Below are 95632 nucleotides of genomic sequence, written 5' to 3'. Positions count from 1 at the left end.
AGGAGCGGCGTAAGCCGCGACCACGAAACCCGGCCTGCGGCGCGATCTGGACGCCCTGCGGTCGCGGCTTGCGCCGCTCCTATAAGGGCTTACACGAGGCCCCGGCGTCAGCGATGCTGCGACTCGGGATGGCGGACCTGCCCTGCCCCGCGCACGACGAAGCGTTCGATGGTCAGCGATTCGACGCCCATCGGGCCGTAGGCATGCAAGCGCGTGGTCGAAATGCCGATCTCGGCGCCGAGGCCGAGTTGGCCGCCGTCGTTGAAGCGCGAGGAGGCGTTGACCATCACCGCCGAGCTGCGGGTGCGGCGGACGAAGGCCTCGGCGGCGGCCGGGTCGGCGGTGGCGATCACTTCGGTGTGGTCGGAGCCGTACTGCGCGATATGCACCAGGGCCTGATCGAGATCGTCGACCACGCGCGCGGCGATGATCAGGTCGAGGTACTCGGCGGCGTAGTCGGCGTCGTCCGCGACGGCCAGGTCCGGCGCATAGGCGCGCACGCGCTCGCAGCCGCGCACTTCCACGCCGCGCGCGGCCAGGGCGGCCAGCGCTTGCGGCAGGAAGGCGTCGGCGATGTCGCGATGCACCAGCAGGGTTTCCAGCGCATTGCACACGCCCGGGCGCGAGGCCTTGCCGTCGACCAGCAGGTCCAGCGCCAGCGCGGGATCGGCGGCGCGGTCCACGTAAAGGTGGCAGACGCCTTTGTAGTGCTTGACGACCGGCACGCGCGCATGTTCGGCGACGAAGCGGATCAGGCTTTCGCCGCCGCGCGGGATCGCCAGATCGATCAGATCCGACAGCTGCAGCAGCTCCAGCACGTGCTCGCGCGCGGTGTCGTCGATCAACGACACCGCCGCTTCCGGCAAGCCGCGTTCGCGCAGCGCCGCGTGCAGGGCGGCGGCAATCGCGGCGTTGCTGGCGCGCGCTTCCGAGCCGCCGCGCAGCAGCACGGCGTTGCCGGCTTTCAGGCATAGCGCGGCGGCGTCGGCGGTCACGTTGGGCCGCGATTCGTAGATCATCGCGATCAGGCCCAGCGGCACCCGCTTGCGTTCGATCACCAATCCGTTCGGGCGGGTTTCGCTGCGGGTGACGCCGTCGAGCGGGTCGGCTTGCGCGGCCACTTCGCGCAGCGCGTCGGCGATGGCCGTCAGGCGCTGCGGGTCCAGGCGCAGGCGGTCGAGCATGGCCGCGCCGAGGCCGGCGGCTTCGCCGCGGCTCACGTCTTCGGCGTTGGCGGCCAGGATGCTCGCGCTTCGTGCGTCCAGCTGCCCCGCCATCGCCGCGATCAGGGCGGCGCGCTCGGCACCGTCGAGTGCGGCCAGAATCAGCGATGCCGCACGGGCGCGCTCGGCCAAGGTGCGTACGTAACCGCTCATGCCCTGTTCCTCTCGTTGGCGGCGACCGCACCGGTGGGGTCGGCCGCGATCGCGCCGACCTCCGCCGGCGTGCGCCCGCCCAGCATCACCAGATCGTCGCGGTGCACCACCGACTCGCCGTAGCGGAAGCCGAGCACCGCCTCGATGTCGCGGCTGTGGCGGCCCTTGATCCGCCCCAGCTCGACCGAGTTGTACTGCACCAACCCGCGCCCGATCGCCTCACCGTCCGCCGCCACGCGCAGCTCGACCACGTCGCCGCGGCGGAACTCGCCCTCGACCGCGACCACCCCGCCCGGCAGCAACGAGGCGCCGCGCACGCGCAGCGCGTTGGCCGCGCCGGCGTCGATGTGCAGGCTGCCGCTGGCGGGCGCGTGGCGCAGCCATTGCTTGCGAGCGCGCAGACGGTCGCTGTGCGCAGCGACCAGGGTGCCGTGCAGGCGGTCCTGGGCCAATGCCGCGACCACCTCGGCGTCGCGGCCGCAGAACAGCGCAGTGGCGATACCGGCGGTGGCGGCCTTGGCCGCCGCTTCGAGCTTGGTGCGCATGCCGCCGGTGCCGAGCGCGCCGGCGCCGCCGCTGGCGGCGACCAGCAGTTCCGGCGTCACCGTCGCCACGTGGCCGATCGGCCGCGCGGTCGGATCGCGCTGCGGGTGACCGCTGTACAAACCGCCGATGTCGGTGGCGATCAGCAGCAGGTCGGCGTCGACCAGCGACGCCACCGCCGCAGCCAGGTTGTCGTTGTCGCCGAGCTTGAGTTCGTCGACCGCGACGGTGTCGTTCTCGTTGACGACCGGCAACGCGCCCAGGCGCAGCAATTCGCGCAGCGAAGCGCGCGCATTGAGGTAGCGGCGACGGTTGCGCAGGTCGTCGTGGGTCAGCAGCACCTGCGCCACCGGCACGCTGGACAGCTGCTGCCAGAACGCGATCAGCGAGGCTTGGCCCAGCGAGGCCAGCGCCTGGCGCAGCACCAGGCCGTCGCCGCCGGTGTGGATGCGGCTGCGCCCGGCCGCGACCGCGCCGGAGGACACCAGCACCACTTCGCGCTGCTGTTCGCGCGCGCTTTCGATGAAACGCGCCAGGCCGGCGGCGTAGCGCGGGTCGAGCCCGCCGCCCTCGAAGCCGGCCAGCAGGCTGCTGCCGACCTTGAGCACGGCGCGGCGCCAGGGCGGCAAAGGCTGCGCGGCGAAATCCTTTGCCGCGGCGCTCATGTCAGTTCCTTCAGGCGCGCGCGCAGGGCATCCAGGCGCAGATCGCCCGCCGCGCCCGGCGATACCCGCGCGCGCAGGCTGGCCTCCGGATCGCCCTCGGCCCAGCGCGCCGGGTCGGCGGCCTGCTTGTAGGCGTCGCGGAACGGCAGGCCCTGGCGGGCCAGATCGACGGCGAGGTCGGTGGCGTACATCGACGGCTCCAGCGCCGCGCGCAGGCGTTCGGCCTTCCATTCCAGGTTGCGCAGCAGGTCGGGCAGCAGCTCCAGCGCGCCGAGGCCGCGGCCGAAGGCGTGAAAGATGGCGCCCTTGGAGAACTGCAGGTCGCGGTGGTAGCCCGAAGGCAGCGACAGCAGATGTTCGATCTCGGTGCGCGCGGCGGCGACGGCGGCGTAGCTGGCGCGCATCAGCTCGATCACGTCGGGGTTGCGCTTGTTGGGCATGATCGAACTGCCGGTGGTGTATTCGGCCGGCAAGGCGACGAAGCCGAATTCGGCGCTGGTGAACAGGCTCAGGTCCCAGGCCAGGCGGCGCAAGTCGAGCAACGCGGTCGACAGCGCATCGATCGCGCCGAGTTCGAACTTGCCGCGCGAAAGCTGGGCGTAGGTGGCGATCAGCTGCAGTCGGCCGAAGCCCAGCGTCTGGGTGGTGTGTTCGCGCGCCAGCGGCAGGTTGATGCCGTAGCCCGCGGCACTGCCGAGCGGATTGGCGTCGACCCAGTCCAGGGTCTGGCGCGCCCGCACGGCGTTGTCGATGAAGCCCTCGGCCCAGGCGCCCCACCACATGCCGGCGCTGGAGACCATCGCGCGTTGCAGATGGGTGTAGCCCGGCAGCGGCAAGCCGGCCTCGGCCTCGGCGCGCGCCAGGGCGACTTCGGCCGTCTCCCGACACAGCGCGTAGACGCGGCTCAGCCGGTCCTTCAGCCACAACCGGGTGGCGACCAGGATCTGGTCGTTGCGACTGCGGCCGGTGTGGATCTTGCGGCCGGCATCGCCGAGCCGTTCGATCAACCGGCCTTCGATCGCCGAATGGCCGTCCTCGTAGCGCTCGTCGAGCACGAAGCGGCCGGCGCGGAAATCTTCGGCCAGCACGTCCAGCTCGCGCGACAACCCCTCGAGCTCGTCTGCGTTGAGGATGCCGATCTGCTGCAGGCCCTGCGCATGGGCGCGGCTGGCCTGGATATCGAACAGGAAGAACTCGCGGTCGAGAATCACGTCCTCGCCGGCGAGGAAGTTCTGGATCCGCGCGTCGACCTTGACGCCGGGTTTTTGCCAAAGCAGATCGGACATGGGGGACGGCTCGCTGGAATCGGGAAAGAGAATCGGGAAAACGGGGAAACAGAGGCGAAAGAGAATTCGGCAACAGAAGGCGGCGGCGACCGCCGATCGTTCCGCCTCACTCGTTCCTGCGCATGGACAAACGGGCCAGAGCGTCCTCCTGCGTCAGCTCCGTCCGCTCGCCGGTCGCGCGACGCTTGAGTTCGACGACGCCGCGCTCCAGTCCGCGCCGGCCGACCACAATCTGCCAGGGCGGACCGAGCAGGTCCATGTGTGCGAATTTGACCCCGGCGCGCTCGCCGGTGTCGTCGAGCAGCACGTCCACGCCGCGCGCCTGGAGTTGCGCGTACAGGTGTTCGCAAGCCGCAGAGACCGTCGCATCGGCCGGATCGAGATCGATCAGGCCGACCCGGAACGGCGCCACCGGCTCGGGCCAGACGATGCCGGCTTCGTCGCAACCGGCCTCGACGATGGCGCCGACCAGGCGCGACACGCCGATGCCGTAGGAGCCGCCGTGGATGGCGCGCTCGACGCCGTCGGCGCCGGTCACCGCGGCCTTCATCGGCTGCGAGTATTTGGTGCCGAAATAGAACACCTGGCCGACTTCGATCCCGCGCGCCTGCACCCGCCGTTCGGCCGGTACCTCGCGCTCGAAGCGCTCGATGTCGTGCACGTCTTCGGTCGCGGCGTAGAGCGAGCTCCACTGGCGCACGATCGGCTCCAGGTCGCCGTCGTAATCGATGTCGTCGCCTGGGATCGGCAATTCGAGCATGCCGCGGTCGCAATACACCGCCGACTCGCCCGACGGCGCCAGGACCAGGAACTCGTGCGACAGGTCGCCGCCGATCGGCCCGGTCTCGGCGCGCATCGGGATCGCGCGGATGCCGAGCCGGGCGAAGATGCGCAGGTAGGCGACGAACATGCGCCGGTAACTGCGACGCGCCCCGGCCTCGTCGAGATCGAACGAGTACGCATCCTTCATCAGAAACTCGCGCCCGCGCAACACGCCGAAACGCGGGCGCTGCTCGTCGCGGAACTTCCACTGCAACTGGTACAGGTTCATCGGCAACGCGCGGTAGGACTTCACATGCGCGCGGAAGATCGCGGTGATCATGTCCTCGTTGGTCGGCCCGTACAGCAGTTCGCGCTCGTGGCGGTCGCGGATGCGCAGCATTTCCGGCCCGTAGGCTTCGTAGCGGCCGCTTTCGCGCCACAGGTCGGCCAACTGCAAGGTCGGCATCAGCAATTCCAGCGCGCCGGCGCGGTCCAGCTCGTCGCGGACGACGGCCTCGATCTTGCGCAGCACGCGCAGGCCGGCAGGCAGCCAGGTGTAGATGCCGGCGGTTTCCTGCCGGATCAGTCCGGCGCGCAGCATCAGCCGGTGCGAGGCGATCTGCGCCTCGGCGGGGTTTTCCTTCAACGCGGGCAAGAAATAACGCGACAGACGCATGGCGGCTTCACTCCGAACGCTGCAACCCATCCAACCGACGAATCCCTCCTACCGGACGCCCCCTTTTGGAAAGGGAGGTCAAGGGGGACTTGCCTTGGCCATTGTTTCCGCTTTTGCCCTGCGTTCAGAGCAACAGCGACAGCAAATCCCCTGCCCCCTTTTCTCGAGGGGGAAACAACGGAAGCGTCACGGTCGCGGGTGCGCGTCGATGCCGGTCAGTTCGTCCAGGCCGAAGGCTAGGTTGAGGTTCTGCAGCGCCTGCGTCGCCGCGCCCTTGAGCAGGTTGTCCAGGGTCGACACCACCACCACCCGGCGACCGTCTTCGGATACCGAGAAGCCGCCGATTTCCACATGGTGCCGGCCGGCGATGCGGCTGACCCAGGGCGCCTCGTCCAGCACCCGCACCATCGGCTCGCCGTCGTAATGGCGGTGATAGTGCTCGACCAGCTCTTCGCGCTCGAACCGGCGCGACAGGTGCAGGTTCGAGGTTACGGTGAGACCGCGGAAATGCGGCGCCACGTGCGGCATGAATTCGACCGGATGGCCGAGGTGGCGAGTGACCTCGCGCTCGTGCAGATGCCCGGTCAGCGCGTACGGCATCAGGTTGTCGCGCAGCTTGTCGGGGTCGTTCTTGTCCGAGGACGTGGTGCCGGCGCCGGAGTATCCGGACACGCCGAAGCACTGCACCGCGCCTTCCAGCACGTTCAGCAGCGGCGCGATCGCCAGCTGCATCGCGCTGGCGTAGCAGCCCGGGTTGCTGATCCGGCGCTGGCCGTGATAATCGCCGCGGGTCAGCTCGGGCAGGCCGTAGTACCAGTGATCGTCGAAGCGATAGTCCGCCGACAGGTCGACGATCACCGGTTCGGCGCCGACGGCGTCGAACGCGGCCACGCAGGCGGCGGCCTTGCCGTTGGGCAGGGCCAGCACCACCGCGTCGGCGCCCAGCGCCGGCAACTGTTCGTGCGCCGGCGAGCTGTAGCGCAGATCCGGGTTCTTGGCCGCGTATTCGGGGATGTGGTCGGCCAGGCGCTGGCCGTCGAGTTCGCGCGAGGACACGAAGGCCAACTCAAACTCGGGATGGCCGGCGATCAGCCGGATCAGGTCGGCGCCGACGTGGCCGCGCGCGCCGACGATGCCTAAGGTCTTAGCCATGGGTTGCGGCTCCGCTTGCGTGTCGGTCCAGCTTGTAATGCAGATTGCGCTTCACCGCCGGCCACTCCGTATCGATGATCGAGAATGCGACCGTGTCGCGGGGACTGCCGTCGGCGTGCCGGCGGTGATTGCGCAGCACGCCGTCCTGCTTGGCGCCCAGGCGCGCGATCGCGGCGCGCGAAGCCTGATTGAACCAGCTCGTCTCGAAGCCTACCGCGATACAGCCCAGGGTTTCGAAGGCGTGGCCGAGCAACAGCAGCTTGGCCTGGGTGTTCAGGCCGGTGCGCTGCACCCGCGGCGCATAGAAGGTATAGCCGATCTGGACCCGCGGCACCGCCGCGTCCATGTCGTAATAGCGGGTGCTGCCGACTACTTCGCCGCGCGCATCGAGCACGGCGAACGGCCAGGCGACGCCGCGGTCGCGCATCGCCAGGGCGGCGTCGATGTAACCGTCCACGCCCTCCGGCGCCGGCACGTTGGTGTACCAGGCCTGGGCCAGTTCGCCGCCGGCCAGGGCCGCGCGCAGACCGTCGCCGTGCGCGCGGCGCAGCGGTTCCAGGACGACGTGCTCCCCGCTCAGCCGCGGTTGCTGGGTCCACGCACTGCCTTGCGCGTCCATCAGTCCTCCAGGGTCGGCGTGCGCCGCCCGGCGTACTCGACGCAGGCGGCGATTTCGTCGAAGCCGTGCATGCCGTACCAGAACACCTTCCACTTCTCCTGCTTTAGGCAACCGTCGGATTCGGAGTAATAGAACGGGTTGACCGGATTGCCGTGGCGCGAGCGCCAGAACACGCTCGGATTCTGCTCGCGCATGACCTGCCATACCGCCCGCCCCAGGCCTTCGCCCTGGGCGTCGTCGAGCACCGCGAACTTGTCCAGGTAGGTGCGGCCGTCGGCCTCGATCAGCACGATCGCGGCGCGATAGTTCTCGCTGACGTAGGCCTGCTTGAGCCGGGTGTTTTCGAAATAACCTGCGACCAGCTTGCGCCCGAAGGCCGAATCGATCAGGCCGCGCAGGCGTTCCAGGTCGAGCTCGTCCCAGCGCGCGGCCTGCAGCACGCGTTCGCCGCGCCGGACCAGCGTGCCCGAGCCCTTGTGAGTGAACAGTTCCTTGGCCAGTTCGGCCGGCTTGGTGATCGACACCGACGAGGTCAGCGGCAGCTTGTCCAGCAAGTCCTTGATCTGCTCGATCTTGACCTTCATGCCGCCGTTGATCCACGGCTGCTCGATCAGGTGCTCGTACTCGGTCGACAGATTGATCGAGTCGATCACCTTGCCGTTGTCGTCGAGCAGGCCGCCGGTGCCGGTCAGGAACACGATCTTGTACGGTTGCAACACCTGCACCAGCTCGTTGGCGGCGAAGTCGGCGTTGACGTTGAGGATCTGCCCGCCGGCGGTTTCGCCGAGGCTGGCGATGACCGGAATCGAGCCGGCCTGCAGGCTGGCCTCGATCGGCGCCAGGTTGACCTTCTTGACCTCGCCGACCAGGCCGTAGGTATCGCGGTCCAGGTATTCGGCCTCGAACACGCCGGAGATGATCGAGGTCGCGCGGCCGTCGCCGGCCTGCAGCGCTTCGACCAGCTTGAGGTTCTGCGCCTGGAACACGCGGCGCACGATCGCCAGCGCCTCCGGCGAGGTCACGCGCAGACCGTTGACGGTCTGCTTGACGATGCCGGCCGCGGACAGTTCTTCGTCGAGCTGCGGGCCGGCGCCGTGGATCACGATCGGGGTCAGGCCGACGTCCTGCAGGAAGGCCAGCGACGAGGTCAGTGCGGCCAGGTCGTCGCGCAGCACCGCGCCGCCGACCTTGACCACCGCGAAGCGCTTGGAATCGAGCTGGGAAAAACGCTTGAGGTACTGCGAGATCTCCTTGGCGCTGGCCATGCTCGACAGCAGCCGCACGATGGTCTGGCGGGTCTGCAGGTGGTTGTCCATGGAAACGCTCATTACGCCTTGCTCCCGATGATGCGCGCCACGCTCTGCGCGTAGCCTTGCAGTTGTTCCAGCGCGACCCATTCGTCGGCGGTATGGGCCTGGGCGATATGGCCCGGGCCGTAGACGATCGCGGTCAGGCCGGCGGCCGAGAACAGCGAGGCTTCGGTCCAGAAATCGACCGCGTTGCCGATCGGCAGATCGAGCGCGTCGGCCAGGTCGCGCGCTTCCAGCCGGCGATGTTCGGCATCGGCGACGCCGCCGGCCGGCAACGGCGGACCGCGGAAGGTTTCCTCGTAGCGCTCGATCGCGCCGGCGTCGACCAGGGTGCCGAAGGTTTCGTGCAGGTCGTCGATCGGCTGCGAGGGCAGCGGACGAAAGCCGAAACGCAGTTCCGCGCTGGGCGCGATCATGTTGGCCTTGATCCCGCCTTCGACCCGGCCGATGTTGAAGCGCAGCCCGGTCAGGCCGCCGAAGCGCTGGTGCGCCTGCGCCTCGACGTAGTCCAGGGCCTTGCCGCCCCAGCGGATCGCCTGATGCAACGCGCTGGCCTGCATCGCGTTGGCGCCGGAGGCATGCCCGGCGACGCCGCGGAACTTCAGCAGCACCGAGCTGATGCCGCGATGCGCCAGCACCGCCTCGTTCATGGTCGGCTCGGCCACCAGCACGTCCGAGAAACCGTGCGCAGTGCCGAGGAAGCCGGCGATGCAACGCGCGTCGTTGGCCTCCTCGTCGGTCGAGAACAGGAACGCGGCGTCGCCGTCGGCAACGGCCGCGGCGGCCAGCAATCCGGCCGCCGCGCCCTTGATGTCGCAGGCGCCCAGGCCGATCGCGCGGTCTTCGGTCACCCGCAACACGTGCGGATCCGCGCTCCAGGCTTCCGACGACGGCACCGTGTCGAGATGGACGTTGAACAGCCGGCGCGGGTTGCCGCGCACGGCCAACATCGACACCGCGCCGGCGCCGTGATCGGTCACTTCGATGCGGAATCCCGGCAGTTGGCTGCGCAGATAATCGAAGATGCCGTCGGTACCGATGTCCCGCGGCGGATTGCGGGTGTCGTAGGAGACCAGGGCCTGCAGATGGGTTAGGACTTCGGGGAGCATGGTCGGCGGGTCGTTGGGGAGTCGGTGGGGTGCGTCGCCGCAATATCGTCGCTGCAGTCCCCTCTCCCGCCTGCGGGAGAGGGGCTGTTGAGCGTCAGCTCTTGCGGTTGATCTCCGCCCACAGCGTGCTGCTCATGCCGAACAGCTTGATGAAGCCTTCGGCCTCGGCCACGCCCCAGTCGGCGGCCTGGGCGTACGTCGCGCCCTTGGCGTTGAGGATGTGCCTGGATTCGATCGCCACCGCGTTGACGGTGCCGCCGTTGCTCTCCAGGGTCACCTCGCCGTTGACGGTCGATTGCGAGCTGGCCAGGAAGGCTTCCAGGTCGGCCTTGAGCGGGTCGTGGAAGAAGCCTTCGTAGACCAGCTCCACCCACTTGCGCGCCACGTCCGGCTTGAAGCGGTTCTGCTGCTTGCTGAGCACCGCTTCTTCCAGCGCGCGGTGCGCGGTCAGCAGCGCGATCAGGCCCGGCGCTTCGAAGATGATCCGGCCCTTGAGGCCGATGGTGGTGTCGCCGGTGTACAGGCCGCGGCCAACGCCGTACTGCGCGAACAGGCCGTTGAGCTTGGCCAACAGCTTATGGCCTTCGATCTTCTCGCCGTTCAGCGCCACCGCCTCGCCGTTCTCGAAGCTCAGCTTCACCGACAGGGGCTCGCTCGGCCACTGCGCGCGCGGCTTGCACCAGCCCACTGCGCCCTCGCCCGGCGCCTGCCAGCGGTCGATCTCGCCGCCGGACATGGTCAGGCCGAGCAGGTTCTCGTTGATGGTGTAGGCCTTCTGCTTGGCGCGCACGCCGAAGCCGCGCTGTTCCAGGTACTGCTGCTCGTAGGCGCGGACCTCGGTGTGCTCCTTCTGGATTTCGCGGATCGGCGCGACGATCTCGTAATCGCCCAGCGCCTTGACGGCCAGGTCGAAACGCACCTGGTCGTTGCCCATGCCGGTGCAGCCGTGGGCGATCGCCTTGGTGCCGAGTTCGGCGGCGCGCTTGAGCGCGGCTTCGACGATCAGGTAGCGGTCCGACACCAGCAGCGGATACTGGCCCTGGTAGCCCTCGCCGGCCCACACGAACGGCTTGACGAAGCCCGACCAGATCGCCGGACCGCCGTCGACGGTGACGTGGCTGGCCACGCCGAGCTCGGCGGCGCGCTGCTCGATGAAGGCGCGCTCCTCGTCGTCGACGCCGCCGGTATCGGCGAACACGGTATGCACGGCCCAGCCGCGCTCCTGCAGGTAGGGCACGCAGAAACTGGTGTCGAGGCCGCCGGAGAAGGCGAGGACGATGTCTTTGGCGCCGGAATCCGGGATTTGGGATTCGGGATGGGTGGAAGCGGTCTGCTGCGACATGGGGAGGCGTCTCTAATGATGATGTCTTGTTGATGATCCAGCGCTGGGGATGCGCTTTCGCTCATCCCCCATCCCGAATCCCTAGTTCCGGCCGCCCGCCAGGGCGGCCATGATCGCCTTCTGCACGTGCAGGCGGTTCTCGGCCTCCTCGATCGCGATGCAGTTCGGCGAATCCATCACCGCGTCGGTGGCCTTGACGTTGCGGCGCAGCGGCAGGCAGTGGCTGAACACGCCGTTGTTGGTCAGCGCCATCTTCGCCTCGTCGACGATGAAGTGCTTGTACTGGTCGCGGATGGGCTTTTCCGGACCCCAGTTGCCGAAGTACGGCAGCGCGCCCCAGCTCTTGGCGTAGACCACGTCGGCGCCGGCGTAGGCGCTTTCGATGTCGTGGCTGACGGTCAGCGAGCCGCCGCTCTCGGCGACGTTCTGCTCGGCCCAGCCCATGTAGCGCTGGTCGAGCACGTACTCCGGGGTCGGGCACAGCAGGGTCACGTCCATCCCCAAGCGGGTGGCGATGGTCAGGGCCGAGTTGGCGACCGCGGTGTTGAGCGGCTTGGGGTGGTAGGTCCAGGTCAGCACGTACTTCTTGCCGCGCAGGTCGGTGGTGCCGAAGCGCTCCTGCAGCGCCAGCGCGTGCGCCAGCTCCTGGCAGGGATGGGTGATGGTCTCCATGTTGATGACCGGCACCGGCGAATACTTGGCGAAGGACTTGAGCACGATGTCTTCGCGGTCGTAGGCCCAATCGACGAACTTCGGGAACGCACGCACGCCGATCAGGTCGACGTAGCGGCCCAGCACCCGCGCCACTTCGGCGATGTGCTCCTCGGTATCGCCGTCCATGACCGTGCCCAGGTCGAACTCGATCGGCCATGCGTCCTTGCCCGGCTGCAACACCACGGCATGGCCGCCGAGCTGGAACGCGCCCAGCTCGAAGCTGGTGCGGGTACGCATGGACGGATTGAAGAACACCAGCGCGATCGACTTGCCGCGCAACTGGTCGCCGAGCTTGCTGCGCTTGAACGCCGCGGCCTGGGCCAGCAGCGCGTCGAGGTCGGTGCGCGACCAGTCCTGGGTGTTGAGGAAGTGTCTGGACATGTCTGGGATTCGAGATTGTGGATTGGGGATTCGCAAAGCGTGGAACGCGGTGGTGGGAGGCGCGAAAGGCGATCGGGGGTGGCGGCAGCCGCTGTAACCCATCCCGAATTCCGAATCCCGATCCCGAAAAGCAAAAAAGCCCAGCGCTAGGCTGGGCTTTTCGTGTGTGGTGCTTGTTACACGAACGACGGCGAGCGCCGTCACCCAGCGGATTGGCAGGGCAACGGTCGACGCGCGCGCGAGGTCATGCCCGCCGCCATGTAGGCGGAGGTCAAAACGTCGGCGTCGGCGTAGTTCGGGTTCATGAGGTCGCGAATGCTCGCATGGGCGGGACGCGGGCGCAAGCCGTACGGCCGCGTCCGGGCGGCGCCGGGGCTAGCGGGAGGTGCTGATCGGGGTGATGACCGGGGTCACCGCGACCCGGATCCGCAGCTTGTTGCCCGGGTCCTCGGGCAGGCGCGAGCGGAATCGGGCGCCCTTGTAGACGTAGTCCACGTCGTAGGCGATCGGCCGGCGGAACTCGCGGTCGACCGGCACCGGGCGGCAGTTCTCGCCGGTGCTGGGCTTGGGATTGCGCTCGCGCCCCAGCGCCTCGCGCACCGCCCCGACCACCCGCGACAGGCGCGAGTTCTCGCTCGCAGCGGGCTCGGGGTCGCATTGCTGCTCGACCGTGGTCGCGCGCAGGGTCTGGTAGACCGGGGTCACCCGCAGCACCTGGGCGTAGTCGAAACGCACGTTTTCGGCCTGGATCACGGTGTGCTGGGCCGCGGCCGGCAGCGACGACGCCGCGGCCAGGGCGCTGGCCAGCACCAGGATCGAAGCCTGCAAGGCGGTTCGGTTCATCGGGCTCGCGGAGACGGATTCGTGAATAAATTGTAAGAGCAGTGTGCCGCCATGGCCTGAATCCCACCTTTAGGCCCGACCCGGCGCAGCCCGCGAACCGGGCCGGAGGCACGTCCGCGGCGTCGTGCCGGAGGCCATCGCGCCGCCCGGCCACCGGCGCGGAGCGACCGGCGACGTCGGCGCCCCGCCGGTCGGTCGCGCGGCGGCACCGCTTCGCCGCGCGCCCCGGCCGCCGCAGCGCCATCGCGTCCGGGCGCAGCGAGCGTGCCTTCGTTAGAATGAACCGACTCCCATTCGTGCCGCCATGAGCCTGCATCTCTACAACAGCCTGTCGCGACAGGTCGAAGCCTTCGTTCCGCTGGATCCGGCCCGCCCGACCATGTATCTGTGCGGCCCCACGGTCTACAACTACGCCCACATCGGCAACGCCCGCGGCCCGGTGGTGTTCGGCGTGCTGGCCGAGGCGCTGCGCCGGCGCTACGGCGCGCTGGCCTTCGCCCGCAACATCACCGACGTCGACGACAAGATCAACGCGGCCGCGGCCGAGCAAGGGGTGCCGATCTCGGTCATCACCGAGCACTACGCCGCGATCTACCGCCAGGACATGGGCGCGCTCGGCGTGCGCCTGCCGGACCTGGAGCCGGCCGCGACCGCGCACATCGGCCAGATCGTGAGCATGATCGAGCGCCTGATCGCCACCGGTCACGCCTATGAGGCCGAAGGCCACGTGCTGTTCGCGATCCAGAGCTTCCCCGAGTACGGCAAGCTTTCGCGCCGCGACATCGACGACATGCGCGCCGGCGCACGGATCGAAGTCGCGCCGTACAAGCGCGATCCGGGCGATTTCGTGTTGTGGAAGCCCTCCGGCGCCGACCTGCCCGGCTGGGACTCGCCCTGGGGCCGCGGCCGTCCGGGCTGGCACATCGAATGCTCGGCGATGGCCGCCGCCCATTTGGGCGAGACCATCGACATCCATGCCGGCGGCAACGATCTGATGTTCCCGCACCACGAGAACGAGATCGCGCAGAGCGAATGCGCGCACGGCGGCAAGGTGTTCGCGCGGTTCTGGCTGCACAACGGGATGCTGAACTTCGACGGCGAGAAGATGGCCAAGTCGCGCGGCAACATCGAGACCGTGCACGAACTGCTGGAAAAGCACCCGGCCGAAGCGCTGCGCTACGCGCTGCTGACCGCCCACTACCGCCAGCCGCTGGATTGGTCGAACAAGCTGATCGAGCAGTGCGCGCGTACCCTCGACCGGCTGTACGGCACTCTGCGCGATCTGGCCGGCGTCGAAGCCGAGCCGGTACGCATCCCGGCCGAGATCGAGCGCATCCTCGACGACGACCTGGGCACGCCGCAGGCGCTGGCCGAGATCGCGCGCATCGCCGCCGAGGCGCGCAAGGCCACCGATCCGGCCGAGCAGGCGCGGCTCAAGCGCGACCTGCTCGGCGCCGGCCTGGCCCTGGGCCTGCTGCAGCAGGACCCGGCGGCCTGGTTCGCCGGCGCCGACGGCGACCAGGACGACGAGCGCATCCAGGCCCTGGTCGAGGAGCGCAGCGCGGCCAAGAAGGCGCGCGATTTCGCCCGCGCCGACGCGATCCGCCAGCAATTGGCCGACGAGAACATCCTGCTGGAAGACACGCCGCAGGGCGTGCGCTGGGTGCGCAAGCGCCCGGAACTCAACACCGAGGAAACCGGGTCCTGACGCGCGCAGGCCCCCAGATTCGATGAACGCTGCCGCCCTCCCCGCTTCCCCGTTTCCGCTCGAACCCAGCGCCGCTCAGGCCCAGGCCGCGATCCGCGACGAATTCGCCTTCTTCGGCGACTGGTCCGAACGCTACCAGTACCTGATCGACCTCGGCCGCAAGTTGCCGGACCTGCCGCAGGCCTACAAGACCGAAGAGCACCGCCTGCTCGGCTGCCAGTCGATGGTCTGGATCGCGGTCGAGGGCGACGCGCAACGCCTGGATTTCCATGCAATCAGCGATTCGGCGATCGTCTCCGGCCTGATCTACCTGGCCCTGCGGGTCTATTCCGGGCGCAGCGCGAACGAGATCGTCGCCACGTCGGCCGATTACATCGCCGACATCGGCCTGGCCAAGCACCTGTCGCCGACCCGTAGCAACGGCCTGGCCGCGCTGCTGGCCTTCATCCGCGAGCAGGCGCAACGGCGCCTGTGAGCGCCGGACCGTCCGGCACGAGCGCCGACACCGCCGACGCACCGCCGCCGGCACCGACCGGAGTCGGCCCGCTGCTGCGCAACCCCGGTTTCGCCGGCCTGCTGGTGTACCGGCTGCTGGGCATGCTGTCGTACCAGATCGTCGCGGTCACGGTCGGCTGGCACGTCTACGAACTGACCCGCGATCCCTTCGCCCTGGGCCTGATCGGCCTGGCCGAAGTCGTGCCCTATTTCTGCTTCGCCCTGTTCGCCGGCTACGCGGTCGATCATCTGCCGCGGCGCAAGCTCGGCCTGTTCGCCTGCCTCGGCCTGGTCGCGACCACCGCGTTGCTGGCCGGGGTCGCCTCCGGCGCGCTGCCGGCCGGCGGATTCGGCTTCGCCACCGCGACCATCTACGCGGCGATCGCGCTCAACGGCGTGGTCCGCGCCTTCCTGGGGCCGGTGTACACGTCGCTGTTCGCGCGCGTGCTCCCGCGCGAGCATTACGCGCGCGGCGCGGGAGTCAGCAGCGTGGTCATGCAGACCGGACTGGTGCTGGGCCCGGCGCTGGGCGGCGCGCTGGTGGCCTGGGGCGGCAAGACCTCGGCCTACCTGGTCGCGGCCGGCTTCGCCGTCGCCGCGGCGATCGCGATCATCACCCTGCGCGTGACCGAACCGCCGGCGCCGAGCGAACGCGCGCCGGTGTTCAAGAGCATCGGCGAGGGCCTGCGTTTCGTGTTCAATCACCAAGTCGTGCTCGGCGCGCAGGCGCTGGACATGTTCTCGGTGCTGTTCGGCGGCGCGGTCGCGCTGTTGCCGGCCTTCATCCACGATGTGCTGCACTATGGTCCCGAAGCGCTGGGCGTGCTGCGCGCGGCGCCGGCCGCCGGCGCGGTGCTGGTCGGTCTGTGGCTGGCCCGGCATCCGCCGCAGAAGCACGCCGGGCGCCTGCTGCTGTACGCGGTGGCCGGCTTCGGCCTGTGCATCATCGGCTTCGCCCTGTCGCGCCAGTTCTGGCTGTCGGCGCTGATGCTGATGCTCTCGGGCATGTGCGACGGCGTGTCGGTGGTGCTGCGCTCGACCATCCTGCAGTTGTCGACGCCGGACGAGATGCGCGGCCGGGTGTCGTCGATCAACGGCATCTTCATCGGCTCATCGAACGAGCTCGGCGCGTTCGAGTCCGGCGTCGCCGCCCGCCTGCTGGGCCTGGTGCCGTCGGTGATCTTCGGCGGCTGCATGACCCTGGCGGTGGTCGCCGCGACCGCGAAGCTGGCGCCCAAGCTGCGCCGGCTCGACTTGCGCGACCTGCAATAGACGCTCAGCCGCGCTGCTGCGCCCATTCCCGGTACAGCCCCTCCTCGCCCGGCGGGCGCAACGGCCGCACCGGCAAGGACTGCTGCGCGGGCGGCAGCGCCATCTGCGCATAGACCGCGGCGGTGGACAGGCCGAACGCCGCCGCGTCGTCGTTGGAATAGGCGAAATGCACCGCGGCCACGCCGCACAGATGCATCGCCGCCAGGCACATTGGACAGGGCTGGCCGCTGGCGTAGACCGTGCAGCCGTCCAGGCGCGGCACGCCCAGGGCTTGCGCGGCGGCGCGGATCGCCAGCAGTTCGGCATGTGCGGTGGGGTCGCCGCTGGCGTGGATGGCGTTGGCGGCGCGCGCCAGCACCGCGCCGTCGCGCACCACCAGCGCCCCGAACGGGCGCCCGCCGGCCGCGATGTTGGCGCGGGCCAAGGCCACGGCCTCGCGGAGGAAGTCCAGGTCGGCGGCATCGGTGGACATGGCGGCGCTCGTCGGGGGATTGGCCCCAGCTTGCCGCAGGCCGGCGCCGAGCGGGTGGACCGGTTCTGTCGGTTGAAGGGTGGCGGTGAGCGCTGGAGCCCGTGCGCGGGCAGGCCGCTTCGGCCCGCACCGGCGTAACGGCTGTTCGCCCGCGCCCGGCCGAAACGCGAAAGCCCGGCCGAAGCCGGGCTTTTCCTTGGACCGCACCGCTCGGCCGTCGGGCCGGTCAGTCGCCCATCTGCTTCTGCAGATGCTCCCAACGCTCCTGGGCGTCGATGGTGCGCTCGGCGGTCAGGCGCGCTTCCAGGCGCTCCAGGCCGATTTCTTCGCCGGTATCGACGCAGAAGCCGTAGTCGCCGGAATCGACCCGCTTGAGCGTGCTGTCGATCTTGCTGATCAACTTGCGATAGCGGTCGCGGGTACGCAGCTCGAGCGAGTTCTCGGTCTCGCGGGTGGCGCGCTCGGCCTCGTCGCCGACGTCGCGCACTTCATCCTTGAGGTTCTCGATGGTCTGCTTGGACTCCTCGACCAGATCGGCGCGCCACTGCAGCAGACGCTGGCGGAAATACTCCAGCTGCAGCGGACTCATGTACTCCTCGTCGGAGGTCGGCTTGTAGCCGTCCGGAACGATCGGCCGGCCGGTCGCCGGGTCGTTCTTGTACGCCACGACCTTGACCTTGGTCTTCGGCGCCGGCGCCGCCTGCTTGGCGGTCACGGCGACGGCGACCTTGCCGGCCGGGCGCGGCGCCGAGGCGGCCGTACTCGCGGGCTTGCTCGCGGATGTTTTGCTGGATGCTGTCTGGGTCACTGTGTTCTTGCTTCGGTCGGAGGTGCTGTCGACCTGCGCTGCAGGGGGAGCCTTGGCGGCGGCCTGCGGCGCGGGCGGTGGGGCAGCCGGCTTGGCTGCGGGCTTCACAGCTTCGGGCTTTTTCGCTTCAACTTTTTTAAGCTCGGGCTTGTTCGTTCCGCCGGCCTTGCCGGGTGCGGGTTTTTTTGCCGCCGCGGACGGCGCTTTCTTCGCGGCGGGCGCCGGCTTGGGGGCCGGTTTCTTCGCCGCGGGCGCCTTGGCGGGCGCCGCCTTCTTCGCGACTGCGGCCTTCTTGGCCGCCGGTTTGCTCGCCGTGGATTTCGCTACGGCCTTCTTGACCGTCGCCTTCTTCGCTGCCGGTTTGGCAGCCTTGCTCGCCGCCTTTTTGGGCGCAGGCTTGGCCGCCTTCTTCGCAGCCGGCTTGACGGTCTTCTTGGCGGCCTGGGCGGCCTTCTTCGCAGGTTTTTTCACTGCCACGAGCGGCTTGTCCTTCTATTCCCTGAGGGCGCCCCCGGACGCCGTCCGAAGGGCTTCGCGGGCCAAGCATGACCCACCCGGTCATCAAATGCACATGCGTTCGCTGACCGCAAGTGAAATCCGGCGTTCGGCCGGTTTTCGCCCGGCCCGGGCAGACACGGTAGCATCGCTTCCGCGCCGCGGCGGACCTTCGTCTCGCACTTGCCTTGTTTGGGGAAAGCGCGCTGTTATACCCTGCTGCGGCACCTGCGGCAACCGCGCCAAATCACCGGCCAGACGCAGTACCCGAGGGCATTCGCGGCGCGCGTTTCCTGCGTCAGTCCCTACCGTTGCCGGCATTAAGAAAACGTGATCGACCGCCTTCTCATCGCCCTGCTTCGCGGCTACAAGCGTTGGATCAGTCCGATGCTGGGCCAGCGTTGCCGTTTCTACCCCAGTTGCTCGGCCTATTCGATGGAGGCGATCGACCGCTTCGGCGCGTTCAGGGGCAGCTGGCTGACGCTGCGACGCCTGGCGCGCTGCCATCCCCTGCACCCCGGCGGCCACGATCCCGTGCCGCCCTTGGACTCCGGAAAACACACATGTCATCGACACTGATCGTCAACGCCCGGCTGGTCAACGAAGGCCGCGAATACGACGGCGACCTGCGCATCGAGAACGGCCGCATCGCCCAGATCGGCGCCGGCCTGGATGCGCGCGGCAACGAAACCGTGGTCGACGCGGCCGGCCGCCGCCTGCTGCCGGGCATGATCGACGACCAGGTCCATTTCCGCGAACCCGGCCTGGAATACAAGGCCGACATGGCCACCGAGTCGGCCGCGGCCGTGGCCGGCGGGCTGACCACGTTCATGGACATGCCGAACACCCAGCCGCCAACCCTGGACTCGGCGGCGCTGGAGGACAAGTACCGCCGCGCCGCCGGGCGCGCCTGGGGCAATTACGGCTTCTATCTCGGCGCCAGCAACGACAACCTGGCCGCGATCCAGTCGCTGGATCCGCGCACCGCGCCGGGCGTGAAAGTGTTCATGGGCGCTTCGACCGGCAACATGCTGGTCGACGATCCGGTCACCCTCGACGCGATCTTCCGCGACGTGCCGACGCCGATCATCACCCATTGCGAAGACACGCCGATGATCGATGCCGAGCTGGCGCGCTACAAGGCGCAGTACGGCGACGACATCCCGGCGCGCTTCCATCCCGACATCCGCTCGCGCGAAGCCTGCAAGAAATCGACCGAGCTGGCGATTTCGCTGGCGCGCAAGCACGGCACCCGCCTGCACGTGCTGCACATCAGCACCGCCGACGAACTGGCCCTGTTCCAGGCCGGCCCGATCGAGGGCAAGCGCATCACCGCCGAGACCTGCATCCACTTCCTGCGCTTCGACCGCGACGACTACGAGAAGCTCGGCCACCTGATCAAGTGCAATCCGGCGATCAAGGACCCGGCCGACCGCGAGGCGCTGATCCGCGCCGTGGCCGAGGACGTGATCGACGTGCTCGCCACCGATCATGCGCCGCATACGCTGGAAGAGAAGGCGCGACCCTACACCGGCGCGCCCAGCGGCCTGCCGCTGGTCCAGTTCGCGCTCAACGCCGCGCTGGAACTGGTTCACGAAGGCCGCCTGAGCACCGCCCAGGTGGTCGACAAGTTCGCCCACGCTCCGGCCAAGCTGTTCGATGTCGAACACCGCGGCTTCCTGCGCGAAGGCTACTTCGCCGACCTGGTGCTGATCGACGACGCGCCGTACACGGTGCGGCGCGAGGACGTGCTGTCCAAGTGCGGCTGGTCGCCGTTCGAAGGCCGCACCTTCCACAGCCGCATCGCCTCGACCTGGGTCAACGGCGCGCTGGCCTGGGACGGCAAGGCCCTGGTCGGCGCACCGAACGGGCAACGTCTGGCGTTCGCCCGATGAGCCGCGGCCCCGCCGCCGTCCTGGCGGCGTGCCTGGCGGCGGCCGCTCCGAGCGCCGCCGCCCCGGCGCCGGCCCAGGACACCGCACCGGCGCCGACGCGCGCCGATACGCGCATCGTGTTCCCCGAGGCCGTGCAGCAGGGCGCGATGGTGATCGGCAAGGTGCCGCCCGGCAGCACGGTGCGCTACGCCGGGCGCAGCCTGCGCAGCACCGGCTACGGCTCGGTGGTGTTCGGCGTCGGCCGCGACGCGGCCGGCCCGCTCGAGGTCCAGGTCGAAACCGCGCCCGGCCGGGTCGAGACCGTGCGCATCGCGGTGACGCCGCGCGACTTCCCGACCGAGTACATCCAGGGCGTGCCGCCGAAAACGGTCAACCCGCCGCCCGAGATCGCCGCGCGGATCCAGCGCGAACAGGCCGAAGTGGTGGCCGCGCGGGTACGCGACGACGACCGCGCCGACTTCGCCCAGGCCTTCGCCTGGCCGGTGCGCGGTCGGATCAGCGGCCGTTTCGGCAATCAGCGCGTCTACAACGGCCAGAAAGGCTCCGGCCATTCCGGTATGGACATCGCCGCGCCGAACGGCACCCCGATCCTGGCCCCGGCCGCGGGCGTGATCAGCTTCGCCAAGCCCGGCCTGTACCTGACCGGCGGTACCGTGGTGCTCGACCACGGCCACGGCATCAGCTCGAACTTCCTGCATCTGTCGCGCATCGACGTCAACATCGGCGATCGCATCGCCCAGGGCCAGACCATCGGCGCGGTCGGTGCGACCGGTCGTGCGACCGGGCCGCACCTGCACTGGGGCATGAATTGGTTCGACGTGCGCATCGATCCGCAGTTGGTGCTCGAACGCGGCGACGCGGTGCGCGCGACGAAGGCGCCGGCGGCGCCCTGAGCGGCCGTCGTGGGCTGAGCGGCGCGAGCGCTCAGCCCGCCAGCAACGCGCCCAGTGCCGGCAACGAGGGCGACAGCTCCAGTTCGCGCAGACGCAGCCATTTCGGATTGGCGACCCGCGGTCCGGCCGCCAGCAAGCCGGCCCCGGTCGCGATCAGGCCCAGGCGGGCGCGGGCCTGGGCCAGCGCCACTGCGAACGCGGCCTCGCCCATGTCCGCCTCCGCCTTGGCCTCGGCCCAGCCGCGGCGGCGCGCCGCCGACAGCCAGGGTTCGATCCGGGCCCACAGCGCCGCCTCGTCCAGGTCCGGGCAGGGGCGCATCCGCGACGGCACCGGCGGCAATCGCCATACCGAACGGTCGCGTGCATGGACCGGATTCTCGGCCAGGCAGCGATAGACGAATTCGCTCGCCGTCATCGCTTCCGCGCCGGTCTCGGCGACCCGGCGCAAGGCTTCGTACAGCACCCGACGCAGGCCCGGCTGCGCCGGCCAGTCGCGCTCGCGCAGCGCGGCCAGCACGCCGAGCGCGCGCAACGGGTCGCCGGCATGCGCCGGCTTGCGCAGCGACAGCGCATGCGCGAGCACCGCGATGCGGTCGGTATCCTGCGCCGCTTCGCCGCCGGCCTGTTGCGGCCGCCGCGCTTCGGCAGCGCTCAGGTCCGGATCGGCCAGGCGCTCGGCCAGTGCCGGCTCGACCACGCCGTCGGCGCACAGTTCGATCAGGCAGCCGGCGCGGCCGACCAGTACCGCGTGGTCGTAGTCGCTGTCGCCGAGCCAGGCGTACAACCGCGCCAGTTCGTTGCGATGGCGCAGCAACAATACGTCGCCGGTGCGCAACTGCGCCGGCGCGCACGAGGCCGGCCGGCGGCGCTCCGGGTTCACGACACCGCCTCGGTCTCGACCGGCTCGGTGGCATGCCCGGTGACCCGGTCGCGCCCGGCCGACTTGCTGGCGTACAGCGCGGCGTCCGCGCGCTCGAGCAACTGCTCCGGCGTCTCGCCGGGCAACAGCTCGGCCACGCCCAGGCTCAGGCTGACCGGCAACAGGCGGCCGTCGATCGACAGCGGGCTGCCGCTGACCGACTCGCGCAGATGCTCGGCGACCCGCACCGCATCGCGCAGTTGCGTGTCGGCCAGCACAACCAACACCTCGTCGCCGCCGTAGCGGCCGAACAGGTCGTAGGCGCGCAGGCGGTTGCGGGTACGCAGCGAGACGATGCGCAGGGTTTCGTCGCCGACCCGGTGGCCGTGCTCGTCGTTGATCCGCTTGAAGTGGTCGATGTCGAAGAACACCACCGACAGCGGCCGGTGCGAGCGATGCGCACTGTCGACCGCGCCGCGCAGGCTTTGCGAGATCGCCGCACGGGTCATGGCCCCGGTCAGGCTGTCGTAGGTGGCGAGCCGGTTGGCGGTGTCGCGGTCGCGGCGCAACTGCTGCAGTTTCGAGGTCAGGCCCAGCAGCAGGCCGAGCCCGCCCAGGGCCAGGCCGACCGGGAAGGCGTACTCGAGCCAGGCGTATTCCGGCCACCACTGGTGATTGGCGCCGACCAGCACCACCAGCAGCGCCATCAGCGGGGTCCAGGCCAGCAACAGGAAATAGGCCTCGCGTTGCCGGCGCCAGGTCGCGACCGCGGTGCAGTACAGCACCAGCGCGATCACCACCAACAAGTTGAGATTGCCGTACAGCGCACTGTGCTTCCAGGTGCGGAACACCGACACCACCAGCAGCGCGCCCAGGGAAATACTGCAGTAGTCGAGGATGCGCGCGACCCGCGGCTGGGTGGTGCGCAGGCCGAGGAAGAAGATCAGGAAACGGATGCTGGCCAGCACCGCGGCGGTGTTGAGCACGACGTTGGTGCGCCCGTCCGGAGCGATCTCGCTCAACCACGGCACCGCGCGCATCTCGCCGCCGTCGGCGGTCAGGGTCAGGATCTGCAGCACCAGGGTCAGGCCGAGGTAGGCGTAGCCGCGCTCGCGCAGGCCGGCCCAGAACCCGAACGCCAGCACCGCAGCCACGCCCATCGCGGTCAGCACCACGCTGCGCAGACCGACGTGCAGCATGTCCTCGCGATGGACCTCGGCCAGCGGCTGGATCGTCACCTTGGACGGCAGCACGTCGACTGTCATCAGACGCAGGTACAGCACATCGCCCTGGCGCAGTCCCTGCGGCAGCGGAAACACCACGAAGCGGGTGGAATGATCGAAGTCGGTGTCGGGCCCGTAGATCGAGCGGCGCAGCGGCACGGCGTCGCCCGGGCGCCACAGCTCGACCTCGCGCCGGTACGGCCGGCTGACCACCAGTTGCGGCGCGGCATCGGCGCTCAATTCGCCGAGCACCCTGATCCGCCACCAGATCGGCTGTCGCCGCGGCGCGGCGATCTCGCTGCCGGACACGGCCTCGAAGGCGCCGTCGAATTCGCCGGCTAGCACGCGCGCCGGCACGGGGTCCTGGGCCAGCCGGGCGAGGCTGAACGCAGGCGCACGGAAGGCCGGACGGTCGGACGAGGACAGCCCCGGGGATTGCGCCGACGCGATCGCCGCCACCCACATCGCCAGCAGAGCCCACAGGGTCTGCCAGCCCCGACGCCAGGGTTTCCCCATGCCCCATCCGGTCACTGATCCAATGACCCGAGCATAGCCGATGCGGCGCGCGCGCCGGGGGTGGGTAGCGTCACGATTTGGCCTGTCAATCTGTGCGCTGTAACACGCCTCGGCACATTGGCATGCGAGGAAGCGCGGTACGCGCCTCAAATATGCAGTTCGTTACCGCCGACGGATGCCGGCGCGAATCAGGCGCGCGTTCAGTCGCGCGCGCCCTGCCCTGTCACCCGCGCCACCGCATCGTGCGCGTGCAGGCTTTCGAAATGCGCCACTTCGGCGTCGAAGCGTTCGATGCGCGCATCGCGCGACAGCGCCGCGGCGACCCGGCGCGCGGCGTCTTCGCAGAACATCAGGTTTTCGGCGTTGAGCTTGGCGAAGGCTTGTTCGTCTTCGCGCTTGACCGCGGTCTGCACCGGCGTGCCGAGCGCCTGCTCGATCGCGTCGATCAACGCCACCAGCGGCAGTTCGTCGAATGCCGGACGCAACTCGACCCGGATGTCGGCGCGGCTGCGCTGCGCGTGCGGCGTCGCGGCCAGACCGCGTTCGGAGGCCAGCCAGTCGCTCACCACCGCGGTCGACAAGGGATGCGCGGCAGCGAAATCGGCGGCGAAACGCGCTGCATTGAGCTGGCGCGACAACGCCGCCGAAGCCGGACACGTGCTGGAGTACTCGACCGCGAAACGCAGTCCCAGGTGCAGGTGACCGTCGATCAGACGCGCGTCGATCTCGACCGGATAGCGCTTCCAGCCGGCGTTCTGGCTGGCCAGCGCCGGACGCAGCAGCAGTTGTTCGTAACGCAGGCTCAGGCGCGCGGCGCCGGACAGCCCGCCCTGGCCGTCGATCAGGCTTTGCAGGGCGCGGCGCAGGCCGGCCGGGGTCACCGTCTCGCTGGCGAAGGCGTGCTGCAGATGCAGGTACATGCGCGACATGTGGATGCCGCGCGCGTCGGGATCGCGCAGATCGACCGAGACGTCGACCGAGGCCGGCACCTGGATGACGCTGCCGTCGCCGGCGGCGATCCGCAGCGGCAAGGCGATATTGGACATGCCCACCCAGTCGAGCGGCCGCGCCGCGGCGGCGGCGTCGAAGGCGACATCGGGCAAAACGGGCTTGAGCGCAGGAGCGTTGGGAGGGTTCACGACGGCTGAAATGGGGGCGCGTGGGGGGAACGCAACGCCGCCATTCTAGCGGCTGGGGACGGCCGGCCCGGCCCCGGCCCTGCAACGCTCAGTTGCGGGCCCCGCGCCAGGCCGCCAGCAACGCCGTCCACGGCGACAGCGGGCGGGCCGCATCGCCGCGCTGCAGGCGGGTCCGGGCCAGGGCCGTCCACAGCCGTCGCGGCACCGTGGCGCCGCCGCCGTGGGGCCATTGCGCCAGCAGTTCCCGGCCCCATTCCGCCGCGGCGCCCTCGCCCGGGCGCGCCAGGGCCCGCGCGACCACGCTCAGCGGCACGGCGGCGTCGCCCTGCAGCAGCAGGCGCGCCTCCAGCAGGGCGGCCTGGATCGCCGGTACCGCGGCGACCGGCAACTGGCCGGGCACCGGCTCGAACAGGACCGCATCGATCGCGGCCGCGGCCTCGGCCAGCGGGCGCAAGGCGTCGTAGGCCTCGCCGCGGTCGCCGGGCCGCTCGCGACTGTCGCGCAGGCCCGGCAGGGCCGCCGCCAGCGCCGCCCACGGCGCCGGGCGCCTTTGCAGGGCCAGGCCCAGCGGATGGCGTCGCCGCCCCTGGGTCCAGCCCTGCAGTTCTTCCATCCACCAGCCGAGCTTGGCCTCGCCCGGCGCGGCGTCGCTGCCGCCCCAGGCGGCATCGGTCAGCTCTTGCTGCAGCGCGGCCCAGGCCAGCGCGGTGGCACGCTCGGCGCGCGGCACGAACACCTCGGCCACCGACCACTCCGGCCAGCGCGCGCGCCATTTGCCGGCGAATTCGTGCAGGGCCTGCTCGTCGGCCTCGCCGGCGGCGCTCATCGCGTCGCCGGCCATGCGTCGGCGGCGAGCAATTGCGCCGGCGCCTCGATCATCGCGTCGGCCTGCCAGGACAGCGGGTCGTCGTGGTCAAGCCGGTAGCCCCACAGCGCGGCCACCGAGGGCATGCCGGCGGCGCGAGCGGCGAGGATGTCGCGTTCGTCGTCGCCGACGTAGACGCAATCCGCCGCGGTCATGCCGATGCGTTCGGCCGCCACGGTCAGCGGCAGCGGATCGGGCTTGCGCGCGGCCAGGGTGTCGCCGCCGATCAGCACCGCGCAGCGGGTTTCCCAGCCCAGCAGGGGCATCAGCTTGCGCGCCAGGTACTCGGGCTTGTTGGTGACGATGCCCCATACGCAGCCGGCCGCCTCGAGCTGGCCGAGCATCGCCTCGACGCCGGCGAACGGCGCGCCGTGCAGGCCGAGCTCGACTTCGTACAGGTCGAGGAACTCGCGCACCCGCGCGTCGCGCCCCTCGGCGTCCAGTTCCGGAAACGCCGCGCCGAGCATGGCGCGCGCGCCCTTGGACACGTGCGGACGCAGCGCATCGAGCGGCATCGGGCCGACGCCGCGCGCGGCGCGCATGCGGTTGGCCACCGCGAGCATGTCCGGCGCGCTGTCGAGCAAGGTGCCGTCGAGATCGAACAAGGCCGCCTTCGGAAACGCTGCGACGGCCGCCGCGGCCGCACTCATGCCGCGTCCTCGGGCTTGCGCGCGCAGGCCAGGTAGTTGATGTCGGTGCGCGAGATCACCCGCGCCGCGTTGCGCCAGGGTTCGTACATCAGGCCGCTGACGTCTTCCAGCTGCAGGTCGGCCTCGCGCAGCCAACCCGCCAGCTCGGAGGGCTTGATGAAATCGCGGTACTGATGAGTGCCCTTGGGCAGCACCCGGGCCACGTATTCGGCGCCGACGATGGCCAGCGCGAACGCCGCCGGGGTGCGGTTGAGAGTGGACAGGAACAGGCGCCCGCCGGGCTTGAGCAGCTTGGCGCAGGCGCGAACGATCGCCGCCGGATCGGGCACGTGCTCGAGCATTTCCATGCAGGTGACCGCGTCGAACTGTGCCGGCATTTGCTCGGCCAGGGTTTCCACCGACTGCAGCCGGTAGTCGACCGCAACGCCGGTTTCCAGCCGGTGCAGCTTGGCGACCTTGATCAGCTCCGGCGCCAGGTCGATCGCGATCACCTGCGCGCCGGACGCGGCCAGGGCCTCGCTGAGCAGGCCGCCGCCGCAACCGACGTCGAGCACCTGCGCCTCGCGCAATTCCACGCGCTGGGCGACATAGCCCAGCCGCGCCGGGTTCATCGCGTGCAGCGGCTTCTGCGGTCCCTGCGGGTCCCACCAACGATTGGCAAGGGCGCCGAACTTGTCCAACTCGGCCTGGCTGAAGTTTTCGCCGCCTGCGGAGGCCGTGTCGCCGGTGTCGCCGGATTGGGGGGCGGTGCTGTGAGCGCTCATGGTGTCTACCGTTCGGACCGTCGCCGGTCGGTGGCGGCGCGGGCGCGGTTCGCGTCCTCGCCGGTCGGGCGGCGCCGAAGCGGCGCCGCCGTCGCTTAGTGTGGCCAAGCGCCCGCGCCGCGGTGTTAACGCCGCGCGAGCGCCGCAGGTTCAAATCGCGGCGATGCGTTCGCGCCACTGGCGCGCGTTGGCGAGCAGGCCGGCGACGTCGATGTCGACCAGCACGCGCTCGCGCAGCTTGGCGCGGCCTGCGATCCAGACGTCGCTGACCTGATGCCGCCCGGTCGCGTAGATCAGCTGCGAGACCACATGGTGCAGCGGCTGGGTCTCCAGCTGCGACAGATCGACGCAGACCAGGTCGGCCTGCTTGCCCGCTTCGATGGTGCCGATCCGGCTCTCGTAGCCGAGCGCGCGCGCGCCGCCGAGGGTCGCCGCGCGCAGGGCGCGGAACGCGTCCAGCGCCTTGGCGTCGTCGGCCACGGCCTTGGCCAGCAGCGCCGCGGTGCGGGTCTCGCCGAACATGTCCAGGTCGTTGTTGCTGGCGCAGCCGTCGGTGCCGATCGCCAGGTTGACCCCGGCGCGCTCGAGCTTGCACGCCGGGCAGAAGCCCGAAGCCAGCTTGAGGTTGGATTCCGGGCAATGCACCACGCTGACTCCGCGCTGCGCGCACAGCTCGATCTCGGCGTCGGTGAGCTGGGTCATGTGCACCGCGATCAGGCGGTCGCTGATCAGGCCGAGGCGGTCCAGGCGCGCGATCGGGCGCTGGCCGTGCAGCTTGATCGAGTCGACGACTTCCTGCGCCGTCTCGTGGGTGTGCAGGTGGATCGGCAGGTCGAGCTGGTCGGCGAGCATGCGGATGCGCTCGAAGTTCGCATCGCTGACCGTGTACGGCGCATGCGGCGCAAACGCGGTCGCGACCAGCGGATCGTCGCGCCACAGATCGTGCACTTCGCCGGCGCGGTCGAAATATTCGTCCGAACTCTTGGCCCAGGCGGTCGGGAAATCGATCACCGGCAGGCCGACCCGGGCGCGGAAGCCGTGGCGCTTGTACACCGCGGCTTGCACGTCGGGGAAGAAGTAGTTCTCGTTGGCGCAGGTGGTGCCGCCGCGCAGCATCTCGGCGATCGCCAGGGCGATGCCGTCCTCGACGAACTGCGGCCCGATCACCGCCGCCTCGACCGGCCAGATATGGCCCTGCAGCCACTCCATCAGCGGCATATCGTCGGCGATGCCGCGCAGCAGGGTCATCGGGTTGTGGGTGTGGGCGTTGACCAGCCCCGGGATCAGCGCCGCGTCGGGCCGCGAAACGGTTTCCGCCGGTGCGTAGCGCGCCCGCGCTTCGGCGACCGGCAGGACCTCGAGAATCCGGCTGCCGCGCACCGCGACGGCGTGGGCTTCCAGCACCACCGCATGCGGCTCGACCGGCACCACCCAGCCCGCTTCGATCAACAGGTCGCAGGGAATGGCTTGGGCTTCGGTCGTCATCTGCGCTCGCTCGGAGGGTCGGACCGCCCGGGGCCGGGTCGGCCGGGTATTGCGAAAACGCGGCCGGGGTCGCCGTCCGCGTACGGGTCGTGGCGTCGGGCACGCTGCGCATCGCAGCGCCGCGGCGTCGCCGCAAGGCATTGTGCGCCGCCCTCGCCCGCGCCGCGCAGGCGGCGGCGAAAGCGGCAATGCCGGCAAACCGCGCCGCAGGCGCGGCCGGCGGCGGGACTTGCGCGGCCGCCCGCGACCGCCGGCGGCGGCCGCGGAACGGACCGGCTTACTTCACTCGGCTGACGTACTCGCCCGAGCGGGTGTCGACCTTGATCACTTCTTCCTGGCCGACGAACAGCGGCACGCGCACCACCGCACCGGTTTCCAGGGTCGCCGGCTTGCCGCCGCCGCCCGAGGTATCGCCACGCACGCCCGGATCGGTCTCGGTGATCTTCAGCTCGACGAAGTTCGGCGGCTGGACCGCGATCGGCACGCCGTTCCACAGCGTCACCACGCATTCTTCCTCGCCCTTGAGCCACTTCTCCGCGCCGCCCATGCCGGCCTTGTCGGCCTGGACCTGCTCGAACGACTCCTGGTTCATGAAGTGCCAGTACTCGCCGTCCGAATACAGGTACTGCATGTCGGTGTCGACCACGTCGGCCTGTTCGACGCTGTCGGTGGCCTTCATGGTCATTTCGACCACGCGGCCCGACTTGATGCTGCGGTACTTGACGCGGGTGAAGGCCTGGCCCTTGCCCGGCTTGACGTATTCGGTCTCGGTGATGATGCACGGGTCGTTGTTGACCAGGATCTTCTGTCCGGTCTTGACGTCGTTCATGCCTAAGCTGGCCATGCTGAAGCTCCTGCGAATTTGGAAAGTAATGAGGCGGCGCCCCGCGCTGCGGCAGGCCGGCGCTCGGCCACGCCGCCACGGTGCGCCGCTCGGGAACGCGATCGGGCGGGTAAGGCTAGAATGTCGGGCTGCGCGCCCGCCCCGGCCTACGGCCCGGGCCGGCGCCGGCAGATCCGGCCACCCGAACCAGCCCGACATGATAACCGCAGCCCCGGCCCCGATGCAGCCGCCCGCCCCCGACCGCCCCGGCGCCCGCTGGCAGGCGGCCTGGCGCGAGGCCCTGCGCGATCCGCGCGAGCTGTTGTCCCTGCTCGGCCTGGACGAGGCGGCGCTGGGCCTGTCGGACGAGGCGGCGGCGCAGTTTCCGCTGCGGGTCCCGCGCGGCTTCGTCGCCCGCATGCGCCACGGCGACCCGGCCGACCCGCTGCTGCGCCAAGTGCTGCCGCTGGACGAGGAAATGCGGCCCATGCCCGGCTTCAGCCTGGACGCGGTCGGCGACGGCGCGGCCAAGGCCGGCCACGGCGTGATCCGCAAGTACCGCGGCCGCGCCCTGCTGATCGCCACCGGCAGTTGCGCGATCCACTGCCGCTACTGCTTCCGCCGCCACTTCCCTTATGCCGAGGAAACCGCGGCCGCGGCCGGCTGGCGCGAGGCGGTGGCGGCGATCGCCGCCGACGCCGGCATCGACGAGGTGATCCTGTCCGGCGGCGACCCCTGGTCGCTGGCCACCCCCAAGCTGGCCGAGCTGACCCAGGCCCTGGCCGCGATTCCGCACCTCCGCCGCCTGCGCGTGCACACCCGCCTGCCGATGGTCCTGCCCGAGCGCGTCGACGCCGAGCTGGTCGCCTGGCTGCGCGGACTGCCCTGGCCGGTCGCGGTGGTGCTGCACGCCAACCACGCCGCCGAATTCGACGCCTCGGTCGACGCCGCCATGGGCCGGCTGCGCGCCGCCGGCGCCACCTTGCTCAATCAGGCGGTATTGCTGCGCGGCGTCAACGACGACGTCGACGCCCTGGCCGCGCTCAGCGAACGCAGCTATGCCGCCGGCGTGCTGCCCTATTACCTGCACCAGCTCGACCGGGTCCAGGGCTCGGCCCATTTCGAGGTCGCCGACGAACGCGCCCTGGCCCTGCACCGCGCCCTGGCCGCGCGCATCTCCGGCTACCTGGTGCCCAAGCTGGTGCGAGAAGTGGCAGGCGATCCCGGCAAGCGACCGTTGTAAGGTTGTAATCTGGTCGGGGTTTGATCGGGGAACGACGCGAAACCGCAGACCGGCGCCGCCATGCGCCGGCCCTGTCAGGTCGCGGCGGATCGAACCCAACAACAGGTCACAGATTTTCGACCTTGCATGGACGAGGCCGGTCCTTCATGTCATAAACCCGGCCCACGGAGGTGGTCAATGCAATTCGGCAAAGACATGGTATTGCGCCTGCTGATCGTCGACGACAGCGTCGAGGCGGCCGAGGCCATCGTCAGCGGCCTGCGCAACAGCGGCATCGCAGTACGGCCGACGCGGCCGGAAAACGAACAGGAAGTCGCGGCCCTGATCCTGCAGCATCCGCCGGACCTGGTCCTGGCTTCGCGCGATTCGCGCAACGTCGCCCTGTCCAAGCTGATGCAGAGCGTCGACGCCAGCGGCAAGGACCTGCCGGTGCTGGTGCTGACCGACACCGTCGACGACGCCATCCTGCTCGGCGCGCTGGAAATCGGCGCGCGCGGCGTGGTGCTGCGCTCCAATCTGGCGCATCTGCAGAACGCGGTGCGCGCCGAATGGGCCGACCTGGAAGCGCGCCGCTCGCTGCGCCGGCTCGAAGCCCAGGTGCGCGAGACCGAGCGCCGCTGCGACGCGCTGATCGATTCCTCGCGCGACCCGATCGCCTACATCCACGAAGGCATGCACATCCGCGCCAATACGGCGTACCTGGAGATGTTCGGCTTCGAGTCCTTCGAAGAGATCGAAGGCATGTCGCTGCTGGATCTGGTCGCGCCCGGCCAGGTCGACGGCTTCAAGCAATTGCTCAAGCAGCTCAGCAAGGGCGAACCGCCGCCGCCGAGCTACGAGACCCAGGCCCGCACCCTGGACGGCAACGCCTTCCCGGCGGTGATGGAGTTCACCCCCGCCACCTACGAGGGCGAGCACTGCCTGCAAGTGGTGCTGCGCCGGCAGGAAGTCGACCCGGAACTGGCGCGCGAAGTCGAAGCGCTGCGCCAGCGCGACCAGGTCACCGGCCTGCTCAACCGCGCCACTTTCCTGCGCGCGCTGGAAGACGCGGTGTCCGATGCGGCGCAGAACTCGGCCCACCACGGCCTGCTGCTGATCGAGCCCGACCACTACAACCAGTTGCTGCAGGAAATCGGCCTGGACCAGGCCGACCAGCTCATCGCCGCCTGCGGCGAACGCCTGCGCACCGCGATCGGCGCCGAGGACGTGGTCGCGCGCTTCGCCGAGCACCAGTTCGCGGTGCTGACCCGGCACAGCGACCACAGCCACACCGCGGCGCTGGCCGAGCGCATCCGCGCCGCGTTCGCCGACCAGGTGCTGGAGGCCGGCCCGCTGGCGTTGAGCGCCACCGCCAGCCTCGGCGGCGTGCAGATCGGCGAGAAGATCGCCAGCATCACCGCCGTGCTCGGCAAGGCCAGCCAATGCCTGCAGTCGGCCAGCGACGTCGGCGGCAACCGCAGCGAGCTGTTCGACCCCGGCGCGGTCGACCGCGCCGAGGAAGAGCGCATCGCCGCCTGGGTCGCGCGCATCCGCGACGCGCTCGACGCCGATCGCTTCGTCATGAACTACCAGCCGCTGATCAATCTGCACGGCGAGCCGATCGAGATGTACGAGGCCTATCTGCGCATGCAGAGCGCGGCCCCGGGCGAAGCCGGCGGCGAGCTGGTGCAGCCGCTGTCGTTCCTGCAGATCGCCGAGGAACACGGCCTGCTGTGGGAGATCGACCGCTGGGTGGTCGGCAAGGCGATCCAGATCATCGGCGAGCGCATGCGCCAGGGCCGCCGCACCACCTTGCTGGTCAAGATCACCCAGGCCTCGCTGCAGGACGAAAGCCTGCAGCAGCACATCGTCGAACAGTTGGCCAAGTACGGCGCCGACGGCAAGCTGCTGGTGCTGCAGCTGCCCGAGTCCAAGGTGTTCACCAACCTGCGCGCGGCGCAGGAACTGCAGGCGCGCATCGCCCCTTACGGCGTGCGCATCGGCCTGGAGCAGTTCGGCGCCGGCCTCAACTCGTTCCAGCTGCTCAACCACTTCGACGCCGCGTTCCTCAAGATCGACCGCGGCTACATCGAAGACCTGACCGGCAACCCCGACCACCAGCAGCGCGTCCGCGACATCGCCGACAAGGCGCGCGAGCTGGGCAAGCAGACCATCGCCGAGTTCGTCCAGGACGCGGCCAGCATGAGCCTGCTGTTCGGCGCCGGCATCGACTACGCCCAGGGGCACTTCCTGGCCGCGGCGGGGCCGGAGATGGATTACGACTTCCAGTGAGGCTGGGATTCGGGATTCGGGAAGGGCTAAGAAAGCCGGGGCCTGCGAGCAACAAAAAACCCGCCGTCTGGCGGGTTTTTTGTTGTTTCATCGTAGTCGGGCGGCGGCGGCCGATGGCTCTAGAAACCCGGCCGTTGGCGGAGCCGCCTTCGCTGCCCCAGCGTTGCAAAGGGGCCAGCGGGATGTGCTCTTGCCTTTCCCCGCCCTTCGCTCAACGCACCACGGTCCGACCGCTCGACCGCTCCTGCGGCGCGTCGATCAGCGCCTGGATGCGCTCCTCCAGCGGCGGGTGGCTGCGCAGCAGCTTGGACAGGCCGTGGCCGACCGCGCCGCTGATGCCGAAGGCCTGGACCTGGTTCGGCAGGGTGCTCTCGCCGTAGGTCAGCGACAGGCGCTTGAGCGCGGCGATCATCTTCTCGCGTCCGGCCAGGCGGGCACCGCCGGCGTCGGCGCGGAATTCGCGGTAACGCGAGAACGCCATGGCGATCATGCTGGCCAGGATGCCGAACACCACGTCCAGCACCATCACCACGACGAAATAGAACACGCCCGGCCCGCGCGATTCGCGGCCGCCGTTGAGCATGGCGTCGATCCAGCCGCCGACGATGCGCGCGGCGAACAGCACGAAGGTGTTGAGCACGCCCTGGATCAGGGCCATGGTCACCATGTCGCCGTTGGCGACGTGGCTGACCTCGTGGGCGAGCACCGCCTCGGCCTCGTCCTTGGTCATCGCGCCCAGCAACCCGGTCGACACCGCGACCAGCGCGTCGTTGCGGTTGGCGCCGGTGGCGAAGGCATTGATTTCCGGCGCTTGGTAGATCGCCACCTCAGGCATGCCGATGCCGGCCGCCTCGGCCTGGCGGCGCACGGTCTCGACCAGCCAGCGCTCCTCGGCGTTGCGCGGCTGCTCGATCACGTAGGCGCCGGTGGTCCGCTTGGCGATCCACTTCGACATCAGCAGCGAAATCAGCGAGCCGCCGAAACCGAACACCGCGGCCATCACCAGGATCGCGCCGTTGTTGCCCAGGCGGATGCCGAATACGTTCTGCAGCACCGACATGACGACGCCGAGCAGGATCAGCACGGCCAGGTTGGTGGCGAGGAACAGCGCTATGCGTTTGAACATGGTCGTACTTTGCTTTGGTTGCCGCGCACCATGCGCGGCTTCGGGCGACCTCCCTGTCGGTGCGGCGTCGCCGCCGCTCGTCCTCAAATGTGGCGAACCCGCCGTTAATTCAACGAGAATCCGTATCGTCCCCGCCGTCGCCCGAGCGCTCGTTCATTGTCCGGACATCCTTCGTTCCCACCCGAGCATGCCGGGGGCCCGGCCAGCCCCGGCGCGGCCGCGCCCGCGCCTTACCGCGGCCGCTTCGCGCCCTCGCCCACCGGCGACCTGCATCCGGGTTCGCTGCTGGCGGCGTTCGGCAGCTGGCTGCTCGCGCGCCACCACCGCGGCGCCTGGCTGGTGCGTATCGAAGACCTCGATCCGCCGCGCGAAGTTCCCGGCGCCGCCGAACGCCAGCTGCGCGCCTTGGCCGCGTTCGGCCTGGAGAGCGACGAGCCGGTGCGGCGCCAGAGCGAGCGCGGCGAGCTCTACCGCGCCGCCCTGGACCAGTTGCTCGCACGCGGGCTGGCCTTCGCATGCCGCTGCAGCCGCAGCGACCTGGCCGCCGCCGGCGGCATCCACCGCCGCTGCCTCGCCGCCGCGCGCGAACCCGGGCGCGCCGCGCCGCAAGCGGCGGTGCGACTGCGCGTGGCCGACGGCGCCACGGTGGGCTTCGACGACGCCGTGCTCGGCCCGCAGCGCCAGGACGTAGCCGCCGAGGTCGGCGATTTCGTCCTGCGCCGCGCCGACGGCTACTGGGCCTACCAGCTCGCGGTGGTGGTGGACGACGCCGACCAGGGCATCACCGACGTGGTCCGCGGCGCCGACCTGCTCGACTCGACCGCGCGCCAGATCCTGCTGCAGCGCGCCCTGCGCCTGCCGACGCCGCGCTACGCCCACCTGCCGCTGCTGCTCGACGCGCAGGGACGCAAGCTGTCCAAGTCCGACGCTGCGCAGCCGCTGGACCCGTCCGACCCGCTGCCCGCATTGCGTGCCGCCTGGCACGCGCTCGGCCAGGACCCCGAGCCCCTGGCCGCGGTAGCGACTGTCACGCAATTGCTCGACCAGGCCAGGGTTTCGTTCAGTCCGGCACAGATTCCAAAATGTGCTGAGACCCTCGCTGCTGTGCACAACACGCCGGCCCCGAATGCTGTCTAGAATCGGGCCGATACCGCGCTGCGCGGTCATGGAGAGCACAGCATGCAGTCACGCGTTGCACTGGTCACCGGCGGCACCGGTGGCATCGGCACCTCGATCGTCCAACGCCTCGCCAAGATGGGGCACAAGGTCGCGACCAACTATCGAGACGAAGCCAAGGGCCGCGCCTGGCAGGCGCAGTTGAAGGAACAGGGCTTCGACGTGGCCATCGCCCAGGGCGACGTGTCCTCGCCGGAGCAGGCCGAAGCGCTGGTGCGCGAGGTCGAGCGCCAACTCGGCCCGATCGACATCCTGGTCAACAACGCCGGCATCACCCGCGACGCCACCTTCCACCGCATGACGGCGCAGCAGTGGACCGACGTGATCGGCACCAACCTCAATTCCTGCTTCAACGTCACCCGCCCGGTGATCGAGGGCATGCGCGATCGCAAGTGGGGCCGGATCGTGCAGATCAGCTCGATCAACGGCCAGAAGGGCCAGTACGGCCAGGCCAACTACGCCGCGGCCAAGGCCGGCATGCACGGCTTCACCATCTCGCTGGCGCAGGAAAACGCCAAGTTCGGGATCACCGTCAACACCGTGTCGCCGGGCTACATCGGCACCGACATGGTCATGGCCGTGCCCGAGGACGTGCGCAACAAGATCATCGCCCAGATCCCGACCGGGCGCCTGGGCACGCCGGAAGAGATCGCCTACGCGGTCGGTTTCTTCATTCCCGACGAAGCCGGCTGGATCACCGGCGCCAACCTGTCCGCCAACGGCGGTCAGTACATGGGCTGGTAAACCGGTTCGCCGCCGGAGACCTGTTCAGGTCTCCGGTGCGCAGGCCGGACGGCGCCGCGTCCGGCGGCGGTTCCGACCGCCCGTCGCGCTCATTGTGCCGACCCTGTTGCAAGCCCTCGCGGCCTGAGCCATGCTGCAAGGCACCACGTTTTAGAGCCAAAGCTCCATGGCCTCGACCCGCGTCATCAAGAAGTACCCCAACCGTCGTCTCTACGACACCGAGATCTCCAGCTACATCACCATCGAAGACGTGCGCCAGCTCATCGTCGACGGCGAGGAGTTCGAAGTGCGCGATGCGCGCTCGGGCGAAGACCTGACCCGCCAGGTGCTGCTGCAGATCATCGCCGAGCACGAGCAGGACGGCGAACCGGTGCTGTCGACCCAGTTGCTCAGCCAGATCATCCGCTTCTACGGCGACTCGCTGCAGGGCTTCATGGGCAACTACCTGGAACGCTCGATGCAGTTGTTCCTGGACCAGCAGCAGCAGTTCCGCAACCAGATGGGCGGCATGCTCGGCCAGACCCCGTGGGCGATGATGAATCAGCTCACCGAGCGCAACCTCAGCCTGTGGAAAGAGTTCCAGCAGAACCTGTCCGGCAGCGTAGGCCAACCGACCACGCCACGGAACAAGACCGACAAGCGCGAGCGTTGAGCCGCGCTTTTTTCTTGCGCGCCGCCGGCGCGCCCAGCACGATCGCGACCGCCCGCGGGCGGTTCGCGGGCGCGTGACCCCGCCGCGCCCGGCATCCCGTTCCGGAGTTCCCATGCACAAGCGCATCGCCGTCGTCAGCGGCGGTATCGGCGGTCTCGGCAGCGAGATCTGCAAGTCCCTCGCCCGCGCCGGCCGGCGCGTGATCGCCCTCGACCTGGGCTCGCGCAAAGAGCGCATCGCCGAGTTCGGCCGCCTGACCGAAGGCCTGGACGTGGGCTTCGAAGCCGCCAACGTCGCCGATTACGACGACTGCGGCGCGGCGATCGGCCGCATCCTCGAACGCGAAGGCTCGGTCGACATCCTGGTCAACGCCGCCGGCATCACCCGCGACGGCAGCCTGCGCAAGATGGACAAGCGCGCGTGGGACGAGGTCATGGACGTCAATCTCGACGGCGTGTTCAACCTGTGCCGGCACGCGGTCGACGGCATGGCCGAGCGCGGCTTCGGCCGCATCGTCAACATCAGCTCGGTCAACGGCCAGACCGGCCAGTTCGGCCAGACCAACTACTCCGCGGCCAAGGCCGGCATGCACGGCTTCACCATGGCCTTGGCGCGCGAAGTGGCGCGCAAGGGCGTCACGGTCAACTCGGTCTCGCCCGGCTACTGCGAAACCGCGATGGTGATGGCGGTGCCCGAGGACATCCGCAGCCGCATCATCGACGCCGTCCCGGTCGGCCGCCTCGGCAAGCCCAGCGAAATCGCCCGCACCGTCGAATTCCTGACCGCCGACGACGCCGGTTTCATCACCGGCGCCAATATTCCGGTCAACGGCGGCTTGTTCATGAGTTTCTGAACGCGGGGATTAGGGATGGGGGACGGGGGATTGGTGAAGGCCGAAGCCGGGGCCGTTCGATGCCGACCTCCTTCCAACGCACGACGAGGCCGCACGCGCAACGAAAAAGCCCGCCGACCGGCGGGCTTTTTCGTTCTGTGGTTAGCCTTCGCTGTTCTTCCCCTTCGAAAAAGGGGGGGGCAGGAAGGAGTTGCTGTCGCCGTCGCTGCTACCTCAGCCTCACCGCAACGGCCGGTTCGCGCAGTTCGCCTGGTAGAACTGCAGCGCGCGCGGCATCAGCGCTTGCAGGCTCTGGATGCGGTTGGCCGGGTCCGGGTGGGTCGAGGCGAACTCCGGCGGGCGTTGGCCGCCGCCGAGCTGGGACATGCGCTCCCACAGCGGTACCGCCTGGCGCGGGTCGTAGCAAGCCGCCGCCGCCAGCATCAGTCCGACCTGGTCGGCCTGGGTCTCGTGGTTGCGCCCGTAGGGCAGGATCAGCCCGTACTGGGCACCGGCGCCGAGCGCGCCCATGATCATCTGCTGCTGTTGCGGGTCCATGCCGCCCACCGCCATGCCGGTGGCGATCTGGCCCATCTGCACCAGCTTCTGCTGGGCCATGCGCTGCGAGCCGTGGCGCAGCAGGGCGTGGGCGATCTCGTGCCCCATCACCACCGCCAACGCGTCGGCGTTCTGGGTCACCGGCAGCAGGCCGGTGTAGACCGCCATCTTGCCGCCGGGCAGACAGAAGGCGTTGGCTTCCTGCGAATCGATCACCGCCACGTCCCACTGGAAGCTGCGGTAATCGGTCGGCGCGGTCTGCTGGTTGGCCGCCGCCAGCGATTCGGCGACCTGCGGCACCTTGCCGATCAGGCGCTGGGCGATCTCGCGCACCGCCTGGCTTTCCGGCGCGTTCGCCGGCAACAGCGCACGCTGGGCATTGGCGTCGCCCAGCACCTGCTGGAAGGCCTGCGCGCCGAGCTGCACTTCCTCGTCGGCGGTGGTGCCGTAGTGCGCCTTCTCGCCGGTGTAGGGATCGGTCTTGGCGCTGCCGAACCACTGCCATGCCGCATAGACCGCGAACAGGGCCAGGATCCACCAGCGGAACCCGCCGAACCCGCGCCGCTGCCCGCGGCTCGCGCCGCCCATAGGATCGATCCGCATCTGCCTACTCCCGAAACTGCCTGCGGGCCCGCGCCCGCTTCGTTGCTGACCGGCCGTGCGGCGCTCGCGCGCCGCCCGCCCCCATCGCCGACGACGATCGCGCCATCATGCCGCGCGACCGGCGCCGGTCAAATCTCCCGCACCACCCGGAACCCGAGGCGGCCGTTGGTGGTGTCGGCGCTGGTGCCCTGGCGCCAGGCCGCGCGCGACTGCGCCGGCGAACTCGACCACGACGGCCCGCGGAACACCCGCGTGCGGCAGCCCGGATTGAACCAGGCCGCGCCGTCGCGGGGCGCGCGCCGGTAGTTGTCGTGCCAGCAATCGGCCACCCACTCGCTGACATTGCCGGCCATGTCGTGAAGACCGAATGCATTCGGCGCGTAGCGGCCGACCGGAGCCGGCCCCCAGGCGCCGTCGCCGTAGCGGTCGAAGGCGTTGCGCCACTGCCGGCCGCTGGGCGAGGCGTCGAGGCTGCCGGTCAGGTTGCCGGCCCGCGCCGGCGGCGGCCCGTCCCCCCAGGGGAAACGGCCCTGGGTGCCGGCGCGCAAGGCGTACTCGAACTCGGCCTCGCTCGGCAGCCGGTAACGCTGGCCGGTGATCGCCGACAACCACTCGGTATAGGCCACCGCATCCTTGGCGCTGACGTGCACCACCGGCATGTTGTCGGCCGCGGGCCGGCCGGCATAGTCGGAGCGCCAGTCGACCCCGCCGCGCCGGACCAGGTTGCCGCTGCGTTCGTCGTAGGCGATGGAATACCCGCGCCGGTTGGCGCGCGGGCGGTGCTTGCTGGCGTTCATGAAGCGGCGGAACTCGCCGACGGTGATCTCGTAGCGCGACACCGCCAGGCCGCGGTCGAAACGGATCGTGCGCAGCGGCCGCTCGGCATCGCTCGAACCGGATTCGACCGCGTCGGCGCCCATCCGGAACGCGCCATGCGGGATCACCACCATCGCCGGGCCGCGCCCGCCCAGATTCATCGCATCGGTGAACACTTGGCCGGGGCGGAACAAACCGTAGTGGGTCGCCAATTCGATCCGCTCGCGCAACTCGATCGCCGCCGGATCGCCGGCCGGAGCGATGCGCAGCAAGGTCGCCAGATTGCCGCGGGCCTCGTCGATGCCGCCGAGCTTGGGCAGGGCGGCGATGCCGGCGTCGCGCAGATGGCCGATGCGGGCGCGGCGCTGCGCCGCGATCCGGCCCTGGGCGTCGGCGGCGGTGTCCAGCTTCGGCCGCACCTGCGCCGCGGCGGCCAGCCAACGCTCGGCGCCGGCGTAATCGTCGCGGTCGGCCGCTACCTCGGCGCGCCGGATCAGCGCGCTTTCGGCCGCGGCGATGCCCTGCGCCGCGCGCACGTCGCCGGGCCGCAGCTCCAAGGCCTCGCGGAACCGCGCCAGCGCGCCGCCCTGCCCGCTTTCGCCGATGCGCCCGGCATTGAGCTCGACCTCGCCGAGCCGATTGGCCTCCTGCGCTTCGTCGGCGCGATCCAGCCGCTCCAGATAGGCCTCGACCTTGCGATGCTCCGGCGCGACCGCGCGCGCCACCGCCGCGGCCTGGTGCGCCTCGCGCAAGGCCAGCGGCTCATCGTCGATGCGCTTGAGCGCGGCCTCGCCTTCCATCAGCAACAGCGCCACCGCCCGGTCCAGGCCGACCGCGACCGGGCGGTCGGTCGGCGCGAACTCGCGCAGGGCCAGATAGATCGGGATCGCCGAGTCGGCGCTGGCGTACAAATCCCCCTCGCTCAGGGCGGCGGCGGCGCGCTTGCGCAGCGCCGCGGCATTGCCAGCGTCGACCGCGACCGCCGGCGCGCGCCAGGCCGGCACCGGCGACACGGCCTGATCGGCGCTGACGGTAATGATCGGTGCGCGCGTCGCGGCCGGCGGCGCGGACGTCTTGCCGTCCCGGTCGGAGCACCCGACCAGCAGCGCCAACACCGCGATGCCCGAACCCACCAATGCGCGCAAACCCACGACCTCGCCGACCAGGACCGCCCCAGCATAGCGCTTCGACCCCGCCACGCAGCCCGCGTTCCCGCCGCCGCGGCGCCCGTGCCAGCCCCGCCGAGCGTGCCGGCGGTCGCGCTTCGCGCCCCGGCGCGGAAAGTAGGCTATTGTCGCCCGCCCCGGCACCGCACCGGCCGCCGCGCCCCGAACGACGACTCATGCCCCACTGGATCACCACGCCCGCCGCGCTGCTCGCGCACTTCGACCCCAAGCCCGCTCGGATCGGGCTGGACACCGAATTCATCCGCGAACGCACGTATTGGCCGCAGCTGGCCCTGGTGCAGATCGCGATCGAGCGCGAAGCCGAGGCCGAGCCGGTCATCCTGTTGATCGACCCGCTGCGCCCGGGCATCGCCGAGGCGCTGGCGCCGATCCTGGCCGACACCGCCATCCTCAAGATCGCCCACAGCCCCAGCGAAGACCTGGTCGCGTTCAAGCGCGCTTGCGGCGTGGTGCCCAAGCCGCTGTTCGACACCCAGCAAGCCGCGGCCCTGGCCGGCATCGGCGGCGGCCTGGGCTACCAGAAACTGGTCGAACAACTCACCGGCGTGACCCTGGCCAAGGGCGAGACCCGCTCCGACTGGCTGCGTCGCCCGCTCTCGCCTTCGCAGTTGGAGTACGCCGCCGACGACGTGCGCCATCTGTTCGCCATGCACGACGCCCTCGACGGCCTGCTCGGCCAACTCGGCCGCCGCGACTGGCTGGCCGAGGACGCCGCCCGCACCGTTGCCAACGCCGAGAACGAAGCGCCCGAGCGCTGGCCGCACCTGTCGATGCGCAGCGCCCAGTTCCTCGACGCCGCCGCGCAGCGCCGCCTGCTGCGCCTGCTGCGCTGGCGCGACGGCTACGCGCGCGACAGCGACAAGCCGCGCAGTTGGATCCTCGACAACGAACTCGCCGCGACCCTGGCCAAGCAGGCCCCGAGCGACCGCGACGCCCTGCAGCGCCTGCTCGACGCGCACCCCAAGGCCCCGCGCAAGCTCGCCGACGCGATCTGGACCGCACTGTCGACGCCGCTGGCCGACGAAGACCAGGCCCCCGACGCCGCCGTCGCCGAGACCCGCGACAAGCAGCGCCTGCGCCAATTGCAGGACGCCGTCGCCCAACGCAGCGCCGCGCTCGGCCTGCCCGACGGCGTGCTCGCCTCGCGCCGTTGGCTGGAAGCCCTGCTCGACCACGGCATCTGGCCGGAGGCCTTGTCCGGCTGGCGCCGCAGCGCCCTGGAACCGGCCCTGGCGCCCCTGCTCGCGAACAGGGACTAGCGCGACGCGTCCGTCCCCGTTAGACTTCCCATCCTGACTTGGGGCGGTAGCTCAGCTGGGAGAGCGTCGCGTTCGCAATGCGAAGGTCGGGAGTTCGATCCTCCTCCGCTCCACCAAGTCCTAAAAAACCGACGATGCTTCGTCGGTTTTTTTTCGCCTGGACGATTCAGGCCGTTGCGCCGGATCCGGGTTTTCGCGAGCTGCGGCCGCATGCCTGCGAGGCCGCGCCGAAGATCGTCCGGCGGCATCGCGGTCGCAGCCTTCCGGGACGTGCCGCCCGATCGCCCGCCCTGATCCATGCAGTAGGCTGGCGACGACGCCTTCCGATATCGGACCGATCCTGCCCATGCCGTACGCGCTGACCGCCTTGTTGGCCGCCATGGCGGCGACGCTCTGGTTCCTGGCGGCTACCCGCGCGAGCCTGACGGCGAAAGCCTTCGTGTCCGGCGTTTGCGCCGTCTCGATCGCGGTCGGATTCGTCTGGCCGCGCTGGTGGCTGGTGGGCTTGCTCATGCAAGCGTTTATCGTCATCGGCCTAAGCCTGTATGCGACGGCCACCAGGACCAGACGTCGCGACGAGACGCGCTAGTTCAGAGCCTCCAACGCATGCACCGCCGCAGCGCTGGGCGGCATGGTTCGAATCAACTTCAGATCGCTCATGAAACGCCTCTTCTATCCCGAAACCGACACAGAAATACGCATCGGCGACCTGGTTCGCTGGTCCGGCGACGAGGAGCTGTCGACGGTCGTCTTCATCATCAGCACCGATCAGTTTCCCGAACACGAGGCGGGCAGTGCGGACTGGTTCAAGTCCGAGTTCGGCGAGGGCATCATGCTCGACACCCCGAGCGCTGGATGGGTGCTGGTGAGCGAGGACTGCGAGGACATGGCCTGGGTTCGCTCCGCCAACCAACTCGGCTGAGCCCTCGGACGAGCGACTCCTCGCCCAACCGCAACGCCCCCTGGAGCCAGCAGCATGGGAATCAGCAAAGTCGTCGGCTATCTGGGTTCGTCGCTAGGAGCCGGCATCTTGGTCTTCGCATTGCTGGCGATGGCCGACCCTGGCGGCGCTCAGCTCGCCGACGACCACGATCCGTTCGGGCCGCCTCCCTCAATCGGTGAGTTGCCGTGTCAGGTGGCCATCGGCGCGGGTCTGTTGGCATCCGGCATCTGGCTGGCCGCCCGCTGCCCAGGGCTTAGTCTAGGACTCGCCCGCAGGCCGGCCCGTCCCCTCATCGTCGGGCGGATTCGGTTCGGCTAACGGGACTCCAGGAACAGACATGAAATCCGCTGTCGACAACGCCCTCATCGAGCGTTTTCTTAACGACATTTGCAAGGCCTTCCCAGAAATCCAGCCTCGCATGGAACGCCACGACAGCATCATGCTCACCGATCGGATGGAGCAGTTCGCCATCGCCACCACCGAGGCCTTCGCCCAAAACGATATCGCTACCGGCACCGCCTACCTGTCCTTCATGTCCAAGCGTCTGCTGGACTGCTCCCCGATCGAGCACGAGTACATCGACGTCTACTACGTCGAGAACCTTTTCTGGCCCCATGGAACCGACGCGGCACGGACAGGCTGGCCGCACGTGCCGGCCAATCTCAAAACGCTGTTTGTCGGGTTCCATGGCCGAACCCCGCTTTGAACGACGACGCAAGTCGAGCTCCGGAAGCCACCCCATGTCCCGTACATTACTGCTCACGGCATTGATCGCGATCTGCGGCTGCTCCTCCGAGCAATCCGCACCCGTGCCCGAACGTCCGCATCGGGTCGTGGTCGCGGACCACACGCTCGAGGCGTTCGGCGGCCGCCTCTCGGGAACCGATGCCGGGGAATGGATCGGCAAGCTCGTATTTCAGGACGCCGACGGCGACCTGGAGACGGTGCTGAACGAGAACGTCCATGGAATCGTCGAAAACCCGGAAGGCGTCTTCGTCTTTACCGGACTGGCCCACCTTTCGGCCAATGAGGGCTACGTCTATCGCCTTGCCCGTACCGACGACGGCCCGGTTGCGGCAATACGCCTGGGCCGGCTGCCCGGCGCCCCCAGCCGGGTCCGCCAGGCTCAGCGAGGCGGCGCCATATCCTTCCTGGTGTATTCCGGCTACCGCAATGATCGCCAGCTGTTCGAGTGCTATCAGCTGGCGGGCAGTATCGTCAGCCGCGGTCACGACTGTTTGCCGCCCAAGCGGCCGGCGCCCGACAATTCGTTCCAGTAAAGCCGCCTTGACACGATAGAACGCCATGAGACGAATATCGGCCCGCAAAAGGATCCATCAGCGCCCACTGACGGCAGCGTCGATACATGCCGTCCTATCCAAGATATTCCCGCGGCGGAACGATTACGGAAATGCGCCGTACGATGAGTTGGTGACGGAGCTTTCCGCTGTCGGCATAGGCAATGTCGGCGATTTCCGCCGTCTGATGCTCAAGCACAGGATCGCGCTGCTCCGTGCAGATCGGGACAGGCTGGCCCCATGGGAGCAACGTCATTACTGCGAGATGTTCGGCGAAGATTTCGTCAAGGACGCGGTGAGGCGACAGTACTGGTTCGCTTTTCCGGCCTTGGTACGGATCGCCATGGAGATGGAATTCGGGGTGGAGGCGGAAGAGGTCGAGCCGACCGCGCCGTGATGCGCCGTGATGACCGTGCCAGCCGGAGCCGTGCAGCGACGTGCCCGTTCGAGGAACTAAGGAGCGCCGCGTGACCATTTGGAAAAAGACCCTGCTCGTGGCGACGGTTTGCCTGCTCGTCCTCGGCGCCGGCTATCTCACGGCGTGGCAAAGCCTGGACGCCTGCGCCGACGACACGTTTCAGGACCTGCAACGCAAAGGCATCCGCGGAAGGGGCATGAGAGGCGCCCCCGTCGCGATGACGCGCGACATGGTGTCCGCAACAGTCGCAGGGCCGTTCCTGGTGGAGACTGACTACATGGTACCGCTCGACCTGCACGGGTCTTGGCATATAAAGCGCTATCTGGTCCTGCCCTGGGGACGGTACGAACGCTCGTCGGACGTCGTTCATCTGGTCTGCGCGCCGGATCGGCCCGGGGGCTCGAAAGAGAAACACCCCGCCCCGCCGATGCCGCTTCTCGGGTCGGCTTGATCCAGACATTCGGCCGCATGCCCAGACTCCTGCCGATACTGCTTCTTACCGCCCTGGCGGCGGCCTGCGCTCCGCCGCGCTGGGCCGAACCCAGCTGCTACGGACTGACCAACACCTGGGACCTGGACGAACAGGAGCTGGCCACCCGGTTGGGCGAACTGGACGATGAGGAACTGCTGGATCTGGTGGCCTGCAATATGGGCACTTCGCATCCGCCCAACATCGGATTTCCGCAACGCTACGTGACCGAGCGAACTCCCGCGATGGCGGCCCGCTTGCTCACGCGCATCGAGACCCGAGACGAAGGAATGCTGTCGATGGGCTACATCGGCCTTCTGGGCGTCATGGCCGAAAGGGATCCCGCCGTCCTGGCCGCCGCGCAACGCGAATCGGCCCTGGACAAATGCTTGGCGATGCATCCGCCCTACACCGACAGACGCGGCGATGTACGCCATTACTGCACGATGTTCGACGGGCTCCGGCAAGCGCCTGCGCCTACGCCAACCGGCACGCCCCCCCAAGGATGAATGCCGTCGGTAATCCTGAAGCCCGGCTTGCTCCGGCTGTTGGTGGCAATGAGCGGGGACGCGCACGCGAACTAGACGAAGCCACGCCCCGCCATCCCGATGGCGGACACGCCGGACGGGGCCCCTCAGCTCAACTGCGGTCGACGATGCGGGCGATGCGGCCGTCGGCGAAGCCGAACTCGCTGGTGCCCTGCAGTTCCAGCACCGTGCCGGCCGGCGGGCCGCCGGGCAGGTCCAGCGCCAGCCGGCCGCGATAGCCGATGTCGGCTTCGGCTCGGGCGCTGTCCAGGCGCAGGTCGAGCACGCGCTGCTCGCGCTGCGCGAACAACTGGGCGCCCTGTTCGGCCAACACACGAAACGCTTCGATGCCGTCGGCCTCGGCGGTCAGCTGGCCGCCGCTCCAGTTCTCGAACCGCAGCTGCGGCGCCAGGGTCGCGAGCATCCCGTCGATGTCGAAGGCGTTGTAGGCGGCGATATAGCGTTCGATCAGGGCGCGGGCCTGGGCGGCGTCCATGGGATTGCATCCGGGAGGGAAACGAATGCCGTCGCAAGCAGCGAGCGCGGTCGCGATGCGGTCACGCTCCGATCTTGCAACGCGCCTGCGCCACCGGCAAGCGGCTCAGTCGCGGATCTTGAAGCCCGGGTTCTCGTTGAGGCTGCCGTCGGGCTCGAGCACGGCATAGCGCTTGCCGTCGCGGTTGAACACCACCGGAATCGGGTCCTGAAACAGCGGCCGGCGCACGAAGCGCAGTTCCCAGCGAAAGAACTCCAATGTCGTCAGAGCGTCCAGTTGCGCCGGCGTCAATCCGGCGCGCAGCTCGGCGGCGTTGAGTTTCTTGTCGCTGTTGCGACGTTCGCGATCGACCATGACGCCCTCGGTATTCGCCCGCCTTCGCCTACGCGGGCGAAAATCCGGACCTGCATTGGCATCCATCCTACCTGCGGGTGCCGCGGGGTCCAAACGGCCGCGTCCAGTACCCCGCACAAATCACATTGCCGGCGCCGTGGCGGCGGGTCGTCGCTTCGTACCGATTCAAGGCAGATTGAGTTGCCAGGACACGCCGAAACAGTCGGCGACCCAAGCGAAGCGACGGCTGAAACCGTAGTCGTCCAGCGGCATCAACACCGAGCCGCCCTCGCTCAGTCGGGCGGCCAGGGCGTCGACTTCCTCCTCGCTGCGGCAATCCACGAACAGCGACATCGACGGCGTGAAGCCGAAAGCATGCTGCACGTAACTGTCACTGCACATGACTTCGAGACCGGCGATACGGAAGCGCGCGACCATCACCGAGCCTTCGGGCCCAGGGCCCTCGGCGCCGTAGCGGTTCACTTCGAGCACGCGGCCATCGGCGAACAGCGAGACATAGCGGGTCATCGCCTCCTCGGCCCGGCCGGTGAACATCAGGAAGGGGCGCGCTTGGGTGGGCATGGATCGTCTCCTCGCGGCGGCAACGCGGCGGAGCATCGCCGCTTCCCGGATCGGCCGGACTTTAACGGATACCGCCGGCAGGCCGCGTGACGGCCCCGGGCGACGAAGCGCCCGAAGGCATTTGCGCGGCACTTGGACGAGAAAACCCGGGCCACGGCCGCAAGCGCCCGCGATGGCCGGGAGCGCGACACGGATTCCCTCGCCGCGGCGACTGCTGCATGCTCGGTCCTTCCCCTGCGCCGTCGCGGTTTGCGCTCATGGACATACGCATCGACGATCTCACCGGCTCGCAAATCCACGCCTTGCTGCAAGAGCACCTGCGCGACATGGCCGAGCTTTCGCCGCCGGAAAGCATTCACGCCCTCGATCTGGACGGTCTGCGCCGGCCGGACATCCGCTTCTGGACGGTCTGGGAGAAAGACCAGCTGCTCGGCTGCGGCGCCCTGCGCGAACTCGATTCGACCCACGGCGAGATCAAATCGATGCGCACCGCCGACGCGCATCGGCGCAAGGGCGTGGCCGCGCGCATGCTGGGCCATATCCTCGACGAAGCCAGCCGCCGCGGTTATCGCCGGCTGAGCCTGGAAACCGGTTCGATGGCCGGCTTCGCGCCGGCGCGGACCCTGTATGCGCAGTTCGGTTTCGTCGAGTGCGCACCGTTCGGCGATTACGTCGAGGACCCCAACAGCGTGTTCATGACGAGGTCGTTATGAACCGCGCGGCCGCCGCCACGCACGCGGCCGATCCGCCACGCCCCCGCGCCACGCTTGGCCCGTCCCGCAAGGGGCTAACGCGAGGCCACGCCCTCGCTCGCCGCCTCGCGCCAGCGCTCCAATTCCTCCGGCCCGCCGCGATCGAGGATGTAGCGCAGCCAGCCGCTGAAGTCTTGCGGCCGCTCGCGCAACGCCGCATCCAGGTCGGCCGCGCTGCGCCAGGCCCAGTCGCGCACCTCCAGCGGATTCGGCCGCGGCCGACCGTCGTAGCGGCCGACGAAAATATGGTCGTACTCGTGTTCGATCAGCCCCTGCGAGACTTCGATCCGATAGACGATGCGGGCGACGCTGCGCAACCGGCAGTCGAAGCCCATTTCCTCGCCCAGACGCCGATGCGCGGCGGCATCGGTGGCCTCGCCTTCGCGCGGATGGCCGCAACAGGTGTTGCTCCACAGTCCGCCGGAGTGGTATTTGCCGGATGCGCGCTGCTGCAGCATCAGGCGTCCGGTTTCGTCGAACACGAAAATCGAGAACGCACGGTGCAGCGCCCCCTCGCGGTGCACGCGCATTTTCTCCCCGACGCCGATGGCTCGGTCATCGCCATCGACCAGGATCAGTCGCTCTTCCATCGGCGGCCCCTCTTTCCCCGGACAGGACTATGCCAGCGCTGCCGCGCGCATCCGTGCGAGGCGTCACGGCCGCGCAAGCCGGCGCCGGCGCGATGCCCGCGGCGCGGCGCGCGTCTCGGCGCGGGTGCGGTGCTCGTCTCGTCCGATAAGTTATGCCGGGGTTATGCCGACGGCGTCGCCGGCCTCCGTCCCGCGACCGTCGCGATCGCCACGTCCGTGCGCACGGATGCAGAAACGGCGACGGCCCCGATCGCTCGGGGCCGTCGCAAAGCGCAAACGAAGCGGCTTCGATCAGGGATCGACGCGGGCCGGATCGCGCTGCTCGCTGACATACGCGTTCGGATCGAAGCCGGTGCTGCGGCTGTACTCGTCGGCGCGGGCCTTGATGTCGTTGAAGTTCTGGCCGCTGGCGTTGGCCTTCTTCTCGATCTGCGAGAAGTTCATCTGCTTCTCGTAGGCGTCGGCATACGAGGAGTTCTGCTTACTGTAAGCGTCGGCCTTGTCCTTGATGTCGTCGTAGTTGCCGGTGGTCGCCGCCTGGCCGACCGCCGCGGCGCCTAGGGCGGCGTCGCCGCCGGCCGGCATGCCGTTCGGGAAGGCCTGCTTGCACACGCGCGAGAACAGCTTGGCCGACCATGGCTTGAAGCACTTGCGGCTGAGCACGCGGTACTCGCCGGTGGCGATGTTCTTCGGCACCCAGCAGTCCTGCGGCACGCCGACCTTGCAGAACACGAACGGGTTGTTGCCGTAGTAGGGAATGAATTCATTCGCCGCGGCGGACGTCGTCGCGAGCATCAGCGCGACCGCCAGACCCAACTTCTTCATGAGACCTCTCCTTAGTGAACTGAGTATTCCTAACGTGGCCCGACAGACGCGACGGTTACGCGCCAGGGGCCACCGCACAACCGTCCCGCCGGAAACCCGAGATGCGCTCTCGCCTTCCCCTCGGCGGCGGCCTGGGCAGCCGGTGCCGCACGGCAAAGCCTAGCCCATGGCCTATGACCAGGCAATTTCCTGAATCAGCATGTGACCGGAGTCAAGTTTATGAATCCATCCCTGGAGTATTCGCTCCACCCGCGGGCCGAGGGGCCCGATCCCGCCCCGGCGAATCGGAACCGAGCTCCTGAGCGCCGCCCGGCGGGCCGGACGGCGCCGCAGACATGAAAAAAGAAACGTGCCGCCCAGCCGGGCACGGCCAAGGAGCGACGGTCCGGCGGGCGCGCATGCGCCCGCAGCGCGGCCCGGCGCCGATCAGCGAGAGGGGCCGGGACTGCGCGGACGGCATGCCGGAAACGAATCGGAAAAGAAAAAGGCGAGCCGATGGCTCGCCTTGTCTTCAACGCCGAAGGTTTGGAACCGCTTCGTCGTCGTATATCGTTGGTGCCCAGGAGAGGACTCGAACCTCCACGGTTTTACCCGCTAGTACCTGAAACTAGTGCGTCTACCAATTCCGCCACCTGGGCCTTTCGCGTCGCCGTTCAGCGTTGCGAGGCGCGTATGTTGCTTTGCAGCGGACCGGCTGTCAACGACTTTGTCATAAATTTTTTCACCGGCCGGTTGTCGCCCGATCCGGCACAGGCCCGGCGCGCTGCGCGGCATCGCCCGTCCGTGCCGGCTTGAAGCGCCTCCGGCCGCGGGCTAAGGTCGCCGGACATCCCTGAACCGCGGGCGGCGCACGCAGTGCGTCGCCCGTTATCGCTTATGGAGTCCGCAATGAACGATCAGCAACTGCCCCACCCCTCCGGCCTGCCGCCGCCGCTGCTCCTGTCGCGGCTGGACTGCGACCGCCTGGAGGCCCTGCTCGACCAGGCCCCGCCCGGCCTGGACACCGGCGGCCTGCGCCGCGAGCTCGACCGCGCCGAGGTGGTCGAACCGGCCCAGGTGCCGGCCGACGTCATCACCATGAATTCCGTGATCCGCTTCGTCGACGAAGCCAGCGGCGAGGAACGCGAGGCCGCCCTGGTCTATCCGCGCGACGCCGACGGGCGCAGCGACCGTATCTCGATCCTGGCCCCGGTCGGCAGCGCCCTGCTCGGCCTGCGGGTCGGCGCGCGCATCGCCTGGCCCCTGCCGGGCGGACGCAGCGCGCAACTGCGCGTACTCGGCCTGCGCTACCAGCCCGAAGCAGCGGGCGACCTGCACCGCTGAGCGGCGCTTGCCGCCGCGCCCGCCTCAGGCGCGCAGCGCGGCCGGCTCGGCCAGGCTGAAGCCGACCGTGGTGACGCCATCGCCGCTGTCGGCGAACACCGCCCCGCCGTGCAGCACGGCGATCGCCTTGACGATCGACAGGCCGAGCCCGTGGTGGCGCTCGCCGCGGTGCTCGCGCGCCGCGTCGGCGCGGTAGAAGCGGTCGAACATCCGTCCCAGATGCTCCGCGGCCACGGTCTGGCCGCGGTTGCGCACGGCCACCCGGGCCTCGCCCGGGCTCCGGCCCGTCGCCAGCTCGACCACGATCTCGGAGCCCGGCGTACCGTGCTGGACCGCGTTGTGCAGCAGGTTGGTCATGGCCCGGCGGAACAGCGCCGAGTCGATCCAGGCATCGGCCGCGCCGTCGATGCGCAGGCGCATGCCGGCTTCCTCCAACAGGTACTCGAGGAACTCGCCGGTCTTGGCCACCTCCGCGGCCAAGGGCACGCAGGCACGGTCCAGGGCGATATCGCCCTGGTCGGCGCGCGACAGGAACAGCATGTCGTTGACGATGCCGCGCATGCGTTCGAGCTCTTCCAGGTTCGACTGCAGCACCTCTTCCAACTGCGCCGCCTCGCGCGGCCGCGACAGCGCCACCTGGGTCTGGCCCATCAGATTGGCCAGCGGCGTGCGCAGTTCGTGGGCGACGTCGGCATTGAAAGCATCCAGCCGGGTATAGGCCGCCTCCAGGCGGTCCAGCGCGCCGTTGAAGGCGCCGCTGAGATGGCCGAGTTCCGGCGGCAATTGCTCGGTGCGCAGACGCTGCGACAGGTTGCTCGGGCTCAACGTGCGCGCCTGGCTCGACAGCCGCTGCAGCGGGCGCAGGCCGACCCGCGCGATCCAGTGCCCAAGCAGCGCCACCAATGCGGTGCCGACCAGGGCGAGCGCGACGAAGGCCAGCGCGAACGTGCGCAACGCGGCCACGTAGGGCTGCGAATCGATGCCGATCCACAACCGCACCGGCGGCCGCTGGCCGTGGGCCGGCACGATCTGCTCCAGGGTCCGGTAAGGCGAGGTCATGCCGGGCCGATCGAGCGTGCCCATGCCGTAGTCGCGGGCGTTGCCGGTGCGCACCGGCAACGCGCGGTCGGCGCCGATGCGGAAGTCCGCGCTTTCGCTCCAGGCCCAGAAACGCGTATTGCGCTCGCTGGTGGTCAGGTTCTCGATCTTGTCCTGGACCTTGCGCCAGCGTTCCGGCGAATCGCACATCGCCACGCTGTGCGCGACCGAGCGCAGCTTGGTGCTGAGTTCGGCGTGCTGGTAGCGCACGATCTGGTCGCGCAGCACCTGGTGCAGCACCACTCCGACCAGGGCGAACACCAGCAGCGCGGCCAGGGCGAACATCGCCGCCAAGCGCTGGGCGATCGACAGCCACGTCATGCCGGCGACCGCCCGGATGCCGAACCTTCGCGCTCGTCCTCGCGCACCTCCAGCACATAGCCCATGCCGCGCACGGTATGCAGCAGCTTGCTGCGGAACGGGCCGTCGATCTTGGTCCGCAGGCGCTTGATCGCGACTTCGACCACGTTGGTGTTGCTGTCGAAGTTGATGTCCCAGACCTGCGCGGCGATCACCGTCTTGGACAGGATCTGGCTGCGGCGCTGGGCGAGCAAAGCCAGCAGGGCGAATTCTTTGCCGGTCAGGTCCAGCCGCACGCCGTCGCGGAAGGCGCGGCGCGCGATCAGGTTGATCTGCAGGTCGCCGACGGCCAGTTCGGTCGGCTCCTGCTGGCGGCCGCGCCGCACCAGCGCCTGCAGGCGCGCCAGCAGTTCGATGAAGGAAAAGGGCTTGACCAGATAGTCGTCGGCGCCGGCGCCCAGGCCGTGCACGCGGTCGTCGATGCGATCGCGCGCGGTCAGCATGATCACCGGGGTCTGCTTGCGCGTGCGCAGTTCGCGCAGCACGGCGAAACCGTCCATGCCCGGCAGCATCACGTCGAGCACGATCACGTCGTAATCCAGCTCGCGCGCCAGGTGCAGGCCGGACACGCCGTCGCGGGCGACGTCGACGGCCCAGCCCTGCTCGGCCAGGCCGTCGCGCAGGTAGTCGGCGGTCTTGACCTCGTCTTCGACGATCAGCAGCTTCATCGCGGCAGGCGCTTCATCGCAAGGAGTTCCGGGGCCTCATCCTACCCTTCCGCTGCGGCCGCCGCCGCGGTGGCCGTCGGCCTCTGCGCCGCGGCGGCGCGGCGGCGCTGCAGGAACCAGCGGTCCAGGGCCAGATAGATCACCGGCGTGGTGTACAGGGTCAACAACTGGCTGACCAACAGGCCGCCGACCACCGCCACGCCGAGCGGCTGGCGCAGCTCCGAACCGGTGCCCAGGCCGAGCATCAGCGGCACCGCGCCGAGCAGCGCCGCCAAGGTGGTCATCATGATCGGCCGGAACCGGGTCAGGCAGGCCTCGTGGATCGCCGCGCGCGGCGACAGGCCGCGCTGACGCTGCGCGTCGAGGGCGAAGTCCACCAGTAGGATGCCGTTCTTCTTGACGATGCCGATCAGCAGCACGATGCCGATCAGGGCCATGATCGAGAAATCCAGCTTCCACACCCACAGCATCAGCACCGCGCCGACCCCGGCCGACGGCAGGGTCGAAAGAATCGTCAACGGATGGACGAAGCTTTCGTACAGCACGCCGAGAATGATGTAGACCGCCAGCAGGGCGGCCAGGATCAACAGCGGCTGGGTCGCCAGCGAATCGCGGAAGGCCTGGGCGCTGCCCTGGAAATTGCCGGAGATCGACGCCGGCAGGCCGATCTCGCGCGCGGCGTCCTCGACCCGCGCCACCGCGTCGCCCAGGGCCACGCCGGGGGCGAGATTGAACGAGAGATTGACCGCCGGCAGCATGCCGTTGTGGCTGATCGAAACCGGGCCGTTCTCGGCCGGCTCGACCTTGGCCACCGCCGACAGCGGCACCATCTGTCCGCCGACCGGCGAGCGCAGGTGGAAGTACGCCAGGCTGTCGACTCGGCCGCGCAAGCGCGGATCGATCTCCAGGATCACCTTGTACTGGTTGGTTTCGGTCTGGAACTCGTTGATCTGGCGCTGGCCGAAGGCGTCGTACAGCGCCTGGTCGATATCGGCCGCAGTGAGGCCAAAACGCGCGGCGGCGGTGCGGTCGATGGTCAGGCGGGTCACCGCGGCGCCGATCTGTTGGTCGTTGGACACGTCGCGCAATTCCGGCAGCGTGCGCAGGCGCTCGGTCAGGCGGTCGGCCCAGACCGACAACTCGCGGCTGTCCTGGCCGCGCAACGCGTACTGGTACTGGGTCCGCGCCGGGCCGGTGCCGAGATTGATGTCCTGCGCCGAGCGCATGTAGATGGCGATGCCCGGCACCGCGGCGAACTTGGCCCTCATGCGGTCGATGAACTCGTCGGCGGAGACGTCGCGGTCGCCGCGGTCCTTGAGGATGAACCAGAACCGGCCGTTGGACAGGCTCTGGCTGCCGGCGGTGGCGCCGACCGAATGCATATAGGTCTGGATCGCCGGGTCGCTCTCGGCGATCTTGGCCAGTTGCAGGTGCTTGGCGCGCATCTGCTCGAAGGAGATGTCCTGCGCGGCCTCGGTGGTGGCGAACACGAAGGCGGTGTCCTGCAACGGGAAGAAGCCCTTGGGAATCAGGCTGTAGGCCAGCACCGCGACCGCCAGGGTCGCGGCGAACGCGGCGAGCACGGCGCGCTGGCGGTCCAGCGCCCAGCGCAGGCTGCGGTCGTAGCCGGCGAGCAGGCGCTGCGACCATCCGGCGCGCGCGGCGTCGTGGTGCGGCGGGGCGCGCATGTAGCGCGCCGCCAGCATCGGCGCCAGGGTCAGCGAGGCGACGATCGAGATCAGGATCGCCACGGTAACCGTCATCGCGAACTCGGCGAACAAGCGCCCGACCACGCCGCCCATGAACAGCAGCGGGATGAAGGCGGCGATCAGCGACAGGCTGATCGAGACCACGGTGAAGCCGATCTCGCCGGCGCCCTTCAGCGCCGCCTCCAACGCGCCCAGCCCGGCCTCGCGATGGCGGTGGATGTTCTCGATCACCACGATGGCGTCGTCGACCACGAAGCCGACCGCGATCACCAGTGCGACCAAGGTCAGGTTGTTGAGGCTGTAGCCCAGGGCGTACATCGCCGCGAACGTCGCCACCAGCGCGACCAGCAGCACCGCGCCGACGATCATGGTCGCCGACAGTTGGCGCAGGAACAGGCCCATCACCAGCACCACCAACAACACGGTCACGCCCAGGGTCAGTTCGACCTCGTGCAGGGACGCGCGGATGGTGCGGGTGCGGTCGTTGAGCACCGCCACCTCGACGCTAGCCGGCAGGCCGGCCTGCAACCGCGGCAGCGCGGCCAGCACCGCGTCGGTGGTGGCGATGATATTGGCGTCGGGCTGACGATTGACCACCAGGGCCAGGCCGGGCTGGCCGTTGGGCCAGGCGTATACGTAATCGTTCTCGGCGCCGAAGCCGATCTTGGCCACGTCGCCCAGCCGCACCGGCGCGCCGTCGAGGTAGCTCACCACGAGCTTCTGGTAGTCCTCGGCGCGGAACAGCTGATCGTTCGCGGCCAAGGTCGACATGCGCCGCTCGCCGACCAGCGCGCCCTTGGCCTGGTTGACGCTGGCGCTGCGCGCGACCTCGCGCAGGTCGGCCAGAGTCAGCCCCATCGCCGCCAGCCGCTCGGGCGAGGCCTGGATGCGGATCGCCGGCCGCTGCTGGCCGGCGATGAAGACCTCCGACACGCCGTCGATCTGGGTCAGGTTGCGCGCCAGACGCGTTTCGACCAGGTCGCTGAGCTCGGTCAGCGACATCTGCGGCGCGACCACGCTGAGCACCAGGATCGGGCTGTCGGCCGGATTGACCTTGCGCCAGGTCGGCAGCGACGGCATGTCCGCGGGCAGGCGCCCGGCCGCGGCGTTGATCGCCGCCTGCACTTCCTGCGCGGCCGTGTCGATGCTCTTGTCGAGCGCGAACTGCAGCGTGATCGAAGTCGTGCCCAGCGCGCTGCTGGAGGTCATCTCGGTGATGCCGGGCACCGCGGTCAGCTCGGTCTCCAGCGGCGTGGCCACCGCCGAGGCCATGGTCTCCGGGCTGGCCCCGGGCAGACTGGCGCCGATGCGGATGGTCGGGAACTCGGCTTGCGGCAGCGGCGCCACCGGCAAACGCGGCTGGGCGAACACGCCCAGCAGCACCACCGCCGCGGTCAACAGCGTGGTCGCGACCGGATGGCGCACGAACCAGTCCGAAACCGAGGCACGCCGCACCAGCTGTTGGGTGGTGGAAGCGGCGTTGCCGTCGCCGGCCGGCGCGCTCATCGCAGCACCGGCGAGGAAGGCTTGGCCGCGACCACCGCGGTCCCGGGCTTGAGCCGCGACTGACCGTCGCGGACCACGGTATCGCCGGGACGCAGACCGCGCACCACCGCCAAGGCATCGTCCTGGTAGCCGATCTGCACCGGCACCGCCGCGACCTTGCCGTCGCTGCCCAGACGGTAGACGAAACTGCCTTCGACGCCGCGCTGCAGCGCTTCGGCGGCGACCACGGTCGCGCCGCGCTCTTCGCCGGTGCGCACCCGCACGCTGACCAGTTGCCCCGGCCACAGGCGATCGCCGGGATTGTCGAACACCGCGCGCAGGCGCACCGTCCCGGTGGCCTCGTCGACCCGATTGTCGATCACCCGCAGCTCGCCCTCGCCGAGCACCCGGCCGGCGTCGCGGTCCAGCGCCTGCACTGCGACCGTCCCGGCGGCCTGCGCCGCACGCAACGCCGGCAGTTGGTCCTGGGTCAGGGAGAACACCACCGAGATCGGATCGACCTGCTGCACGGTGACCAGGCCTTGCGCATCGCCGGTGCGCACGACATTGCCCGGATCGACCCGGCGCAGCCCGACCCGGCCGTCGATCGGGGACACGATGCGGGTGTAGGACAACTGCACCTGGGCCGCATCGACGGCCGCCTGATTGCCTTGCGCGGTGGCCTGCAACTGCTGCACCGAGGCCGATTGTTGATCGAGCATCTGCTTGGCGATCAGTTGCGCGCCGGACAACTGGCGGAACCGGCTCAGGTCGGACTTAGCCGCGCGCAGCAACGCCGCGTCGCGCTCGCGCTGGGCCTGCGCGCCGTCGAGGCCGGCGCGGATCGCGCGGTCGTCGATGCGCGCCAGCAACTGCCCGCGTTTGACCGTCTGGCCTTCGTGGAACAGCACCTGGGTCAACACGCCGTCGACCTGCGGCCGCAACACCGCGCTTTGCAGCGAGGTCACGGTGCCGATGGTTTCCTGCCAATGCGGCACGTCGCGGCGTTCGACGCTGGCGAAGGTCACTGGCACCGGCGAGGGCGGCTTGGGCTTCGGCGCGCCGCGGCTGCCGAAGCCGCCCCAGGCCAGCCCCGCCGCCAGCGCGGCGGCCAGGACGGAGACGGCGTAGGCGCGTTTGCGGGCGCGGGGCGACAGTGAACGATCGGCGGCAGGCGGCATGGGCGGCGTCCTTGGCAACGGGGAGGACGCGACGCCGCAAACCGCGACGCCGCGCAGGACCGCGGTGGGAGGCACGCGGAACCTGCGCCGACTCTAGGCCGCGGCCGCGGACGGCAGGCTGTCGCGCCGCTGACAAATCCGTCAGCTGCGCGGCGCTCGGCTCAATGCGGCTTGCGACGATGCAGGGCGACGACGCGGCCGATGCCGCGCCGCGGGTTCAGCGCTTGCCGCCGGCGGGCGGCACCGGCTTGATCTCGAACAGGTCCGGCCACCATTTGCCGGTCACGAACAAGCGGTCGCGCGCGGCGTCGTAGGCGATGCCGTTGAGCACGTCGGCGCCGCGGCCGCCGCTGCCGCCGCTGCCGTGGCGCGACAACAGGCCGCTGAGGTCGATCCAGCCGAGCACGCGCCCGCTCTTGGGGTCGATCCGGACGATGCGGTCGGTCTGCCACACATTGGCGTAGATCTCGCCCTTGACCCATTCCAGCTCGTTGAGCTGCTCGACCGGGCGGCCGCCCTCGCGCACCTCGATCCGGCCGCGCTCTTTCAGCGTCTTCGGATCGAGCAGGCGGATCTGGGCGCTGCCGTCGCTGAGGTAGACCGTGTCCTGCGAACGGGTCAGGCCCCAGCCCTCGCCGGGATAGCTGAAGGTGCCGGCGGTGGCGAAGCTGCCCATGTCGAGGATGTAGCCGGCGCGCGAAGTCCAGGTCAGCACCAGCAGCTGGCGGCCGCGCTCGGTCTGGCGATCGGTCAGGCCCTCGCCGAACACCGAGGCCGGTAGGCTGGCACGCTGCACCACCTCGCCGGTATCGAGCTTGACCTTGCGCACCGTCGAACGGCCGTTGAGACCGGTGCTTTCGTACAGGAAGCCGTCGCGGAAGATCAGGCCCTGGGTGAACGCGCCCGGGTCGTGCGGGTAGCGGGCGACGACTTTATAGGACCAGACCGGCGCGGCGCGCGACGGCGCCTGCGCCGCGGTCGCCGCGGCGATGCCGATGCCGGCCGCGGCCAGGCACAGGATCGACGTACGCAGGCGGCGGAAGCGACGCGGCATGGCGGTCTCAGGCTGAGCGATGGCGGGCGGGCAGGATACCGCGCCGGCCCGCCCGGCCGCAGCGCCAGCGGGCTCCGCGGCGCACCTCGCGGGGCGTCGCGGCCGCCACGACATCCCCGCCACCCCCTGCCCGGTTAGAATCCCCGGTCAGCCCTACCCAGCCACAGGTTCCATGACCGATTCCGTACGTCCGGTGTTCCACGGCTTCGAACAGATCCCCCTGCGCGAGTATGCCGAGCGCGCCTACCTCGACTACTCGATGTACGTGGTCCTGGACCGCGCCCTGCCCTTCCTCGGCGACGGCCTCAAGCCGGTGCAGCGCCGCATCATCTATTCGATGAGCGAACTCGGCCTCAACGCCGCGGCCAAGCCGAAGAAGTCCGCCCGCACCGTCGGCGACGTGATCGGCAAATACCACCCGCACGGCGACAGCGCCTGCTACGAGGCCATGGTCCTCATGGCGCAGCCGTTCTCGTACCGCTATCCGCTGGTCGAGGGCCAGGGCAACTTCGGCTCCAGCGACGATCCCAAGTCGTTCGCGGCGATGCGCTACACCGAGTCCAAGCTGACCCCGATCGCCGAGGTCCTGCTCGGCGAGCTCGGCCAGGGCACGGTCGACTGGGACCCGAACTTCGACGGCACCCTGGAAGAGCCGACCTGGATGCCGGCGCGCCTGCCGCATCTGCTGCTCAACGGCACCACCGGCATCGCGGTCGGCATGGCCACCGACGTGCCGCCGCACAACCTCAACGAAGTGGTCAGCGCCTGCGTGCGCCTGCTCGACGACCCGGACGCGACCACCCGCGACCTGTGCGAGCACGTGCTCGGCCCGGACTACCCGACCACGGCCGAGATCATCACCCCGCGTGCGGACCTGATCGCGATGTACGAAACCGGCCTGGGCAGCGTGCGCGCCCGCGCCATTTTCGAGAAGGACGGCGCCAACATCGTCGTCACCGCGCTGCCCTACCAGACCTCGCCGAGCAAGGTCATCGAGCAGATCGCGACCCAGATGCGGGCCAAGAAGTTGCCGTGGCTGGAAGACATCCGCGACGAGTCCGACCATGCCAACCCGACCCGGATCGTGTTGGTGCCGCGCTCCAACCGGGTCGACGTCGAACAGCTGATGGGCCATCTGTTCGCGACCACCGACCTGGAACGCAGCTACCGCATCAACTTCAACGTGATCGGGCTGGACGGCCGCCCGCAGGTCAAGGGCCTCAAGGCCTTCCTGACCGAGTGGCTGAGCTTCCGCAGCGACACCGTCACCCGCCGCCTCAACCACCGCCTGGACAAGGTCAACCGCCGCCTGCACCTGTTGGAAGGCTTGCTGGTCGCGTTCCTGAACCTGGACGAGGTGATCCGCATCATCCGCACCGAGGACGAGCCGCGTCCGGTGCTGATGAAGCGCTTCGGCCTGACCGAAGAGCAGACCGACTACATCCTCGAGACCCGCCTGCGCCAGTTGGCGCGCCTGGAGGAAATGAAGATCCGCGGCGAACAGGCCGAGTTGGAGAAGGAGCGCGAGCAACTGGTCGCCACCTTGGCCAGCAAGACCAAGCTGAAGAAGCTGATCAAGGACGAACTGCTCGCCGACGCCAAGAAGTTCGGCGACGCGCGCCGTTCGCCGCTGGTCGCGCGCAACGCCGCGCAGGCCCTGTCGGAGACCGAACTGGTCGCCAGCGAACCGATGACCGTGGTGGTCAGCGAGAAAGGCTGGGTGCGCGCGGCCAAGGGCCACGACATCGACGCCGCCACCCTGAGCTACCGCGAAGGCGACGGCCTGCTGGCCGCGGCCAAGGGCCGCAGCACCCAGCAGGTCGCGTTCCTGGATTCGACCGGCCGCGCCTACTCGACCCTGATCCACAGCCTGCCCTCCGCGCGAGGCAACGGCGAGCCGCTGACGGGGCGCTTCTCGCCCGCGGCCGGCGCGGCGTTCCAGGCCATCGCCGCCGGCGACAACGACCAGCGTTTCGTCCTTTCCAGCAGCCACGGCTACGGCTTCGTGACCCGCTTCGAGAACCTGACCGGCCGCAACAAGGCCGGCAAGGCGATGCTGTCGCTGACGCCGAACGCCAAGGTGCTGCAGCCGTCCCCGGTCGGCGACGTCGAACAGGACCGGGTGGTCGCGGTCACCAACGTCGGCCATTTGCTGGCCTTCCCGGTCTCGGAGCTGCCCGAACTCGACAAGGGCAAGGGCAACAAGATCATCGACATCCCCAAGGCCAAGCTCGGCACCGAGCGCGTGGTCGCGGTGGCGGTGGTCGCCCCGGGACAGACCCTGAGCATCAAGTCCGGCGCGCGCACCATGGGCCTGTCGTATAAGGAGCTGGACACCTACCTCGGCGCCCGCGCCACCCGCGGCGGCCTGTTGCCGCGCGGCTGGCAGAAGGTCGAAGGGCTGTCGGTGGAATAAACCGGCACGCCGCCTGCGTCCGCCGCAGAGCCCGAACGCCCCGCCTCGCGCGGGGCGTTCGTGTTTTCGCCGCCTGTGCGTCCGCCGACGGAACCTGCCGCCTTCCGGTTGGAGCGGCGTCCCACGGGATGGCCTCCGGTCACCGGCCGCGACCGCCGAAGCGATGCGATGCCCGGAACGTCTCCCAAGCGGGGATGGAGCCTGTCGCGGTCGAGTGCGGCCGGTCATCCGTGCTTCGCCAGGCACCGCTTGCGTACGCGGCTGCGGTGGTCGCGGCTCACGCCGCTCCTACAAAAACGCCGAACGGGTAGCACGCACCGATCGGCGAAGGGGAAGCGCATGCCTCGCAAGGCCGCGACAGACTCTGCCAGAATGCGTCATGCCGCCGCAGCGACGGGCGGCGCTATCCGTCGGCGCGATTCGCGCGCCGCACTTCAGGGGATGATTCGATGCGTCTTTCCAGGCTCGCCCTCGCGGCGGCTCTTCCTGCGTTGCTGTTCGGTTCGGCCTGCTTCGCCGCTCCGCCCGCCCCCGCCGAAACCGCGCCGACCGGTCCGGCCAAGCTGGTCGTCTATCTGTTCGAAGTGTTTCACGGCAAGCATGCGCTGAACCAGCAGATCGTGGCGCAAACCGCCAGCGATCCCAAGCTTCGCGCGGTCGCGGAAGCCGCGGTCGCCGGCTTCGACACCGGCGCCTTGGCCGCCAAGCTCGAACCGCTGTTGTCGCAGGCGCTGCCGGCGCAACAGTTCGAACCCTGCCTGAGGTTCATCGAGTCCGAAGACGGCGCGGCGGCGATGGCGGCCAGCCGCAAGGCCGCCTCGTCGAACGATCTCCTGGCGCAGTTGCAGGCGCTGCCGCCGCAACGACAGCAAGCATTGGAGCGTTTCGTCGGCACCGAGTGTTACGCCAAGACCCTGGCCGTCATCTCCTCCGAACCCGGGCGGCGCATCTCCGGCGAGTACGGCAAAGCACTGGTGTGCCGGCATGTCGCCGATACCCACCCTGAGCTGCTGGACAAGCTCAAGCAGCACGGCGAATGCCTGACGCCGTAAGCAACGCGCCAGCGTTGAAACGCCGTCGATGGGCCCAGGGGCGAGGGACGCTTGCACACGCCGCTGCGGCAGGCGCGGCTTATGAGCGGAGGAATCTCACGCGCCTGCGCGCCCGCGAGCGGCCGGCCCGGCCATGAAACCAACTGTGTACACTACCGGTACACACCATGGAGCGGGCCTGCATGCCCTGGCTCAAGTTCGCCGCGACCCTCGCCGTCGCGGCCCTGCTGACCCAACCCTGGTGAGCGTCGCAATGGGGCGCCGGCCTCCTCGGCGAGGTGCGGGCCCTGGAGCCGGCCGGCGCCATCGCCGCGATGCTGGCGTTCTTCGCCCTGGTCGCCTGCTACTGCCGCCACCTGCAGGCCGTGCTGCAGGCGATCCCGGCATCGGCGCGACGCGCGCCGCCGGGCTCGGTGTGGTGGATGTTCGCGATCCCCTACAACTTCGTGGAAGACTTCTTCATCGTCGCGGCGATCGCCGGCTCGCTGCGCGCCGACGGCCGCATCGCGACGGCGCAGCAGCGGCGCTGGCAGCGGCTGGGCCTGGGCTGGTGCGCACCGCAAATCGCCTCGCTGTGGCCCGGCGCGGCCGGCGTGCTCGCCGGCGCCGCGGCGCTGGCGCTGTGGGCCGCGCATTGGCGCGCGACCCTGCACATCCTGCGAGGCCTGCGCGACACAGCGCCGTCGACGCCGACAGCCGCCGCGGACGTCGCCACTCCCGCCCGCTGACCGCTGCGCCATGCCCTTGCCCCGCTTCGAACGCCTGCCCGCCGCGGCCCGAGCCGCCTTCCTCGACACCGCGCGCGCGCATTTCGCCCGCGACGGCCGCGACGGCGCTTCGCTCAACCGGATCATCGACGACTCGGGCATCTCCAAGTCCTCGGCCTACCACTACTTCGACGGCAAGGGCGACTTGTTCGAAACCGTCGCCGCCGATTCGCTGCAACGCGCCGCGCAGACCCTGGGCGAATGGTCGCCGGCGGCCGACGCCGATGGTTTGTGGCGGCAGTTCCATGCCGCTAACGAGCGTCTCGGCGCGTTTCTCGCCGCCCATCCCGATCATCGCGCTCTGCTCGAACAGACGCCCGGCGACGCGCCCTCGTCCTGGTTCGCCGCCTTCTTCGCCGACGCCGCCCGGCTGGGCCTGATCGACGGCACGCCGGACCGCCGCCTGATCGAAACCGCTTCGCTGGCGGTGCTGCGCGCGGCCGATCGCTGGGCCCTGGCGCAGCCGGTCGAACGCTTCGACCCGGTCGCCGCCGGCGCGGCCGCGCAGGCCCTGCTGCAGCGCCTGTGGCGCAGCGCCTGAAGCCGGCCGGGCCGGCCATCCGGCCGCGCCGTGGCCGCCGCCCCGCGCCGCCGGGTACAATCGGCGGATGGCCGCGGCCGCGCGTATGCGCCCCGCGCATCGGCGGGAACGCAGCCATGCATCGCCGGCCCCGTAGCTCAGCTGGATAGAGCATCCCCCTCCTAAGGGGAATCAGCATGGATGTACGCCAATTAAATCAACCACTTGCAGGCGCATACGCGCGGTAAAGTTGCAAGAAATGCACTGTGGATAGCACAGCTAGCACAGTCCAGTTATGGACCGCCTGATGCCTAGCGTTGCACCCCGTCAGAGATCCCCTACCCCGTCGCCGGCGTCGGCCGTGCCATCCGCCAACACCGGCGGCCGCGGCCACTCGACATCGGGGAAGCCAGGGAGCTGGGGCAGGTCGCGGAGCGCCTGGCGGTAGGCGGCCCAGGCCTGTCGGTCAACGAGCGACAACGGAGCATCGGGCATCTGCGTCCAGTCGGTCGCGCGAAGAAGCTGGCGGCGTTCGCCCCTCATCTGGTTTCCCTTTGCTCTAACAAGAAGCGCCGTAGGGATTTCATAGGCCAGCGTCTCACCCGGTGCTAGCTGCATCTCGGATGCGATTGCCCTGTAGCCGGACTCAGTAATCGCGTACACGCATCACCTCTCGTACCAATAGCCATTGACAGCAAGGTAGAAACTACCGCTTGGCGCCGAAAGATATCGGTAGTCCAATGATCGCGCTGAGCTCAACTGAAAAGCAGCCGGAAGCAGGCTGGTCCATGACGGTGGGACAACCAACTGGTTCACCGTGTCCGTGAGCGTCGCCAGATCCGGGGTTGCCATGACAACCTTGTTCGCGGGATCGATGTTCTGCGCGCAGGCGTTCGCGATCGTGGAAGTGACAGGAACGACCCCAGAAAAATCGATCGTCGTACGGGTTGTGGCGGTGCCGCCGATAAGCACGAAGAATGGCGCCGTGTTGATGTTTCCGAGGTAACCGATGTAGTTACCCGTTTGAATGAACTGCGCGATTCCACCGGATGCGAGCGTTTTCACGCTGCCGAGATAACGCCGCGACTGGTCCCCGGTCTTGCTCCGAGCTACGCCGTTGTAGGCCGAGGCCGGCGCGGTGGTCGACAACTCGTAGTCCGCTACCCCTGCGCTTTCAAACAGATAGGCGTGATACCAGGAACTGGCCGACAACGACAGGCTTGACTTAGCGATGGCGGATGGGACGTCAACTCGACGCGCTAGGCTCTGGACGTATGCGCTGCCCGACTCCAACGTGAGCGCGTTCGGCCCGACGTACACCAGGCGCAAGCCGTCGATTTGCGACGCAGGAGTGCTCAGGGCCGCAAATACTACCCATGAGCTGCCATTCCAGCGCAATACATTTAGCGCGGTCTTGTCCCATATGATCCACGCATTGGTACCGGGGATGAAATAGCGCCACACGTTGGCCGCAGTGCAGAGAGCAAGCTGATTCGCACGCCCGGCCCAAACCCCTGTTGGGGAAGTACCGATCAGCCACATCTTCATCACATCGCCAAGAACGGTTGTCGGAGGCGTGTTCGTTGTTGTCTCGACGTTGGCTTGCCCAAGTGCGGCAAACGCCTGCATCGAGTCATTGACCGGGATGTTGCCCTGGAGTGCCCCGTCAGACCACGCAGTGTAAGGAATGCTCATGCGCTGATACTCTCGCTTGGCGTGCCTGGCCCAGTAATGGCGTTGAGACCGGCAATGGTGATCGTCACTACACCCGGGAGACTGGCGCCTCCTACGAGCGTGTCGGTGGTCCCGGTAACGTCGTGAGTCACGACGTTAGAACCGTTTGTGTAGGTAACCCGGTAGCCGCGGAAGTGCTGTGAGTGGTAGGCATTCGAAGGAGTTCCAAGCCGTCCACGCCCAAGCCACGTCACAACAATGTCCGCCCCTATGTCCTGCGCCCTTACCATCGTGGGCTTCCACTCGGTCTGACTGGCTGCAGTTGCGAAGGTATAGGGCTGCCCCTGGTATGCGTCCTCAGACGTCCCGAACGAAACAGCGCGGAATTGCAATGTCTGACCTAGCATCCATTGCTGCGCCTGGACGAAGACCACCGACGAGTCCAACAGGACAAACCGAACGCCAGCCGCGTGAGCGGTTGGAATCGAGTCGTAGCGGTTTCGAATCAGTCCTGACAGCCGGTAGTTGTTGGAACCTAGGTCTGTAACCGTCTGGTACTGGATGATCTCATCCCCTATCACCGCACGGTTGTAGAACCTGAGCAGTGTCGTGTAGTCCACGGACTCAGGAGCGTCCGGCAGGAACACGTCGATGGTTTGCTCCGCCGGATAGTCCGCCACGGTTGCGGCCAACGCCGTAAGGGTGTAACCGATCGTTGCAGCTTCCGTGATCTCCACGAAGGAGTCCCAATTCGCGCCACCATTCGTGCTGATCTGGACGTCGGCGCCGCGCCAGCCAGGCAGCTGGCCCGCCGCGGCCACATAGATACCCAACTGATCGTGCTCATCACGCAGGACCGCGATGTTCAGAAGTTCCAGAAGCGTTCCGCCAATGACACCGGGGTTCGTCACCTCCGGCGGCGTCGGCTCAATTCCGGCCGCGTTGGAGACGTAGGCTGATTGCTCATCCTGAGAGCTCTCAACCACCAACTTTCCACTGTCCTCCTCGGACTCCATCACCCTAACTCGATGGACCAGGCCTGCCTTGTCAGTGATGTATCCGGTATCCGTCGGCGTGATGTAGCTGAATCTGTACGGCAGCTCATACTTGAACTTTGAGGGCTCGCCCCAGGCTACCTTGATCCGCTTGTCTACGACCTTTGCGGCATCTGACGCCGTCATTGCGACCGGCAGCTCAATCGCACTCTCCCCCTGTGCGGCTACTGTCGCGGCACGCCTCTGAGCGACCTGTGTTGCCGGCGAAAAGCCAGCCACTGGATCGACGTAAGCGACCGTTGTCTTCCGGAGCAACTCGACTTCTTGAACGCGAGTCTCTTCGATTGAGTCTCCATCGCGCTCTGCCAAGTCATCGGCGGTCAGGTTGAATACCGAAGCTCCACCGCGCTTGATGAAACGGAGTTTCGCATCCCATTCAGCAGCATCGAAGAAGTAGGCCTGCGACAGCGGCTCGATGAAGGAGTCGGCGCCACCGATCGTGGCTACCACGAACCCGTCCACCATGTCGACCAGCTGGCTGACGTCAAAGCGAGAGGCCGGAATTCCAGACCGCAAGCATAAGTCTGCGACGATGCTGGACAAGGAGACTCGATTACGCGCCACGGTCTGAAGCGGCGACTCGCACTGGCATGCGGTCGTCACGAGCTGCGGATAGAACCCCGCAGACGTGGACCCACCAGACGAATAGACCCAGCCAGATTGAATCTTCCCTGCTGCGACAGCCGCATTGTATGCGCTCTGCCAGAATGACATGTTGCTGTAGTTGGGATCTGAGGGGTCCAATACAGGCCCCTGCGGAAGAGAGCTGTAAGGACCTCCACTTCCGATAATGGCCCTTCCCAGCTGCTTGTAAGTACCAGCGAGATCCGTGCATTCACCGTGAAACACCACCGACCCATCCGCAAATACGTAGTAGCCTGGCGCATCCGGAACAGGAGTGGCCTCTGGGGTATTCCCTTCGCATGTTGGAACTGCACGAACCGCGACAATGACGTCGTGATACACCGCATATACCGGTTGCCCAGGGCCGAAGCTGGTAGTTCTGTTATAGCCAGATGGGGCCATCCCAACTGGAACCCAGACCGCAGACCCAGTGTTTGAGATATTGTGTGGATACCACCCACCCTTGGTGGCCTCAAGTGTGGCAGAACTATCAACCGAGTATGGATGCTCAGAACCGTACGAGTATCGACTGAAGGTTAGACTCAGTCTCGCTGCGCCAGCGGGAGTTACCCCTAGTATCTTGTTTGGATCGTTTACCGCAGGATTCCAAGTCCCATTGGTAGCAAACTGAGGGCCGTACCAATTGGAGTCGGTAAACTGCAGCTGCCTGGACCACCCCCGAAGCGTGTATCCACTGATCGAGCTGTATCCTGTGTAATCGGCAATGTCCTGAAGCGCCTCTTCCAGGGTATCGAACCAAGTGTCAGTGTTGCCATTCCCGTACTGGTACGTGATATAGGGTCGCCGCGGCTCTCGCTGTCCTACTGAACCAGTCTTCCACGGGAACATGCCACCAAGTCCGAAGCCTGGCGCCTCGTACTCGCCCTCTGTTTCACCGTCCTCCCCGTCCATGACCACCACAAACTCGTACTGCGGCACAGCACCAGCCAAGTCAGTCAGGTCATCATCCTTGATGACTACATAGGCCGTCCCGCGGAATGGGGCGACATTGCCGACACCTTCTACCGCCTCGATCGTGGGGTCCGGCAACTGCGTCTCATCTCCCAAGTAGATCTTGCATTTCTGTAAAAACTTGCGGGATGCAGCGGTGAGGCCGGAGGTGTCTCCAGTGTACTCGCCGGCCGCATTCGCGCTTGCCTCATAGACGACCTTGCCGTTTCGCTTGATCGTCCGAATCGCCTTGATCGACCCCTCGCAAATCGCGATCGCGTAGCTGCGGGAATAGGTGTACGTCACCTGGGTAGGGCCACCACCCTTGCCGGCCCGCTTCTTCTTCTTGCGCTCCTTGCGTTTGTCCGCCCAAATGATCGTTCCCTTGCAGGCGAAGGTCCCGTAGCCAAAGGCTAGCGGAACGCCTACTTGGCTGGTCTGGGTCTGCGCATCGGTAAGCCTGGGGCCGTATACCTTGTCCGGGGCGATGTAACCGCCCAGCGCGGAGCCGATCATGAATCCGAGCTGCGGCGCGCCTACGAAGAAGCCGACGAATGCGCCGACTACGCCACCAATCGTAGATCCACTCACGGGCGCCAGGCTCCAGTTATGCGGCTATGCCACTTCGAATCGAGGCGGTGTTCAGTAACCCGCCCGACCATCTGGTCGGTATGGATCAACGAGAGACCGCCAAACGGGTAGTCGCCAACGATCCCGACATGGCGGGTCGCTCTCGCGTAGGCGATCGCTACAACGTCCCCTGGATGAAGGTCGAACCGTCCCAAGGACGGCCCGAACTCTCTGACCAGATTCGCCTCTAGCAGCCCGTCGTGCGGGTCCCGTCCGTAGTCCGTGACGTCCTGCACGGGCCGCCCGGCATCCACCAAGGCCACGACCACCAGCCCCACACAATCAAGGCCGCTACGGGAGCGGCCTTGGTGGCGAAATGGGGTGCCCAGGTAGCCCCTGGCGGATTCGTGTAGCGGCTTCATCCGCCCACCTGAGAGATGTTCGCGCCTGGGACCATGATCGAGTCTGCGTCCTGCACCGGCGTCAGGTGTTCACCGCGGAAATGCAGGGTATTGGCGTGCCGGTCCTTGCACATGGCGAAGGTGTGGTCGCAGTCTTGACGGACCTCGTAGGTGTCACCCGGCGCAACCGGATACGGCATCGGCAAGATCAGCGTGAACTGATCGGCCGCGAAGGTGTAGACCTCGATCTGGGCGCCCGCGTTGGCGCCGGTCAGCCAACGAATCACCCCGGGCTCAAAGAACCCGTCCGCCTCGGTTCTGGCGGAGTCTGTGAACGTCTTCCGAGGGTCGATCCCTACCGACGTAACAGTTCCGGCATGCCAAACCATGTCCTTGTTGCAAGGCTTGCGCTCCGTGATTTCCGCCCCTGGCGTTCCTATCGGCTTCGAGCCGAACCGAGCCCGACAAGTCAGCGATATCAGTTGGCACAGCGGCTGCTTCAGCTGCTGCTTCAGGCTCCGAAACTCGGTAACCCAACCCGTCTCGACGAACCGAGTCTCGCCCAGGGTTCCGTATCCCCAGACCTCGTGGCCCTGCGAGAGGTCCATGAAGTTGACCCGATAGATCCAGACCTCGGCCTTGTCCAGGAGGCCTGCCCTGATCCGCTGCTCGGTGACCCCGCCCGCTGAGTACCACCCCTGCAGCTCGGTATTGTCGACACCGAGGTCAGCAGCGGCCTGCAAACGGGCCGGAGTGAACCCCTGGTCCGGGCTATAGGTGATTGCACCACCGCCATCGTCGTACGTAAGCGCGGCATCCAGACGAGTGAACCCGAGCACCGTGCCGTCTTTGCAAACGACTTTCAGCAGCAGCGTCCACGATGTCGCAGGAAGTGCCAGGTGACTCTTGAGGGCTACCGGGATCGACTTCACAGCCGCACCTCGACCAGTTCAATGTCCGAGGTGCTGGCATTAGGGCCGCCAATCGCGAAAGCATTGTGGTCAGATGCGAACCGCACCCAGACGTCAAACTCCCCGTCCCAGGTGTACGCCCCCGACGTCCACGGCGATGAAGGCGTGAACAGCCCGGTGGTCGTATCCAGAGTACCAGCCACAGCCACCCCGTTGCGCTTGACCACAACCCCACCGACAGGAGCCTGGATCAGCCGTGTCGTGGCCGCAGCGCCGAAGACGTAGGTCTTCACCAGTTGGACTGGCTGGGATGTCCCAATAGCAGGCGCGATCGGTTCCGCGACAGCCGTGTAGTCGTTCCAGTCCTTGAAACGAAATGCGTACAACCGGCCGACCGCAGCGTGAAACACCGCGATGATCTCGGCCTGGGCGTCTTTCGCAAGGTGCAGGAACTGGGCTGAGTACCGGTGCAGCGGGTACAGCCACTGGCGGTTTCGCTGCTCGCGGCCGTTGTCCAGCGGGACGACTAAGGTCGAGTACTCCGGGCCGCCACTGAATCCATACGCCACACAGCTCGACAGTCTTGAGTTGATGAAGGCCATCAGCGTCCGTTCCTCGACATTGCACGACGAGCAGCCGCCCCTGCCTGGTATGCCTGCTGCTGGGCAGTCCGCCTGGAGTTGTCGCCGGTGGTGATGAAGGTCTGATTCACCGTATTGCTGGAATCACTCCCTTGCCGAAGAGCCGTGCGCGTCATATCGGCAGGCAGCACGGAGCCGGCAGTTCGGGGCACGAACAGTTCCGGCCCCATCTCGCCGACCAAGTAGGCCCGATCACCGAATACATCGCCGCCGCCAGCCTTGCCCCCGCCGAACAGCCAGCCGAAATTGTTCCCAAAGGAACCCGCGAACGATGCCGACGGCGCGGCAGAAGCCCCACCGCCGCCGCCACCAGTGAACAAGCCGACGATCTTTCCAAGCCAACCGGCGCTCCCGCCACCAGCACTACCCTGCTGGCCGAAGATGCGCTCGACCACGTTGTTTGCGGCCAGATCGAACAGGACGTCCGCGAACCGGTCTGCTGCATTCTTCAGCGAGTCGAGGATGCCTTCGCCCTCCTTCAGGTCATGGAAAAACCCTCGGGATGCGTCACGTAGCCCATCCATAGCCGTGACCTGATCGTCGATCAACTTCCGTAGGTCCTGGTACTCCTTCAGAGCCGCGATCGCTGCCTCGCCTTGTGCCGTTGCAGCATCAGCACCGAGATACCGGACTGCATTCAGAAGCTCTTGTGCCTCGCGGGTCTGGCCGAGCAGATCGATCTCGAACTGGTAGTCCTTGAACATCTGGGTGGCGTTTTGATGACGCTCGGCGGTGATCGCCTCCAACCGCTTCTGGTACTGCTCCTGAGTTACGACACCATCATTCAGTTGCTTGTCGATGGCACGCAGATCCTCTTCATACTTGACTAACGCTGGGCTCACGACGCCAGTAACCGAAGCTGCAATCGCCCTTGTGTCAAATTCAAACTGCTTCTGGAGATCAGATAGCTCCTTGAGCTTCAGCGCCTCCGCTAAACCCTTCATCTTCGTGGAGAACTCCTCGATCTTTCCAGTGGAAAGACCGTCTTCCTTGAACTTCTCAGCCGAGTCGGTGATTTCATCAAGTCGTTTCTTGTAGTTCTCCAATGCTGGGTTTGAACGACCATCAAGTTCAGCGGCCCATTGGTCAGCGGCGCGCTGCATCTCTTTCAAAGCCCTTGCTTGACGAGCCATCTCAGCGGCAGGGTCTTTCCCTTTACCACCCTTCGGCGCCTTGCCATCACCACTCAGCAACTTCTGTATTCTGTCGTTTAGCGCCTTTACTTCGCCTTCAGCCATTACCTGGCCGACATCCTTGGCGAAGAAGTTCGGCGGCTCCTTACCAGATCCAGCAAATACGATTCTTGGATCTCTGATCTTCTTGTCATTCTTCTTGTTATCACCGAATAGATTCAGCCTAGCTCCTTCCCCAGCTACAATAAGTCCTTCCCGGACCTTTCCAAAATCAAGAGAAAAGACACCTCGAGCCGCGATGTTCAGCCCATATAGCCCTTCAGACAAACCCTCTATTTTATCGCCAATCAAATCCAGGGCACCCCCAAACAGCTTTGCGGCGCCCGCAGTGAACTCAAAGGTGCGGCCAATGTTATCGGCAAGCTCCGCAGCCTTGTCTCCGTCTTTGATCCAGTCTTCCGTGGCTATCGCGAGCTTTTCCAACTGGGGAAGAAATTCCGAGGCGATCCTACGCCCAGCACCCTGTATCAAAGAAACCAATCGGTCCAGTTCATCTTTGAACGCAGCGGCACGTTCCGCCTCCTCGGGTGAAATGATTGCACCGATGCTTGCAGCTTCTTCCCTCAGGCTACGAAGCCCTTGGCTTCCGCGATTGAAGAATTCTAGAAGATCAGCGCCAGAACGCCCGGCCAGTTCCATCGCCAACGATGTTTCAAGCGTCTGATTGTTCAGCGCCGCGAATCTGTCCGCTATCTCTGGAAGTACTGCATCTACTGACCTCAACTTTCCAGCAGCATCCGTGACACTGATACCAAGGGCCTTGAACAAGGCTGCCGACTTACTGTTCTTATCCAGCGCTTCAGCCATGTTGCGAGAGATCTTGACGATGGCGCCGTCAAGCGTTTCGAGATCAGTCCCGGACAGTTTTGCGGCATAACCCAGTCCGGATAGCATTTCTGTCGATATTTTCAGCTTTGCTGACATCTCGTCGATCTTGTCAGCTTGGTCGATGACCCCCTTAAAGAATTGTAGGCCAGCCTGTAGCGACAGGAATCCAGCAGCCATTCCAGCTAGATTGCTGGTTATTGACGACCCAATAGAACGACCTAGTGAGTGCGCAGCTTTCTCCAGCTGCTTCATCTGCTTTTCGGCGCGCGCGGAATCGGTAATGAACGACCCCGTACGCATCAGCAGATCAACGACAATACTGCCGGCCGTAGCCATCTCAATGCCTCTTCGGTGGAGTAATGCCAAACGCCGCCAAGGTTCGGGCGTCTGCGCTGGAGTAGCCGGCGAGGGCCGGATCAGGCGGCGTGGGCTGCAAGAACTCGAGCTTGTCCCTCATCGATCCGCCCCCCATGGCCTGAGCGACTAGAGCCGCAGGTCTATGGAATCGATGGAAGTCGTCGAACGGATAGAGCCGCATGAACACGACCCACTCCTCGAACTCCCGATGCGTCATGCACGCTTGCCACTCGGAGACCGTTCGGCCTCCGAGTGCGAGGGCCAGCTGGAACCATGCCCAGTCTCGTCCCTTGGCGGCTAGTCGTTTCCCGCTTTCTCGCGAGCTTCATCGCTAACGCCGTTGACTTCCATCAAGGCATCGTAGAGCGATCGCATCGGGCCAGCCCTAAGCTTCATCGCTTGATCAATCGTCATAGCCTGGGAACCGTCCGCGTTGCACACACCCTTTACGAGCAGCATCGCGATTCCGCGGTTCCTTGCCTCTGAGGTACTTGCGTCAGTTGCATCCATGACAGCAAGGAAATCGACCGCAGGCAGCTGCTTGAAGTGGATCGTATGGCTGGAGCCATCGGCCAACTTGACTTGGCGGGCCTGCACTCCGGGAGAAACGAAGAATGAATCGGGGAGGCTCATTTGGATTCCTGCGAATGGGCCGGATGCCGTGGCAGAGCCGGCCGTGGTGGTCAGGTCGGGATCGGCCCGTTCCAGTAGGTGCGGACGGGGCCGCTGCGCTGCAGCGTGAGCGTTCCGCGCACGATCTCGTTGGTTGCGATGTCGATGTTGACGTCGGCGATGTAGGCATCGAACCCCAGCGAGGTACGCTGCGGCGCCGGCGGCGGCACGATGTTGTCGTTGCTGTCGAGCGTGGGATCGGCAGTCCCGTCGCTGAGGCCGATCAGCCACTGGATCACATCGCCGGATTCCTTCAGGTCGAACAGGACCTGGTGCGAGGAGTTGGACGGGATGAAGTTGAACGGCACCGAGACTTGGCCCGGATTGCCGAGGCCGCGCTTGTAGGTCTTGTCGTCGATGTTGTCGAGGCACGTGTCCTCGAGCTGGTCGGCGGCACCGCCGAGACCGGTGATGCCGGTGGGACAGGCGAGCTTGATGACCGCCGCAACGCTGGACGACAGCGAGTCGACGAAGAACAGCTCGGTGCCCTGGGTTCGAAGCGTTCCGATGGTCATTTCAGGGTTCCTCTGGTCAAAGAAAAGCCCCTTTCGGGGCCCGGTTCAGCGCTGAGTGATGAAGTCGGCTTCGATGCCGACTCTGTAAAGCCTGGTTTCGGGGTCTCTGAGATTCACCCTGACCCGATTGTGGTGCCCCGCCGCATCGAGGGCGGCGCGCACTTCAAGGGCGAGTTGTTCGACTCCACCGTCCGTCGGGTGCCAGCAGTTGATATCGACCGAAGTGAAGTCGGAGCAAGGCGCCCCACTGATCTGATCGTGGGGGTTACCGATCACGATCGACCACGTGATATAGGGCCTCTGCTCGTCTTGTCCGATTTCACCGTGGCGGCCGATACGATCAGCCACGATCGCTATGACCTCCGGCGTACGAATGGTCTTGTAAACCGGAGGGAACATCGTCACTTCATCCCGTTCTTGGCCGCCTGCTGGGCGACTGTCTTCTCGATCCTGCGGATCAAGTCCTGAGTGATGACGTCGATCACGCGGCCACCCGCGGTCTGCACGGCCGGACGGAGCCAGGGCGTCGGGGGCTGGTGAGCGGAGCCGTACTCCAGGAGGTTCGCCGTCATCAGAGTGGATGTGGGGAACCCAAGCGCATTGACGAAGGTCCCCTTCTTCACTCGGACCAAATAGCGCTCACCCTGGCCGGCACTGGGGGCCTTGCCGCGGCTGGCGATCACCGCCTTCTCGGTCATGCCCGTGGACCGTTGCCCGTCCTGCGCGATCGACTGGCGCAGATTCTGGCGGGCCACATCACGGAGCGCTCGCGCGCCTTTCGCGAGGGACAGCTTCACGGGTCCACCGCGCTTGCTGACGATCTCGGCCGGCAGACTCGACAACGTCCTCAGCACGCCATCAATTCCAGTGATCTTTACCTCGACTTTCACAGGTATAGCTCCGCGTCCGGCCCGACCCATTCCCGCAGCAGCGCTCCGGTCTGATCCTCTGCCCCCCGGAAATCATCCCGGTGCCCCATTCCGATACCGCAACGTCCAGGCAGCCCCTTGATTCCGACGACGCGGTGGCCGCCGAAGAGCAGCCGTGATCTTGGCTGCCGCCAGAGATCGAGGTCGATGAACTTGGGTGCCCGTCGGCATGCCTCGCGCAGCCCTGCAAGCGCTCGGCCGCGTACGGCCGTACTGCACAGGCTGGCATGGCCGGTATTGCTGAGTTGGCGCCCCCTGTGCAAGGTGATGTTGTAGTAGCGGGCACGGCACTCGCCTACCAGCTCGGCGCGCTCCAACTGCGAGGCAACGTGAGTCAGCCAGTCCGGGGCATACCAGTCATCGTCCTCGATCACCGCCACCCTGGCGTCGGGCTTGATCACAGCCAGGCCGGCCAACAGATTCCGAGCCTGAGTGTTCTGGCCCGGAGTCCAGTACGGCACCGGCCGGACCACCTCCAGCGACCAGCTAGGCCGGCAGAACGAGACAGGCTGCGCTACGGGGCCATCGTCGACCACGACCCAGCGCACTTGCCCGGTGTAGTCCTGCGCTGCCATCAGGCGCTCGCAGATCGCCCAGGCTCGCGGCCTTGCACCAGTAGCGGTCAGTAGGGTCAGCATCGTGCGGTTGCGAACACATGCATGGGGAGCCTGCGACGCGTCACGCCGCGCTCACCATGATCATTCAGATCAACAGGCACCTCGCCGGCGTACTCGGTCTGCACCTCGGCGAACCCGGCGTCGGTCAGCAGCAGGGCCAGGCCCGAGCGGCTGTACCGGTAGTAGTCGTCTGGGTAACCGTGTTCCGGGAACGCGAACAGGGTAGTGACCACCAGCAGAGACCCGGGAGCCATGACGCGTCGCAGCTCCGGAAGCGCCAGCCATGGCCGTGCGACATGCTCCAGCACCTCGGAACAGACCACGCCAGAGAACCTGCCCTCCCACTCCGGCGGCAGGGCGTGCATGTCCGCGACCAGATCCACGCCCTGCCCGGCCTGCATGTCGATGCCCGTCCACCGCCCGCGCGCTAGGTCGCGATTCGTGCACCACCAGGCCTTGGGGTCGTGAATCCGGCTCCCGACCTCAAGGACATCGTCACCTAGGCCGGCTTCGTTGCGCTCGATGAATGCGCGGATTCGACCGCGTACGCTGGTCATCGGCAGCTTCACGGCCTCTCCTCCCATCGCGCCTTGAAGGTGCCAGTCAGAGAGCCGGACCCTACATTGGCGACCCTGATGTAATACGTAGCAGCTGCAATGCCGCGCTCATCCTGCTGCGCGCTTCCGACGCTGGCCTGAGCTCCGGTCGCGTTCTCGACCTTGATCCGAATCAGGTCGATCTCGGTTCCGCCGGAATGCGTCCCGCCAGCGGCCAACATGACCTGCGGCGTATAAAGCGGCAGCGGTCGCTCACTCATGTTATTGCGTGGAATCACCGGCAGCGTCTCGCTGAAGCTACCTCCTTCCGTACCTCCGACATGGGTCGATACGCGCGCGAACCCTTGATCAAGAACGATCTCCAGCCCGAAAAGTATGATGTTGATCGGGACCAACGCCTTGACTACATAGGTCGATCCATTGGCGACGTTCAGTTCTTTGAAGGTGCGGAACTCGCGTCCAGCGAAGAACCCGGTCTGCCCTACGTCGACCCGCAAGCGCCGGTTCGGACCACTCCCGCCATCCGTCATTAGATCGAACGGAGGGGCAGCGATGACGCGATCGGCATGTGCTCCATCACGCATATCAACCAGCAACTTCTTCAGGCTTCCGATTATCGAGTACTCGTGGTCTGCCATGGCTCCTTGCGCCCCTGCTCACTGTCCGTCGTTGATGCCAGCCGTCGCCTTGATTCGCCATTCCCGCCGGCCAGTTGAATCTGTGTCGGGAACGCCTTTGATGTTGAAAATCCGACCATCCCAAAGGATTCGCCAGGATGAATTGATGCCGCCCGGGAACCAGCGGCAAGTAATGCGCGCAGCGACATCGGACTGCATTTGGCCGGACTGCAGGAACTCTCGGCCAGGGCCAGTCAGGACCTCGGCGGGAACATCGATCAACGGTGTTTCGGAATCCAAGTAGACAGGAGCCCAACTCACGGAGACGACGCCCTCGCTGTCTCTGACCTCTATCTGCTCTTCAAAGGTGATCGCGTGGCGGAGCCGCGGTGCCAACGTGCTCATACGCCCATCGCCGCCCGATACGGAAACAGCTTCACCTCAGCAGCCGACCGGTACCCGCCGACCTCCTCCGGTGTAGTTCCCTCAAATGAGGCCTTGACCAGGAGCAGCACAGCCTCGACAACATCCGGCGCCACGGGATCATCACTGCTTGGAACCTCTTCGGAGTACGGGGCCTCGCTGCTCGACTCTTGGGGGTACTCAAGGGGCAGCGTCGGCAGCATCCTCCGATTCATGAACCGACAGGCCTCCTGCTCGGCTCCGTCCAGCGCCTGCTGAAGGTCCGCATCCGACCACGTACCTATGATTCGTAGCCTGCTTCTGGCGATCGCTATGTCGATCACGCTCACGTCAGTGCTTCCTCAAGGGCCGCTAGCGGGAAGACGTCAAGCGCCGTATCGCGGGAACAGTTGATGATCTGCACGCCGCGGTAGGCGTCGCGCAGCTTGCGGAAATGAACCGGCCACTTCGCCACAGTGTGCGGCGCGGCATTGCCGGCAGTGCCTGGCGGGTGATCGCCATGCCAGTGCTTCTTGCCGCCTGTGTGCTGGCAGTCGTACCCAAGCATCACAACGCGAGCAGCGCCGGAGAGCGCCGCCACAGCGATTGCTCCAGCCCCACTATTCCCGAACGGATTCCAGTCTCCGCGAACGCTCCGCATAGGGCGTACGCCATGCCGGCCGGAATCGCTTCCGAAGCCGAGACACTCTCCGGCAAAGACTCTACGAACCTCGTCCACATGTACTTTCCACCAAGCCTCGTCCATCGCGAACAACGTATCCGCCCATGGCGCGAGCCTGAACGACGTGTTCGCGACGACTACTCGCCGAGCTTGCGTTTGCGCTTCTTCTCCGCCTTGGATGCCGCCTGGCCCGAATCGCCACACTCGGACTCGGTCACAGTCGTCTGCTGTGAGGCTTGGGCCGCTTGCGATGCAGACGACGGTTGCGCCTCGCCAACGGCCAGCGAAGGGAGCGGTCCGGCGTTCGGCTTCCTTGACACCACTTTCGTCTCGTACTCATCGGGAGATGCCTGACGCACAAGCCCGATAAGGATCAGTCGTTTGGCTTCTGCGTCATCGAACTCATAGACCTTGCCGGCGGCCAACTGACCGCGACGGTCATGGGGAAATCCCCTGATAGGAACAACTCGCATCGGTACCTCCAGAAGAAGCTGGGCCGCTCGATGCGGCCCAGCCACAGCTCCATCCGCTTACGCGGTGAAGGCGCCGCCCAAGATCGCCGACGGGATCGTGATCTCCAGCGCCATGCGCATCTCGGCACGCAGAGTGACGAGATTGCGGATGAAGTCATCGTCGACGTAGCCCGCCTCGATCACAACGCCTTCTCGGTCCCAGACCGTAACCGCCCGATTGAACGCACCGATCGCGAACTGGCCGGCCGGAATGAACGGCGACGGGATGACGCTCACGTTGAACGGGTTCTGCGAAATCGTCAGGCCCGGGATGCCGTAGAGGTAGTGTCCGTCGCTGCCCTTGGCAAGCTCCATGGCGCCCCAATCGGCCGGATTGACATACACCGCATTCGGGATCCAACCCGCAGCCCAAAGCTGCCACTTCGCACGGCCGATCGCATCGACCAAGTTGTCGTCGCTGGTGGGCGTGTAAACGGTGTAGTTTCCGCTGTCCAAGATGCCGGACAGGTTCGGGCTGGTTCCGTTGCCGACAGCCAGTTGCCGATCGACCCGTTCCATCAGGCCATAGCTGAGACGGTTGTCGATGTACGCCGCCATGGCGCCGTTGTCCGAAAGCAGGTTCTTCGAGACCTTGATCCAGTGCGCGATCGTCCGGACCGGGTAGTCCCACGGGCCAAAGGTCAGGTCCGACTCCGGCTTCAGGGCGCCTTCGCTAACTTCCGCGGCGCTGTTTGTGAAGGCGGTTTCGCGCAAGCCCTCGACGCTATTCGAAGTCGCCGGCGCGTGCGGCAGCGAACCGTAGATCGTCAGGGGCAGCGACGCACCGGGGCGGATTTCCTGAACCTGCTGCGGCAGCACGGTGCTCGCATTGGACAGCAAGGTGTTCTTGACCTCGACCCGAGCGCGAGCACTGGCATTGTCCTTCTGCATCGCCTTGACCTGATCGCTGGCGGCGAACTGCTGGCCCAAGGTACGCCGCTCGACCTGCTCGTCGGTAGCCCGGACACCCTTCTGTTCCAGATCGGTCAGGCGGTCAATGAGCGACTTGCGCTCCTCAGCCGCCTTCTCCAAATCCTTCTTCAGCTCGGTATTGGCCTCGCCGACGTCCTTGATCTGCTTCTCGTAGTCCAAGGCTTGCGTCGCCATCTTGTACTCAATGGCCTTGATGCCATCCTCGATGGCCTTTTTGATTTCAGTGTTTTCCATTTCATTGCTCCAGAAATGAGAAACCGCCTCTCGGCGGCCGTGGCTATGAATTGCGTTGTCCGGCGGTCAGCCGGTAGCGAAGCGCTGGAACAGCGTGCGGATATCCTCCGCACCAACGGTTTCGGCGCCGCGCTCACCGCGTGCCAAGGCCTTGACGCGAGCAACCAGCGCAGTCGCGTCTGCCCGAGAGAACCGCCCTGCCTCGCGCAGGATGGTCTCGATTTCTTTGAGGGATTCCGCTTCGTCGAGAGCCGATTTCACATCGGATACGCGCGCACCCAGATCGGCGGGCTCCTCAACGATGCTGATCTCGAGAAGTTCGATCTCCTTGAGCTCCCGCCTCCCATCGCCGAGGTCTCGGAACTGCAGCGGTCGGAACCCAATCGAGAGGCCATCCACGGCACCATGCTTCATGGACGCAAATACGTCCTCAGCCGTACGGTGCCCGGGAGTCAGCTCGCCTTCAACGTAGAGACCGATATCGTCCTCACGGACTTCCAGCCATTTCCCGATTACCGGCCCCCAGTGGTTCCAACGCAGACGGATGGGTCGATCGCGCTTCTTCAGCGTTCGCTTGTAAGCCCCTGACAGAATGGTATCGCCGTAGCTATCGACGCCACCGAACTTTGAGGCATAGCCGGCGAACACGCCTTGCCTGGAGTCCAAGAACTTGACGTCGACGCTCTCTAGGTCGATGCGCTTGACTTCCATCACTCCACCCCCGCGGTGGTTTGCTTCGGCCTGCCGGCCTGTGAGATTGGCACCATCGTGCTGTTCACCAGCAGCTGATCGTCGCCATCAGCAGGCGACCACCCTTCCTGTGAACGAGCCTCGCCTGGCTTCATGAAGCCGCCGTTGATCGCTGTCTGATACGCCTGATAGCGAGCCAGCATGTCCGCACGCAAAAGCGCATCGAAATCCAACTCGATCTCCCATCCGCGGCGCTCTGCGACCGGCAGCAGGTTCAGACGGGCCGAAAGTTCGATGTTCTCCAGGTATGGCCGCAGGCCCAGCTTGTACCAGCCCTCAATGATCTGCTGGATGCCAGAGCCCCAAGCCGTGGTGCTCTGGGTGTCATTGATCAAGACCGAAGGCACGCCCATGAATCTCGCGATGTCCTCAACCTGGAAGCGACGAGACTGCAACAGCTCGATGTCCTGCGGCGACATCGATACCTGCTCATACTTCATGAACTTGTCGAGGACGATCAGGCTATCGTTGTTTCCTTCGGCAAGGTCCGCAAAGCTCGCGCGAATCTCGGCGCGCTGCTCCCGGTTCAGGGCGCCGTCAACCATCAACACGCCAGCCGGCTTTGCTCCGTTTCTGAACACCTGACTGACCCGGTCTTCGGACGCCTGTGCAATCGCAATGCTGTTTGTTGCATAGCCGAGTGGCGACAGTCCGATGATTCCATTGCCGAAGATCTTGATATGCCAGATGGAACCTTCGGCAAATACATTCACGCCGGCGCTGTTGGTGTACTGGTAGATCACCGCCCCGTCAGATAGCAACCTGACTTGCATCTGGGATGACATCAGCGGCAACAATGAAATGATCTGCCCCTGCGAATTCTTGGTGATCTGGGCGTAGGCGTTGCCCCACGTGACTAGGTTCAGAACCAGAGTCATGAAGAAATCGACCCTGGTCTGGTAGCGGTTGGGCTTCATCGCCAGAACCGGGTACAGCGGATGGCTGTCGTCTGGGGTTCGCTGCTTTCCCTGCACTCTGTAGAAGACAACCGGTAGGCTGGCGACTGTCTCTGAGATCAGCCTGGCACAGGCCCAGAAGGCAGAGACCTGCATTGCAGTGTCGAAGTTGACGTCCTTCGCCGGCAGCGAAGATCGCGACCCGGGCGTCGGGATCTGAAGGCCGACCAAGCGGCGAAGTCCGGTGGTCAACCAGCCCCACGCCGTCGAGATGAAGTACATCAGTGATGCCTCAGTTTGACCACGTCAACCGCCGAGTCGAAGTCGAATCCATCCTCTGCCGGCGCTAGTGAAATGCCGATCGCCATCAGAAGAGCCGTCATGTCGTCGATCTTGTCCGCAGAGCGCTTCTTATCCGGGGCCATGTTCAGGTTCTGGTCCTGCCTCGCGACTAGGTTCGCAGCGCACCACCCGAGCACCGGATCACCAGCATGTGCAAGCTGGCCGCCTATGTAAGCTCGCTCTAACTCTTGCATTGCAGGGTGATACGACTTGGTGCCCTGAATGAACTCGACCATGGGCACCTCAGCCACAACTAGCCGGCTGACCATTTCCGTCGCGTTCCAGCGGTCGAATGCCATTGCCTGCAGGTTGAACCGTTTCTTGACTTCCAGAACTGCCTGTTCGATCACCGCGTAGTCGGTGACTTCTCCTTCGGTTTGCTCCAGCAAACCAGATGCCACCCACCCCGCATACGGCACCGTCCCGCGCTCCGTCCTCTGCTCCACAGCTGAGGACGGAACCCAACGTCGCCCCCAGGTCAGGAGCATGCCGTCGACCTTCCAGACCAGCCGCAGCGAGGTCAGGTCGCGCGTACTGGCTAGGTCCAACCCGCCCCAACAAGGCACATCGCGAAGTGCGGCAAGGTCGACGGCCCCGTCGCATGTCTTCCACTTACGAAGCAGGATCCAGCTATTCGCAGATGCCGCAGGCCGGTTCGCACGCTTGATCTCAAACTCAGCCTGCTTAGAAGGCATCCGCTTAGCCTCAACAGCCTCCTTTCGGATGGCGGCCAGGAGGTGCGGGTTCACGTCTATCAGCGGATTAGCCTTGATCCACTTTGACTCGTCGAAGGTGTCGTCGGCCTTTCGGCCTGTTTCCTTATCCTCATCGTCCATGGCATAGAACACAGCCAGGAAGTGGTCCGCCTCGTTGCCGAACAGCCCCTCAAGAAGCTGCTTCGCGAACTGCCTGAGCTCGGCCCAGGGGCCTGGATTGGCATACCCCTCTGTAGTCGTGAACAGCCATAGCGGATTGCTTCTCGCGCCGGCCGCTGACTGAAGAACGTTCAGCAGATCCGGAGATTTGTGAGCATGAATCTCGTCTAGACCGACATGGGACGGGTTCAAGCCGTCCTGTGTACTGGCCTTGGCGTTGATGGGCTTGAACGTCGCACCGGTCTCTACCCGGCTGATCGCATTGGCCCAGCACTCAACTCCGTACGCCTCACGAAGCGCATGGGTCTTTTCCGCCATGCGCTTTGCGACGTTGAAAATGATTCGGGCCTGACTCCCTGTCGTTGCCGCAGAGATGACTTGCGCCCCCTCTTCGTCCTCACAGCACTGGCAGTACAGAAGAATCGCCGCGGCCAGGGTCGACTTGGCGTTCTTGCGCGCCACCGCGAAAAGTGCGGAGGTGAATCGCCGGGTGCCATCAGCCTTTCTGAACCCGAACAGTTGGACAACGAACCACACGTGGGACGGGTGCAGCCGAATGGTCGGCTGATCTGTCCCGTCTGGGTTCTTCCATTTGCCCTCTACATGCGGGAGTAGCTCTATCCACCCGCAAGCGTGGTTCGCATGCTCCCGGGAGAACCAGAACGGCGCCCCCTTCTTCTTTGCCCGGGCGAGGTCGTCCAAGAACCGCTTTGCCGCCAACTGGATCAGGCGACCGTACTTCCCTCCTCGGTTCGCCACGGCGTCGCGTGCATACGCGACAGCCACATCAACGTAGTCACCGCTTTTGGGCGGGGGGCTTACCGATCGCCGCGAACGGGTTGTCGGGCTTTTCCGGGTTGCCATTCGGTCTCACTTTGCCTTGCGCAACCGGTGTCAATCCGAAGTCATTCGAGAACCCGCGTAGCTGCGCCACCATCGAAGCGACTGGCGCTTCACCAGCGGCATAGAGCTGGACGATCTTTCCGTGGAGTGCGCACAGCTGGCCGAGGGTGGAAATCCCGGCTTCGGTCAGCAGCTTGTTGGCATGAAGGATCGGGGCCAGGCGGTTCCACTCCTTGATCGCATGCGCATTGGGTAACCAGTCCGGGGGCGCCGGCACATCCGACACGAGCGGCAGATCGACGAGGGGTGGACCATCACGATCGGGCCGAGCGGTCCCCTGCACGACCTTCAGGTTGTGATGCTTCTTGGGCCGGGGCATCCGACCACCCCCGAAAAATCAGATTTTGCGAATTGACGGTGCGAAAAAATGGCTGGGCGGCCGGTGTCCGTTAGGAGGGCTTCCAGACTTTCGGAATCCCCCCCCCTCCCTGTTCATGTTTGTGGAACGCCACCCGGATGCTTTCTGTTCCACGACCCACGTCCGTTGCGACCACGAGATGCCTCTGCCTTCGACTTCTCGTCGTGGCAGCGACTGCACATCAGTTGCAGGTTGCCGAGATCATCTGTTCCGCCTTCAGCCTTCGGAACTCTATGGTCGACTTGAGTGCCCAGGGTGAGGCGGCCATCCGCCTTGCACTTCTGACATAGGAAGGCATCGCGCTTCATCACTTCATCGCGCTTCCGGCGCCACGGGCGACCGCCGCGACCCTTGCCATAGTTCTCATCGGGCTGAAGTATCCGATGAACCCGCGCCAGGTGAGGCATGGGCTTATGCTTCGGTGCGGCCTTAGGCATCACAGCTCCTGTCTCTGATCTCGTTCTGCACCGTCCTCGTGCCCATCCAGTGTCAGCAACTGGGTCGACTCATCCTCATGGCACTGCTCGCTCAGCGCGTCGATGATGCTGGCCTGCAGCGCTGCGCCATGCTCAGCGCGCGCCTCAAGCGCATCCAGTCGCCTCTCAATAGAACGCAACCTCTCAGACAGGCTCATTTCGCTACCTCCTGATCGTCGCCCTCAACCCTATCGGCGACCGCGCTACCAGCGTAGCTGGCGCAGTACTCAAATGTTCTGGCCTCGTCGGCAATCTTGCGGAGGGCACGTTCGGCGCGGCGCAGCTCCTGCTCAGCCAGGCGCAGGTCGTAGGAGGCGATGCGCAGGTCGATGCTCAGCTCGCGCTTACCAGCGTCGAAGCCGTAACAGAACGCGCCAACCAGACCGAGCGCAGTCACTGCGATGAACCCGCCAACGGCTTGGGTAACGTTCACTTGGTCACCTCGGCACGATCGGCCTTCACTTGGGCTTGGAGCCCGCGGACCTGGGCGTCGCACTCGGCAGCGGCTCGAACAATTCGGCCCGCACTTTCCGCTCGGTCTGCGGCTCCTGCATCAGGCTCGCCGCCACCGGCGCCGGCCGCGGACATTCGGGCTTCACAGCCTTCCCAACGCTTCCGCAGGCTGAGGCTGCCAGCGCGCAGGCCAGCAGCAACAGCAGCACCATTCGCTTCTGCATCACGCTTCTCCTGTTCGAACTTGGCGGCGATGGCGTTGGCCTCGTCAGCCCGCCTGCGCTCGTCGGCGATTATCTTGTTGGCGTTGTCGCGCTCGGCGACGGCGGAGTCGCGCTGCTCCACCGCGGCGTCACGTGCCCGCTCGGCCGCAGACAACGAGCCACGCTGCCACAGGACCAGGGCAGCTAGCCCGATCAACAAAGCCAGCAGGACGCGACTCATGATGCTCATGTTGGGACCTCGATTCCGTGGTGGCGAAGCTCGGTTTCGAGCTGGGTCACGCGCAGGCGTAGGGCGAATACCTGGCTTTCGGCCTCGCGCCGGAGCTTGCGCTCTTCGTCCAGCCCCTGCTCCAGGTTCGTCATGCGCGTTTCCTGCGCAGTGATGCGTTCGCCGAGTTGCTGGACCAACGCATCGTTTGCCTTTCCTTCGGCGCTGAAGAACCGCTGCCAAGCGGCCTGGCCCAGCGCCAGCAGCAGCCCGCCGGCGCCGACGGCGTAACCCACCGAATCGCCGTCCATCACTTCGGGTCCAGGCCGCGGGCGCGGCACCAGGCGCGCACGTCGAAAGACGGACAGGCCTTCTTCACGCCTGGGAAGTCGCGGTGCCCCTGGATCTTCGCTTGAGGAAACCGGCTGCGCAGAGCACGCAACTGCATCTCAAGTGCTTCGAACTGGCGCTCATTGAACGTATTGGCAGGCTTGCCGAGCGAGTCCACACCTCCGATCAAGCAGATCCCGATCGTGTCGCGGTTATGCCCCTCAACATGGGCGCCAGGCTCAGCAACCGGCCGGCCAGGTTCGACACTTCCGTCCAGCGGGATCACGAAGTGATACCCGATGCAGACCCATCCCTTCTCCCGATGCCATCGATCGATGTCTGCAGCCCTGAACGGCTTACCGGCGGGAGTCGCGCTGCAATGCACAACCAAAGCAGTGATCTGTCGCATGCGTTGTGGCTCCGCAAACGCAAAGCCCCGCGATCACTCGCAGGGCTTGGTGGTGGTGCTGAGGCGGCCTGTTCGGCCACTCAATTCAGCCGTAACCAGTTGAGCCTTAAGGCTTCTTGGGCGGCCTGTTGGTGGTGCTGAGAAGGCGTTGGAACGAAGAAGCCCCGGCGCTGGGCCAGGGCTTCAGGGACAATTCTTGACAGTACCAATATTCAACAGAATCGGTACGCCCTTTGTCAAGCACTTTCTTGCATCAAGCCGCAACTCTCATCCGCATCCAATCCATTGCCAGCTGTAGCTCGTACTTGTACTGCCTCAAGGACAGTGCCCCGCCATACCCGCGAGACACCCTGCCCGCCTTCATCCGCTGAGTACCCACCCCACAGAACTCCTCCCGCAGCACCTGAGCCCTGACCGGGTACCGGCGCGACAGCGACCGCACCGCGTCGTCAATCCAACGCAGGTCGTCAGGTATGCCCAGGTCCACCACCGCAAAGGTCGTGCTTGGCGGCGAGGCGTCATTCTTTGCAGGGACAGGGTCGCAGGCCCAAGTCGGCACCACGTGCATCCCCTTCACGCCGGCACCGTCTGCCATCAGGCGGCGCCTGGACTCTCCGTCTCGTCCGATGAGAACGCGCAAGGCCCGCTCTTTCGTCCCAGGCGCAAGATCCTTGGCTTTCGCCAAGTAGCTGTCGCCGCCACTCAGCCCATCGTCGTTCGCCGCGAATCGGGTGACGCTGTAGTAGCCCCAGCGCTTCAGCTCTGCCTTCAAGTCGACACCCCCGCTCATGCCGCCTCCTTCAATCGACGCTTGTACCTGGCCTGCCTCTCCCGCTTGATCGCGTCGTGCAACGACTGGGCCGCAGGGATCTCCTTACGCAGAGCCCTGTCCATGTCGTGGAGCTGCTGATCCGTCATCTCCCGTGCCCGCTGCTTTGCCGATTTCATGCCGCTGTCCGGGACTTCGCCGCCCGCCTCCAGTTCTGGACCAGTGCCGCCGCCTCATCCAGGCTCGACACCGCAAACATCCGCTCCCCTCTCCAGTCCCTGTTGAAGGTCTGCTGATTCGCATTCAGCCCGGCCCGGCCGTAGGCCGTATCTGGGTTCTTCACCTCGACGAGATGGTTCACACCCAAGCAACCCACCACCAAGTCGGGAAATCCCGGGATTCCAGCGTGATGCAGCTCCACCACGCTGCAGCCCAATTCCTCGAACCGCTTCACTACCGGGCCATGGTTCGCATCCCGCTTCGCCTTAGGCCGCCTCATGCAGCCTTCCTCAGGTCCAAGATCGCGTTCTGGAACTCGAGCAGGGAGTCATCACTGCCGAAGGCAGCCCGGAACTCCCTGGCGTGGTGATGCAGACTCGGCCCGTAGGTCTGCCGGCCAAGATCAGCGTTCCCGAATGCATTGATCCCGCGGTGGTGCCAGGCGCACAACCCGATCGTGAAGTCATGGCCCCGGCGCTTCTGGCCGTGCTTGCCACCGATCGTCAGGTGATGGATCTCCGGGTACCGGTGGACCTGGCAGTGGAGCCAGCAGGCCACGCACCCGCGCTCCTTGATCAGCTCAAACCGCCGCTGCTGCGCCTTGGTCGGTGCGTTGGTCGATCTGCCTCGCTTCATTGCGGACCCGCCTGCCTATCGGCCGCAGAATTGCCATGCGCGCGTGAGCGGCGCGCGGGAGTCCGGGACGGGTTCGAAGACACCTGATCATCTTCGAACCCGTCGTGGTTATCCTGGGAGAAGCATCCGTTTGCCCCCTTGTAGTTCGGCTTTCCGCCGCTGTAGTCCAGGAACCTTGAGCAGGCCAGGTCGTGTCGAAGGTAGGCGGTATCGGTCCTCCCACTCCGCTGCTTGGCGACAATGGCCTCAGAAATTCCTCGAGCTGACGTCTCCGGGTTGTAGTAGTCCTCCCGATAGAGAAACACGATGACGTCTGCATCCTGCTCGATCGCGCCAGACTCGCGGAGATCGGCCATGCCAGGTCGCTTGTTCTGCCTGGTCTCAGATGCCCGATTCAGCTGGGACAAAGCAATCACCGGGCACTGCAATTCCTTAGCCATCAGTTTCAGGTTGCGCGAAACCTCCCCGACCACCTCAGCCCGATTGACGTCGCGCTTTGCCGGGCCAGATACCAACTGGAGGTAGTCCACCCCGATCCCACGCAGTCGCCGCTTGCCACCCGACGAAGCCTTCAGCTGGGCATTCAGCCGTCTGGCCCTGGCCCGAATCTGGTGAACTGTCAGATCGGCCTGGTCGTCAATGTGCAACCGCATTTCCTTCATGCGCCGCATTGCCTCGGCAATTTGCGGCCACTCCATTTCCTCCACACCGCCCTGCGTCCTCAGGCGTTGCATAGGAACCCCGCTCAGCTTGGACAGTAGCCGTAGGTCAAGCTGGCGCCTGGACATCTCCAGCGAGAACCCTGCGAAATCCCCCTCGTTCTCGGCGATGTCGACGCCTATGTCGAACAGCCAGACCGTCTTTCCCATTCCAGGCCGCCCAGCGCCGATGACCAGATCCCCATCACCAAGCCCGGGGACGATGTCGCGCATAGCCGCCCAGGGAAGCGGGATTCCAGGGCTGATCGTGCCCTCGTAATAGCCCTGAATGTCTTGGTATAGCTCCACGAGGCCAGACCCAACAGGCTGAAGCCCGCCATTACCCCCCCCAACACTGGCGATGTTGTTAACCGCGGCCTGCGCATCGACGACCAGATCGGATCCTGCCCTACCCTCAGGTTGAAAGCCGGAGTTGACCATTTCCGTTCCGACCTCGATGACCGCCCGCGCCAACGCCTTGTCGCGAACGATCTCGGCGTAGGCAGCGATGTTGGCCGCCGACGGCGTGGTGCTGGCCAGCTCGATCAGGTAGGCGCCGCCGGCGACATGCTCGGACAGGCCGCGCGAATCGAACCATTCGCCCAGGGTTACCGCGTCGAACGGTCGGTTCTTTTCAGCCAGTTCACTCACGGCCCGAAAAATCAGCCGATGGTCCCGGCGATAGAAGTCGCCCTCTGAAACCAGGTCTGCAATGTGATCGTAGGCTTCAGGTGCCAGCATCAGGCCGCCCAACACGGCCTGCTCAGCTTCAACGGACTGCGGCGGAACGCGGAGGGAATTCATGCCGCCTGCTCCTGACCAGACGTCGTTTGCTCCTCGGCCTTGCGTTTCTGATCAGCCTCACGCTCGCGCTTCAGCTGCTGTCCTGCCGTGGTCAGCTCACAGGCCTGTTCAGGCGTGAACCACCAGAGCTTGAACCAGTTCCGACGCACGCAGTTCTCGAACTTCTTCCGCCAACCAAGGACGCCGGCCTGAGTCTTCTGGGTGTCCCGGTACTGCCTAGCAAACTCGCGCCATGCGAGCTCGAGGTATTCGCGGGGGATGCCGGAATCGGTGGCGAAGGCGAAAACGGAGTGATCAGCCGGCAACGGGCGCTCACCCTGCTCCCGGCAAGCTTGAACGAACTGCTGGTAGGTAACCCCCTCCCTCTTCCGCCCAGGGGAGCCCCCCGCGGCAGCGGGGGGTTTGGGGGGATTTTGCTTTTGCTCTTCCTGCTTCTGTTCCTGATACTGATACTGGTTAGACGACTGTTCCGAAACCCTTTCGAAACGGTTCGCGAACTCTTCTCTGCTCAGGTCGATCGCCATCTCGTCTGCACACCAGGCCAGGAACTCAGCCCCCCAGGTGCAGCGTGACGGGATCGTCAGGACTAGCTTAGCTGCCGCCTTACGTTGATTTGGGTTCTCCAGCGGGTTCTGTTCCAGGTATCGGCGGATCCAGACCCAATTCGTGACGTCACATCGGGTTGCAAAACCCTTCTCAGACAGTTCACAGAACCCTTTCGAAACCCTTTCGAAACCCCATTGCAAGTCTTCGCTTGCGTAGCCATCAGGTAGCCTGAAGCAACCCGCAATAGTTCGGTGCTTACACGTCAAGAGGTACAGGGCCAACATCCGCCCGTCATCTGACAAGGCCCGCATGTCCTCGCTTTCCCAGAACTTCGCGTAGACCTTGCCGTAGAGGCTCACGACCTGATCTCCCCTGCTTCATCCCTGCTGGTGTCCGGAGGCAGAGCAATGCCCATGGCGGCGGCGAGGCTTTCTCTCCATCTGAATGCCGTTGCGCGGCTCACGCCGAAGCGGTCACAGATCTGGGTTGCATTCGGGAACTGCCTGGTTCTGTGCGCCCAGCAGACAAACCTGAATACGATTTCTACTTGGCGGCTGTCGCAGTTCTTCGGCTGCTGCTGCGGCTCACCTCCAACGCGCATCCCTATCCATCGCGGAGTTACGCGGGCGCCGGTGCCTAAGGACGCTTTGAGATCGATGGTCATGCTTCTAATTCCAGGGGTAGTTGCGGGGTGTGCAGGCGCCGGGCTTCTGCCCTTGCCATCTCTTCTGCTTTCTGCGCTTCGAACTCGACCCGTTCCCGCCAGGTCATCGGCCGCTCGGGGCCTTCCAGCGCCTCGCGCGCTTGCCTGAACCCATCAGGGATCTGGCCGGCTCGGCGCTCCATCTCATCCCGCCTTCTCTGGCGTCTTGGTGGGCTGCCAATGACACTCCGACCACTCCACCGGCTTCATCCCCTCGGGAATGATCGGGTCCCATTGCTCGCCCACGATCTGCGCGATCGTCCCTGCCGGCTGCTGCTTGCCATCACTGCCGATGAACGGCTGATCGACTTGGATCGTGTGGTCGTGCCGGTCCGGTAAATTCGGCGGGTCAGGCACCACAATCCCGGTCATCCCGATCCACGCCTTACCGCGTGTCTTCTTGATCCTGGTTCCCGGCTTGAACTTAGCCATCACGCCGCCCTCAGTTGCCGAGGCCTACTCGCCTCGTGGTGCGCCCGCGCCGAACTCACCAGGCGCAGCACCAAGGCCTGCACGCTGGCGCCGATCGCCTCGAACTGCTTCAGCTCGTTCGAGGTGATCACCCCGTCAGCCAATGCCTGCTGCAACGTCAGCGCCAGCTCCCCAAATCCGCCTTGCGCGGCCAAGCTCGAGGTCAGCAGGTCCGCGCCCTCTTCCGCTTCGGCCGGCGTCGCCACGAAGCCATGGGCGGCATTGAGCGCATGCAGGATCCGGTAGTCGCCGGTCAGTCCCATGAGCTCGTCTGCCTCCTGCAAGGTCAGATGGTTGCGGTCGCTGTTCGGGTTCACCTTCCCCCGGAGCAGCGCCCCACTCATCCCCATCCGCGGCGCCAGTGCCTCTGCCCCGCCGGGGTAGCTCTTCACGGTCTGGTGTGCTGCGTCGCTGACATTCATCGCTCGATCTCACGAATGGAGACTGTGGATTTGCTGTGCCGCACCATTGCGGCATGGAGAACTGCTCAGGGAAGTGGAGCCGGTCTGCCGGTGTAGGCTCGGGACTGCCCAGCCCAACCCACACCGGAGACCGACATGACGGACGACCTACCCCTGCGCCCCGTATCAGGCTGGGATCTCCGAACCATCCCCGCATACGGCGCGGTCGCGCTCACGCTGCATTACCTCGTGAGCCCGATGGAGACAGCTGCGCAATCTCATCGATCGCCAAATTTCGTGTTTCAAACAGCTCAACTTCGCGAGCTGGGACAAGCCATGATCCAGGCGGCAGACAGGGCGGAAACCGCCGGGATGTCAGCGCCGGCAGGTCCAACGAACTGATCGCCAAGGCGGCCATCTCAAGCCGCCTCCTCTGCCGAGGGTTCGTCGTTCGCAGGCTTCGGGCCGAAGATGTCGGGGCGAAGGTCGTGACAGGTCACTTGACCGCCGGTGGCCATCTCAATCGCTCGACATCGTTTTGCCGGAACCACACCGCGGCTGTACCAACCAGATATCGAAGGCGACTTGACGCCGATGGCGTCTGCAAGCGCCTTCTGGCCAGACAAGATGGCGATGGCGCGATCAAGGGGTTCTGTACTCATGGCGATGATTAGCCCACAGCTAACGGAAGATCGCAAGCCCGCAGCGAACACTTTCCGATTAGCGGTCGGCTAATCTCAGCCGATGGATATCGCCGCCATACGAAAACGAAATCTGGCGTATGTTGTGTCCGCGCTAAAGAGGCGCGGTGCGACGACGCGAACGGCCCAGGGCGCGCGCCTTGGCGGCCTGGCCCCCTCCTACCTGTCCCAGCTGCTTGGCGGCAAGTTCATGGGGGAGGAGGTTGCTAAGAAGATCTCGATTGCTCTCGGCCACGACGGCGGCTGGATGGATAGGCCGCAGTGGGAAGACGCATCTTCGGATATGACGGTCGTCACATCCGATGAGACCCCGCCCGGATACGTTCGCTTCCAGTTGCTGGACGGAGCTGCAGGCATGGGCGACGGGGTCGAGAATGAAGACTACCCAGAAGTCATCCGGGAGGTTGATATCGCAGGCTGGGAAGTCCGGCGGAAGCTGGGATCAATTCCTAGATCTGGGCGGATCAAACTGCTTACCGGCCGCGGCCCATCAATGCGCCCAATGATCGACAACGGCGACGTTGTGATGGTTGACACAGAGGTCAACGGGTTCGATGGGGACGCTGTCTATGTGATCAACATTGGGGGCGAGACCCTGATCAAGATGCTGCAGATGCGTGGAGACGGCTTGTATGTCGTGAGCGCAAACCCAGACTACCCGGCCTACAGGATAGAGCGCGAGGGAATTGTTGTTGGGGGGAAGGTGGTATCAGTGCTTGGGATAAAATCAGTCTGACAATCAAGGGGGTAGCCGTGAAATGGATTCTTCTTGGCGCATCGATCGCAGTCTCGACAACCGCATGCGCTACGACATCATCGGCGCCATATCGGACGCCGCAGGCAACAATCAGCGGCACGACGACTGAAGCAGTGAAGATGCACTTGGTGCAACGCTGCGTTAATGGCGGTGGAGCAATAGAAGAGAACACTGCTCATCAGGTGATATGTAGCAGCCCAATGGATGATTCCTTCAGATCCCTTATGTACCGCGCTCTTGCAACGCCAGCGAACTCGACCAATCCAGAGATGAAGGTCAGATACAGCTTTGTTGAGAATGCTGGACAGGTTTTTGTCTCAATGGACATGTTCCTGCAGAACCAGACGGCCTTTGGCCGCGTTGATAGGAAGCCCATTACAAATGGAGACATCGCGGCTAAGGCGCAGACCGCACTAAACGAGATCAAGTCGCAGCTTGAGGGCCTACAGCATCCAATGGAAGGACTTGGGGCAAGCCCGTTTCCAAATGCGGCTAAGCAGAACGAGGACTGCATTTCTTGTAGGAATCTGCGGATCAAATAGCCAAACAAAAAGCCCCGCATTGCGGGGCTTTTGTCTAGAGGCTCGCCAAGATCTCGTAGAACTGCTTTTTGGTGATACCCATCGGGTTGATGATCCAAGCTAGCGCCTGGTCTTTGAACGGCGCGTTGTTGTCGTCGACGATAACGACTCTACGTTTACCGTTCTCATCCTTGACCCACTTGACGTGACTCGTCCCGTTCTGAGGACGCTTCTCGTATCCAAGGTGCTTTAGGACGGCTTCAACTTCCCGGGTTCCAACCGGAGGAAAGTGTCCGCCCATGCATTAGGCGCAAGTCGCAGGAATCGACATATGTTCTTTGACTGCTCTACGGCGCTTCGACTTTCGGTGCCGAAGAACCTGCTGGAACATCGTCCAGTAGAACTTGGCCCAGTACTTTAGCGGTGCGCGGCGATTCAGCAGTTGATTGGCATACGCACGATCTTGGCCAACGAGCGCATCTGACACATAGTCGCGGATTTGCGAATCCAGTTTGCGGTGCGCTTCTTCAAGCGAACGAGCCTGCGTGACCAGCGTGAAGTCCAGGCAAAAGCCGAGCCACTGATCGCCGTCTCGCTCGAAATAGCAGCTTACCAAATTGGGTTTCTGGCTCATTGTTGGACCTCCCCCCGGAGGCGTTACACCCTAGTTACGGCGCGAACATTAGCAAAGCCTACGTTCTGACGCGTGAAGCGATCTTAGGAATTGAGACGATCATTCATCGAACGCTTTGACCCAAATTGACGAGGTTTGGCGCGAGTCTCGGCCACGTCGAAACAGTGCCAATTAAATCAATGACTTGTTGACGAAGCCGTCAACTACAGGGTCGCCGATCGGCGTCGCTCACCCTCAGATCGCCCAGAGGCGCCCAGCGTGAACGGTCTTTCGAGGTAGCCGAAAGGCGCGTCTCCCTCCCCTGTCTTCCTTGTGCCCCCGCTGACCCACCGGGTCGCGCCTACGACTACCGTTCGTCTGGAACTAAAAATTAGCTGTTGACTAACGTTAGCTATTGGCTAACTATGCCTCCCATGGCCCTCGGCCACTGGAGGCAACAGTGAACACCATCCGTAACACCGGGAGCCCCGGCTCCCTTCGCCACCCCCTGTGGATCCGCGCGAACTGGATCTGGGCTGAGCTCAAGCAGCTCGAGACCGCCCTCCGGGCCTCTGGCCTGGACATCGCCGCCAACGAGGTCTCTACCTCGATCCTCTACACCAACAAGGCCGTCGTCCTCCTGCAGGACGCCGCGCCGGTGGCCGAACAGGGCCAGGACGGTGCGCCGTGAGCCGCCTGACCGCCGACTACTTCCTGTCGCAGGCCGATGCCGCGGCTGCGCAGCGGGCCGACACCTACGAGTACGTGCAGCCGTCCGAGTCGCTGGCGAAGTCCGCGGCGCTGGCTGAGGCGCAGCGCGAGGCTGCTGAGCTGGCGGCCGAGGTGGCGGCATGAGCGCTCACAAGCCACACCGTGACGAAGTCGAGAATGCTGAAGCCGTGGTCGACCGGCTTGAGCGCGCCACCGACGCCGAGTTCGACGCCCACCCGGAGGCTGAGACCTCCTCCGTCCTGAGCTGGGGGCGGGAGTACCCCCGCCTGCACGCCCTCACGATGGTCCAGGGATCTGTCTCCGGCTGGTTGCATGTTGTGCGCGAGTTCGGGAGCGTCCGCCGCAGCCTGGACGACTTGCTGGCCGACGAGCGCGCCAAGTACCCGCTGGCCTTTGGCAAAGGCGGTGCGGCATGAGCGCCGGGGCTGTGGATGTGCTGCCTAACAGCAAGTGGCGCCGGAAGTCGGACCACGCCGGGAAGCCCGCTATCGCCACTGTGCTCTGGTCGCGCGACGGCTACGTCCGGTTCCACGCGCCGTGGACGGCGAAGGGCATTACGGGCAAGGCGATGGACGCCTTTCTTGCCCACTACCAGCCGGCATCTGACCAGGAGGCCCGCCGCCATGGCTGAGCCCACTGTGGATGTGCGCGGCGTACTTCAACAGTTGATCCGCGACACAGCGGCCGAGGGCCTCGAGCATTTCCAGGCGATGGCGGCCGACGCCGCCCTGGCCGAGCTGATCGAGGCGGATCGGGAGTACGACGCGGCCCTGGCGGCCTACAACGCCTGCGAGCCGGTGCGGCCGTGGCACTCGCCCGCCGTGACTCGGGAACTCGCCGGCTACCGCAGGAAGGCCCGCGAACGGCTCAAGGCCGCCAAAGCCCGCCGGGCTGCCGCCCTCGCCCGCGTCGGGGGTGCGCCATGACCGCGCCCAAGTTCACGCCGGGGCCTTGGGTGGTAGACGAGTACGAAGGTGCGCAGAGCGCGTCGGGCGAACTCATCATGTGGTTTGGAGGCTACGGTGATGCGGGCTGTATCGTGAAGGATGCCGACCGAGCGTTGATCGCCGCGGCGCCGGAGCTGTATGAGGCGCTGGCACCGTTCGCAGAGTTCGAGCGTGTTCGCAACGCGATGGGTGGCAACACCGCAAAGGACGGTGTGCTATGGGCGGTCAACTCGTCTGCTGGCAGCGCCGAAATCACGGCCGAGGATCTGCGTCGTGCAATTGCCGCCCTCGCCAAGGCCCGGGGTGAGTCGTGACGTCCGCCGAATCCCTGGAACGCGCCCGCCAGGCCTGGGCCAAGTTCTTGAAGAGCGAGGCCGAGATGGGCCGACTGCGCGGCTACCCCCACATGTCGCGCCCGATGAAGGACGCCTTCGCCGCCGCAAGCAACCGCTACACCGAGGCGCGCGAAGAGCTGATTCGGATTCTAGGGAGGCAGTCCGCATGAACACGCTGCTGCAACGCCTCGACGAAGACATGGCCGAGATCTTCGGCACCGAGAAGCCTCAGCTCTATCGGGACATTCCGCGCCCGGTCTCCCCTCAACCGCTGTTCCCTGTCGTCGAAGTGCCCGAGGACCGCTCGGACTTCACCCGCGACGACGCCTCAACCGGAGTCTGATCATGGGCACCGTCACCGAATTCCCCACCAACCCGAAAACCCTGCACGTCATCCGCAAGGGCATCAACGAACGCGCCAGAAACACCGGCGTCAGTGACGACATCCGGCGTCACGCCATCTCCATTGGGCTGTCCGCTGCCATGCACGGGCGATCGGTCGGCGGCGCGATCCAAGAGGGCTGCAACTATCTCCGTCGCGCCATCCACAGCGGTTTCAGCTCCAACGGGCCGGAGGCGGCGTGATGCGCACCATTTCCGCAACCGTCGAGACCTACGTCGAGGCCGAAGTTGATGTCGACGTCGATACCCTGGTTTCGAACCTCACCCCGGAACAGGCCCAGGTCGTAGCAGACCGTGCGCGGTCCCAATGCGGTGACCCCGAAGCCAGCCGGTACATCGAACGGGCATTTCTCGCACTCAAGGGCCTGAGCAATCCGCCCAGGGAGCTCGTTGACTTGTTCTGGCATGTCTACGGGAGGGCCATCGCGTGATTACCGTCCACATCGGATTCTGCGTGGGCCTGTTCGTCCTCGGCATGGTCTGCGGCGCCGTCCTCTTGATCGCCTTCGCGGCCATGGAGGACTGAGCATGTCAGCCCGCCAGATCGTCCTCGGCATCATCGAGTCCATGGATGTATGCGACGCGACCAGGTCGCATGAGGCCAGCCCTGCAGCGCGCCTTCGCGCAAGAGCCAGGGAGCGCCGGGCAGTCCGCGTCGTCCTGATCTGCACAGCCGGCTTGCTGGTGTTGTCCGCAATCGCGGTCTCCCTGCCCTAAGCCACCCAACCTCTACATCAAATCTGGACCCACTATGTTCTTTCGCAACCTGACGTTCTTCCGCTTTCCCACCAGCCACGACTTCAGC

Annotated in this window: 115 protein-coding genes and 2 tRNA genes; 40 read left to right on the top strand and 77 right to left on the bottom strand. The window is 66.6% G+C overall.

Going from position 1 to position 95632, the window contains the following annotated elements; all coding sequences use genetic code 11:
• Positions 1-107: 107 nt before the first annotated feature.
• From TX83_RS05235 to TX83_RS05185, 11 genes are all read right to left on the bottom strand, one after another.
• Positions 108-1376 (bottom strand): glutamate-5-semialdehyde dehydrogenase, encoded by a 1269-nt coding sequence (locus TX83_RS05235; protein ID WP_064746882.1) that lies wholly within the window; start codon positions 1374-1376, stop codon positions 108-110.
• Positions 1373-2584, bottom strand: coding sequence for a glutamate 5-kinase (gene proB / locus TX83_RS05230; RefSeq protein ID WP_064746880.1), 1212 nt, complete (start codon positions 2582-2584; stop codon positions 1373-1375). The genes TX83_RS05235 and proB overlap by 4 nt, the downstream gene beginning before the upstream one ends.
• Positions 2581-3870, bottom strand: a complete 1290-nt coding sequence (argH, locus tag TX83_RS05225; RefSeq protein WP_064746878.1) for an argininosuccinate lyase — start codon at positions 3868-3870, stop codon at positions 2581-2583. The genes proB and argH overlap by 4 nt, the downstream gene beginning before the upstream one ends.
• Positions 3871-3976: 106 nt before the next feature.
• Complete coding sequence (gene proS, locus TX83_RS05220) at positions 3977-5308, bottom strand: proline--tRNA ligase (RefSeq protein WP_064746876.1); 1332 nt, start codon at positions 5306-5308, stop codon at positions 3977-3979.
• A gap of 186 nt (positions 5309-5494) precedes the next feature.
• Positions 5495-6460, bottom strand: coding sequence for an N-acetyl-gamma-glutamyl-phosphate reductase (gene argC / locus TX83_RS05215; protein WP_064746875.1), 966 nt, complete (start codon positions 6458-6460; stop codon positions 5495-5497).
• Entirely contained in the window at positions 6453-7079 is a 627-nt protein-coding gene (locus TX83_RS05210; RefSeq protein ID WP_064746874.1) for a GNAT family N-acetyltransferase, read from the bottom strand. Before TX83_RS05210 ends, argC begins: the two co-directional genes overlap by 8 nt.
• Positions 7079-8407 carry an acetylglutamate kinase gene (locus TX83_RS05205; RefSeq protein ID WP_064746873.1) on the bottom strand — a complete coding sequence of 443 codons (1329 nt, stop codon included), beginning with the start codon at positions 8405-8407 and terminating at the stop codon, positions 7079-7081. Before TX83_RS05205 ends, TX83_RS05210 begins: the two co-directional genes overlap by 1 nt.
• The gene (locus TX83_RS05200) at positions 8407-9498 is read right to left on the bottom strand and encodes an acetylornithine deacetylase (protein WP_064746872.1); all 1092 of its coding nucleotides are present in this window, start codon (positions 9496-9498) and stop codon (positions 8407-8409) included. The genes TX83_RS05205 and TX83_RS05200 overlap by 1 nt, the downstream gene beginning before the upstream one ends.
• Positions 9499-9592: 94 nt before the next feature.
• Positions 9593-10840 (bottom strand): argininosuccinate synthase, encoded by a 1248-nt coding sequence (locus TX83_RS05195; protein ID WP_064746871.1) that lies wholly within the window; start codon positions 10838-10840, stop codon positions 9593-9595.
• Between the two features lie 81 nt (positions 10841-10921).
• A complete protein-coding gene (locus TX83_RS05190) occupies positions 10922-11935 on the bottom strand; it encodes an N-acetylornithine carbamoyltransferase (protein ID WP_064746870.1) in 1014 nt (337 codons plus the stop codon).
• A gap of 375 nt (positions 11936-12310) precedes the next feature.
• Positions 12311-12778 (bottom strand): hypothetical protein, encoded by a 468-nt coding sequence (locus tag TX83_RS05185; RefSeq protein ID WP_064746869.1) that lies wholly within the window; start codon positions 12776-12778, stop codon positions 12311-12313.
• 304 nt (positions 12779-13082) lie between these two features.
• Between TX83_RS05185 and cysS the strand changes: the two genes are divergently transcribed.
• The 3 genes from cysS to TX83_RS05170 all read left to right on the top strand — a co-directional run bounded on the left by cysS (position 13083) and on the right by TX83_RS05170 (position 16253).
• Complete coding sequence (cysS, locus tag TX83_RS05180) at positions 13083-14486, top strand: cysteine--tRNA ligase (protein WP_064746868.1); 1404 nt, start codon at positions 13083-13085, stop codon at positions 14484-14486.
• A gap of 22 nt (positions 14487-14508) precedes the next feature.
• On the top strand, positions 14509-14961 hold the full coding sequence (locus tag TX83_RS05175) for a SufE family protein (RefSeq protein WP_064746867.1): 453 nt from the start codon (positions 14509-14511) through the stop codon (positions 14959-14961).
• Between the two features lie 71 nt (positions 14962-15032).
• Complete coding sequence (locus TX83_RS05170; RefSeq protein ID WP_087960671.1) at positions 15033-16253, top strand: MFS transporter; 1221 nt, start codon at positions 15033-15035, stop codon at positions 16251-16253.
• 4 nt (positions 16254-16257) lie between these two features.
• On the opposite strand, the gene TX83_RS05165 is transcribed toward TX83_RS05170, so the two are convergent.
• The gene (locus TX83_RS05165) at positions 16258-16725 is read right to left on the bottom strand and encodes a nucleoside deaminase (RefSeq protein WP_064746865.1); all 468 of its coding nucleotides are present in this window, start codon (positions 16723-16725) and stop codon (positions 16258-16260) included.
• Positions 16726-16951: 226 nt separating this feature from the next.
• Positions 16952-18010 (bottom strand): RNA polymerase-binding protein DksA, encoded by a 1059-nt coding sequence (gene dksA / locus TX83_RS05160; protein WP_075575011.1) that lies wholly within the window; start codon positions 18008-18010, stop codon positions 16952-16954.
• 348 nt (positions 18011-18358) lie between these two features.
• Here dksA and yidD point away from each other — a divergent pair, with 348 nt between their 5' ends.
• Genes yidD through TX83_RS05145 form a run of 3 tightly spaced genes read left to right on the top strand, consistent with a single transcriptional unit; the run spans position 18359 to position 20816 of the window.
• Positions 18359-18607 (top strand): membrane protein insertion efficiency factor YidD, encoded by a 249-nt coding sequence (gene yidD, locus TX83_RS05155; protein ID WP_221672111.1) that lies wholly within the window; start codon positions 18359-18361, stop codon positions 18605-18607.
• Complete coding sequence (locus tag TX83_RS05150) at positions 18592-19923, top strand: dihydroorotase (RefSeq protein ID WP_064746862.1); 1332 nt, start codon at positions 18592-18594, stop codon at positions 19921-19923. The genes yidD and TX83_RS05150 overlap by 16 nt, the downstream gene beginning before the upstream one ends.
• The gene (locus TX83_RS05145) at positions 19920-20816 is read left to right on the top strand and encodes a M23 family metallopeptidase (protein ID WP_064746861.1); all 897 of its coding nucleotides are present in this window, start codon (positions 19920-19922) and stop codon (positions 20814-20816) included. The genes TX83_RS05150 and TX83_RS05145 overlap by 4 nt, the downstream gene beginning before the upstream one ends.
• A gap of 31 nt (positions 20817-20847) precedes the next feature.
• On the opposite strand, the gene TX83_RS05140 is transcribed toward TX83_RS05145, so the two are convergent.
• The 8 genes from TX83_RS05140 to efp form a co-directional block, all read right to left on the bottom strand.
• Entirely contained in the window at positions 20848-21696 is an 849-nt protein-coding gene (locus TX83_RS05140) for a hypothetical protein (protein WP_064746860.1), read from the bottom strand.
• Positions 21693-23414: a GGDEF domain-containing protein gene (locus TX83_RS05135; RefSeq protein WP_064746859.1), complete on the bottom strand. Its 1722-nt coding sequence runs from the start codon at positions 23412-23414 to the stop codon at positions 21693-21695. Before TX83_RS05135 ends, TX83_RS05140 begins: the two co-directional genes overlap by 4 nt.
• Positions 23415-23614: 200 nt before the next feature.
• Positions 23615-24553 carry a GTP cyclohydrolase FolE2 gene (folE2, locus tag TX83_RS05130; protein ID WP_064746858.1) on the bottom strand — a complete coding sequence of 313 codons (939 nt, stop codon included), beginning with the start codon at positions 24551-24553 and terminating at the stop codon, positions 23615-23617.
• Positions 24554-24641: 88 nt separating this feature from the next.
• Positions 24642-25379, bottom strand: coding sequence for a hypothetical protein (locus TX83_RS05125; RefSeq protein WP_075575013.1), 738 nt, complete (start codon positions 25377-25379; stop codon positions 24642-24644).
• Positions 25376-26068, bottom strand: coding sequence for a phosphoglycolate phosphatase (locus TX83_RS05120; RefSeq protein ID WP_064746856.1), 693 nt, complete (start codon positions 26066-26068; stop codon positions 25376-25378). Before TX83_RS05120 ends, TX83_RS05125 begins: the two co-directional genes overlap by 4 nt.
• Positions 26065-26832 (bottom strand): bifunctional 2-polyprenyl-6-hydroxyphenol methylase/3-demethylubiquinol 3-O-methyltransferase UbiG, encoded by a 768-nt coding sequence (gene ubiG / locus TX83_RS05115; RefSeq protein WP_064746855.1) that lies wholly within the window; start codon positions 26830-26832, stop codon positions 26065-26067. The genes TX83_RS05120 and ubiG overlap by 4 nt, the downstream gene beginning before the upstream one ends.
• Before the next feature lie 150 nt (positions 26833-26982).
• Positions 26983-28317 (bottom strand): TRZ/ATZ family hydrolase, encoded by a 1335-nt coding sequence (locus TX83_RS05110; RefSeq protein WP_064746854.1) that lies wholly within the window; start codon positions 28315-28317, stop codon positions 26983-26985.
• A 277-nt stretch (positions 28318-28594) separates the two neighbouring features.
• The gene (efp, locus tag TX83_RS05105) at positions 28595-29161 is read right to left on the bottom strand and encodes an elongation factor P (protein ID WP_064746853.1); all 567 of its coding nucleotides are present in this window, start codon (positions 29159-29161) and stop codon (positions 28595-28597) included.
• Between the two features lie 196 nt (positions 29162-29357).
• Between efp and epmB the strand changes: the two genes are divergently transcribed.
• Positions 29358-30383: an EF-P beta-lysylation protein EpmB gene (gene epmB, locus TX83_RS05100; RefSeq protein WP_064746852.1), complete on the top strand. Its 1026-nt coding sequence runs from the start codon at positions 29358-29360 to the stop codon at positions 30381-30383.
• A 177-nt stretch (positions 30384-30560) separates the two neighbouring features.
• Complete coding sequence (locus TX83_RS05095) at positions 30561-32654, top strand: EAL domain-containing response regulator (protein WP_064746851.1); 2094 nt, start codon at positions 30561-30563, stop codon at positions 32652-32654.
• Positions 32655-32865: 211 nt separating this feature from the next.
• Here the strand turns inward: TX83_RS05095 and htpX are convergent, their stop codons facing one another.
• Positions 32866-33780, bottom strand: coding sequence for a protease HtpX (gene htpX, locus TX83_RS05090; RefSeq protein ID WP_064746850.1), 915 nt, complete (start codon positions 33778-33780; stop codon positions 32866-32868).
• Between the two features lie 267 nt (positions 33781-34047).
• Here htpX and gluQRS point away from each other — a divergent pair, with 267 nt between their 5' ends.
• From gluQRS to phbB (TX83_RS05070), 4 genes are all read left to right on the top strand, one after another.
• Positions 34048-34917: a tRNA glutamyl-Q(34) synthetase GluQRS gene (gene gluQRS / locus TX83_RS05085; protein ID WP_064746889.1), complete on the top strand. Its 870-nt coding sequence runs from the start codon at positions 34048-34050 to the stop codon at positions 34915-34917.
• Between the two features lie 42 nt (positions 34918-34959).
• Complete coding sequence (phbB, locus tag TX83_RS05080; protein WP_064746849.1) at positions 34960-35700, top strand: acetoacetyl-CoA reductase; 741 nt, start codon at positions 34960-34962, stop codon at positions 35698-35700.
• A 166-nt stretch (positions 35701-35866) separates the two neighbouring features.
• A complete protein-coding gene (gene phaR / locus TX83_RS05075) occupies positions 35867-36352 on the top strand; it encodes a polyhydroxyalkanoate synthesis repressor PhaR (protein ID WP_064746848.1) in 486 nt (161 codons plus the stop codon).
• Positions 36353-36464: 112 nt separating this feature from the next.
• Entirely contained in the window at positions 36465-37205 is a 741-nt protein-coding gene (phbB, locus tag TX83_RS05070) for an acetoacetyl-CoA reductase (RefSeq protein ID WP_064746847.1), read from the top strand.
• Between the two features lie 219 nt (positions 37206-37424).
• Here phbB (TX83_RS05070) and TX83_RS05065 read toward each other — a convergent pair whose 3' ends face one another.
• A complete protein-coding gene (locus TX83_RS05065; protein WP_064746846.1) occupies positions 37425-38345 on the bottom strand; it encodes a M48 family metallopeptidase in 921 nt (306 codons plus the stop codon).
• A gap of 128 nt (positions 38346-38473) precedes the next feature.
• Positions 38474-40360 carry a formylglycine-generating enzyme family protein gene (locus TX83_RS05060; RefSeq protein ID WP_261370016.1) on the bottom strand — a complete coding sequence of 629 codons (1887 nt, stop codon included), beginning with the start codon at positions 40358-40360 and terminating at the stop codon, positions 38474-38476.
• 143 nt (positions 40361-40503) lie between these two features.
• Here TX83_RS05060 and rnd point away from each other — a divergent pair, with 143 nt between their 5' ends.
• On the top strand, positions 40504-41607 hold the full coding sequence (rnd, locus tag TX83_RS05055; protein WP_064746845.1) for a ribonuclease D: 1104 nt from the start codon (positions 40504-40506) through the stop codon (positions 41605-41607).
• Positions 41608-41647: 40 nt separating this feature from the next.
• Positions 41648-41723: transfer RNA gene (locus tag TX83_RS05050), tRNA-Ala, on the top strand.
• Between the two features lie 4 nt (positions 41724-41727).
• Here the strand turns inward: TX83_RS05050 and TX83_RS22555 are convergent.
• Entirely contained in the window at positions 41728-42120 is a 393-nt protein-coding gene (locus tag TX83_RS22555) for a hypothetical protein (protein WP_141233360.1), read from the bottom strand.
• A gap of 145 nt (positions 42121-42265) precedes the next feature.
• Here TX83_RS22555 and TX83_RS05040 point away from each other — a divergent pair, with 145 nt between their 5' ends.
• The 7 genes from TX83_RS05040 (at position 42266) to TX83_RS05010 (ending at position 45244) form a co-directional block, all read left to right on the top strand.
• Positions 42266-42529 (top strand): hypothetical protein, encoded by a 264-nt coding sequence (locus TX83_RS05040; protein WP_064746843.1) that lies wholly within the window; start codon positions 42266-42268, stop codon positions 42527-42529.
• 54 nt (positions 42530-42583) lie between these two features.
• A complete protein-coding gene (locus tag TX83_RS05035; RefSeq protein WP_064746842.1) occupies positions 42584-42868 on the top strand; it encodes a hypothetical protein in 285 nt (94 codons plus the stop codon).
• Positions 42869-42887: 19 nt separating this feature from the next.
• Complete coding sequence (locus TX83_RS05030; protein ID WP_064746841.1) at positions 42888-43256, top strand: DUF7674 family protein; 369 nt, start codon at positions 42888-42890, stop codon at positions 43254-43256.
• 34 nt (positions 43257-43290) lie between these two features.
• A complete protein-coding gene (locus TX83_RS05025) occupies positions 43291-43830 on the top strand; it encodes a hypothetical protein (protein ID WP_141233359.1) in 540 nt (179 codons plus the stop codon).
• 151 nt (positions 43831-43981) lie between these two features.
• Positions 43982-44245: a hypothetical protein gene (locus tag TX83_RS05020; protein WP_141233358.1), complete on the top strand. Its 264-nt coding sequence runs from the start codon at positions 43982-43984 to the stop codon at positions 44243-44245.
• A 70-nt stretch (positions 44246-44315) separates the two neighbouring features.
• Complete coding sequence (locus tag TX83_RS05015; protein WP_064746838.1) at positions 44316-44717, top strand: hypothetical protein; 402 nt, start codon at positions 44316-44318, stop codon at positions 44715-44717.
• 17 nt (positions 44718-44734) lie between these two features.
• Positions 44735-45244: a hypothetical protein gene (locus TX83_RS05010; RefSeq protein ID WP_064746837.1), complete on the top strand. Its 510-nt coding sequence runs from the start codon at positions 44735-44737 to the stop codon at positions 45242-45244.
• Between the two features lie 130 nt (positions 45245-45374).
• Here TX83_RS05010 and TX83_RS05005 read toward each other — a convergent pair whose 3' ends face one another.
• From TX83_RS05005 to TX83_RS04995, 3 genes are all read right to left on the bottom strand, one after another.
• Positions 45375-45758, bottom strand: coding sequence for a nuclear transport factor 2 family protein (locus tag TX83_RS05005; RefSeq protein ID WP_064746836.1), 384 nt, complete (start codon positions 45756-45758; stop codon positions 45375-45377).
• Between the two features lie 105 nt (positions 45759-45863).
• The gene (locus tag TX83_RS05000) at positions 45864-46112 is read right to left on the bottom strand and encodes a hypothetical protein (protein WP_064746834.1); all 249 of its coding nucleotides are present in this window, start codon (positions 46110-46112) and stop codon (positions 45864-45866) included.
• A gap of 165 nt (positions 46113-46277) precedes the next feature.
• Positions 46278-46673, bottom strand: coding sequence for a VOC family protein (locus TX83_RS04995; RefSeq protein WP_064746832.1), 396 nt, complete (start codon positions 46671-46673; stop codon positions 46278-46280).
• Between the two features lie 257 nt (positions 46674-46930).
• On the opposite strand from TX83_RS04995, the gene TX83_RS04990 reads away from it, so the two are divergent.
• The gene (locus TX83_RS04990) at positions 46931-47386 is read left to right on the top strand and encodes a GNAT family N-acetyltransferase (protein ID WP_064746830.1); all 456 of its coding nucleotides are present in this window, start codon (positions 46931-46933) and stop codon (positions 47384-47386) included.
• Between the two features lie 74 nt (positions 47387-47460).
• Here the strand turns inward: TX83_RS04990 and idi are convergent, their stop codons facing one another.
• The 3 genes from idi to TX83_RS04975 form a co-directional block, all read right to left on the bottom strand.
• The gene (idi, locus tag TX83_RS04985; protein ID WP_064746829.1) at positions 47461-48015 is read right to left on the bottom strand and encodes an isopentenyl-diphosphate Delta-isomerase; all 555 of its coding nucleotides are present in this window, start codon (positions 48013-48015) and stop codon (positions 47461-47463) included.
• 291 nt (positions 48016-48306) lie between these two features.
• The gene (locus tag TX83_RS04980) at positions 48307-48840 is read right to left on the bottom strand and encodes a hypothetical protein (protein WP_064746827.1); all 534 of its coding nucleotides are present in this window, start codon (positions 48838-48840) and stop codon (positions 48307-48309) included.
• A 553-nt stretch (positions 48841-49393) separates the two neighbouring features.
• A tRNA-Leu gene (locus TX83_RS04975) sits at positions 49394-49478 on the bottom strand.
• Positions 49479-49728: 250 nt separating this feature from the next.
• Here TX83_RS04975 and rnk point away from each other — a divergent pair.
• Positions 49729-50163, top strand: a complete 435-nt coding sequence (rnk, locus tag TX83_RS04970) for a nucleoside diphosphate kinase regulator (RefSeq protein ID WP_064746826.1) — start codon at positions 49729-49731, stop codon at positions 50161-50163.
• A gap of 24 nt (positions 50164-50187) precedes the next feature.
• Here rnk and TX83_RS04965 read toward each other — a convergent pair whose 3' ends face one another.
• The 5 genes from TX83_RS04965 to TX83_RS04945 form a co-directional block, all read right to left on the bottom strand.
• Positions 50188-51582, bottom strand: coding sequence for a heavy metal sensor histidine kinase (locus tag TX83_RS04965; protein WP_064746825.1), 1395 nt, complete (start codon positions 51580-51582; stop codon positions 50188-50190).
• Positions 51579-52289, bottom strand: a complete 711-nt coding sequence (locus TX83_RS04960) for a heavy metal response regulator transcription factor (RefSeq protein WP_064746824.1) — start codon at positions 52287-52289, stop codon at positions 51579-51581. Before TX83_RS04960 ends, TX83_RS04965 begins: the two co-directional genes overlap by 4 nt.
• Positions 52290-52330: 41 nt before the next feature.
• Positions 52331-55504 carry a multidrug efflux RND transporter permease subunit gene (locus tag TX83_RS04955; protein WP_075575009.1) on the bottom strand — a complete coding sequence of 1058 codons (3174 nt, stop codon included), beginning with the start codon at positions 55502-55504 and terminating at the stop codon, positions 52331-52333.
• A complete protein-coding gene (locus TX83_RS04950) occupies positions 55501-56664 on the bottom strand; it encodes an efflux RND transporter periplasmic adaptor subunit (protein WP_064746823.1) in 1164 nt (387 codons plus the stop codon). The genes TX83_RS04955 and TX83_RS04950 overlap by 4 nt, the downstream gene beginning before the upstream one ends.
• A 217-nt stretch (positions 56665-56881) precedes the next feature.
• Positions 56882-57718: a glutaminyl-peptide cyclotransferase gene (locus TX83_RS04945; RefSeq protein WP_064746822.1), complete on the bottom strand. Its 837-nt coding sequence runs from the start codon at positions 57716-57718 to the stop codon at positions 56882-56884.
• A gap of 172 nt (positions 57719-57890) precedes the next feature.
• Between TX83_RS04945 and parC the strand changes: the two genes are divergently transcribed.
• The 4 genes from parC (at position 57891) to TX83_RS04925 (ending at position 62494) form a co-directional block, all read left to right on the top strand.
• Complete coding sequence (parC, locus tag TX83_RS04940) at positions 57891-60134, top strand: DNA topoisomerase IV subunit A (RefSeq protein WP_064746821.1); 2244 nt, start codon at positions 57891-57893, stop codon at positions 60132-60134.
• A gap of 449 nt (positions 60135-60583) precedes the next feature.
• Positions 60584-61186 (top strand): hypothetical protein, encoded by a 603-nt coding sequence (locus tag TX83_RS04935; RefSeq protein ID WP_141233357.1) that lies wholly within the window; start codon positions 60584-60586, stop codon positions 61184-61186.
• Positions 61187-61464: 278 nt separating this feature from the next.
• Complete coding sequence (locus TX83_RS04930; RefSeq protein WP_222423718.1) at positions 61465-61914, top strand: hypothetical protein; 450 nt, start codon at positions 61465-61467, stop codon at positions 61912-61914.
• Positions 61915-61924: 10 nt separating this feature from the next.
• Positions 61925-62494 carry a TetR/AcrR family transcriptional regulator gene (locus TX83_RS04925; RefSeq protein WP_064746819.1) on the top strand — a complete coding sequence of 190 codons (570 nt, stop codon included), beginning with the start codon at positions 61925-61927 and terminating at the stop codon, positions 62492-62494.
• A gap of 306 nt (positions 62495-62800) precedes the next feature.
• Here TX83_RS04925 and TX83_RS04920 read toward each other — a convergent pair whose 3' ends face one another.
• From TX83_RS04920 to TX83_RS04745, 38 genes are all read right to left on the bottom strand, one after another.
• Positions 62801-63136 (bottom strand): tail fiber assembly protein, encoded by a 336-nt coding sequence (locus TX83_RS04920; protein ID WP_222423717.1) that lies wholly within the window; start codon positions 63134-63136, stop codon positions 62801-62803.
• Positions 63137-63139: 3 nt separating this feature from the next.
• Complete coding sequence (locus TX83_RS04915; protein ID WP_075575008.1) at positions 63140-64168, bottom strand: DUF2793 domain-containing protein; 1029 nt, start codon at positions 64166-64168, stop codon at positions 63140-63142.
• Positions 64165-67368, bottom strand: coding sequence for a phage tail protein (locus tag TX83_RS04910; RefSeq protein ID WP_141233356.1), 3204 nt, complete (start codon positions 67366-67368; stop codon positions 64165-64167). The genes TX83_RS04915 and TX83_RS04910 overlap by 4 nt, the downstream gene beginning before the upstream one ends.
• Complete coding sequence (locus tag TX83_RS24175) at positions 67365-67769, bottom strand: NlpC/P60 family protein (RefSeq protein ID WP_064746815.1); 405 nt, start codon at positions 67767-67769, stop codon at positions 67365-67367. Before TX83_RS24175 ends, TX83_RS04910 begins: the two co-directional genes overlap by 4 nt.
• Positions 67766-68680 (bottom strand): DUF2163 domain-containing protein, encoded by a 915-nt coding sequence (locus TX83_RS04900; protein WP_064746814.1) that lies wholly within the window; start codon positions 68678-68680, stop codon positions 67766-67768. The genes TX83_RS24175 and TX83_RS04900 overlap by 4 nt, the downstream gene beginning before the upstream one ends.
• Positions 68677-69261 (bottom strand): DUF2460 domain-containing protein, encoded by a 585-nt coding sequence (locus tag TX83_RS04895; RefSeq protein WP_064746813.1) that lies wholly within the window; start codon positions 69259-69261, stop codon positions 68677-68679. The genes TX83_RS04900 and TX83_RS04895 overlap by 4 nt, the downstream gene beginning before the upstream one ends.
• A complete protein-coding gene (locus TX83_RS22550; RefSeq protein ID WP_141233355.1) occupies positions 69261-71657 on the bottom strand; it encodes a hypothetical protein in 2397 nt (798 codons plus the stop codon). The genes TX83_RS04895 and TX83_RS22550 overlap by 1 nt, the downstream gene beginning before the upstream one ends.
• A gap of 1 nt (position 71658) precedes the next feature.
• Positions 71659-71895, bottom strand: a complete 237-nt coding sequence (locus tag TX83_RS24170) for a phage tail assembly protein T (protein WP_064746811.1) — start codon at positions 71893-71895, stop codon at positions 71659-71661.
• A gap of 80 nt (positions 71896-71975) precedes the next feature.
• Positions 71976-72311: a hypothetical protein gene (locus TX83_RS04880; RefSeq protein ID WP_064746810.1), complete on the bottom strand. Its 336-nt coding sequence runs from the start codon at positions 72309-72311 to the stop codon at positions 71976-71978.
• Between the two features lie 50 nt (positions 72312-72361).
• A complete protein-coding gene (locus tag TX83_RS04875) occupies positions 72362-72865 on the bottom strand; it encodes a phage tail tube protein (protein WP_064746809.1) in 504 nt (167 codons plus the stop codon).
• A 45-nt stretch (positions 72866-72910) separates the two neighbouring features.
• The gene (gene gp17 / locus TX83_RS04870) at positions 72911-73264 is read right to left on the bottom strand and encodes a tail completion protein gp17 (protein WP_064746808.1); all 354 of its coding nucleotides are present in this window, start codon (positions 73262-73264) and stop codon (positions 72911-72913) included.
• A 2-nt stretch (positions 73265-73266) separates the two neighbouring features.
• The gene (locus TX83_RS04865) at positions 73267-73755 is read right to left on the bottom strand and encodes a hypothetical protein (protein ID WP_064746807.1); all 489 of its coding nucleotides are present in this window, start codon (positions 73753-73755) and stop codon (positions 73267-73269) included.
• Entirely contained in the window at positions 73752-74432 is a 681-nt protein-coding gene (locus TX83_RS04860) for a glycosyltransferase family A protein (protein ID WP_064746806.1), read from the bottom strand. The genes TX83_RS04865 and TX83_RS04860 overlap by 4 nt, the downstream gene beginning before the upstream one ends.
• On the bottom strand, positions 74426-74980 hold the full coding sequence (locus TX83_RS04855; RefSeq protein ID WP_186442517.1) for a class I SAM-dependent methyltransferase: 555 nt from the start codon (positions 74978-74980) through the stop codon (positions 74426-74428). Before TX83_RS04855 ends, TX83_RS04860 begins: the two co-directional genes overlap by 7 nt.
• Positions 74977-75606 carry a hypothetical protein gene (locus TX83_RS04850; RefSeq protein ID WP_064746804.1) on the bottom strand — a complete coding sequence of 210 codons (630 nt, stop codon included), beginning with the start codon at positions 75604-75606 and terminating at the stop codon, positions 74977-74979. The genes TX83_RS04855 and TX83_RS04850 overlap by 4 nt, the downstream gene beginning before the upstream one ends.
• An 18-nt stretch (positions 75607-75624) precedes the next feature.
• The gene (locus TX83_RS04845; protein ID WP_064746803.1) at positions 75625-75990 is read right to left on the bottom strand and encodes a phage head closure protein; all 366 of its coding nucleotides are present in this window, start codon (positions 75988-75990) and stop codon (positions 75625-75627) included.
• Positions 75987-76337, bottom strand: a complete 351-nt coding sequence (locus tag TX83_RS04840) for a head-tail connector protein (protein WP_064746802.1) — start codon at positions 76335-76337, stop codon at positions 75987-75989. The genes TX83_RS04845 and TX83_RS04840 overlap by 4 nt, the downstream gene beginning before the upstream one ends.
• Positions 76334-76588 (bottom strand): hypothetical protein, encoded by a 255-nt coding sequence (locus TX83_RS04835; RefSeq protein ID WP_064746801.1) that lies wholly within the window; start codon positions 76586-76588, stop codon positions 76334-76336. The genes TX83_RS04840 and TX83_RS04835 overlap by 4 nt, the downstream gene beginning before the upstream one ends.
• 218 nt (positions 76589-76806) lie before the next feature.
• Complete coding sequence (locus tag TX83_RS22545; protein WP_141233354.1) at positions 76807-77142, bottom strand: hypothetical protein; 336 nt, start codon at positions 77140-77142, stop codon at positions 76807-76809.
• 57 nt (positions 77143-77199) lie between these two features.
• A complete protein-coding gene (locus TX83_RS04830; RefSeq protein WP_064746800.1) occupies positions 77200-78348 on the bottom strand; it encodes a phage major capsid protein in 1149 nt (382 codons plus the stop codon).
• A 66-nt stretch (positions 78349-78414) separates the two neighbouring features.
• Entirely contained in the window at positions 78415-79059 is a 645-nt protein-coding gene (locus TX83_RS04825; RefSeq protein WP_064746799.1) for an HK97 family phage prohead protease, read from the bottom strand.
• Positions 79059-80276 (bottom strand): phage portal protein, encoded by a 1218-nt coding sequence (locus TX83_RS04820; protein WP_064746798.1) that lies wholly within the window; start codon positions 80274-80276, stop codon positions 79059-79061. Before TX83_RS04820 ends, TX83_RS04825 begins: the two co-directional genes overlap by 1 nt.
• Entirely contained in the window at positions 80276-81913 is a 1638-nt protein-coding gene (locus TX83_RS04815; RefSeq protein WP_222423716.1) for a terminase large subunit, read from the bottom strand. Before TX83_RS04815 ends, TX83_RS04820 begins: the two co-directional genes overlap by 1 nt.
• A gap of 94 nt (positions 81914-82007) precedes the next feature.
• On the bottom strand, positions 82008-82433 hold the full coding sequence (locus TX83_RS04810; protein ID WP_075575006.1) for a P27 family phage terminase small subunit: 426 nt from the start codon (positions 82431-82433) through the stop codon (positions 82008-82010).
• 113 nt (positions 82434-82546) lie between these two features.
• Complete coding sequence (locus tag TX83_RS24165; protein ID WP_428992542.1) at positions 82547-82780, bottom strand: HNH endonuclease; 234 nt, start codon at positions 82778-82780, stop codon at positions 82547-82549.
• Positions 82781-82908: 128 nt separating this feature from the next.
• Complete coding sequence (locus TX83_RS04800) at positions 82909-83106, bottom strand: hypothetical protein (RefSeq protein WP_064746796.1); 198 nt, start codon at positions 83104-83106, stop codon at positions 82909-82911.
• Entirely contained in the window at positions 83103-83381 is a 279-nt protein-coding gene (locus TX83_RS04795; RefSeq protein WP_064746795.1) for a hypothetical protein, read from the bottom strand. Before TX83_RS04795 ends, TX83_RS04800 begins: the two co-directional genes overlap by 4 nt.
• Positions 83378-83854: an endopeptidase gene (locus tag TX83_RS04790; RefSeq protein WP_261370013.1), complete on the bottom strand. Its 477-nt coding sequence runs from the start codon at positions 83852-83854 to the stop codon at positions 83378-83380. The genes TX83_RS04795 and TX83_RS04790 overlap by 4 nt, the downstream gene beginning before the upstream one ends.
• Positions 83851-84144, bottom strand: coding sequence for a hypothetical protein (locus TX83_RS04785; RefSeq protein WP_064746794.1), 294 nt, complete (start codon positions 84142-84144; stop codon positions 83851-83853). The genes TX83_RS04790 and TX83_RS04785 overlap by 4 nt, the downstream gene beginning before the upstream one ends.
• Positions 84144-84572, bottom strand: a complete 429-nt coding sequence (locus TX83_RS04780) for an N-acetylmuramoyl-L-alanine amidase (RefSeq protein WP_064746793.1) — start codon at positions 84570-84572, stop codon at positions 84144-84146. The genes TX83_RS04785 and TX83_RS04780 overlap by 1 nt, the downstream gene beginning before the upstream one ends.
• Positions 84573-84825: 253 nt before the next feature.
• Positions 84826-85362, bottom strand: coding sequence for a hypothetical protein (locus TX83_RS04775; RefSeq protein WP_064746792.1), 537 nt, complete (start codon positions 85360-85362; stop codon positions 84826-84828).
• Positions 85363-85516: 154 nt separating this feature from the next.
• Positions 85517-85795 carry a hypothetical protein gene (locus tag TX83_RS04770; RefSeq protein ID WP_141233353.1) on the bottom strand — a complete coding sequence of 93 codons (279 nt, stop codon included), beginning with the start codon at positions 85793-85795 and terminating at the stop codon, positions 85517-85519.
• A 41-nt stretch (positions 85796-85836) separates the two neighbouring features.
• Entirely contained in the window at positions 85837-86196 is a 360-nt protein-coding gene (locus tag TX83_RS04765) for a Ref family recombination enhancement nuclease (protein ID WP_064746790.1), read from the bottom strand.
• Entirely contained in the window at positions 86193-87698 is a 1506-nt protein-coding gene (dnaB, locus tag TX83_RS04760) for a replicative DNA helicase (RefSeq protein ID WP_075575004.1), read from the bottom strand. The genes TX83_RS04765 and dnaB overlap by 4 nt, the downstream gene beginning before the upstream one ends.
• Positions 87695-88603, bottom strand: a complete 909-nt coding sequence (locus tag TX83_RS04755; protein WP_064746789.1) for a hypothetical protein — start codon at positions 88601-88603, stop codon at positions 87695-87697. The genes dnaB and TX83_RS04755 overlap by 4 nt, the downstream gene beginning before the upstream one ends.
• Entirely contained in the window at positions 88600-88908 is a 309-nt protein-coding gene (locus TX83_RS22540) for a hypothetical protein (RefSeq protein ID WP_141233352.1), read from the bottom strand. The genes TX83_RS04755 and TX83_RS22540 overlap by 4 nt, the downstream gene beginning before the upstream one ends.
• A gap of 183 nt (positions 88909-89091) precedes the next feature.
• Positions 89092-89379: a hypothetical protein gene (locus tag TX83_RS04750; protein WP_141233351.1), complete on the bottom strand. Its 288-nt coding sequence runs from the start codon at positions 89377-89379 to the stop codon at positions 89092-89094.
• A complete protein-coding gene (locus TX83_RS04745) occupies positions 89379-89840 on the bottom strand; it encodes a phage regulatory CII family protein (protein WP_064746787.1) in 462 nt (153 codons plus the stop codon). The genes TX83_RS04750 and TX83_RS04745 overlap by 1 nt, the downstream gene beginning before the upstream one ends.
• A 135-nt stretch (positions 89841-89975) precedes the next feature.
• On the opposite strand from TX83_RS04745, the gene TX83_RS24160 reads away from it, so the two are divergent.
• A complete protein-coding gene (locus TX83_RS24160; RefSeq protein ID WP_075575003.1) occupies positions 89976-90221 on the top strand; it encodes a hypothetical protein in 246 nt (81 codons plus the stop codon).
• 17 nt (positions 90222-90238) lie between these two features.
• Here TX83_RS24160 and TX83_RS04735 read toward each other — a convergent pair whose 3' ends face one another.
• Entirely contained in the window at positions 90239-90481 is a 243-nt protein-coding gene (locus TX83_RS04735; protein ID WP_075575002.1) for a transcriptional regulator, read from the bottom strand.
• Between the two features lie 82 nt (positions 90482-90563).
• Between TX83_RS04735 and TX83_RS04730 the strand changes: the two genes are divergently transcribed.
• Complete coding sequence (locus TX83_RS04730; RefSeq protein WP_064746786.1) at positions 90564-91256, top strand: S24 family peptidase; 693 nt, start codon at positions 90564-90566, stop codon at positions 91254-91256.
• Positions 91257-91273: 17 nt separating this feature from the next.
• Complete coding sequence (locus tag TX83_RS22535; protein ID WP_141233350.1) at positions 91274-91819, top strand: hypothetical protein; 546 nt, start codon at positions 91274-91276, stop codon at positions 91817-91819.
• Positions 91820-91853: 34 nt separating this feature from the next.
• On the opposite strand, the gene TX83_RS24155 is transcribed toward TX83_RS22535, so the two are convergent.
• Together TX83_RS24155 and TX83_RS22530 are read right to left on the bottom strand one after the other, a co-directional pair.
• Entirely contained in the window at positions 91854-92099 is a 246-nt protein-coding gene (locus tag TX83_RS24155; protein WP_064746785.1) for a type II toxin-antitoxin system HicA family toxin, read from the bottom strand.
• A 3-nt stretch (positions 92100-92102) separates the two neighbouring features.
• Positions 92103-92432 carry a hypothetical protein gene (locus tag TX83_RS22530; protein WP_075575001.1) on the bottom strand — a complete coding sequence of 110 codons (330 nt, stop codon included), beginning with the start codon at positions 92430-92432 and terminating at the stop codon, positions 92103-92105.
• A gap of 439 nt (positions 92433-92871) precedes the next feature.
• Between TX83_RS22530 and TX83_RS04720 the strand changes: the two genes are divergently transcribed.
• From TX83_RS04720 to TX83_RS04685, 10 genes are read left to right on the top strand one after another with little or no spacing between them, the layout of a single operon-like run.
• Positions 92872-93102, top strand: coding sequence for a hypothetical protein (locus TX83_RS04720; protein WP_064746784.1), 231 nt, complete (start codon positions 92872-92874; stop codon positions 93100-93102).
• Positions 93099-93266: a hypothetical protein gene (locus TX83_RS23195; protein ID WP_186442514.1), complete on the top strand. Its 168-nt coding sequence runs from the start codon at positions 93099-93101 to the stop codon at positions 93264-93266. The genes TX83_RS04720 and TX83_RS23195 overlap by 4 nt, the downstream gene beginning before the upstream one ends.
• A complete protein-coding gene (locus TX83_RS04715; RefSeq protein WP_064746783.1) occupies positions 93263-93559 on the top strand; it encodes a hypothetical protein in 297 nt (98 codons plus the stop codon). The genes TX83_RS23195 and TX83_RS04715 overlap by 4 nt, the downstream gene beginning before the upstream one ends.
• Positions 93556-93774, top strand: coding sequence for a hypothetical protein (locus tag TX83_RS04710; protein WP_064746782.1), 219 nt, complete (start codon positions 93556-93558; stop codon positions 93772-93774). The genes TX83_RS04715 and TX83_RS04710 overlap by 4 nt, the downstream gene beginning before the upstream one ends.
• Entirely contained in the window at positions 93767-94069 is a 303-nt protein-coding gene (locus TX83_RS04705; protein WP_064746781.1) for a hypothetical protein, read from the top strand. The genes TX83_RS04710 and TX83_RS04705 overlap by 8 nt, the downstream gene beginning before the upstream one ends.
• Complete coding sequence (locus tag TX83_RS04700; protein WP_064746780.1) at positions 94066-94404, top strand: hypothetical protein; 339 nt, start codon at positions 94066-94068, stop codon at positions 94402-94404. The genes TX83_RS04705 and TX83_RS04700 overlap by 4 nt, the downstream gene beginning before the upstream one ends.
• On the top strand, positions 94401-94595 hold the full coding sequence (locus TX83_RS04695) for a hypothetical protein (RefSeq protein ID WP_064746779.1): 195 nt from the start codon (positions 94401-94403) through the stop codon (positions 94593-94595). Before TX83_RS04700 ends, TX83_RS04695 begins: the two co-directional genes overlap by 4 nt.
• A complete protein-coding gene (locus TX83_RS23190) occupies positions 94592-94768 on the top strand; it encodes a hypothetical protein (RefSeq protein WP_186442513.1) in 177 nt (58 codons plus the stop codon). The genes TX83_RS04695 and TX83_RS23190 overlap by 4 nt, the downstream gene beginning before the upstream one ends.
• A gap of 2 nt (positions 94769-94770) precedes the next feature.
• On the top strand, positions 94771-95010 hold the full coding sequence (locus TX83_RS04690) for a hypothetical protein (protein ID WP_064746778.1): 240 nt from the start codon (positions 94771-94773) through the stop codon (positions 95008-95010).
• A complete protein-coding gene (locus TX83_RS04685) occupies positions 95010-95258 on the top strand; it encodes a hypothetical protein (protein ID WP_064746777.1) in 249 nt (82 codons plus the stop codon). Before TX83_RS04690 ends, TX83_RS04685 begins: the two co-directional genes overlap by 1 nt.
• Positions 95259-95632: the final 374 nt, after the last annotated feature.

The sequence above is a fragment of the Lysobacter antibioticus HS124 genome (assembly GCF_000336385.2).
Taxonomy (GTDB): domain Bacteria; phylum Pseudomonadota; class Gammaproteobacteria; order Xanthomonadales; family Xanthomonadaceae; genus Lysobacter; species Lysobacter firmicutimachus.
Note: the sequence above shows the minus strand (reverse complement) of the source record. Positions and strands in the feature narration are given on the sequence as shown.

Excerpts from the sequence above, each read along its gene's own strand:
- TX83_RS05010 (WP_064746837.1), top strand. The coding sequence starts at position 44,735 with ATGCCCAGACTCCTGCCGATACTGCTTCTTACCGCCCTGGCGGCGGCC.
- TX83_RS04790 (WP_261370013.1), bottom strand. The coding sequence starts at position 83,854 with ATGAGCATCATGAGTCGCGTCCTGCTGGCTTTGTTGATCGGGCTAGCT.
- TX83_RS04830 (WP_064746800.1), bottom strand. The coding sequence starts at position 78,348 with ATGGAAAACACTGAAATCAAAAAGGCCATCGAGGATGGCATCAAGGCC.
- phbB (WP_064746847.1), top strand. The coding sequence starts at position 36,465 with ATGCACAAGCGCATCGCCGTCGTCAGCGGCGGTATCGGCGGTCTCGGC.
- TX83_RS04875 (WP_064746809.1), bottom strand. The coding sequence starts at position 72,865 with ATGACCATCGGAACGCTTCGAACCCAGGGCACCGAGCTGTTCTTCGTC.
- TX83_RS05025 (WP_141233359.1), top strand. The coding sequence starts at position 43,291 with ATGTCCCGTACATTACTGCTCACGGCATTGATCGCGATCTGCGGCTGC.
- TX83_RS04690 (WP_064746778.1), top strand. The coding sequence starts at position 94,771 with ATGGGCACCGTCACCGAATTCCCCACCAACCCGAAAACCCTGCACGTC.
- idi (WP_064746829.1), bottom strand. The coding sequence starts at position 48,015 with ATGGAAGAGCGACTGATCCTGGTCGATGGCGATGACCGAGCCATCGGC.
- TX83_RS05035 (WP_064746842.1), top strand. The coding sequence starts at position 42,584 with ATGGGAATCAGCAAAGTCGTCGGCTATCTGGGTTCGTCGCTAGGAGCC.
- TX83_RS05205 (WP_064746873.1), bottom strand. The coding sequence starts at position 8,407 with ATGAGCGTTTCCATGGACAACCACCTGCAGACCCGCCAGACCATCGTG.
- TX83_RS04705 (WP_064746781.1), top strand. The coding sequence starts at position 93,767 with ATGGCTGAGCCCACTGTGGATGTGCGCGGCGTACTTCAACAGTTGATC.
- TX83_RS04955 (WP_075575009.1), bottom strand. The coding sequence starts at position 55,504 with ATGAGCGCGCCGGCCGGCGACGGCAACGCCGCTTCCACCACCCAACAG.
- proB (WP_064746880.1), bottom strand. The coding sequence starts at position 2,584 with ATGAGCGCCGCGGCAAAGGATTTCGCCGCGCAGCCTTTGCCGCCCTGG.
- TX83_RS04765 (WP_064746790.1), bottom strand. The coding sequence starts at position 86,196 with ATGAAGCGAGGCAGATCGACCAACGCACCGACCAAGGCGCAGCAGCGG.
- ubiG (WP_064746855.1), bottom strand. The coding sequence starts at position 26,832 with ATGAGCGCTCACAGCACCGCCCCCCAATCCGGCGACACCGGCGACACG.
- TX83_RS05125 (WP_075575013.1), bottom strand. The coding sequence starts at position 25,379 with ATGAGCGCCGCCGGCGAGGCCGACGAGCAGGCCCTGCACGAATTCGCC.
- TX83_RS04775 (WP_064746792.1), bottom strand. The coding sequence starts at position 85,362 with ATGAGCGGGGGTGTCGACTTGAAGGCAGAGCTGAAGCGCTGGGGCTAC.
- TX83_RS04965 (WP_064746825.1), bottom strand. The coding sequence starts at position 51,582 with ATGACGTGGCTGTCGATCGCCCAGCGCTTGGCGGCGATGTTCGCCCTG.
- TX83_RS24170 (WP_064746811.1), bottom strand. The coding sequence starts at position 71,895 with ATGACGCATCGGGAGTTCGAGGAGTGGGTCGTGTTCATGCGGCTCTAT.
- TX83_RS22545 (WP_141233354.1), bottom strand. The coding sequence starts at position 77,142 with ATGCGAGTTGTTCCTATCAGGGGATTTCCCCATGACCGTCGCGGTCAG.
- gp17 (WP_064746808.1), bottom strand. The coding sequence starts at position 73,264 with ATGTTCCCTCCGGTTTACAAGACCATTCGTACGCCGGAGGTCATAGCG.
- TX83_RS04785 (WP_064746794.1), bottom strand. The coding sequence starts at position 84,144 with ATGGACGGCGATTCGGTGGGTTACGCCGTCGGCGCCGGCGGGCTGCTG.
- TX83_RS24155 (WP_064746785.1), bottom strand. The coding sequence starts at position 92,099 with ATGGGCGGACACTTTCCTCCGGTTGGAACCCGGGAAGTTGAAGCCGTC.
- TX83_RS04860 (WP_064746806.1), bottom strand. The coding sequence starts at position 74,432 with ATGCTGACCCTACTGACCGCTACTGGTGCAAGGCCGCGAGCCTGGGCG.
- TX83_RS05190 (WP_064746870.1), bottom strand. The coding sequence starts at position 11,935 with ATGTCCAGACACTTCCTCAACACCCAGGACTGGTCGCGCACCGACCTC.
- TX83_RS04935 (WP_141233357.1), top strand. The coding sequence starts at position 60,584 with ATGCGTCTTTCCAGGCTCGCCCTCGCGGCGGCTCTTCCTGCGTTGCTG.
- TX83_RS05040 (WP_064746843.1), top strand. The coding sequence starts at position 42,266 with ATGAAACGCCTCTTCTATCCCGAAACCGACACAGAAATACGCATCGGC.
- TX83_RS04990 (WP_064746830.1), top strand. The coding sequence starts at position 46,931 with ATGGACATACGCATCGACGATCTCACCGGCTCGCAAATCCACGCCTTG.
- TX83_RS05110 (WP_064746854.1), bottom strand. The coding sequence starts at position 28,317 with ATGACGACCGAAGCCCAAGCCATTCCCTGCGACCTGTTGATCGAAGCG.
- TX83_RS04710 (WP_064746782.1), top strand. The coding sequence starts at position 93,556 with ATGAGCGCCGGGGCTGTGGATGTGCTGCCTAACAGCAAGTGGCGCCGG.
- rnd (WP_064746845.1), top strand. The coding sequence starts at position 40,504 with ATGCCCCACTGGATCACCACGCCCGCCGCGCTGCTCGCGCACTTCGAC.
- TX83_RS05095 (WP_064746851.1), top strand. The coding sequence starts at position 30,561 with ATGCAATTCGGCAAAGACATGGTATTGCGCCTGCTGATCGTCGACGAC.
- TX83_RS04915 (WP_075575008.1), bottom strand. The coding sequence starts at position 64,168 with ATGAGCATTCCTTACACTGCGTGGTCTGACGGGGCACTCCAGGGCAAC.
- phbB (WP_064746849.1), top strand. The coding sequence starts at position 34,960 with ATGCAGTCACGCGTTGCACTGGTCACCGGCGGCACCGGTGGCATCGGC.
- TX83_RS04960 (WP_064746824.1), bottom strand. The coding sequence starts at position 52,289 with ATGAAGCTGCTGATCGTCGAAGACGAGGTCAAGACCGCCGACTACCTG.
- TX83_RS04810 (WP_075575006.1), bottom strand. The coding sequence starts at position 82,433 with ATGCCCCGGCCCAAGAAGCATCACAACCTGAAGGTCGTGCAGGGGACC.
- TX83_RS05120 (WP_064746856.1), bottom strand. The coding sequence starts at position 26,068 with ATGAGTGCGGCCGCGGCGGCCGTCGCAGCGTTTCCGAAGGCGGCCTTG.
- phaR (WP_064746848.1), top strand. The coding sequence starts at position 35,867 with ATGGCCTCGACCCGCGTCATCAAGAAGTACCCCAACCGTCGTCTCTAC.
- cysS (WP_064746868.1), top strand. The coding sequence starts at position 13,083 with ATGAGCCTGCATCTCTACAACAGCCTGTCGCGACAGGTCGAAGCCTTC.
- TX83_RS22555 (WP_141233360.1), bottom strand. The coding sequence starts at position 42,120 with ATGAGCAAGCCCACCAGCCACCAGCGCGGCCAGACGAATCCGACCGCG.
- TX83_RS04845 (WP_064746803.1), bottom strand. The coding sequence starts at position 75,990 with ATGAGCACGTTGGCACCGCGGCTCCGCCACGCGATCACCTTTGAAGAG.
- TX83_RS05030 (WP_064746841.1), top strand. The coding sequence starts at position 42,888 with ATGAAATCCGCTGTCGACAACGCCCTCATCGAGCGTTTTCTTAACGAC.
- TX83_RS04700 (WP_064746780.1), top strand. The coding sequence starts at position 94,066 with ATGACCGCGCCCAAGTTCACGCCGGGGCCTTGGGTGGTAGACGAGTAC.
- efp (WP_064746853.1), bottom strand. The coding sequence starts at position 29,161 with ATGGCCAGCTTAGGCATGAACGACGTCAAGACCGGACAGAAGATCCTG.
- argH (WP_064746878.1), bottom strand. The coding sequence starts at position 3,870 with ATGTCCGATCTGCTTTGGCAAAAACCCGGCGTCAAGGTCGACGCGCGG.
- TX83_RS04925 (WP_064746819.1), top strand. The coding sequence starts at position 61,925 with ATGCCCTTGCCCCGCTTCGAACGCCTGCCCGCCGCGGCCCGAGCCGCC.
- TX83_RS04750 (WP_141233351.1), bottom strand. The coding sequence starts at position 89,379 with ATGGCTAAGTTCAAGCCGGGAACCAGGATCAAGAAGACACGCGGTAAG.
- TX83_RS04735 (WP_075575002.1), bottom strand. The coding sequence starts at position 90,481 with ATGAGTACAGAACCCCTTGATCGCGCCATCGCCATCTTGTCTGGCCAG.
- TX83_RS24160 (WP_075575003.1), top strand. The coding sequence starts at position 89,976 with ATGACGGACGACCTACCCCTGCGCCCCGTATCAGGCTGGGATCTCCGA.
- parC (WP_064746821.1), top strand. The coding sequence starts at position 57,891 with ATGACCGATTCCGTACGTCCGGTGTTCCACGGCTTCGAACAGATCCCC.
- TX83_RS05135 (WP_064746859.1), bottom strand. The coding sequence starts at position 23,414 with ATGGGGAAACCCTGGCGTCGGGGCTGGCAGACCCTGTGGGCTCTGCTG.
- TX83_RS05210 (WP_064746874.1), bottom strand. The coding sequence starts at position 7,079 with ATGGACGCGCAAGGCAGTGCGTGGACCCAGCAACCGCGGCTGAGCGGG.
- TX83_RS05185 (WP_064746869.1), bottom strand. The coding sequence starts at position 12,778 with ATGAACCGAACCGCCTTGCAGGCTTCGATCCTGGTGCTGGCCAGCGCC.
- TX83_RS05150 (WP_064746862.1), top strand. The coding sequence starts at position 18,592 with ATGTCATCGACACTGATCGTCAACGCCCGGCTGGTCAACGAAGGCCGC.
- TX83_RS05165 (WP_064746865.1), bottom strand. The coding sequence starts at position 16,725 with ATGTCCACCGATGCCGCCGACCTGGACTTCCTCCGCGAGGCCGTGGCC.
- TX83_RS04880 (WP_064746810.1), bottom strand. The coding sequence starts at position 72,311 with ATGAGCCTCCCCGATTCATTCTTCGTTTCTCCCGGAGTGCAGGCCCGC.
- TX83_RS05175 (WP_064746867.1), top strand. The coding sequence starts at position 14,509 with ATGAACGCTGCCGCCCTCCCCGCTTCCCCGTTTCCGCTCGAACCCAGC.
- proS (WP_064746876.1), bottom strand. The coding sequence starts at position 5,308 with ATGCGTCTGTCGCGTTATTTCTTGCCCGCGTTGAAGGAAAACCCCGCC.
- TX83_RS05000 (WP_064746834.1), bottom strand. The coding sequence starts at position 46,112 with ATGGTCGATCGCGAACGTCGCAACAGCGACAAGAAACTCAACGCCGCC.
- htpX (WP_064746850.1), bottom strand. The coding sequence starts at position 33,780 with ATGTTCAAACGCATAGCGCTGTTCCTCGCCACCAACCTGGCCGTGCTG.
- TX83_RS05145 (WP_064746861.1), top strand. The coding sequence starts at position 19,920 with ATGAGCCGCGGCCCCGCCGCCGTCCTGGCGGCGTGCCTGGCGGCGGCC.
- TX83_RS04945 (WP_064746822.1), bottom strand. The coding sequence starts at position 57,718 with ATGCCGCGTCGCTTCCGCCGCCTGCGTACGTCGATCCTGTGCCTGGCC.
- TX83_RS05005 (WP_064746836.1), bottom strand. The coding sequence starts at position 45,758 with ATGGACGCCGCCCAGGCCCGCGCCCTGATCGAACGCTATATCGCCGCC.
- TX83_RS23190 (WP_186442513.1), top strand. The coding sequence starts at position 94,592 with ATGAACACGCTGCTGCAACGCCTCGACGAAGACATGGCCGAGATCTTC.
- TX83_RS04730 (WP_064746786.1), top strand. The coding sequence starts at position 90,564 with ATGGATATCGCCGCCATACGAAAACGAAATCTGGCGTATGTTGTGTCC.
- TX83_RS05200 (WP_064746872.1), bottom strand. The coding sequence starts at position 9,498 with ATGCTCCCCGAAGTCCTAACCCATCTGCAGGCCCTGGTCTCCTACGAC.
- epmB (WP_064746852.1), top strand. The coding sequence starts at position 29,358 with ATGATAACCGCAGCCCCGGCCCCGATGCAGCCGCCCGCCCCCGACCGC.
- TX83_RS04715 (WP_064746783.1), top strand. The coding sequence starts at position 93,263 with ATGAGCGCTCACAAGCCACACCGTGACGAAGTCGAGAATGCTGAAGCC.
- TX83_RS04780 (WP_064746793.1), bottom strand. The coding sequence starts at position 84,572 with ATGCGACAGATCACTGCTTTGGTTGTGCATTGCAGCGCGACTCCCGCC.
- TX83_RS05235 (WP_064746882.1), bottom strand. The coding sequence starts at position 1,376 with ATGAGCGGTTACGTACGCACCTTGGCCGAGCGCGCCCGTGCGGCATCG.
- TX83_RS05195 (WP_064746871.1), bottom strand. The coding sequence starts at position 10,840 with ATGTCGCAGCAGACCGCTTCCACCCATCCCGAATCCCAAATCCCGGAT.
- TX83_RS04980 (WP_064746827.1), bottom strand. The coding sequence starts at position 48,840 with ATGAAGAAGTTGGGTCTGGCGGTCGCGCTGATGCTCGCGACGACGTCC.
- TX83_RS22550 (WP_141233355.1), bottom strand. The coding sequence starts at position 71,657 with ATGGCTACGGCCGGCAGTATTGTCGTTGATCTGCTGATGCGTACGGGG.
- TX83_RS05065 (WP_064746846.1), bottom strand. The coding sequence starts at position 38,345 with ATGCGGATCGATCCTATGGGCGGCGCGAGCCGCGGGCAGCGGCGCGGG.
- dnaB (WP_075575004.1), bottom strand. The coding sequence starts at position 87,698 with ATGAATTCCCTCCGCGTTCCGCCGCAGTCCGTTGAAGCTGAGCAGGCC.
- TX83_RS04800 (WP_064746796.1), bottom strand. The coding sequence starts at position 83,106 with ATGAGCCTGTCTGAGAGGTTGCGTTCTATTGAGAGGCGACTGGATGCG.
- TX83_RS04895 (WP_064746813.1), bottom strand. The coding sequence starts at position 69,261 with ATGGCCTTCATCAACTCAAGACTGTCGAGCTGTGTGGCGTATGGATTC.
- TX83_RS04995 (WP_064746832.1), bottom strand. The coding sequence starts at position 46,673 with ATGCCCACCCAAGCGCGCCCCTTCCTGATGTTCACCGGCCGGGCCGAG.
- TX83_RS24165 (WP_428992542.1), bottom strand. The coding sequence starts at position 82,780 with ATGAAGCGCGATGCCTTCCTATGTCAGAAGTGCAAGGCGGATGGCCGC.
- rnk (WP_064746826.1), top strand. The coding sequence starts at position 49,729 with ATGAACGATCAGCAACTGCCCCACCCCTCCGGCCTGCCGCCGCCGCTG.
- TX83_RS24175 (WP_064746815.1), bottom strand. The coding sequence starts at position 67,769 with ATGAAGCCGCTACACGAATCCGCCAGGGGCTACCTGGGCACCCCATTT.
- TX83_RS04820 (WP_064746798.1), bottom strand. The coding sequence starts at position 80,276 with ATGTACTTCATCTCGACGGCGTGGGGCTGGTTGACCACCGGACTTCGC.
- TX83_RS04950 (WP_064746823.1), bottom strand. The coding sequence starts at position 56,664 with ATGCCGCCTGCCGCCGATCGTTCACTGTCGCCCCGCGCCCGCAAACGC.
- TX83_RS04850 (WP_064746804.1), bottom strand. The coding sequence starts at position 75,606 with ATGGCAGACCACGAGTACTCGATAATCGGAAGCCTGAAGAAGTTGCTG.
- TX83_RS22540 (WP_141233352.1), bottom strand. The coding sequence starts at position 88,908 with ATGACCATCGATCTCAAAGCGTCCTTAGGCACCGGCGCCCGCGTAACT.
- TX83_RS22530 (WP_075575001.1), bottom strand. The coding sequence starts at position 92,432 with ATGAGCCAGAAACCCAATTTGGTAAGCTGCTATTTCGAGCGAGACGGC.
- argC (WP_064746875.1), bottom strand. The coding sequence starts at position 6,460 with ATGGCTAAGACCTTAGGCATCGTCGGCGCGCGCGGCCACGTCGGCGCC.
- TX83_RS04825 (WP_064746799.1), bottom strand. The coding sequence starts at position 79,059 with ATGGAAGTCAAGCGCATCGACCTAGAGAGCGTCGACGTCAAGTTCTTG.
- TX83_RS04685 (WP_064746777.1), top strand. The coding sequence starts at position 95,010 with ATGCGCACCATTTCCGCAACCGTCGAGACCTACGTCGAGGCCGAAGTT.
- TX83_RS04745 (WP_064746787.1), bottom strand. The coding sequence starts at position 89,840 with ATGAATGTCAGCGACGCAGCACACCAGACCGTGAAGAGCTACCCCGGC.